113 protein-coding genes and 2 tRNA genes (2 of these 115 cut by a window edge) are annotated in these 115343 nt (G+C 37.9%); 47 read left to right on the forward strand and 68 right to left on the reverse strand.

All coding sequences use genetic code 11. The features are described 5' to 3' along the window. Window positions 1–25: the end of a DUF6090 family protein gene (locus tag ZA06_RS01390; protein ID WP_053975625.1), read on the forward strand. Its footprint begins 734 nt before the window's first position; 25 of the gene's 759 nt are visible here — the last part of the coding sequence; its start codon lies off the left edge, out of view; it ends in the stop codon at window positions 23–25. Continuing rightward, complete coding sequence (locus ZA06_RS01395) at window positions 22–762, forward strand: DUF6090 family protein (protein ID WP_053975626.1); 741 nt, start codon at window positions 22–24, stop codon at window positions 760–762. The genes ZA06_RS01390 and ZA06_RS01395 overlap by 4 nt, the downstream gene beginning before the upstream one ends. Window positions 763–1035: 273 nt before the next feature. Here ZA06_RS01395 and ZA06_RS01400 read toward each other — a convergent pair whose 3' ends face one another. The 3 genes from ZA06_RS01400 to ZA06_RS01410 all read right to left on the reverse strand — a co-directional run bounded on the left by ZA06_RS01400 (window position 1036) and on the right by ZA06_RS01410 (window position 3985). Continuing rightward, the gene (locus ZA06_RS01400; protein WP_053975627.1) at window positions 1036–1611 is read right to left on the reverse strand and encodes a hypothetical protein; all 576 of its coding nucleotides are present in this window, start codon (window positions 1609–1611) and stop codon (window positions 1036–1038) included. Window positions 1612–1614: 3 nt separating this feature from the next. Then, window positions 1615–3018: a M20/M25/M40 family metallo-hydrolase gene (locus ZA06_RS01405; protein WP_053975628.1), complete on the reverse strand. Its 1404-nt coding sequence runs from the start codon at window positions 3016–3018 to the stop codon at window positions 1615–1617. 88 nt (window positions 3019–3106) lie between these two features. Further along, on the reverse strand, window positions 3107–3985 hold the full coding sequence (locus tag ZA06_RS01410; protein WP_053975629.1) for a PPK2 family polyphosphate kinase: 879 nt from the start codon (window positions 3983–3985) through the stop codon (window positions 3107–3109). A 130-nt stretch (window positions 3986–4115) separates the two neighbouring features. On the opposite strand from ZA06_RS01410, the gene ZA06_RS01415 reads away from it, so the two are divergent. Next, window positions 4116–4853 (forward strand): hypothetical protein, encoded by a 738-nt coding sequence (locus ZA06_RS01415; RefSeq protein WP_053975630.1) that lies wholly within the window; start codon window positions 4116–4118, stop codon window positions 4851–4853. A 70-nt stretch (window positions 4854–4923) separates the two neighbouring features. Here the strand turns inward: ZA06_RS01415 and ZA06_RS01420 are convergent, their stop codons facing one another. From ZA06_RS01420 to ZA06_RS01445, 7 genes are all read right to left on the reverse strand, one after another. Continuing rightward, window positions 4924–6087, reverse strand: coding sequence for a sigma-54-dependent transcriptional regulator (locus tag ZA06_RS01420; protein WP_053975631.1), 1164 nt, complete (start codon window positions 6085–6087; stop codon window positions 4924–4926). Window positions 6088–6102: 15 nt separating this feature from the next. Beyond that, window positions 6103–6471, reverse strand: a complete 369-nt coding sequence (locus ZA06_RS17240; RefSeq protein ID WP_394332238.1) for a mechanosensitive ion channel family protein — start codon at window positions 6469–6471, stop codon at window positions 6103–6105. A 39-nt stretch (window positions 6472–6510) separates the two neighbouring features. Then, a complete protein-coding gene (locus tag ZA06_RS17245) occupies window positions 6511–6993 on the reverse strand; it encodes a mechanosensitive ion channel domain-containing protein (protein WP_394332239.1) in 483 nt (160 codons plus the stop codon). Between the two features lie 3 nt (window positions 6994–6996). Continuing rightward, entirely contained in the window at window positions 6997–8310 is a 1314-nt protein-coding gene (locus ZA06_RS01430; RefSeq protein ID WP_053975632.1) for an ABC transporter permease, read from the reverse strand. A 2-nt stretch (window positions 8311–8312) separates the two neighbouring features. Beyond that, on the reverse strand, window positions 8313–9239 hold the full coding sequence (locus ZA06_RS01435; RefSeq protein ID WP_053975633.1) for an ABC transporter ATP-binding protein: 927 nt from the start codon (window positions 9237–9239) through the stop codon (window positions 8313–8315). Between the two features lie 353 nt (window positions 9240–9592). After that, the gene (gene dnaJ, locus ZA06_RS01440) at window positions 9593–10717 is read right to left on the reverse strand and encodes a molecular chaperone DnaJ (RefSeq protein ID WP_053975634.1); all 1125 of its coding nucleotides are present in this window, start codon (window positions 10715–10717) and stop codon (window positions 9593–9595) included. Between the two features lie 9 nt (window positions 10718–10726). Then, window positions 10727–11278 (reverse strand): nucleotide exchange factor GrpE, encoded by a 552-nt coding sequence (locus ZA06_RS01445; protein WP_053977018.1) that lies wholly within the window; start codon window positions 11276–11278, stop codon window positions 10727–10729. Between the two features lie 156 nt (window positions 11279–11434). Between ZA06_RS01445 and ZA06_RS01450 the strand changes: the two genes are divergently transcribed. Further along, entirely contained in the window at window positions 11435–12109 is a 675-nt protein-coding gene (locus ZA06_RS01450; RefSeq protein WP_053975635.1) for a YceI family protein, read from the forward strand. Window positions 12110–12181: 72 nt separating this feature from the next. Here ZA06_RS01450 and ZA06_RS01455 read toward each other — a convergent pair whose 3' ends face one another. Then, window positions 12182–13543: a hypothetical protein gene (locus ZA06_RS01455; RefSeq protein ID WP_053975636.1), complete on the reverse strand. Its 1362-nt coding sequence runs from the start codon at window positions 13541–13543 to the stop codon at window positions 12182–12184. Between the two features lie 186 nt (window positions 13544–13729). On the opposite strand from ZA06_RS01455, the gene ZA06_RS01460 reads away from it, so the two are divergent. Both ZA06_RS01460 and pckA read left to right on the forward strand, forming a co-directional pair. Then, window positions 13730–14518, forward strand: coding sequence for a universal stress protein (locus ZA06_RS01460; RefSeq protein ID WP_053975637.1), 789 nt, complete (start codon window positions 13730–13732; stop codon window positions 14516–14518). Window positions 14519–14597: 79 nt separating this feature from the next. After that, the gene (pckA, locus tag ZA06_RS01465) at window positions 14598–16232 is read left to right on the forward strand and encodes a phosphoenolpyruvate carboxykinase (ATP) (protein WP_053975638.1); all 1635 of its coding nucleotides are present in this window, start codon (window positions 14598–14600) and stop codon (window positions 16230–16232) included. A gap of 72 nt (window positions 16233–16304) precedes the next feature. Here the strand turns inward: pckA and ZA06_RS01470 are convergent, their stop codons facing one another. From ZA06_RS01470 to ZA06_RS01485, 4 genes are all read right to left on the reverse strand, one after another. Continuing rightward, the gene (locus ZA06_RS01470; RefSeq protein ID WP_053975639.1) at window positions 16305–17207 is read right to left on the reverse strand and encodes a TIGR01777 family oxidoreductase; all 903 of its coding nucleotides are present in this window, start codon (window positions 17205–17207) and stop codon (window positions 16305–16307) included. A gap of 119 nt (window positions 17208–17326) precedes the next feature. After that, entirely contained in the window at window positions 17327–18013 is a 687-nt protein-coding gene (mnmD, locus tag ZA06_RS01475) for a tRNA (5-methylaminomethyl-2-thiouridine)(34)-methyltransferase MnmD (RefSeq protein ID WP_053975640.1), read from the reverse strand. A 4-nt stretch (window positions 18014–18017) separates the two neighbouring features. After that, entirely contained in the window at window positions 18018–18455 is a 438-nt protein-coding gene (locus tag ZA06_RS01480) for a hypothetical protein (RefSeq protein ID WP_053975641.1), read from the reverse strand. 1 nt (window position 18456) lies between these two features. Then, on the reverse strand, window positions 18457–18960 hold the full coding sequence (locus ZA06_RS01485) for a DUF4920 domain-containing protein (protein WP_053975642.1): 504 nt from the start codon (window positions 18958–18960) through the stop codon (window positions 18457–18459). 114 nt (window positions 18961–19074) lie between these two features. Here ZA06_RS01485 and ZA06_RS01490 point away from each other — a divergent pair, with 114 nt between their 5' ends. Beyond that, the gene (locus ZA06_RS01490) at window positions 19075–20145 is read left to right on the forward strand and encodes a branched-chain amino acid aminotransferase (protein ID WP_053975643.1); all 1071 of its coding nucleotides are present in this window, start codon (window positions 19075–19077) and stop codon (window positions 20143–20145) included. 46 nt (window positions 20146–20191) lie between these two features. Here ZA06_RS01490 and ZA06_RS01495 read toward each other — a convergent pair whose 3' ends face one another. Continuing rightward, window positions 20192–20578 carry a pyrophosphohydrolase domain-containing protein gene (locus ZA06_RS01495; RefSeq protein ID WP_053975644.1) on the reverse strand — a complete coding sequence of 129 codons (387 nt, stop codon included), beginning with the start codon at window positions 20576–20578 and terminating at the stop codon, window positions 20192–20194. Between the two features lie 78 nt (window positions 20579–20656). Between ZA06_RS01495 and ZA06_RS01500 the strand changes: the two genes are divergently transcribed. The 3 genes from ZA06_RS01500 (at window position 20657) to crcB (ending at window position 22674) form a co-directional block, all read left to right on the forward strand. After that, window positions 20657–20842, forward strand: a complete 186-nt coding sequence (locus ZA06_RS01500) for a hypothetical protein (protein WP_053975645.1) — start codon at window positions 20657–20659, stop codon at window positions 20840–20842. A gap of 395 nt (window positions 20843–21237) precedes the next feature. Beyond that, window positions 21238–22299: an SRPBCC family protein gene (locus tag ZA06_RS01505; RefSeq protein ID WP_053975646.1), complete on the forward strand. Its 1062-nt coding sequence runs from the start codon at window positions 21238–21240 to the stop codon at window positions 22297–22299. 9 nt (window positions 22300–22308) lie between these two features. After that, window positions 22309–22674: a fluoride efflux transporter CrcB gene (crcB, locus tag ZA06_RS01510; RefSeq protein WP_053975647.1), complete on the forward strand. Its 366-nt coding sequence runs from the start codon at window positions 22309–22311 to the stop codon at window positions 22672–22674. 14 nt (window positions 22675–22688) lie between these two features. On the opposite strand, the gene ZA06_RS01515 is transcribed toward crcB, so the two are convergent. Next, window positions 22689–23291, reverse strand: coding sequence for a DUF1684 domain-containing protein (locus tag ZA06_RS01515; protein WP_053975648.1), 603 nt, complete (start codon window positions 23289–23291; stop codon window positions 22689–22691). Between the two features lie 235 nt (window positions 23292–23526). Between ZA06_RS01515 and ZA06_RS01520 the strand changes: the two genes are divergently transcribed. Then, on the forward strand, window positions 23527–24738 hold the full coding sequence (locus ZA06_RS01520) for an MDR family MFS transporter (protein ID WP_053975649.1): 1212 nt from the start codon (window positions 23527–23529) through the stop codon (window positions 24736–24738). A gap of 17 nt (window positions 24739–24755) precedes the next feature. Beyond that, a complete protein-coding gene (locus ZA06_RS01525; RefSeq protein ID WP_053975650.1) occupies window positions 24756–25724 on the forward strand; it encodes a YpdA family putative bacillithiol disulfide reductase in 969 nt (322 codons plus the stop codon). Window positions 25725–25727: 3 nt separating this feature from the next. Here ZA06_RS01525 and ZA06_RS01530 read toward each other — a convergent pair whose 3' ends face one another. Then, the gene (locus ZA06_RS01530; protein ID WP_053975651.1) at window positions 25728–26171 is read right to left on the reverse strand and encodes an Lrp/AsnC family transcriptional regulator; all 444 of its coding nucleotides are present in this window, start codon (window positions 26169–26171) and stop codon (window positions 25728–25730) included. Window positions 26172–26289: 118 nt separating this feature from the next. Between ZA06_RS01530 and ZA06_RS01535 the strand changes: the two genes are divergently transcribed. Next, window positions 26290–26685: a hypothetical protein gene (locus ZA06_RS01535; protein WP_053975652.1), complete on the forward strand. Its 396-nt coding sequence runs from the start codon at window positions 26290–26292 to the stop codon at window positions 26683–26685. A gap of 272 nt (window positions 26686–26957) precedes the next feature. Here the strand turns inward: ZA06_RS01535 and ZA06_RS01540 are convergent, their stop codons facing one another. The 3 genes from ZA06_RS01540 to ZA06_RS01550 form a co-directional block, all read right to left on the reverse strand. Further along, entirely contained in the window at window positions 26958–28256 is a 1299-nt protein-coding gene (locus ZA06_RS01540) for a DUF445 domain-containing protein (RefSeq protein WP_053975653.1), read from the reverse strand. A gap of 148 nt (window positions 28257–28404) precedes the next feature. After that, window positions 28405–31824 carry a methylmalonyl-CoA mutase family protein gene (locus ZA06_RS01545; RefSeq protein WP_053975654.1) on the reverse strand — a complete coding sequence of 1140 codons (3420 nt, stop codon included), beginning with the start codon at window positions 31822–31824 and terminating at the stop codon, window positions 28405–28407. A gap of 258 nt (window positions 31825–32082) precedes the next feature. Further along, window positions 32083–32661 (reverse strand): hypothetical protein, encoded by a 579-nt coding sequence (locus ZA06_RS01550; protein ID WP_053975655.1) that lies wholly within the window; start codon window positions 32659–32661, stop codon window positions 32083–32085. Window positions 32662–32873: 212 nt separating this feature from the next. Between ZA06_RS01550 and ZA06_RS01555 the strand changes: the two genes are divergently transcribed. The 3 genes from ZA06_RS01555 (at window position 32874) to ZA06_RS01565 (ending at window position 34429) form a co-directional block, all read left to right on the forward strand. Beyond that, complete coding sequence (locus tag ZA06_RS01555) at window positions 32874–33584, forward strand: DUF4197 domain-containing protein (RefSeq protein WP_053975656.1); 711 nt, start codon at window positions 32874–32876, stop codon at window positions 33582–33584. Window positions 33585–33901: 317 nt separating this feature from the next. Next, window positions 33902–34120 carry a Lacal_2735 family protein gene (locus ZA06_RS01560; RefSeq protein ID WP_053975657.1) on the forward strand — a complete coding sequence of 73 codons (219 nt, stop codon included), beginning with the start codon at window positions 33902–33904 and terminating at the stop codon, window positions 34118–34120. An 81-nt stretch (window positions 34121–34201) separates the two neighbouring features. Next, entirely contained in the window at window positions 34202–34429 is a 228-nt protein-coding gene (locus tag ZA06_RS01565; RefSeq protein ID WP_053975658.1) for a Lacal_2735 family protein, read from the forward strand. On the opposite strand, the gene ZA06_RS01570 is transcribed toward ZA06_RS01565, so the two are convergent. The 8 genes from ZA06_RS01570 to ZA06_RS01600 form a co-directional block, all read right to left on the reverse strand. Continuing rightward, entirely contained in the window at window positions 34398–35195 is a 798-nt protein-coding gene (locus ZA06_RS01570) for an ABC transporter substrate-binding protein (RefSeq protein ID WP_053975659.1), read from the reverse strand. The two genes, ZA06_RS01565 and ZA06_RS01570, sit on opposite strands and share 32 nt — an antisense overlap. 31 nt (window positions 35196–35226) lie before the next feature. After that, on the reverse strand, window positions 35227–36042 hold the full coding sequence (pyrF, locus tag ZA06_RS01575) for an orotidine-5'-phosphate decarboxylase (RefSeq protein WP_053975660.1): 816 nt from the start codon (window positions 36040–36042) through the stop codon (window positions 35227–35229). An 81-nt stretch (window positions 36043–36123) separates the two neighbouring features. Next, window positions 36124–37200, reverse strand: a complete 1077-nt coding sequence (prfA, locus tag ZA06_RS01580) for a peptide chain release factor 1 (protein ID WP_053975661.1) — start codon at window positions 37198–37200, stop codon at window positions 36124–36126. A 156-nt stretch (window positions 37201–37356) separates the two neighbouring features. Next, window positions 37357–39909 (reverse strand): adenosylcobalamin-dependent ribonucleoside-diphosphate reductase, encoded by a 2553-nt coding sequence (locus tag ZA06_RS01585; RefSeq protein WP_053975662.1) that lies wholly within the window; start codon window positions 39907–39909, stop codon window positions 37357–37359. 219 nt (window positions 39910–40128) lie between these two features. Beyond that, the gene (locus tag ZA06_RS01590) at window positions 40129–41088 is read right to left on the reverse strand and encodes a DUF3078 domain-containing protein (protein ID WP_053975663.1); all 960 of its coding nucleotides are present in this window, start codon (window positions 41086–41088) and stop codon (window positions 40129–40131) included. A 33-nt stretch (window positions 41089–41121) separates the two neighbouring features. Next, window positions 41122–42300 (reverse strand): AIR synthase related protein, encoded by a 1179-nt coding sequence (locus tag ZA06_RS01595; RefSeq protein WP_053975664.1) that lies wholly within the window; start codon window positions 42298–42300, stop codon window positions 41122–41124. Window positions 42301–42486: 186 nt separating this feature from the next. Then, the gene (locus ZA06_RS16855) at window positions 42487–42633 is read right to left on the reverse strand and encodes a hypothetical protein (RefSeq protein ID WP_157503042.1); all 147 of its coding nucleotides are present in this window, start codon (window positions 42631–42633) and stop codon (window positions 42487–42489) included. Window positions 42634–42848: 215 nt separating this feature from the next. Further along, window positions 42849–45035 (reverse strand): glutamine synthetase III family protein, encoded by a 2187-nt coding sequence (locus tag ZA06_RS01600; RefSeq protein ID WP_053975665.1) that lies wholly within the window; start codon window positions 45033–45035, stop codon window positions 42849–42851. Window positions 45036–45275: 240 nt separating this feature from the next. Here ZA06_RS01600 and ZA06_RS01605 point away from each other — a divergent pair, with 240 nt between their 5' ends. Together ZA06_RS01605 and ZA06_RS01610 are read left to right on the forward strand one after the other, a co-directional pair. After that, complete coding sequence (locus ZA06_RS01605) at window positions 45276–46289, forward strand: glutamine synthetase beta-grasp domain-containing protein (protein ID WP_053975666.1); 1014 nt, start codon at window positions 45276–45278, stop codon at window positions 46287–46289. 176 nt (window positions 46290–46465) lie between these two features. Beyond that, window positions 46466–46825, forward strand: coding sequence for a hypothetical protein (locus ZA06_RS01610; protein WP_053975667.1), 360 nt, complete (start codon window positions 46466–46468; stop codon window positions 46823–46825). A 121-nt stretch (window positions 46826–46946) separates the two neighbouring features. Here ZA06_RS01610 and ZA06_RS01615 read toward each other — a convergent pair whose 3' ends face one another. Beyond that, window positions 46947–47903, reverse strand: a complete 957-nt coding sequence (locus ZA06_RS01615) for a calcium/sodium antiporter (protein ID WP_053975668.1) — start codon at window positions 47901–47903, stop codon at window positions 46947–46949. 244 nt (window positions 47904–48147) lie between these two features. On the opposite strand from ZA06_RS01615, the gene ZA06_RS01620 reads away from it, so the two are divergent. From ZA06_RS01620 to ZA06_RS01640, 5 genes are all read left to right on the forward strand, one after another. Then, window positions 48148–48507, forward strand: a complete 360-nt coding sequence (locus tag ZA06_RS01620) for a BlaI/MecI/CopY family transcriptional regulator (RefSeq protein ID WP_053975669.1) — start codon at window positions 48148–48150, stop codon at window positions 48505–48507. 2 nt (window positions 48508–48509) lie between these two features. Beyond that, window positions 48510–50486: a M56 family metallopeptidase gene (locus ZA06_RS01625; RefSeq protein ID WP_168155197.1), complete on the forward strand. Its 1977-nt coding sequence runs from the start codon at window positions 48510–48512 to the stop codon at window positions 50484–50486. Between the two features lie 541 nt (window positions 50487–51027). Next, window positions 51028–51180 carry a hypothetical protein gene (locus ZA06_RS01630; RefSeq protein ID WP_053975671.1) on the forward strand — a complete coding sequence of 51 codons (153 nt, stop codon included), beginning with the start codon at window positions 51028–51030 and terminating at the stop codon, window positions 51178–51180. Between the two features lie 416 nt (window positions 51181–51596). After that, window positions 51597–55505, forward strand: a complete 3909-nt coding sequence (locus ZA06_RS01635; RefSeq protein WP_053975672.1) for a T9SS type A sorting domain-containing protein — start codon at window positions 51597–51599, stop codon at window positions 55503–55505. 173 nt (window positions 55506–55678) lie between these two features. Beyond that, window positions 55679–55924: a hypothetical protein gene (locus tag ZA06_RS01640; protein WP_053975673.1), complete on the forward strand. Its 246-nt coding sequence runs from the start codon at window positions 55679–55681 to the stop codon at window positions 55922–55924. Between the two features lie 180 nt (window positions 55925–56104). Here ZA06_RS01640 and ZA06_RS01645 read toward each other — a convergent pair whose 3' ends face one another. From ZA06_RS01645 to proS, 6 genes are all read right to left on the reverse strand, one after another. Beyond that, window positions 56105–56767 carry a response regulator gene (locus ZA06_RS01645; protein WP_053975674.1) on the reverse strand — a complete coding sequence of 221 codons (663 nt, stop codon included), beginning with the start codon at window positions 56765–56767 and terminating at the stop codon, window positions 56105–56107. Between the two features lie 4 nt (window positions 56768–56771). Further along, window positions 56772–58388 (reverse strand): tetratricopeptide repeat-containing sensor histidine kinase, encoded by a 1617-nt coding sequence (locus tag ZA06_RS01650; RefSeq protein ID WP_053975675.1) that lies wholly within the window; start codon window positions 58386–58388, stop codon window positions 56772–56774. Window positions 58389–58839: 451 nt separating this feature from the next. Then, the gene (gene rpsT / locus ZA06_RS01655) at window positions 58840–59091 is read right to left on the reverse strand and encodes a 30S ribosomal protein S20 (protein ID WP_053975676.1); all 252 of its coding nucleotides are present in this window, start codon (window positions 59089–59091) and stop codon (window positions 58840–58842) included. A 23-nt stretch (window positions 59092–59114) separates the two neighbouring features. Next, a tRNA-Glu gene (locus tag ZA06_RS01660) sits at window positions 59115–59186 on the reverse strand. An 87-nt stretch (window positions 59187–59273) separates the two neighbouring features. Further along, window positions 59274–59345: transfer RNA gene (locus ZA06_RS01665), tRNA-Glu, on the reverse strand. Between the two features lie 148 nt (window positions 59346–59493). After that, a complete protein-coding gene (proS, locus tag ZA06_RS01670; protein WP_053975677.1) occupies window positions 59494–60972 on the reverse strand; it encodes a proline--tRNA ligase in 1479 nt (492 codons plus the stop codon). 100 nt (window positions 60973–61072) lie between these two features. On the opposite strand from proS, the gene ZA06_RS17215 reads away from it, so the two are divergent. The 7 genes from ZA06_RS17215 to ZA06_RS01700 all read left to right on the forward strand — a co-directional run bounded on the left by ZA06_RS17215 (window position 61073) and on the right by ZA06_RS01700 (window position 67778). Further along, the gene (locus ZA06_RS17215) at window positions 61073–62062 is read left to right on the forward strand and encodes a hypothetical protein (RefSeq protein ID WP_053975678.1); all 990 of its coding nucleotides are present in this window, start codon (window positions 61073–61075) and stop codon (window positions 62060–62062) included. A gap of 42 nt (window positions 62063–62104) precedes the next feature. Beyond that, entirely contained in the window at window positions 62105–63625 is a 1521-nt protein-coding gene (locus ZA06_RS01680) for an OmpP1/FadL family transporter (RefSeq protein ID WP_053975679.1), read from the forward strand. Window positions 63626–63889: 264 nt separating this feature from the next. Beyond that, window positions 63890–64567: a GTP cyclohydrolase I FolE gene (gene folE, locus ZA06_RS01685; RefSeq protein WP_053975680.1), complete on the forward strand. Its 678-nt coding sequence runs from the start codon at window positions 63890–63892 to the stop codon at window positions 64565–64567. Between the two features lie 27 nt (window positions 64568–64594). Beyond that, on the forward strand, window positions 64595–66076 hold the full coding sequence (cysS, locus tag ZA06_RS01690; protein ID WP_053975681.1) for a cysteine--tRNA ligase: 1482 nt from the start codon (window positions 64595–64597) through the stop codon (window positions 66074–66076). Between the two features lie 74 nt (window positions 66077–66150). Next, window positions 66151–66372 (forward strand): membrane protein insertion efficiency factor YidD, encoded by a 222-nt coding sequence (gene yidD / locus ZA06_RS16700; protein WP_076664186.1) that lies wholly within the window; start codon window positions 66151–66153, stop codon window positions 66370–66372. Between the two features lie 79 nt (window positions 66373–66451). Then, window positions 66452–67282: a prolipoprotein diacylglyceryl transferase gene (lgt, locus tag ZA06_RS01695; RefSeq protein ID WP_053975682.1), complete on the forward strand. Its 831-nt coding sequence runs from the start codon at window positions 66452–66454 to the stop codon at window positions 67280–67282. 1 nt (window position 67283) lies between these two features. Next, the gene (locus ZA06_RS01700; protein WP_053975683.1) at window positions 67284–67778 is read left to right on the forward strand and encodes a DUF192 domain-containing protein; all 495 of its coding nucleotides are present in this window, start codon (window positions 67284–67286) and stop codon (window positions 67776–67778) included. Here ZA06_RS01700 and ZA06_RS01705 read toward each other — a convergent pair. The 5 genes from ZA06_RS01705 to mdh form a co-directional block, all read right to left on the reverse strand. Then, window positions 67775–68233, reverse strand: coding sequence for a GNAT family N-acetyltransferase (locus ZA06_RS01705; protein WP_053975684.1), 459 nt, complete (start codon window positions 68231–68233; stop codon window positions 67775–67777). The genes ZA06_RS01700 and ZA06_RS01705 overlap by 4 nt on opposite strands. Beyond that, window positions 68234–69529: a phosphoribosylamine--glycine ligase gene (locus tag ZA06_RS01710; RefSeq protein ID WP_053977019.1), complete on the reverse strand. Its 1296-nt coding sequence runs from the start codon at window positions 69527–69529 to the stop codon at window positions 68234–68236. A gap of 168 nt (window positions 69530–69697) precedes the next feature. Next, window positions 69698–72718, reverse strand: a complete 3021-nt coding sequence (gene secDF / locus ZA06_RS01715; RefSeq protein WP_053975685.1) for a protein translocase subunit SecDF — start codon at window positions 72716–72718, stop codon at window positions 69698–69700. A 197-nt stretch (window positions 72719–72915) separates the two neighbouring features. Continuing rightward, a complete protein-coding gene (locus tag ZA06_RS01720) occupies window positions 72916–73554 on the reverse strand; it encodes a hypothetical protein (RefSeq protein WP_053975686.1) in 639 nt (212 codons plus the stop codon). A gap of 149 nt (window positions 73555–73703) precedes the next feature. Continuing rightward, window positions 73704–74630, reverse strand: coding sequence for a malate dehydrogenase (mdh, locus tag ZA06_RS01725; RefSeq protein WP_053975687.1), 927 nt, complete (start codon window positions 74628–74630; stop codon window positions 73704–73706). Window positions 74631–74865: 235 nt separating this feature from the next. On the opposite strand from mdh, the gene ZA06_RS01730 reads away from it, so the two are divergent. Beyond that, a complete protein-coding gene (locus ZA06_RS01730; RefSeq protein WP_053975688.1) occupies window positions 74866–75201 on the forward strand; it encodes a cupin domain-containing protein in 336 nt (111 codons plus the stop codon). Between the two features lie 51 nt (window positions 75202–75252). Here ZA06_RS01730 and gyrB read toward each other — a convergent pair whose 3' ends face one another. Together gyrB and asnB are read right to left on the reverse strand one after the other, a co-directional pair. Next, a complete protein-coding gene (gyrB, locus tag ZA06_RS01735; protein ID WP_053975689.1) occupies window positions 75253–77193 on the reverse strand; it encodes a DNA topoisomerase (ATP-hydrolyzing) subunit B in 1941 nt (646 codons plus the stop codon). 375 nt (window positions 77194–77568) lie between these two features. After that, window positions 77569–79233 carry an asparagine synthase B gene (gene asnB / locus ZA06_RS01740; RefSeq protein ID WP_053975690.1) on the reverse strand — a complete coding sequence of 555 codons (1665 nt, stop codon included), beginning with the start codon at window positions 79231–79233 and terminating at the stop codon, window positions 77569–77571. Between the two features lie 234 nt (window positions 79234–79467). Here asnB and ZA06_RS01745 point away from each other — a divergent pair, with 234 nt between their 5' ends. Continuing rightward, on the forward strand, window positions 79468–80004 hold the full coding sequence (locus tag ZA06_RS01745; protein WP_053975691.1) for a DUF2911 domain-containing protein: 537 nt from the start codon (window positions 79468–79470) through the stop codon (window positions 80002–80004). 52 nt (window positions 80005–80056) lie between these two features. Here ZA06_RS01745 and ZA06_RS01750 read toward each other — a convergent pair whose 3' ends face one another. Beyond that, window positions 80057–80686 (reverse strand): 7-carboxy-7-deazaguanine synthase QueE, encoded by a 630-nt coding sequence (locus ZA06_RS01750; protein ID WP_053975692.1) that lies wholly within the window; start codon window positions 80684–80686, stop codon window positions 80057–80059. A 104-nt stretch (window positions 80687–80790) separates the two neighbouring features. Between ZA06_RS01750 and ZA06_RS01755 the strand changes: the two genes are divergently transcribed. Genes ZA06_RS01755 through rluF form a run of 6 tightly spaced genes read left to right on the forward strand, consistent with a single transcriptional unit; the run spans window position 80791 to window position 85869 of the window. Next, the gene (locus tag ZA06_RS01755; RefSeq protein ID WP_053975693.1) at window positions 80791–82323 is read left to right on the forward strand and encodes a helicase HerA-like domain-containing protein; all 1533 of its coding nucleotides are present in this window, start codon (window positions 80791–80793) and stop codon (window positions 82321–82323) included. A gap of 40 nt (window positions 82324–82363) precedes the next feature. Beyond that, window positions 82364–82918 (forward strand): hypothetical protein, encoded by a 555-nt coding sequence (locus tag ZA06_RS01760; protein ID WP_053975694.1) that lies wholly within the window; start codon window positions 82364–82366, stop codon window positions 82916–82918. Window positions 82919–82933: 15 nt separating this feature from the next. Further along, entirely contained in the window at window positions 82934–83899 is a 966-nt protein-coding gene (locus ZA06_RS01765; RefSeq protein WP_053975695.1) for a YitT family protein, read from the forward strand. A 5-nt stretch (window positions 83900–83904) separates the two neighbouring features. Then, window positions 83905–84267, forward strand: a complete 363-nt coding sequence (locus ZA06_RS01770; protein WP_053975696.1) for a cupin domain-containing protein — start codon at window positions 83905–83907, stop codon at window positions 84265–84267. Next, entirely contained in the window at window positions 84267–85094 is an 828-nt protein-coding gene (locus ZA06_RS01775; RefSeq protein ID WP_053975697.1) for an alpha/beta hydrolase, read from the forward strand. Before ZA06_RS01770 ends, ZA06_RS01775 begins: the two co-directional genes overlap by 1 nt. A gap of 16 nt (window positions 85095–85110) precedes the next feature. After that, complete coding sequence (gene rluF, locus ZA06_RS01780) at window positions 85111–85869, forward strand: 23S rRNA pseudouridine(2604) synthase RluF (protein WP_053975698.1); 759 nt, start codon at window positions 85111–85113, stop codon at window positions 85867–85869. A 57-nt stretch (window positions 85870–85926) separates the two neighbouring features. On the opposite strand, the gene folD is transcribed toward rluF, so the two are convergent. The 3 genes from folD to argS all read right to left on the reverse strand — a co-directional run bounded on the left by folD (window position 85927) and on the right by argS (window position 90276). After that, complete coding sequence (gene folD, locus ZA06_RS01785; RefSeq protein ID WP_053975699.1) at window positions 85927–86811, reverse strand: bifunctional methylenetetrahydrofolate dehydrogenase/methenyltetrahydrofolate cyclohydrolase FolD; 885 nt, start codon at window positions 86809–86811, stop codon at window positions 85927–85929. A 100-nt stretch (window positions 86812–86911) separates the two neighbouring features. Continuing rightward, window positions 86912–88240, reverse strand: coding sequence for a signal recognition particle protein (gene ffh / locus ZA06_RS01790; RefSeq protein ID WP_053975700.1), 1329 nt, complete (start codon window positions 88238–88240; stop codon window positions 86912–86914). 257 nt (window positions 88241–88497) lie between these two features. Continuing rightward, the gene (argS, locus tag ZA06_RS01795) at window positions 88498–90276 is read right to left on the reverse strand and encodes an arginine--tRNA ligase (RefSeq protein ID WP_053975701.1); all 1779 of its coding nucleotides are present in this window, start codon (window positions 90274–90276) and stop codon (window positions 88498–88500) included. Window positions 90277–90821: 545 nt separating this feature from the next. Between argS and ZA06_RS01800 the strand changes: the two genes are divergently transcribed. Next, a complete protein-coding gene (locus ZA06_RS01800; RefSeq protein WP_053975702.1) occupies window positions 90822–92885 on the forward strand; it encodes a tetratricopeptide repeat-containing sensor histidine kinase in 2064 nt (687 codons plus the stop codon). A gap of 61 nt (window positions 92886–92946) precedes the next feature. Here ZA06_RS01800 and ctlX read toward each other — a convergent pair whose 3' ends face one another. Together ctlX and ZA06_RS01810 are read right to left on the reverse strand one after the other, a co-directional pair. Next, the gene (ctlX, locus tag ZA06_RS01805; protein WP_053975703.1) at window positions 92947–93894 is read right to left on the reverse strand and encodes a citrulline utilization hydrolase CtlX; all 948 of its coding nucleotides are present in this window, start codon (window positions 93892–93894) and stop codon (window positions 92947–92949) included. A 102-nt stretch (window positions 93895–93996) separates the two neighbouring features. Beyond that, on the reverse strand, window positions 93997–94578 hold the full coding sequence (locus ZA06_RS01810) for an NUDIX hydrolase (RefSeq protein ID WP_053975704.1): 582 nt from the start codon (window positions 94576–94578) through the stop codon (window positions 93997–93999). Between the two features lie 122 nt (window positions 94579–94700). On the opposite strand from ZA06_RS01810, the gene pyrE reads away from it, so the two are divergent. Then, window positions 94701–95345 (forward strand): orotate phosphoribosyltransferase, encoded by a 645-nt coding sequence (gene pyrE, locus ZA06_RS01815; RefSeq protein WP_053975705.1) that lies wholly within the window; start codon window positions 94701–94703, stop codon window positions 95343–95345. A 22-nt stretch (window positions 95346–95367) separates the two neighbouring features. Then, window positions 95368–95763: an SRPBCC family protein gene (locus tag ZA06_RS01820; protein WP_053975706.1), complete on the forward strand. Its 396-nt coding sequence runs from the start codon at window positions 95368–95370 to the stop codon at window positions 95761–95763. On the opposite strand, the gene ZA06_RS01825 is transcribed toward ZA06_RS01820, so the two are convergent. Next, on the reverse strand, window positions 95760–96491 hold the full coding sequence (locus tag ZA06_RS01825; protein ID WP_053975707.1) for a biotin--[acetyl-CoA-carboxylase] ligase: 732 nt from the start codon (window positions 96489–96491) through the stop codon (window positions 95760–95762). The two genes, ZA06_RS01820 and ZA06_RS01825, sit on opposite strands and share 4 nt — an antisense overlap. A 96-nt stretch (window positions 96492–96587) precedes the next feature. On the opposite strand from ZA06_RS01825, the gene rsfS reads away from it, so the two are divergent. The 6 genes from rsfS (at window position 96588) to ZA06_RS01855 (ending at window position 101393) form a co-directional block, all read left to right on the forward strand. Then, entirely contained in the window at window positions 96588–96959 is a 372-nt protein-coding gene (gene rsfS, locus ZA06_RS01830) for a ribosome silencing factor (protein WP_053975708.1), read from the forward strand. Between the two features lie 10 nt (window positions 96960–96969). Further along, window positions 96970–98898 carry an ATP-dependent zinc metalloprotease FtsH gene (gene ftsH, locus ZA06_RS01835; protein WP_053975709.1) on the forward strand — a complete coding sequence of 643 codons (1929 nt, stop codon included), beginning with the start codon at window positions 96970–96972 and terminating at the stop codon, window positions 98896–98898. Window positions 98899–99010: 112 nt separating this feature from the next. After that, the gene (locus tag ZA06_RS01840) at window positions 99011–99622 is read left to right on the forward strand and encodes an LUD domain-containing protein (RefSeq protein ID WP_053975710.1); all 612 of its coding nucleotides are present in this window, start codon (window positions 99011–99013) and stop codon (window positions 99620–99622) included. Window positions 99623–99665: 43 nt separating this feature from the next. Next, window positions 99666–100487, forward strand: coding sequence for a phosphatidate cytidylyltransferase (locus tag ZA06_RS01845; protein ID WP_053975711.1), 822 nt, complete (start codon window positions 99666–99668; stop codon window positions 100485–100487). Beyond that, a complete protein-coding gene (locus ZA06_RS01850; RefSeq protein ID WP_053975712.1) occupies window positions 100477–101127 on the forward strand; it encodes a phosphatidylserine decarboxylase family protein in 651 nt (216 codons plus the stop codon). Before ZA06_RS01845 ends, ZA06_RS01850 begins: the two co-directional genes overlap by 11 nt. Beyond that, entirely contained in the window at window positions 101127–101393 is a 267-nt protein-coding gene (locus ZA06_RS01855) for an acyl-CoA-binding protein (protein WP_053975713.1), read from the forward strand. The genes ZA06_RS01850 and ZA06_RS01855 overlap by 1 nt, the downstream gene beginning before the upstream one ends. 2 nt (window positions 101394–101395) lie before the next feature. On the opposite strand, the gene ZA06_RS01860 is transcribed toward ZA06_RS01855, so the two are convergent. From ZA06_RS01860 to rplR, 18 genes are all read right to left on the reverse strand, one after another. Beyond that, a complete protein-coding gene (locus ZA06_RS01860; protein ID WP_053975714.1) occupies window positions 101396–102310 on the reverse strand; it encodes a dimethylarginine dimethylaminohydrolase family protein in 915 nt (304 codons plus the stop codon). 81 nt (window positions 102311–102391) lie between these two features. Beyond that, entirely contained in the window at window positions 102392–103678 is a 1287-nt protein-coding gene (locus ZA06_RS01865) for a citrate synthase (RefSeq protein WP_053975715.1), read from the reverse strand. 181 nt (window positions 103679–103859) lie between these two features. After that, the gene (locus ZA06_RS01870) at window positions 103860–105425 is read right to left on the reverse strand and encodes a glycogen synthase (protein ID WP_053975716.1); all 1566 of its coding nucleotides are present in this window, start codon (window positions 105423–105425) and stop codon (window positions 103860–103862) included. Between the two features lie 242 nt (window positions 105426–105667). Further along, the gene (gene eno / locus ZA06_RS01875) at window positions 105668–106957 is read right to left on the reverse strand and encodes a phosphopyruvate hydratase (RefSeq protein ID WP_053975717.1); all 1290 of its coding nucleotides are present in this window, start codon (window positions 106955–106957) and stop codon (window positions 105668–105670) included. A 176-nt stretch (window positions 106958–107133) separates the two neighbouring features. Then, window positions 107134–108237 carry a glutamine-hydrolyzing carbamoyl-phosphate synthase small subunit gene (carA, locus tag ZA06_RS01880; RefSeq protein WP_053975718.1) on the reverse strand — a complete coding sequence of 368 codons (1104 nt, stop codon included), beginning with the start codon at window positions 108235–108237 and terminating at the stop codon, window positions 107134–107136. A 65-nt stretch (window positions 108238–108302) separates the two neighbouring features. Further along, window positions 108303–109007, reverse strand: a complete 705-nt coding sequence (locus tag ZA06_RS01885; RefSeq protein WP_053975719.1) for a hypothetical protein — start codon at window positions 109005–109007, stop codon at window positions 108303–108305. Between the two features lie 99 nt (window positions 109008–109106). Continuing rightward, on the reverse strand, window positions 109107–109589 hold the full coding sequence (gene rplQ / locus ZA06_RS01890) for a 50S ribosomal protein L17 (protein ID WP_053975720.1): 483 nt from the start codon (window positions 109587–109589) through the stop codon (window positions 109107–109109). Between the two features lie 69 nt (window positions 109590–109658). Beyond that, the gene (locus ZA06_RS01895) at window positions 109659–110651 is read right to left on the reverse strand and encodes a DNA-directed RNA polymerase subunit alpha (protein ID WP_053975721.1); all 993 of its coding nucleotides are present in this window, start codon (window positions 110649–110651) and stop codon (window positions 109659–109661) included. 23 nt (window positions 110652–110674) lie between these two features. Beyond that, entirely contained in the window at window positions 110675–111280 is a 606-nt protein-coding gene (gene rpsD, locus ZA06_RS01900) for a 30S ribosomal protein S4 (protein ID WP_053975722.1), read from the reverse strand. A 175-nt stretch (window positions 111281–111455) separates the two neighbouring features. Next, window positions 111456–111845 (reverse strand): 30S ribosomal protein S11, encoded by a 390-nt coding sequence (gene rpsK / locus ZA06_RS01905; RefSeq protein ID WP_053975723.1) that lies wholly within the window; start codon window positions 111843–111845, stop codon window positions 111456–111458. 11 nt (window positions 111846–111856) lie between these two features. Continuing rightward, window positions 111857–112231: a 30S ribosomal protein S13 gene (rpsM, locus tag ZA06_RS01910; protein ID WP_053975724.1), complete on the reverse strand. Its 375-nt coding sequence runs from the start codon at window positions 112229–112231 to the stop codon at window positions 111857–111859. 2 nt (window positions 112232–112233) lie between these two features. After that, window positions 112234–112350: a type B 50S ribosomal protein L36 gene (gene ykgO, locus ZA06_RS16705; protein ID WP_008269159.1), complete on the reverse strand. Its 117-nt coding sequence runs from the start codon at window positions 112348–112350 to the stop codon at window positions 112234–112236. A gap of 4 nt (window positions 112351–112354) precedes the next feature. Further along, window positions 112355–112570 carry a translation initiation factor IF-1 gene (gene infA, locus ZA06_RS01915; protein ID WP_026753784.1) on the reverse strand — a complete coding sequence of 72 codons (216 nt, stop codon included), beginning with the start codon at window positions 112568–112570 and terminating at the stop codon, window positions 112355–112357. 11 nt (window positions 112571–112581) lie between these two features. After that, window positions 112582–113925, reverse strand: a complete 1344-nt coding sequence (gene secY / locus ZA06_RS01920) for a preprotein translocase subunit SecY (protein ID WP_053975725.1) — start codon at window positions 113923–113925, stop codon at window positions 112582–112584. A gap of 13 nt (window positions 113926–113938) precedes the next feature. Beyond that, window positions 113939–114391: a 50S ribosomal protein L15 gene (rplO, locus tag ZA06_RS01925; RefSeq protein WP_053975726.1), complete on the reverse strand. Its 453-nt coding sequence runs from the start codon at window positions 114389–114391 to the stop codon at window positions 113939–113941. A 12-nt stretch (window positions 114392–114403) separates the two neighbouring features. Next, entirely contained in the window at window positions 114404–114586 is a 183-nt protein-coding gene (gene rpmD / locus ZA06_RS01930; protein ID WP_053975727.1) for a 50S ribosomal protein L30, read from the reverse strand. Window positions 114587–114597: 11 nt separating this feature from the next. Further along, the gene (gene rpsE, locus ZA06_RS01935; protein WP_053975728.1) at window positions 114598–115122 is read right to left on the reverse strand and encodes a 30S ribosomal protein S5; all 525 of its coding nucleotides are present in this window, start codon (window positions 115120–115122) and stop codon (window positions 114598–114600) included. Between the two features lie 6 nt (window positions 115123–115128). Beyond that, on the reverse strand, window positions 115129–115343 hold the 3' portion of the coding sequence (gene rplR, locus ZA06_RS01940) for a 50S ribosomal protein L18 (RefSeq protein WP_053975729.1). It continues 142 nt past the right edge of the window; the window shows 215 of its 357 coding nt (coding positions 143–357); the start codon falls outside the window, past its right edge; it ends in the stop codon at window positions 115129–115131.

The following is a 115343-nucleotide window of genomic DNA, read 5'->3' on the forward strand; positions in this document are numbered from 1 at the left end:
CGAGAAAGAAATTGAGAAACCATGATTAAATTCTTTAGAAACATTCGCAAACAACTAGCAGCACAGAACAAAACTGCAGCCTATTTGCGCTATGCCATTGGCGAAATTATATTGGTGGTCATTGGCATATTGATTGCCTTACAAATCAACAATTGGAATGAAAACAGACTTGAGAAACGTTCCGAAAATAAAATTCTTGGCAACCTCCATTCAGAATTTGCAGAAAACCTAAAGGACCTTGAAAACATCAATGTACAACTTCAGGAAACCATCAATTCTATGGAAAAGGTCTTTGGACTATTCCGAACGGAAGATCTCCCATATACGTCTCATCAATTAGACAGTTTGCTTTCCCAATCCCTAAACAGTCCTACTTGGAAGCCTAGTGATTTTGTACTTAACGAGCTCAAAAATTCTGGAGGACTCTCTAAATTGGGTAATGAAGATTTAAAACGCTTATTGTTTGAATGGTCCCGCTCCTTTGCCGAATTACAGGAAATACAAACCCAAACAGAAAACACCAATATCGCATTGATTCATTACATCAAGCAGCATGGGTCGCTTAGAAATATTGATCATCTGGGCAAGTATTTTACCTATCCGCCATCAAACATCCATCAAGGCAACCAAATCCTTTTAAAGGAGTTTCAATTTGAAAACTATATTGATGATAAATTATACATTTTAAGGCAACAAGTGGAGTTTTTCAAAACTACCAAAACTCTAATTTCTAAGATTTTGAAACTCACAGAACCCACCTAAAACACTCATTTACAAAAGTTAAATTCAACATAAAGAGACCATAAGCCCTTACACAAAACAGTAACTTTGTAATATAATTAATAGCATATGGACAATTTTAATATTGTTGTTTTATTTGCAGTACTCCTTTTTGCCCGTTTAGGAATTAGACTCTATACCAAATATCAGGAACTCAAAAAAGAAACAGACAAGGACACTTCCAAATAGAAAGCACTACATCCTTTCGGAAATATTCCGTTCTTTTTGAACTTTATTTTAGATATCTAAAAGAATTTATTGTTTTACCGTTCCGTTGAATTGACTAATGCTGGAATTGATAGGATTCCCTGAACTCCTTCTAAAAGAAGCTATCTGCCCAGCATGCCAAATGGCATCTGCTAACGGGCCATTGATGGCATTCCAAAATGGAAATTCACGCTCTCCAAACACGATTTTATAATCAGACAAACCATCACTGATACGTAGGGTATCCGCAATCTGTTTTAAATTCAAAAGGGTTTGTTTGCGCTTTTCTTCAAAACTTGAATTGGAAAAATCCCGTTTTGTATTGGGTTGCTTTAGAGTTGCATCCAAAACCACATAACTCAAGTTCAAAATATGGTCAATAGTCTCACCTGTAGAACGCACTTCAGAGCTTGGGCTATATGCCAAATCGGTTTCGGTTAAACCTTCGGTTGCCCAATAATACCGAAATCCCAATCCGTCTACCATTCTAGCCGCCACGGTTCCTGCCGTGTAGATTTCGGATGCTTGAGGCAATTCATAATAAGGTAGTGTCGTGTCCATATCCTTTTGGGCAAAAATAAGGGATGCCATCAATAGCATCCCTCCTGTTAAAATTATCTTCATGTACTAATCGTTTAATTCTGAAATATCCGAGATGGTTCCTGTCCCATACTTATCAAACAAATACACTAAAGCCGTCATCGTAGCAGCTCCCAGTTCCAATTCGCGTTTGTTAACATGCTCGAAGGTATCGTTTGATGCATGGTGATGGTCAAAATAACGCTGTGAGTCTGGATGCAATCCAGCCAACACCATATCACCACCTTTCAACGGACCAATATCTGCGCCACTACCTCCTTTTTCAAAATAGTGAATTAAGTAGGGCTTGAACAAGGCCTGCCATTGCTGCACTTTATTAAACACAGCATCACTGCAATCAAATGAAAAACCTCTCGGTGTAAAACCTCCCGAATCACTTTCCAAAGCAAATACATGATGCTCGCCGTTGGCCTTGGCAACTTCGGCGTATTTTTTTCCGCCGCGCATTCCGTTTTCTTCATTCATAAACAACACCACTCTAATACTTCTCTTAGGTTGGATTCCACTCTCCTTCAACAAACGCAATACATCCATTGACTGAACAACGCCTGCTCCATCGTCATGAGAACCGTCACCTAAATCCCAAGAATCCAAATGACCTCCAACCACAATATATTCATCAGGGAATTCACTTCCCGTAATTTCTCCAATCACATTATAGGATTGCACATCCTTTAATTGCTTACAATTCTGACTGAAATAAAACTTTAACTGACTATTCAAGGCCAACATAGAACTCAACAATTCTGCATCATTAGTACTAATAGCCGCCGAAGGGATGCGTTGGTCATTTGGCAAATCGCCATAACTCATGGCTCCGGTATGTGGAAAATCGTCCAAGCGCAAGTTCACAGAACGCACGATAACGCCCAAAGCTCCATACTTAGCTGCTTCCTTTGCCCCTGAATATCGCTGGTCTACACAGCCTCCATAAGCTTGGAATGTATTTATCAAATCGGCTTGCATTGGGCGATTGAAAAACACAATCTTCCCTTTGATTTTTTCACTTCCCAACTCTTTCAATTCATCAATACCCTTTACCTCCACAACTTCAGCCTTCAAGCCCCCATTTGGAGTTGCAATAGAGCCTCCCAAAGCACAAATATTTACATTGGTTGTAATTCCCGGAGAGGTTTCTACATAAGCAAATTCCGGGGCTCCCCTTACCCATCTTGGCACCATAACAGGTTGCAACCATACTTTATCCAAACCTAATTGCTCCAATTCTTCTTTGGTGTATTCTACCGCTCGTTCGGCATTTAAGGAACCTGACAAGCGTCCACCAATTTGATTGGACAGATAGTCCAGCCATTCGTAGCTTTTGCCATTGGTTAAAGATGTAGTGTAAATGTTTTTGATGACTTCGGCATCTTCTTGGGCTTGTATTTGAAAAGAAAACAAAACAACCAATAGGGCGATGATGTGCTTCATAAAAAATAATTTTGGGCTCTAAAGATAATAGTTCTTATAAGGCATCCTCTAAAAGAAACCTTAAAATTAATAACGGTATTTAATGTGATTATTCATTTTCCAATTGTCGTTTGTAGGATTCCAAATGAGCCTTGATTTCATCATCCAACTCCGGCTCCTCAATATCATGATAGGTTTGCAAGGTATCCAACAAAACCCGAGCTACAATATACCTAGCGGTTGCCTTATCATCGGCAGGAATAATATACCAAGGTGCATGTGGTTTGCTGGTGTTGTTTATAGCATCCTCGTAACAATCTTGATATGCATCCCACAATTCACGCTCCTTAAGATCACCTGGAGAAAACTTCCAATTCTTCTCTTTTTTCTCCAAACGACGTAACAACCTATCTTTTTGCTCACTTTTGGAAAGGTGCAGAAAAAATTTAAATACAATGGTTCCATTATCTGCAATATGCTGTTCAAAATTGTTGATTTCCTTAAAGCGTCTCTCCCAAAACGTTTCATCGATATCTTCCAACGAGGTAACATTTGGCAAATTTTCACCCAAAACATATTGCGGATGCACACGGGTTACCAAAACATTTTCATAATGCGTACGGTTGAAAATCCCGAATTTTCCTCGAGCGGGAAGCCTTAGGTAATGACGCCATAAATAATCATGTTTCAATTCAAGTGGCGTGGGCGTTTTAAAACTGTGCACCACGATTCCACGAGTATTAAAATCCTTGAACACTTCCCTGATCATGCTGTCCTTCCCAGCGGTATCCATGCCCTGAATACATACCAAAACGGCATATTTGCCATGCGCATACATGGTATCCTGCAGTTTTCCCAAAGTAACACGCACCTCTTCCAACTCTTTTTCAATCTTATCTTCGGAAGCATTTAAATCGTAAGTAGTTTTGTGTTCTTCCAAAACTACAGGTCCTGAGGCTTTAAAATGGTCAATTTTTATATTTTTCATCAACTTGATATTTATGGTCTTACTTCCACTTAAATATAGGAAAATTATGATTTCACTAAAAAAAACATACGCTTTACCGATTTTTTGCTACTTTTATCGAGCCTACTTAAATTATTAAACCCAAATCACTATGAAAAAAATCTACATTTTCTCATTAGTCTTATTAACCAGTGCCGTAACATTTGGGCAATCCTTATGCTCGGACGCACAACCAGATGCCGTGTATGCCTACTCTCATGTGAAGACGGCCTACGACTCTAACAATTTAACCCACCTGAAGCAATATTCCAAACGTTCTTTGGAAGCTTTTGAGCGTGTTAAAACAACCTTGGAAAATTGCGGAGGTTGCAAAACCGCCTATAACAAAGCCTATGATGGTGCCGAGTTATTAGCTAAAGTGGCTTCGGCAGAGACCTTTGAAGACGGAAGATATTATGTGAAAAAAGCCAAAGAAATTGCACAGGAAACCATCACAGAGTTAGACATGTGCACCAAAGGAACTGGTACTTCCGGTAATCAAGACCTAGCCGATTTGGAAAGCGCACAGTTTGAATTGGAACAACAACAATTGGAATTACAACGCAAGCAAGAAGAAATCAAACAAAGACTTGTGGAGCAGCAACAAAAGGAAATAGCCATTAAAAAGGAACTGTTGATTAGCGAAGCTGGATCTTCTATTACTGAAAACATTAAATCCTACAACAAAGTTTTATCCTCTTGTGGCTGCCAATCAGAGAACATTAATTTTGCAGAAAACAAAACCGAATTGATGGATAAGTCCTTAGAAGAAATTAGATCTTTCTACATTAATACTATGGCCGCTATTACCAATACCTATCTAGAACGCTTAAACTCTTGTAAAATGTAATTTTACAGGATCGCTTATAAAAAAAGAGCAACCAAATGGTTGCTCTTTTTTTATCTAAATAGTCTGTTCTTTATTTCGCAGCAAAGAGCTTTACATCATCCTCACTCACTTCCTTACCTCCCAAAATAATCAAACGCTCCACAACATTTCGTAATTCACGGATATTCCCAGTCCAGTCATAATGCTGCAACAATTTTACAGCATTATCTGAAAAGGACTTTACCCCTGTTCCTTGTTCAGATGCGATTTTTTTAGCAAAAAAGTCTATCAATAATGGGATATCGTCACGTCTGTCATTTAAAGAAGGGACTTTGATAAGAATCACCGCCAAACGGTGGTAAAGGTCTTCTCGGAATCTTCCCTCGTCAATTTCCTTTTTTAAATCCTTATTGGTCGCAGCCACGACACGAACATCTACTTTAATGTCCTTATCGCTTCCCACACGTTGGATTTTATTCTCCTGTAACGCCCTTAACACTTTTGCCTGAGCAGACAAACTCATGTCTCCAATTTCATCCAAGAAAATGGTTCCGGCATTAGCAGCTTCAAACTTACCGGCCCTGTCTTTTACCGCACTTGTAAAGGCTCCTTTGATATGTCCGAACAATTCACTCTCTATCAACTCCGACGGAATTGCAGCACAATTCACCTCAATTAACGGGCCTTTAGAACGTTCACTCTTTTCATGTAACCAGTGCGCCACCAATTCCTTTCCTGTTCCATTGGGTCCAGTGATAAGCACTCTCGCATCTGTAGGGGCTACTTTTTCAATCATGTCCTTGATTTGCTCAATAGCACCACTTTCACCCACCATTTCATAATTTCTGCTGACTTTCTTTTTCAACAGTTTATTTTGCACCACCAATTCCTTTCTGTCCAAGGCAATCCTAACTGTGTTGAGCAAACGGTTTAAATCTGGCGGCTTGGAAATATAATCGAAAGCTCCAAGGCGCATGGTGTTTACTGCCGTATCCAAATCACCGTGACCGGAAATCATCACCATAGGAATTTCTGGTTTCAATTTTTTGACTGCTTCCAAAACTTCTACACCATCCATCTTTGGCATTTTGATATCGCAAAGGATTAAATCGTAATCGTCCTGTTTTACCTTTTCAACTCCAGCCAAGCCATCTTCGGCTTCTTCCACAACATAGGTATCATTTTCTTCGGAAAGGATTTTCACCAAAACTCTTCTAATGGCGGCTTCGTCTTCAATGACTAATATTTTTGGCATAGTATTTTGTTTCGGTTATTGCTTTTTGGGTTCTATAATATGAATGTCCCTTTGAGGGAATGGGATAGAAATGTTGTTCTCCCTAAACAAACGATCTATTTCAAAACGAATATCACTCTTTGGAAAGGCAGCTTTAAAACTATCATTAAGGGTAAAAATCAATTTAAAGTCCAACGAACTATCTCCAAAATTGATAAACTGTACCGCTGGCTCAGGATCCGGCAATACCTGTGGATGTGAACTAGCTGCTTCCAACAATAATTTTTTCACCAATTGCACATCGCTTCCATAGGCCACGCCCACCTGAACACTTTCCCTGGTTGTAGTACCATTTTGCGTCCAGTTATACAAACTATTGGTAAGATATAAGTGATTAGGAATCACCAACACTTTATTATCGGCGGTTACGGCACGAGGGGGTTTTTATTTAATTTTTTCCACACGCCCTACTTTACCTTCAATTTCAATAATATCGTTAACAGACACTGTTTGATCTACCAGAATGAAGATTCCAGAGATGATATCCTGGAACAAGGTCTGCAAGGCCAAACCAACACCAATCAATAAGGCGGCAGATGCCGCAAAAATGGCGGTGACATTCACTCCAACCGAATCGAATACTACAAGGAGCACGATAAGATAAATGAGCCATCTAGAGAATGAAAAGACCGTATCAAACTTCACCCTATTTTCTTCGGGCATGCGTTTGGACACTAATTTTTTGAGAAAAGTCAACACTACAGAAGTAATCCCATAGATGATAAACACCAATAAGATCAATCCTATGGTGATTTTTATACTACTATCTTCGTTGGCATAAATAACCTTTCCCAAAAAACTGGTGATGGTATCCCAAACACTACTTTCTGTAACGATGGTTTCAATTTTGTCAATAGGATCTTGCATACCTTAATATTTTAACCACTTATATAACTCTTTATAACTTGGCTTCTTTCCGTACATCAAGATACCTACGCGATAAATTTTGGCAGCAAACCAAACTGTAAACACAAAGGTACCTATCAATAATGCTAAAGATAATAATTGCTGCCAAATAGGAACTCCAAACGGAATTCTCATAAGCATTACTACTGGTGAAGTGAATGGAATAAATGAGAATACCGTAGATACCGTTCCATGTGGATCTTCTATAACTGTAAACACACCAACGTAAACTGCCAAAATAAGCGGCATCAAGATAGGCATCATGAATTGTTGCGTATCGGTTTCGTTGTCCACAGCAGCACCAATGGCCGCATAAAGGGAACTATATAACAAATAACCACCAACAAAGAAGAACATAAAAGCCACAATTAGATTGGCAATCGGTAAATTTTGAAACGCCATAAAGCCCAACTTCAACTTGGATTCAAATTCGGGCGATTGTACAGCCTGCTGCATAATTTCTTGCTGCGGGGTATGCATATCTATGATACTGATCCCGAAAATAGCAGACACCACAGTCATAAGCACCCCTCCCAAAATAATCCAGATGATAAATTGGGTAATTCCCGCTAAGGAAGTTCCTATAATTTTCCCCATCATCAATTGGATAGGCTTAACGGAAGAAATGATGACTTCAATAATTCTACTGGTTTTTTCTTCAATAACGCTGCGCATGATCATGTTCCCGTAAATAATGATGAACATAAACAGCAAATATCCCGCCATACCGCCAAAAGCCAGCTTTAGAACATTGTCAATCTTGGAGGTCGTTTCTCCGGAAAATGTTTCTTGTGCTATGTCGATACTAATTCTTGAAGAATTAATCATGTCAAGATCAACGCCGTTACTCTCTAATTCTAAATCGGTCATTTTTTTCTCCAAACTTCTTTCCAGACTAGACATAACTGTTAAAGATGGGGACTCCTCTGAATAAAAAATAATCCCCTTTGAAGCCGAAGTAGAATCTACCTGCTTTGGAATATACAGCAATCCATAGTCTTCCTGCGCTTTGACCAAAACCTTAGCTTCCTCCAAAGAAGAATTGGTTAAGTAATTATAGGTGGTATTATCGGTATTTTGGAACACCTCTTCCAACAGACCTGTTTGGTCCAACACAGAAATACTGCGTTTTTTATTATTGTTCAGTTGGGTTAAATAAGCGACTACCGCAATAAGCGCTATCATGATCAACGGGCTCAAGACCGTCATGATGATGAACGATTTATTTTTGACTTTCGTCAAATATTCTCGTTTTATGATAAGAGGTAAATGGTTCATGCTTAATTATTTTTCACGGTTTCAATAAAAATATCACTGGCACTTGGAATCACTTCCACAAAATGATGTACTTCTGCTTTAGAGGTCAAAAAGGTCAACAAATCGTTGGAAGTAGCACCCCCATTAAGCTTAACATTCAACTTCAAATCATCGTTTAGATTCTTAAAGGTTGCCGGCAGCACTTCAAACCTATCACGAATGGCTCTTGTTACCCCATCCACATCAGCTGTTTGCAAACCAACTTCAAACGTATTGGTTTTGTACTGTCGTTGGATATCTGTCAACTTACCATCCAAAATTTTATTGGATTTATTAATCAAGGCAATATGGTCACACAATTCCTCGACAGATTCCATACGGTGTGTAGAAAAAATAACCGTAGCTCCTTCGTCCCGTAACTGAAGGATTTCATCTTTGATCAAATTGGCATTGATCGGGTCGAAACCTGAAAAAGGCTCGTCAAAAATCAACAACTTTGGACGGTGCAGTACCGTTACCACAAATTGGATTTTTTGGGCCTGCCCCTTACTTAGCTCTTGGATTTTTTTATTCCACCAATCACCTATTTCCAATTTATCGAACCAATATTTCAATCGTTGCTTGGCTTCTGCCTTACTCATCCCTTTCAACTGGGCCAAGTAGAGTGCCTGCTCTCCTACCTTCATCGATTTGTACAAACCTCGCTCTTCCGGCAAATAGCCAATGTCCTTGATATGCTCTTGATGTAGCGCCTTACCGTCAAGCATCACGCGACCGGTATCGGGCATAGTAATTTGATTGATGATTCGGATTAAAGTGGTCTTTCCTGCACCGTTAGGTCCCAAAAGTCCAAAAATACTTCCCTTGGGAACGGCTATTGAAACGTCATTTAGTGCTTTAAAGTCTCCAAACTTTTTGGAAACAGCCTCAGCCACTAATAAATTGTCCATAGATTGATTTCTGCTAATATGTTGTTTGAGCTGTAAAGATATTAAATGTATACCAAGAACATCTAAAATGGCAAAAAAACTCGCCTTCCCAATCCTGAAAAAAACATGAATTTACTGTCAAAATATATGAGGGCACAAAAAATTTTAGAAAGAAAATTCAAACATTGAATGGACTTTAGAAAAAGAAGAGGCCTGATTGAACAAATGACATAAAAAAGGCACTTCTATAAAAAACAAAACCCACCCTTAAAAGAATTAAGGATGGGAAAAAATTGCTATGAAAAAGAAAAATTACCACTAATATTTAATTAGTGACAATCAAATATAGTGTTTTTTATCAAATTAACAGATTATTAAGAAAACATATCTTTTACTTTTTCAAAAAAAGATTTATCTCCACTCTCTGGCTTTGGTGAAAAATGGTCGTCATTTCTCATCTTTTCGAAGAATTCACGCTGTTGTTTGTTCAAGGTTTTTGGCGTCCAAACATTCACGTGAACCAATAAATCCCCAGTTCCGTAACCGTTAATACTTGGAATTCCCTTGCCTCTTAAGCGCAAAATCTTACCAGATTGTACCCCTGCTTCAATTTTGATCCTAACTTTTCCTGTTACCGTATCTATTTCTGTAGTATTACCCAAAACTGCATCTGGCATACTTACATACAAATCATAGTGCAGATTATCGCCTTCTCTTTTTAGGGTTGGATGATCTTCCTCTTGAATAGCTACCAATAAATCTCCAGCAATACCATTACCAGGTGCATCGTTACCTTTTCCGGTTACTTTAAGCTGCATGCCATCTACAACACCTGCTGGAATTTTTACAGATACAGTTTCCTCTACAACCTTCATACCTTGCGCATCAGCATCAGATGGTTTTTGGTCGATAGTCTGTCCTGCACCACCACAAGCCGTACAAGGCGAAGCCGTTTGCATACGTCCTAAAATAGTATTGGTTATCCTGGTTACCTGCCCGGTACCATTACAAGTACCACAAGTTTTATAGGTAGTTCCTGGCGCTTGAACTTTACGCTTTACTTTGATTTTTTTCTCAACCCCATTGGCTACTTCTTCCAAGGTCAAGGTTACCCTAATACGCAGGTTACTTCCCTTAACACGTCTTTGGCCACCGCCAAATCCTCCGCCAAATCCTGAGAAGCCACCGCCACCAAAAGCACCGCCAAAAATGTCGCCAAACTGACTGAAGATGTCATCCATGTTCATGCCACCTCCGCCAAATCCGCCACTGCCATCAAAGGCTTGGTGACCAAATTGGTCGTAACGTGCACGTTTGTCTGGGTTACTCAATACTTCATAAGCTTCTGCCGCTTCCTTAAACTTAGCCTCCGCTTCGTGGTCCCCTGGATTTTTATCAGGGTGGTACTTCAATGCCAGTTTTCGGTATGATTTTTTAATTTCTGCTGCAGTAGCCGTTCTCTCTACCTCTAAAATCTCGTAATAATCAGTCTTTGCCATGTATTCAGTTTATTGTCCTATTACTACTTTTGGGAAACGAATTACTTTATCGCCCAGTTTATAACCTTTTTCGATAACATCGATAATTTTCCCTTTTAAATCTTCGTTTGGTGCCGGAATTTGTGTCACAGCTTCATGATCGTCGGCATTAAAAGCATCTCCTGCTGCAACCTCAATCTCGCTCAAGCCTTTTTGTTGCAGGGTCGATTTCAATTTTTGTCTGATCAATTCCACACCTTTCAACAAATCTTCCGCATCGCTTTTGGAAATTTCTGAATAGGCTCTATCAAAATCGTCCAATACAGGCAACATCGCTTTCATGACATCCTCACTTGCCGTTTTAAACAATTCTACGCGCTCCTTAGAGGTTCGCCTTTTGTAATTTTCAAACTCTGCAAACAAGCGCATAAACTTGTCCTTTTCCTTGGCCAAGTCTTCATTAAGTTTGTCTTCAATAGATACTTCTGCTTCTGGAGTTCCTTCTGCTTGTGTATCTTCTGCCACAGGCTGCTCTACCTGTTGGTCTTCTATGGGTTGTTCGTTCTGTTCTTTTTTACTCATGCTAAACCTATTTTTAACTTCAATAACAGTTGGCAAAAGTACTGCCATTATTATTAAAATGTCAAAATGTCACCAAATAATTTTCACCCTAAATGCTATCTTCTGGAACATTTTATATTTTTGTTGCTTAACAATTCATTAAAAACACTAATTACCATGAAAAAAAGAATTTTTAACGTATTTACGGTACTGGCTTTAACCATGGCGGTTGTTAGCTGTCAAGACAAAGGCAAAAAGGCTACAACTACAGAAGCGGAACCAGTTGCTGAAAGTACTACGGTTACTGAAAAATTTGTTATCGACTCTACAGAGTCTACTATTTACTGGAAGGGTTTTAAACCAACAGGTTCACATCACGGAACTGTAAAATTGGAAAAAGGAGTATTCAAAGCCAATGGAACTGATTTGGTAAGTGGTTCATTTTTAATTGACATGAGATCTCTTGTTGACATGGATATGGAGCCTGGGGACATGAAAGATAAATTGGAAGCCCACTTAAAAGGTACTGTTGAAGGAAAAGAAGGCGACTTCTTTGATATCACTAAATTCCCAACAGCAGCATTTGAAATAACTGGATCACAACCTACTACTGAAAACAAAAGTCTTATATCTGGAAACCTTACTATAAAAGGTATCAAGCAAAACATTACTTTCCCTATTTCGGTAACTAATGAAGGTGAAACTATTTCTATTTTGAGTGACACTTTTACAATTGACAGAACCCAATGGGAAATCAACTTCCGCTCTAAGTCAATTTTTGATGATTTAGGAGACAACTTCATCAACGACGAAATCCAATTGAAGTTTGTATTGAAAGCTACAAAAGCTTAATCCAAAGTTTTGGAATCTTAAAAAAGGCCGTTCAAATTGAACGGCCTTTCGTTTTTAATAAATATAGGTATACTAGTTTAAAAGGTATTGAAACTGCAGGACAGCCATCCATTTATTGTCCGACTGAAATGTATTGCCATCTACTTCTGAAAATACAGGGCGATTTTGCCCATCTAAGGTAAATTTCATGCGCTGTCCATCCACATACCAATTAAGTCCAAATCGATAACAAAAGGCCGCCTCGTCCAAGGCTTCGTATTGCCCCCACTGGCCAGCAGTATACAACTGTAGATTATCCCATAATCTCTTACTTTCCTTATTCCCCAACATAAGCCCCGTTTGGTAATAAACCGCACTACCAGTTCCAACTGCAGGAAATCCATTTCCTTTTCCATTAATTTCTACAACATCATCTAAACTTCCAAAAGCAGGATTGTTAACGCCTAACATTCGCAAATAATCAGGTCCCATATCATAATTATAATAGGCCACATATCCCGTTAACGCTTTGGCAAAAGAAAGACTCACAGGCTCCTCATAAAATAAATCTACCGACCATAAATTTAAGTCGTGGTATTGTATGATGCCATTCTTAAGGGAAGCCATAGCCTCTTGCTGAAACTTAGCTCCTGCACCCAAAGCCAAAATATGCTTCTTCCCCAAATAGGTTCCCTTAAAATTAGGCCCCAACACCGATTCCTTCTCCAGAAAATCATACTTAACATATCCCGTATACTGTAATTGCAAATCGTCATATGAAAAGTCGGCAGTTCCTTCAACCAATTTTGGAACTGCGGCTCCGGTATGGGTATGATCATAAGGAATGATGACCCCAATCCTGTAATTAAAGCGCTGCAAGTCCCCAAATAGAAAACAACCTAGATTACGGGTAATGTCATCTGTTCTATTCAGGGTTGGTTGTGCCATTAGGGGTAAATCAAGTGCAAGCATTTCCGTTGTGGAAGGAGCCGTATAACGCGAAAGCCCGTCCCAAGTGGATTTCCCCATTGCAATATGGAATTGATCAACAACCTTAAAGGAGCCATATAAATCCAAAAATTCAGGATCCGGCCAACCTTCACTCATATTATTATAGTTGTTCTGCCCTATAAGTGCATAAAACTTGAAACGCTCCCCAACCTTCCAACTCGTTCCTATTCGGTAACGTCGTAATGACATATCTATACTATAGGAACTAAGGTCTCCATTCTCCACTGTACTTCCAGGATTCCATTGTGTATAGCGCAGCCAAGTTTGGGCCGAGGCAGCAAATTTCAATTGCACATTGGGAGACTCTGCCAAAGTCCATTCTAAAGGAGTTGGTTTTCCTTGGGCAAAAATTTCCAAATTTGCCAAGACAATAAATAATAGTACGGTTAATCTTAAACCATTTTTTTGAAGAGATCCCGATGAGGCTTCTGTAAGAAATTTCACAGTAATGATGCTTTATAATTTTGAAGTTTTTACGAAATCGTTTGAAATACTTTTCCCAGACAAAACCCTGTGTTTCAAAACGAAAACTGCACGAAACTAAATCATAAAATGTTCTTTTTTTATGATATTTCTCATAGTTTTTGAGGCTATTTGAATCTACATTTGAAATATCAAATTCCAAGAATCATGAAAACTATTTCAACAATTTTAGTCCCGTTCGATTTTTCCGAGGTTGCTCAAAATGCTCTGAAATATGCAACCCATTTTGTGGAAAACAATCCAAAGGCAAAAATTATACTTGCCCATGTGGTGGAGAACGAACAAACTGCTGAACTAGAGGCAAAGCTAAATGATATCGTTAAGCTGTTCGGCAAAAACCTTAAACATCCCATAACACCTATAGTAGTAAAAGGCAAAATGATAGATGCTTTGTTAGATATTGAACATACAAACCCTATCGATTTGGTAATTATGGGGACCTGCCCTAAAGGAACCGACTGCAACTTACAGACCAAAACTTCCGAATTTGTCTTGGTATCAAAAAGCCCTGTAATTGTGATTCCTGACGGCTACAAAAAAATTACACCTAAAAAGATATCACTTATTATTGATAAAGAGGAAATTCATAATAAAAAAATATTTGAAGTCCTCTTGGATGTGGCAAGACGCTTCAACGCCTCGGTGGATGTTTTAACCGTTGTCAATAAAGATGAGGAGCATTTTGGATATTCTGAAAACGATGAAAACAATGAGAATGCCATTATCTATTACCTGGAAAACTTCTATTCCCACCATGCTTTTATAGAAGACGAAAACATTGTGGACGGCATCTTTTCCTATGTAGACCATAACAATATTGACCTCATCGCCATTTTGTCCAAAAACCATGCAATACAATCCATAGCATCTGAAGGGAAATTAACCAAGGCTCTTAGCCAACAATCAAAAGTTCCTTTATTGGCTATCGATCTATAATAATTCAAAATCATACCCAAGGGTATGGCCATTTCAAAAACATTTAACAAACAAAATTAACCTAAAACGTAAAAAAGTCATGGAAGCAGTAGTAAATCAAGACCAAACCCTGGATTTAAGCCAATATGGTTTAAAAGATGTTACAGCTCACTGGAACCTAGCTCCTGAAGAACTTCAGAGAATTACTCTTGAACAGGGAATGGGAACGGAAACCGAAAATGGAACACTTTGTGTAAACACAGGTAAGTTTACCGGAAGATCTCCAAAAGATCGCTTTTTGGTAAAAGATGCCTACACCAAAGATAAAGTATGGTGGGGACGAATCAATAAGCCTATTGAGCCGGAACAATTTGACGCTCTATATGACGAAGTGACCAATTACCTTTCTGGAAAAGACGTGTACGTGCGTGATGGCTATGTATGTGCTCACCCAGAATACCAAATGAACGTAAGAACCATTACAGAATACCCATGGTCCAACTACTTTGTAAAAAACATGTTCCTTCGTTTTAATGAAGAGGAGCTTGAAAATTTTGAAGAAGAATGGTTGGTAGTGTGTGCTCCTGGATATTCGGCTCCAAACCCAAAAGAAGTAGGCTTGCTTGACGGTAACTTCTCTATTTTGAATTTCACCAAGAAAATTGCCTTGGTTGGAGGATCTGCCTATACAGGGGAAATGAAAAAAGGAATTTTCTCTGCCCTAAACCTTATTCTACCTATTGAAAAAGACGTATTGCCAATGCACTGTTCTGCCAATGTTGGAGAAGATGGAGACACTGCCATATTCTTTGGACTTTCCGGAACAGGAAAAACTACCCTATCTGCCGATCCTGATAGAAAATTAATTGGAGACGATGAACACGGATGGACAAAAGAAAATATCATTTTCAACTTTGAAGGAGGTTGCTACGCTAAAGTAATTGACCTTACCGAAGAAAAAGAACCAGACATCTTTAGAGCAATTCGTCCAGGTGCCTTGTTGGAAAACATAGTCTTTAAACCAGGTACTAAGGAAGTGGATTTTGCAGATAGCTCTATTACACAAAACACTCGTGTGAGCTACCCAATAGATCATATTGACAACATCCAACAACCGTCATATGCAACCAACCCTAAAAACATCTTTTTCTTAACCTGTGATGCCTTTGGTGTATTGCCTCCTGTATCCAAATTAACTCCGGGACAGGCTGCATACCACTTCATTTCCGGTTACACTGCAAAAGTTGCGGGAACAGAAGCAGGAATTACTGAGCCAGTACCATCCTTCTCTGCTTGTTTTGGTGAACCATTTATGCCATTACACCCAGCTGTATATGCCGAAATGTTGAGCGACAAAATGCAAGAAGCCGGCGTAAATGTTTGGTTGATCAACACAGGATGGAGCGGCGGCCCTTACGGTGTTGGTTCCAGAATAAAACTAAAATATACACGTGCTATGATTTCAGCCATCTTGAAAGGTGAATTGGAAAATGTACCTTTCAAACCACACCCAATCTTCGGATTGTTCATGCCAGAATATTGCCCAGGTGTGCCAACCGAAATTTTGGACCCAATCAATACTTGGCTACAAAAAGGCGTGTATATCAGTAAATCTATTCAATTAGCACATTCCTTCCATATTAACTTCGATAAGTTCGCTAACCAAGCTTCCGAAGAGATTATTCAAGGAGGACCACTAATTGATACTCATCACACTTTAGGTGATACTTTTTAAGTTTATTTGATTGTTTAACTTGAAAAAGGTTGTCTGTAACGGACAACCTTTTTTGATTTTATGGGTAGAGAATTATAACAAATCCCTTAAAGCCATCTCCAGTTTAGGGTATTTAAATGAAAACCCCAGGGCTTCTACTTTTTTACTGCATACCAATTGGCTCTCAAACAACAGTTGGTGCATATCGCCCAGGACTAATTTCATAAAACTTTTAGGAATATTTGGCATGATTAAAGGCTTATGTAAATCTTTGGCGATAATGTGAAGCATTTCTTTATTGGTTACCGGATTAGGTGCCACACCATTAAAAATACCAGATTCCTTATTGATTAATACAAAAAGAAACAATCTGGCTAAATCCTTTACATGAATCCAAGATTGCCATTGACTGCCATCACCAAAGGTAGCCCCCATTCCATAGCGAACAGGTTGCACCAATTTTGGTAGTGCCCCTTCATTATGACCCAAAACCAAACCAATTCTAATTTTGGTAACCTTCATTCCCAATTCTGAAAAGGCATCGGCTGCGGCTTCCCATTGCTCTGTCACCGTTCCTAAAAAAGAAGGAGATACTTCCTTTACATCTTCGTCATAATATCGGGTAAGGGAATCAGGGTAAATCCCAATCGCACTGGCGCTGATAAGGTGTTTGATGGTAAAATTATTTTCAGAAATACGCTCTCGCAATAAATTTAAAGAAGAAATTCGGCTCTTTAAAATGGTCTCTTTGTAACTTTTGGTCCAACGTTTGGAAATTGATGCTCCCGCCAAATTGATAATAGCATCGACACCTTCAAAACAAGCCATATCAATCTCTCCCTTTGCGGGGTTCCAATAAAATCCTTTATAATGAGCTTGATTTTCGAGCTTGTTCTTGGAAGTCGTCAAATAATGTACTGCAATGTCCTTTTTAGCACACTGAGCAACAATTGCCTTCCCCACAAGTCCTGTAGCGCCTGTAATTAAAACTGTCATATTGCCTTTTTTATAAAGTTAGGAAATGCCACTGGTATTCAACCCTCTTTTAATTTAGGTTTAACAAAGATTTCTTACAAACAAATGATTTGTAACACATAGGAAAGTCCCATCCAAACTTATTCAGGTTTGTAGGCGCGTAACATTTCACGCTTGCCAGGAGGTCCAGGAAGTTTATCTACCTTAAACCCTACGGCCAACATGGCTCGACGCACACTACCCTTTGCCGAATAGGTTACCAAAACGCTATTTGGACTTAAGGCTTCATACATAATTTTAAAAATATCTTCAGTCCACAGCTCAGGTTGCACTCTGGCTCCAAAAGCATCAAAATAAATGAGATCAAAGCAATTAACCTCATCAATATCCTTAAATTCCTTTTGTTGTTTTTGAAGTGTAAACAAAGAAGTTATTTCGTGAGCTGTCTGCCAATCCACCTTGTGCAAAGCTTCAAACTGAGGTGTTCGATCTTCTATTGAAAGTTGTTCTGGGTAATTTAATAATTGAAGTTCTTTGGGCTTAACTGGAAAAGCCTCCACTCCAACATAATAGATGGAACAATTCAATTTCTCGGCCTCTAATAAAGTTAAAAACGCATTCAACCCAGTTCCGAAGCCTATTTCCAAAATACTAAGCGGTTCCGATTGGGAACCTGAGAAATTTTCAACCTTATACTGAAGACCGTGTTTAATAAACACATGCTGCGCCTCTTGAATGGCACCGTGTTTAGAATGGTACTGTTCATCCCAATCTTCAATTTGGATGGTCTTGGAACCATCTCCGGTAGTAATAATTTTACGCTTCACTAAATTAGTTAATCAACAGTTTTTGAATTCTAGGAATTGGTCCTGTACACCCCATGTTGTGGCAAGAAATACAGAGATTCACGGTAGCATTGAAACGTGTTTCCAAAGACTGGGTAGAAGTAGAATCGTATAAACGTTGCTCTGCTTCAATAAAGGCTTTGGACATCGCCTCAAAAGCTTCGGTGCGGTCTTTAAAATCGGAAAGTTCTGCCGAATGAATCTTTAAAAAATGATTAGGAAATTCCGTTGGCATTGTCCCTGAAAGAATATCTTGCTTTAATTCAGCCTTGAAATTATACATCTCATTCATAAGGTTGGCCATTTCCGATGGCACATACATATCATATTTGACAGGTACTTCAGTTTCTACCATAGCCTCCTTAGGCTGTTGGCCACAACTGCAAAAAACAGCTAACAAAAGCAAAATTGCAATATGCCTCATGCTACTCATCCTTTAGCAATACGCCATCCGCCAAAAACGCATACGTACGCTCAGGATCGGTTATTTTTGCGATATCTTCCTCACTTTCTCCTGCATCTTGTGCATAGTGACGCAATTCGGCTACAGAAGTTTCAGACACATATGCCATTCCGTTTATAATGACTTCTTTTCCGGCTATATTTTTCGGCACAAAAAAACCATAATCTCTAAACTTTACCATCACTTGTTTCTCATCTCCTAAATCCAACTTCATCCAACATCCTTTGGCCTGGCATACTTCATCAACCTTGGCAACAACCTTAGTTGACAAACTGTCGCCTGCGCTAATGGATTCATACAAACTGGCTAAATCTGATGCTGCAATGGCATTATTGGCCCCTGTAGAATTTCCATAAGACACATAAGCTATTTCTTTTTTAGCTTCTTGATTTGCCAAATCCTTGGATTCATTTTTACAGGACACCAACAATAAAGCCACGGTAAATAAGGAGAAAAATGTTTTCATAGAATTTAGAATGTTTATGAATCTGGCTACTAAGATACTCCTTTTATTAGACAATTTAATGATTTCAATTCCCTATAAATTTCATAGTTTTGTAAGCACACTAAAAACACTACGATGCAGAATACAACACACACTCAAGATATAGAAATCACCAAATGTCAAGACAGCAAGATAAATGAGATTGATTTTGACAATTTGGCTTTTGGAAAAGTATTTTCAGACCACATGTTGGTTTGTGATTATAAAAACGGTGCTTGGGAAGCTCCTAAAGTGATGCCTTACCAAAATATTAGTATGGCCCCTTCGGCTAAGATTTTCCACTATGGACAATCTGTTTTCGAAGGGATGAAAGCTTATAAAGATGCTAATAACGACACGTTTTTATTTCGCCCACTAGACAATTGCAAACGCTTAAATATTTCAGCTAAACGATTGGCTATCCCAGAAGTGCCTGAAAACTATTTTATGGAAGGACTTAAGGCTTTATTGGAAATAGATGAGCAATGGATTCCTAAAGCTGACCAAGGTTCTTTGTACATTCGTCCATTTATTTTTGCTTCAGGAGAAGGTTTTCATGCATCTCCTGCAAATGAATACAAATTTATCATTGCAACAGCGCCTTCTGGGCCTTATTTCTCTGGTAAGGTAAGCGTACTGATTGAGCAAATCTATTCGCGCTCTGCCAATGGTGGAGTTGGATACGCCAAGGCGGGTGGCAACTATGCAGGACAATTCTACCCTACCCAATTAGCTATTGAAAAAGGATACAATCAGGTTATTTGGACCGATGACAGCACCCATGAATTTATTGAAGAAGCAGGTGCCATGAATATTTTTATAAGAATAAAAGATACTTTAATCACTGCACCAACTAGCGATCGTATTTTGGATGGAATTACCAGAAAAAGTATTATTGAAATTGCCAAAGCAGAAGGTATTAATGTAGAAGTACGTCCACTTTCTGTTCATGAAGTAGTAGACGCCGCAAAAAATGGTGACCTTATGGAAATGTTTGGATCGGGGACTGCTGCGGTTATTTCCCCTATTGCATCTTTTGGTTATAAAAACAATGATTACGATTTACCTCAATTGGAAAACAGTTATGCTTCCATTTTGAAAAAACGCATTACAGATATTCAATATAACAGAACCGAAGATCCTTATGGATGGCGAGTTAAGATATAATGAACAAACACAATAAAAAAAGAGAAGCATTTGGCTTCTCTTTTTTTTATTCCTCTAGAATACTTGCAATATCCGGTTTAAAATAGTTAGGGCCTTTCAACACCTTTCCATCCTCTCTGTAAATGGGTTCTCCATCTTCTCCCAATTTACTCATATTGCTACGTTGGATTTCTTCGAATACGGCCTCGATTTTATGTTGCAATCCGTGTTCTATAATAGTCCCACATAAAATATAAAGCATGTCTCCCAAGGCATCAGCCACTTCTACCAAATCCCCATTATTGGCGGCTTCTAAATATTCTTCATTTTCCTCTCGCATCAATTTATAACGCAACAGGTTTTTATCTTGACCTAGGTCGGCTTTAGGGGTTTCCAAATGACCAATCTTGAATGCAGTGTGAAAGGCTTTAACCGCCTCGATGTTTTTTTTCATTGCAGTAATCCTATTTTTTATGATGTCTTTTTGAATTGTTTATAAACTGATTCTGTATTTTTGCCTAAAAATAGATATATGTTTACAAAAGGTCAATGGATTTTCGGGATTTTATTTGCCATCGCATTTATTGCCATCATAACCTATACCTATAGAAAGGATTTAAAACTTCACCGCAAGTACTATAAGGGAACGGTTTGGATCTTAATCGGTTTTATAGCCTTTATACTATTTATTGCTGCTATCAAGTTTGTGCTTATGTAGTCAAACCTTATTTTTAATTTATTATTTTGAGTTCCTTCTACCAAATAAACTCCCTCTAATTTTCATTCATATATAAAAGAACCATTTTACGTTTTCAACTATCAAAAAATCCCCTATAAAGGGGATTTTTTACTACAAAATGTACTCATATATTTACCTTTTCTTAAATGCTTAACGCTATAAGATCTTTGAAACAACCAACCAAAGCTAAAAACCCCTTCTCCATTAGCCTATAGTATGGTAGCAGTATAAATTTTATACATTCAATTGTTTTTAGCTAATTAAATCCCCGTCATCGGGGATTTTTTGTATACAAAAACACCTACATTATTACTACGAACAAAATTAAATTTCTTCAAAATTGATTACCTTTGATTAACATCAATGCCTTCAAAATGAAATTTTTTAAATACTTTCTATTTCTTGTCCTTATAGCCTGTATCGCCTTAGCGATTTACATTGCCGTACAACCAAATTCTTATGAGGTTAAGCGTGAACTCACCATAGAAGCCCCCGTCTCCGTAGCTTATGAAAACGTTGTTGACCTTAAAAATTGGGAAGCTTGGTCACCTTGGGTAGAAAAAGATCCCAATACCGACATAACTTTGGGAGAAAACACTCTAGGAGTTGGTGGATCTTATTCTTGGACAGACTCCCACGGGAAAGGATCAATGAAAACTAAAGAAGTAGAAGATAATACATCCATTGATCAGGAATTACGATTTGACAATTATGAGCCCTCCAATATCCATTGGAAATTTGAAGCCTTGGAACCAAATAAAACGAAAGTAACTTGGACCATGTCCGCCGATAAACTCCCCTTTATGTATAAAGCCTATGCATTGGCTAATGGAGGATTCGACAATATGGTTGGCCCCGATTTTGAGCGCGGATTGGTTAAATTGGACAGCGTGCTTCAAGAATCCATGAAAATTTACAACATCAAAGTCAATGGTGTAACTCAGCATAGTGGTGGTTTTTATCTTTACAATACCACATCTTGCAAAATTTCAGAAGTAAAAGCTAAAATGCAAGAAATGCTTCCCAAAGTCATTCAATATGCCTCAGCAAATAATATTTCCATCGCTGGAGCCCCCTATATTAACTACATTAAATGGGATGAGGCCAATAACGCAACCATTTTTTTATGTTGTGTTCCTACGACAGCTCAAGTTATTACTGCTGATGGAAGTGACATTCTAACAGGATATATGGATGCCTTTAGAGCTGTAGAAACTACGCTTACGGGTAACTACGACAATTTAAAAGAAGCTTGGGACATTGCCTTGAAATATGTCCCAGAACACGGATATGAATTTCAAGAAAATGGGCCTATGTTGGAAACCTACCTTACAGATCCTATTCAAACCCCAAACCCTGCAGAATGGGTGACCAAAATCTATATTGCCATTAAAAACGATAGCAGCAACTCAACTCCAGAAACAAACAGCCTTTAACTTACTTCCATGAAACATTTATTACTTGTATTTCTGGGAGGAGGCTTTGGAAGTGTGCTTAGATTTGGGATTGGGAAGCTTTGGAACAGCCATGAAACCGGTATTCCATACGGCACTTTTGCCGCCAACATTTTAGGAAGTTTACTTATCGGTATTATATTGGGATTGGCAGCAAAGAACGACACCCTTTCCCAAAGCCAAACCCTGTTTTTGGCAACTGGTTTCTGTGGCGGATTTACAACTTTCTCAACCTTTGCCTATGAAAACCATGTCTTTTTAAGAACTGGTGATTTTACAAGCTTTGCCATTTATACCATTGCAAGTTTTATCCTTGGCTTTTTGGCAGTGTTCTTGGGAATGTTTTTGGTGAAATAACTTTCAGCCAACAACTATTTCTTTTCATAAGCCTTTACACCAGCCTTAATCTCTGCATTGAGATAGTTGTCTCTTGGCACGATAGGACACGAATAACGTGCATTATAAGCACAATAAGGATTGTATGCTTTATTAAAATCTATGGTGAGGCTATCACCTTCAGGAATTTTCAAATCTATATATCGGCCACCCCCATAACTTTCATCTCCATTGGTATTGTCCAAAAATGGCAAAAACAAATAGTCCTCAAATCCTTCTTGTGTCATCAATTCCTCTCCTTGATAAACTTTAAGCTCATAGGAGATTCCTTTTAATTCAAACTTCAAAACGCCGTATACGCGCTCTTTAGACTCTCTATCCGTAGTTGTTTTCATTAAAAACCATGGCGAATCTGGAATTCGGTGTAATGTTGCAGAGACCACATAGGAAGAATCTACATCGAAAAACGACAGCCCCTTAAAACCCTTTCGGTCTTCATCGGTCAATGGGGACATTGTAGCATCCCTAAATTCTGCATTTAACTTTTTTTGAAAGGTTGTTTCACCTAAAATTGGCTGCTTATCTTGGGCACATCCCAAAGCAAAAATTCCCAGAAATAAAAAAATTAAGAATCTCATACACATTTTTTTCGCCATCAAAAATACAACTTAAAGTTATTTTCCATAGCTTTGGATTTCAAACTTTTAAGAATATCATGTTTTCAGTCATCACAAAAAATAAGCAAACCTATTCCTCTTCGCCTAGAAGCTGGACGCTTATAAGATTGTGTTGATTGTTACCAAACAATATATCTGTAGAACGTCCGGCATATGTCGGACGTTTTTTTATGCATCAATTTTACATTAATCAAACATGGAACGAATTTTCAACAATTATATAAGCTCCTTTAAGGGACTTTCCAAAGAAGTCTGGTGGTTGGCATTAATTACCCTCATTAACCGAGCAGGAACCATGGTGGTTCCCTTTCTATCTCTTTACCTCACTAAGAGCCTCAACTTTTCTTTTAGTGATGTTGGATGGATTATGTCTGCATTTGGAGCTGGCTCGGTTTTGGGTTCCTGGCTAGGGGGTAAATTAACAGACAGACTAGGCTATTACAAAGTCATGGTCTTTAGCCTTGTAGTATCTGGGTTCTTATTTATGGGACTGCAATTTATCAGCAGTTTTATAGGCATGGTTTTAGGTGTTGGACTGTTGATGGCTGTAGCTGATATGTTTCGCCCTGCTGGGTTCGTAGCATTGAGCGCCTACAGCAAACCGGAAAACAAAACTAGATCAGTAACTTTGATACGTTTAGCTATCAATTTGGGATTTTCGGCTGGGCCGGCCATTGGTGGGATGATCATTCTCACTTTGGGATATGCAGGACTCTTTTGGGTGGATGGCATTACTTGTATAGTCGCTGGTATTTTGTTGCTCAATGTACTTAATCCCAAAACCGCTAGAGTTCAGGATGACATCATTGCTCCTGATCCAAAATCGGCATATAAAGATGGACCTTACATCCTATTTTTGATTGCCATGGTATTGTTCAGTATTGTGTTTTTACAATACTTTTCCACCATGCCCCTTTATTATGAAAAGGAGCGAATGCTTTCAGAATTTCAAATAGGGTTGCTTATGGGAATGAACGGTTTACTTATTGCCGTTTTTGAAATGCCGCTTATAAAATGGCTCGAAGGCTTAAAGTATACCAAAACCGGTCTTATAATCTCAGGTGCCCTACTTACAGCATTGAGTTTTTTGGTTCTTAACCTTAGCTCTTGGGTAGGCATTTTGATTGTAGGAATGTTATTTATGACCTTAGGCGAAATGATAGCCTTCCCCTTCTCTAATGCTTTTGCTCTTAAAAGAGCTACACGAGGTAATCAAGGAGAATACATGGCGCTGTATAGCATGGCGTTTGCCATTGCTCACATATTTGGTCACAATACAGGCATGCAGCTCATTGAGCAAGTAGGTTTTGAAAGCACTTGGTACATTATCATAGCAATCATGTTGATTTGTGTGCTACTATTAGTATTTTTAAAGCGTAAAATGGCCTATCAAAACATTAGCCAATAACCTAAAGATTTAGCATTTTGAAAATAGAAAAAGACATTATCATCATAGGCGCAGGCCCCATAGGTATTGCCTGTGCCCTTGAATGTAAACAAAGAGGATTTGATTACGTGATTTTGGAAAAGGGGGCCCTTACCAATTCACTTTTTAACTATCCTTTGAATATGACCTTTTTCTCTACTTCGGAACGATTGGAAATTAACGATGTTCCCTTCATTAGCAACAACCCAAAACCTAACCGGGATGAAGCGTTGGAATATTACCGCCGTGTTGCCACTTCTAACCAATTGAAAATTCATTTATACGAAGAAGTTTCGAGCATTCTTGAAAAAAATGGGCAATTTATAGTCACTTCGGAAAAGCAAAATTACCATGCAAAAAAAGTAATTATCGCCACTGGTTTTTATGACATCCCCAAACTACTGAATGTCCCTGGAGAAGAACTCCCTAAAGTAACCCATTACTATAAAGAGGCACATCCCTACAGCATGCAAAAAGTAATTGTGGTAGGTGCCAGCAACTCTTCCGTAGATGCTGCTTTGGAAATTTGGCGTAAAGGTGGCGACGTCACTATGGTGATTCGAGGTAAGGATATTGGTGAACGCGTTAAATATTGGGTACGCCCAGATATCCTCAACCGTATTGAAGAAGGGAGCATCAAAGCCTATTTTAATTCAGAAATACAAGAAATCAAGGAAAGTGAAGTCTTGATAAACACTTCAAAAGGAAGCATCAGCATCCCCAACGATTATGTCGTTGCTCTTACAGGATATCAACCTAATTTTAAGTTATTGGAGGCGGCCAACATTACCTTTAGTGATGATGAGAGACATATTCCAACCTATAACACAGAAACCATGGAAACCAATATTCCTGGACTCTATCTTGCGGGCGTGATTTGCGGAGGCATGGAAACCCATAAATGGTTTATTGAGAATTCACGCATCCATGCCAAACAAATAGCTGAGCATATTTCCCAAACCCTTTAACTATTATTTAAGGGGCTTGATATAGCCATTTTTGACCACATCAGACAGAACAATTTGGGTTTTGCTTTCTCCGTACACAATCAGTTGGTCAATAAAAGCCTCCAAATGCTTTTGATGTTTTAGGATGACCACCATGACGATGTTTTCATTTCCAGTAATCCTATAACAGTTCAATACCTCATCATAGGTCTTCACCTTTTCCAAAAAAGGCTTGAGCTTTCCCATAAAGGCACGAAGTGTAATAATCGCCTTGAGCTGGTAGCCCGCTTCAAAGTAAGAAACGGTAGTATGATAGTCCTCTATAATTCCGCCATCTTCCATTTTTTTGATACGCTCCGAAACTGCAGGCGAACTAATGCCCACCTGTCTCCCAATTTCAGCATTGGATTGCCTTGCATTTTGCTGCAAACACTTCAATATTTTCCAATTCAAATTATCAATACTCATTTTTAAAGTTTTTTAACTAAAAAAAATAATAATTAAACCAAATATACACTTTTACTTTAATTATTAAAGCTGAATCTGAAATCTTGTCCTTAATTTTGATATAAATTGCTATTAAACTATGTTACCTCATTTACCATCCCATTTCTCAGAACTACCTGTGTATCAAAAAGCTATAGATATTATCATATTATCTAGAAGCATTTCTACATACTTAAATCAGGATCTGAATTATCTCCGTGAAGATGGTACCGAAGACCATCACATTTATTTTACGGGGGACATTGTACAACAATCGGCTTCCTTGGCTCCAGAAATTGTCAAGGCCGAAATGGAACGCTATTCTGAAAGACGCCACAAACATATTGCGGCCCTAAGAAGAATGACCAACAGGCTCTACAGGAATTGCCGTAGATTGGAAAAATGTAACAGTAACGGCAAGGATTATATTCCTTTACTAAGACGCGAGCTTAAAACCTTTAAAAGGTTACAGCACTCTTGGATGCTTACGCTGTAAAGATTTTTTTATTGGAAGAAACACAAACGCATTATTCGGAAGCCACAGCTTCCGTTTTTTTGTTAAAAACTTTGTGTATAACTAAACGTACAATTTACTGAAATACACTTCATTATTAGTAATTTAGAATTGTCTCTAAGAACTTTTTATTACTAAGCCTTTCCTGATTTTGGTTGGTTATTACAGGAAAGGCTTTTTTATTGACTTCGCTGAAAAAACTTTCTCCCTTCCTTAAAGTATACAATTCAAATCTTCAGCTCTCCAGCAACCCTTCAAGAATGTACATCCAAAATATAAATCTTGAACACCATTATAAGCATTCCCACTAGCCCTCCAACCAAAGCACCATTTAATCTTATATACTGCAAGTCCTCCCCAACCTTTTCCTCTATTTGTTTCACCAACTCAACATTTGAAAGTTTTGCCAAACTTTCTCCAACCAATTCCCCTATGCGGTGGTGGTGTTTGTCAATTACTTCCAATAAAGTGCTCTTTAACCAAGCATCGGTACGTTCCAATTTTGAAACATCATTGTAAAACTCGTGCAACATTCTATTCACTTTATCCTTTAAAAGTTGAGTGTGTTCTGTTTCCCCAAGAAATACTTGTTCGTGAATGATCTCTTTCACCCTAGTTAAAGCCTGTTTTACCATACCAGAATCAATCAAGCGCAACAAGAATTGCTCTCCAAACGCATTAATGGTTTCTACAGCAGGATCGTCTTCCGAGGTCAAACGGTCTCCATAATCGTAAAGTTGCCTATCCAATGCCTGAATAATTTTATGATCCTCGGGAGACTCATGCATCTCCTCTATCAGTTCATACAACTGCTCTTGTATCCCTTTGGCTATTTTTGAAGGTTTTATAGCTCCTAATATCTGGCCAGCTCCAACCAACACCCCTTTAAGCACAGAGCCCTTCTTCTTCTGATTTTTCACCTGAAGCTCCACTTCAGTCGTTAAAAATTCCAAAGTTGCTGGGTCTGCAATTTTTTCTTTCAGCACCTCCAAAAACACCTTGAGCATTCCGTAATGTTCCTTATGCTCTACTATTTGCTTTAAAAACCGGCCTAAAGGCTCCGCAATATTATTTCCCTTGCAAGCGGGACGTAACAAATCCTCCAAACCAGATACCACATTGGGAGCGTCCAACTGCAACAACAAGGTTTCCAATTCTGGCTTAAGGGTTTGTTGAATAGCAGTTTGATTGTCCCCGTCCATTAAATATTCCAGAATAGGCCTGGCCAACGACATGCCTCCAATTTTATCCCTTAACATGTCTTTGGAAAGCCACTCATTGTTCACCAAGTCTACAATACCGGCAGACAACTTCTCCCTGCTTTTTACAATGATATTGGTATGACGTTTTACATAAGGAATGGGGATTTCCTGAAACAAAGCTCTTACCGCAAACCAATCGGCGACACCACCGACCACTGCGGCCTCAAATCCTGCCAACAAAATCTCTAAAAGATCACCTTCATAGATATGCAACTTCTTAAAGACAAGCCCAATGGTCATGAAACAAACCGCCAAAGCCAAAGATAGGTTTCCTAATCTATTTTTTTTCATGTTGAAAGTTTGGTCTTTCTAATGTCTTAAAAAATACTGAAAACTAAGGCTTTATTGACACAAAAAACTTCCCTATGATTTTAAAAGCCATAAAAAAATCCCGAGAAATAGCTCCTCGGGATTTCAATTATAAATTTATGTTTGGAATCTACATATTCCGTCTATACTGTCCTCCCACTTCAAACAACGCGTTGGTAATTTGTCCAAGTGAGCAAAATTTCGAGGCTTCCATCAACTGTTCAAAAATATTTTGGTTATTGATGGCTGCGTACTGTATCGCTGACAATTGCTCAGCAACTTCTTTAGCATAACGCTCGTGAAGGTTTTCCAAAGTTTTTATTTGGAATTGCTTTTCTTCTTCCGTCGCACGAATCACTTCCGCAGGGATTACCGTTGGAGAGCCCTTACTGCTCAAGAAGGTATTTACCCCAATAATAGGGAACTGCCCATTGTGCTTTAAGGTTTCGTAATACAAACTTTCTTCTTGGATTTTAGAACGCTGGTACATGGTTTCCATAGCCCCAAGAACACCGCCGCGTTCTGTAATTCTATCAAACTCTGCCAACACAGCTTCCTCAACCAAATCGGTCAATTCTTCAATGATAAAAGATCCTTGAATAGGATTCTCATTTTTAGCTAAGCCTAACTCCTTGTTAATAATCAACTGAATGGCCATAGCACGACGTACCGACTCTTCCGTTGGCGTTGTGATGGCTTCATCATAAGCATTTGTGTGCAACGAGTTACAGTTGTCATAAATAGCATAAAGCGCCTGTAATGTCGTACGGATATCATTAAAGTCAATCTCTTGGGCATGCAAGCTACGTCCTGATGTTTGAATATGGTATTTCAACATCTGTGCCCTTGGATTAGCTCCGTATTTATGCTTTAAGGACTTGGCCCAAATTCTACGCGCCACACGACCAATAACTGCATATTCAGGATCGATACCGTTAGAGAAGAAGAACGACAAGTTTGGTCCAAACTTATTGATGTCCATTTGTCGTGACAAATAATACTCCACATAGGTGAATCCGTTGGCAAGGGTCAATGCCAATTGGGTAATTGGATTGGCTCCTGCCTCTGCAATATGGTACCCAGAAATAGATACCGAATAGAAATTGCGAACATTGTTATCGATAAAGTATTCTTGTACATCTCCCATCAATCGCAAAGCGAATTCCGTAGAGAAAATACAAGTGTTCTGAGCTTGGTCTTCCTTAAGAATATCCGCTTGAACTGTTCCGCGCACTTGAGCGATAGTTTTAGCTTTAATATCGGCATAGACATCGGCAGGCAACACTTGGTCTCCTGTAACACCCAACAACATCAACCCTAAACCGTCATTTCCTTCAGGTAATTCACCATTATATTTTGGACGCTCTTTTCCTTTATAGATTTCGGCAATTTTTGCCTCCACTTCTTTTTCAAGACCATTCTCCTTAATATAAATCTCACATTGTTGATCGATTGCCGCATTCATAAAGAATCCCAGCAACATTGGTGCAGGGCCATTGATGGTCATACTTACCGAAGTCATGGCATCGGCAAGGTTGAATCCTGAATACAATTTCTTGGCATCGTCCAAACAGCAAATAGAAACTCCTGCATTTCCAATCTTTCCGTAGATATCAGGACGATGGTCTGGATCGTTTCCATAAAGCGTCACCGAATCAAATGCTGTTGACAGACGTTTGGCCGGCATTCCTAAACTTACGTAGTGGAAACGACGGTTGGTACGCTCTGGCCCACCTTCTCCGGCAAACATACGAGTTGGATCTTCACCCGTTCTCTTAAACGGATACAATCCCGAAGTATATGGAAATTCCCCAGGAACATTCTCCTGTAAACACCATCTTAAAATATCCCCCCAAGCTTGATACTTTGGAAGGGCCACTTTAGGAATCTGCGTGTGAGACAGGGATTCTGTGTGCGTTTCAATTTTTATTTCACGGTCTCTAACCTTAAAGGAATAGATAGGATTTTTATATCGGTTTACCTTTTCATCCCAACCTGTAATTACTTCCCAATTGTATGGATCAAGGTTCATTTTCATTCTGTCGAACTCCTTAATTAGAAGTTCCAATAATAATTTGTTCTCTTCAGAAACTACCAAAGTTTCGGTATCCACTCCAGAACGTGTTAATACCGGTGCTGAGCCTACAACCGTTTCAATGGTTTTATAAATACCATACAGTTTTTGCGCTACCTCTACTTGTGCCGTAGCAGTAGTATCATAAGCACGGTTGTTTTCTGCAATTTCAGAAAGGTAACGGGTTCTTGATGGAGGAATCACAAAAATCTTCTCGCTCATCTCTTTGGTGATTTCAAAAGTAGACTTTAAATCACTTTCCGACTTTTCAACCAAAGTATCCATAATGGCTTTGTACAACGAATTCATTCCTGGATCATTGAACTGCGATGCAATCGTTCCAAATACCGGCATATCATCTGGGTTGGCATGCCACAGATTGTGGTTGCGCATGTACTGTTTCTTCACATCACGCAAGGCATCCAAAGCGCCACGTTTGTCAAATTTGTTAATTGCCACCAAATCGGCAAAATCCAGCATATCGATTTTTTCCAACTGGGTTGCAGCACCAAATTCCGGCGTCATTACATATAAAGATACATCACTGTGCTCCAAAATTTCTGTATCAGACTGACCAATTCCAGAAGTTTCCAAAATAATCAAATCATACTCCGCAGCTTTTAAAACTTCCACAGCTTCATTAACGTATTTGGACAATGCTAAATTAGATTGACGTGTTGCCAAACTGCGCATGTACACTCTTGGGCTGTTAATGGCATTCATACGAATTCTATCTCCCAACAAAGCGCCTCCCGTCTTTCTCTTGGAAGGATCCACAGAAATAATCCCTACTGTTTTCTCTGGAAAATCAATTAAAAAACGTCTTACCAACTCATCCACCAAAGAGGATTTACCGGCACCTCCCGTTCCTGTAATTCCAAGCACTGGGGTATGGCTGTTTTTATTTTTAGCATGAATATCTTCTAAGGCAGCCTTGGCAACTTCTGGGAAGTTTTCCGCTGAAGAAATCACTCTCGCAATAGCTTTTGGATTCTTCTCTGCTAAATGGCTTACTTCTCCATTCAAGGAATCCCCAATGGCAAAATCGGATAACATTACCAAATCATTGATCATCCCTTGAAGTCCCATTTCACGACCATCGTCTGGCGAATAAATTCGGGTAATTCCGTAATCCATCAATTCCTGGATTTCTTCAGGTAGAATTACTCCACCACCTCCACCAAAAATCTTGATGTGCTCGGCCCCGTTCTCCTTCAATAAATCGTACATGTATTTAAAATACTCATTGTGTCCTCCTTGATAAGAGGTCATGGCAATGGCATTGGCATCTTCTTGAATGGCCGTGTTCACCACTTCTTCCACACTGCGGTCGTGTCCCAAATGGATTACTTCCACTCCTGTGGCCTGAATGATTCGGCGCATGATATTAATGGCAGCGTCGTGGCCGTCAAAAAGCGAGGCGGCAGTCACGATTCTTACTTTATGTTTAGGTTTGTAAGGTGCTATCTGTTTCATTTATAGTAAGCTATTGAATTAGTTTTTAAACTGAAAATCAAGAACCTAAGACAGTTTCAACTTTAAAACTATCTCTTCACCAAATGATTCTTTGCCAATCAGCCCTGATTTTCGAAAGGCAAATTTAAGGATTATTCAAAAAAATACCCTGTTTATCTTAAATTATCTAAAACGTTTGAGAATTATGAAGGACATTGCAATTTTCGTATAATTTATGGCCTTCTAGAAGGAGTTTTAAACTGTTCTTTCTTTATGAAATCAATTGCTGTTTCTCATGCTCATAGCCTCACGGATCAAGGCTTCTACCACAGGTTGACTATCTTCCTCAATATTCGAAGCCGTAAGTGACATTATCAAAGGTAATAGTGTACTGTCTATAGAACTGTTGTGAGGTGCTTTAATTAGTTCCATTTTCCAAAGAGAAAGTAATTCATTGATTAAAGTTGAAGATGGCTTGTAATAGTTTTTGATTTGATGGGCCAAACTCTTGGAATAACTCTTGAACAACAAGGGATTTTTAACGAGTTTAGCAAAAAACCTTTGGGTTTCGATGGCAATAGCTTGTTGGTGATTTAATGATTTTATAATGAACTCCTCACGGTTTTGTCCGTTACTTGTCTTTAAAAGCAAGAAAGTATCTACTATTAAATTGGTATGTTCCACCATGGCAAAATAATATATATCCACTCCTAGATTGGTGTTTATTACCAGCACCTCATTTTTAATAACCCCTTTAAGGAACGAGGTTAAGGTAATCACTTCAGAGCTCGATATCAGCAATTGATTTTTATAACCTTTGCTATAAATACTCACAACTTTCAGTTCAGGAGTTTCCATATCAATTCACATTACTAAATTACAATTGTGTATTTATCAATTTACCATTGTTTAAATTATCAAATCAACAAGTAACAATCCTATAAATTTAATAATTAATAATTTCTATTCAAATTTTAAGCATTTATATTATCTATCCAAACATAAACTTTGGCTATTCACAATTTATGGCACCACTTTTGTATTTTTGAAACCATTAAATTGAAAGCCCTATGAGAAAATTGATTACCATCTTCATTTGCTTAATTTCCCTAAGCACCCAAGCTCAGTTGAAAGATTTATTAAACAAGCTCCCTATCAATACCGAAGAAATAATTGGCAATGCCGATATAGCCGAAGCCCTAAGAGAAGCTCTTGACCAAGGAATCGAAAAACAGGTGGACAAGCTTACCCAAACGGACGGTTTTTACAAAAATGAATTAGTCAAGATCTTGTTCCCGGAAGACATTCAAAAGGTGGATAAAGCTCTTAGAAATGTAGGACTGGGACACCTCGCCGATGAAGGTATCAAAGTACTTAATAGAGCGGCCGAAGATGCCGTAAGTGAAGCTACTCCAATTTTTGTAAATGCAGTTAAAGAAATCACCTTTAATGACGCCAAAAACATCTTGATGGGAGAAGACAATGCTGCGACCTTATATCTTACCGATAAAACACAGACAGAGCTTTATCAAAAGTTTCACCCCGTAATCAATGCCTCCTTTAAAAAGGTAGGTGCCGACAAAATATGGGAAGCATTAATTAGTAAATACAACAGCCTTCCTTTCACTAAAGATGTCAATCCTTACCTTACAGATTACGTAACCAAAGAAGCTTTGGAGGGTGTCTACACCATGATTGCCGTGGAGGAAGCCAATATTAGGACTGATATCAGTTCTCGAACTACAGATTTGTTACAGGACGTATTTGCCATGCAGGACTAAGCAACCCCTTAAACAAGGTACACTCTCAATATTTAGAAGATCATCAGAAACATTTCACATTTAACAAACTCATTATCTTTAAGTTATTAAATGAAAGTTAATCCAAAGCTAATATTTACATAACATTAGTTATTGAATAAAACCACATCTTTGTAGTGTTAGCAAAAAAATGAAAGTTTCTTCACAAAATTAGAATTAGTAAGTTAGTTTTAAATCGGTCTCTTCATCAGGACCGATTTTTTTATGAACATAGCAATATTTTAACTTGCTGATTAACAATATTTTAGATATATTTAAAAATATTAATTGTTCTAGAAATGAAAACGTCTTCCGAACTAAAAAGCTACCAGCAGAAGCTCCTTCTAAAGTACAAAGAACTCATCGAGCAGGCTTACAATTTGCGCCAAACAGATTCGGCTTTAAGCGACATTTCAGAGTACAAAGCCATTAAACTGCTCAACAAACTTAACGAGCTCAAATACCTAAGCAGGGAAAGGGAATTGATACATCCCACACCTCCTGCCCCCATAAATTGAAATTTTACATTTTTTTAACGCACACAACACGTCTAAACCTCTCATTGGGGCGTATTTATAGTATATAAAAGCAACAAGTTTATGAACAAACATTTCTGTAAAGTAGGAACTATCAGACCGAACCTTGAGAAGGTATCAAGTCTGGACGATTTGGAAAAAAAACATTCCAATTTCATTGAAGAAGCATATAATTTGACCCAAACCGATTCTGGTTTGAGCGACGTGTTATACCATGAAGCTTCAAAACTTAGAAGGAGAATATCACGCCTTAAAGGCATTAGTTCACCTGCTCTTGATGCAGCCTTTTGAAATACTCAAATGCTTGGGTGAGCCTTGAACCGTACCACGAGAACATTTCACCATCTACTAATAGAATTTTGGCAGTGGGTGAAATGACCTCAAAGATGTTTGTATCGTCAACTTTAAACGGGTAAGGCTCACTGGATAGCAGAATGAGCTCTACACCTTCCAAAGCCGCTTCATTTAAATCAATTTCAGGGTATCTTGACAACTGTTTGAAGTAATTGTCAAACCCTTGCAACTCCATCACATAATTTATAAAGGTATCACTGGCTGCCACCATCCAAGGGGATTTCCATATGAAATAAGCCGTCTTGTATCGACCTCGACCTTCCATAAACCTTTTAAAATCCTGAAGTTGGGAACGCAGCGAATTTTTTAAGGCCTCAGCTCGATCTTCAACCGAGAACATTTCCCCATACATTTCAATAAGTTCCAAGCAATCAGAAAAATTGAGAACATCACTTATATGAACTGGAGCAACACCCACGCAAGCCTCCACAATCTCCAAGGTATTTTCTTCTTTATTGCACAGAATGATATCCGGCTGCAAAGCTTTGATTTTATCCACATGGATTTGCTTGGTACCTCCTACCACCTCCACCTGCTCCCTGATATCGTTAGGATGCACACAGAACTTGGTCACCCCTACCAAAGAATCCCGTAAACCTAAATCGCATAACAGTTCCGTTTGGCTTGGCACCAAAGACACGATACGCTTAGGCGTGTCGTGTAAAAAAACCGATCTATAAAGCTGATCTTTGAAGACTTTCATTACAACCTCTGGAGATAAACTTTGTAATTTTTTAAGCCTGTAAAATTGCTTCCATTTGCTGCTGAAGCTTCTTAGCCTCTTTAGCTGCAGCTTCGGCAAAATCTTCCCCTTGCGATGCGTAGATAATACCTCTTGAAGAGTTGATTAACAAGCCCACTTGATCGTTCATACCATATTTGCACACTTCCTGTAAATTACCTCCTTGAGCTCCAACCCCAGGAACCAACAAAAAGCTATCAGGAATGATGGCGCGTATTTCCGATAAATATTCAGCTTTGGTAGCACCTACCACGTACATTAAATTTTCTGAATTTTTGTAGCTCTTGGAAGTTTCCAGAACGTGCTTATACAATTCCTTTCCATCGATAAGTTTTGTTTGGAAATCAAAAGCCCCTTCGTTGGACGTCAATGCCAACAAAATGGTATGCTTATCTTGGAAGGCCAAGAATGGCTCCACAGAATCTTTTCCCATATAAGGCGCTATCGTAACACTATCAAAAGCCAAATCCTCAAAAAAAGCTTTGGCATACATCGTACTGGTATTACCAATATCTCCTCGTTTGGCATCTGCTATCGTAAAGATTTCAGGATAGTTTTCATTGATATAGGAAATGGTTTTTTCCAAGGCCTGCCAACCTTTGAGTCCGTAAGCTTCAAAAAACGCAATATTAGGTTTATAGGCCACACACAAATCATGAGTAGCATCAATAATAGCCTTATTAAAGGCGAATATAGGATCTTCTTCCTTCAACAAATGAGAAGGGATTTTGTTAAGATCTACATCCAACCCTACACATAGGAATGAGTTTTTAAGTTTTATCTGTTCTACTAGTTGCTCTGTGGTCACGATACTTTATTTATAGCGTTATTTTGAAATTTTAATTTTTTGGAACAAAAAAGCCTCAAAAAAGAGGCTAATTGTTGCAGTTTAAATGACATCGTCACCTGCTTTTAACTTTTCAGTATTTTCAGCAAGCATCAATTCATCTATTATTTTTTGGATATCTCCGTTTACGATGTTTGACAAATCATACAACGTCAAACCAATTCTGTGGTCAGTTACACGACCTTGTGGGTAGTTGTAAGTTCTAATCTTGGCACTACGATCTCCCGAAGACACCATGCTTCCACGTTTGGCTGCATCTTCCTCCTGCTTTTTGGCCAACTCCATATCATACAAACGGGAACGTAATACCTTAAAGGCTTTTTCCTTGTTTTTATGCTGTGATTTTTGATCCTGACACTGTGCTACCAAACCTGTTGGAATGTGAGTTAAACGCACCGCAGAATAGGTAGTATTCACCGACTGACCTCCAGGACCAGATGAACAGAAATAATCAATTCTTACATCCTTAGGATCTATTTGCACATCAAATTCTTCTGCTTCCGGAAATACCATCACCGTAGCAGCACTTGTATGTACACGTCCTTGAGTTTCCGTTTGAGGTACTCGTTGTACACGGTGTACTCCTGCTTCAAACTTCAAAGTTCCATAAACATCTTCACCAGAAACTTCAAACTGGATTTCCTTAAAACCACCACTGGTTCCTTCGCTGTAATCTACAACATCAACTTTCCATCCCTTGCCTTCGCAATATTTGGTGTACATCCTAAACAAATCTCCGGCAAAGATACTGGCCTCATCCCCTCCTGTTCCTGCACGAAGTTCCATCACGGCATTTTTAGTGTCCTCTGGATCCTTAGGAATCAAAAGGAATTTGATTTCATCTTCCATTTTTGGAATGCTCCCTTTGGCTTCATCCATCTGCATTTTGGCCATTTCAACCATTTCTGGATCGCTTCCATCGGCAAGAATCTCTTCAGCTTCCTTAAGATTGTCCAAAAGCGTCTTGTATTCTTCACGCTTATCAACCAATAGCTTAAGGTCCTTATATTCTTTATTTAACTGTATATAACGCTTCTGGTCTGCGATAATATCTGGTTGGATGATCAAATCGCTTACCTCATCAAAACGCTGTTTTACGATATTTAATTTATCTAACATTTGCCTTTTTAAATTGTGCCGCAAAAATACGATAATTTATGAATTGTTGAATTGTTAATGACCACAAATACATCTACCAATACACCACAATTCTTCTGAAAACAAAAAGAGCACCTTAAAAAGTGCTCTCTTTATTTGAATTATATTTCAGGAATCCTATCCACACTTGGAAGATCCACAATCTGTACAGGTCAAACAACCCTCTTGGTAAATCAAGTTGTCTGAATTACAGTTTGAACATTTTCCTTTGGCTTTGGTTCCGTCTTCTACGTAACGTTTAATTGCTCTTACAACTCCATTCTTCCATGTACTGATAGACTCACCGTCCAATTGTAAACTGTTGATCAAATCAACAATTTTCTCAATTGGCATACCGTGACGCAAGGTACTAGAGATCAATTTTGCATAGTTCCAGAACTCTGGGTTGAATTTATGTGACAATCCTTCAATAGTGGTTTTGTAACCTCTTTTGTTTTCATATTGGAAATCGTAACGAGACGTACCGTCTTCATTTCTATTTTTAATGATCACCCCTTCTGTAGCCCACCTTGGAATTAAGATGCCATCTTCGTCATCAGCCAAACCAGTAAAGATTTCATAAGGTTTTCCGTCGATCAAACCTATAAAGGCAATCCACTTCTCCTTATTATTTTGGAATCTTACTACGTCCGCTTCCAATACTGCTGGACGCTTTGTTGGGAACGCTGTTAACGTTTCGTTTGTTTCTTCTTCTTTCTTTTCGCTGTTAGAAATCAATACTCCAGATCGAGAACCATCTCTATAAACAGTTACTCCTTTACAACCTACTTCCCAAGCTTTCAAATATAGTTCTCCAACCAATTCTTCTGACACATTGCTTGGCAAGTTGATAGTCACACTAATAGAGTGGTCTACCCATTTTTGAACAGCTCCCTGCATGCTCACTTTGCTCAACCAATTTACATCGTTAGAAGTAGCCTTATAATATGGAGACTCTTTTACCAATTCATCCAATTCCTCTTGAGAATAATTTTTGGTAATATCGTAACCATTTACTTCCATCCATTGCTTAAAGCGGTGATGGAATACCACATACTCTTCCCAAGAATCTCCAACCTCATCTACGAAGTCCACACGAGCTTCCTTATCGTTAGGATTTACTTTTCTACGACGCTTGTAAACTGGTAAAAACACAGGTTCTATTCCTGAAGATGTTTGAGTCATCAAACTTGTAGTTCCTGTTGGTGCAATGGTCAACAAGGCAATGTTACGACGCCCGTATTCCATCATTTCGTAATACAGCTTTTCATCGGCTTCCTTTAATCTTAAGATGAATGGATTGTCTTTTTCAAGTTCGGCATCATAGATTGTAAAAGCACCACGCTCTTTGGCCGTGTAAACAGATCCTCTATAGGCTGCAATAGCCAAAGTTTTATGAACTTCAACAGAAAATGCATTTCCTTCTTCAGATCCATATTGAATGCCCAAAGCCGCCAACATATCTCCTTCGGCAGTAATACCGATTCCTGTACGACGTCCTTCGTAAGCTTTTTGGCGAATGTTCAACCAAAGGTTTCTTTCGATAGCCTTGATTTCATCAGATTCTGGATCGGCATCGATTTTTGCCAAAATCACATCAATCTTCTCCAATTCAAGATCGATGATATCATCCATCATACGTTGTGCATAAGCAACATGCTTTTTGAACAATTCGAAATTGAAAGAGGCTTTATCTGTAAATGGGTTTTCTACGTATGAAAATAAGTTGATGGCCAACAAGCGACAAGAATCATAAGGACATAAAGGAATCTCCCCACATGGGTTTGTTGACACTGTTTTATAACCAAACTCGGCATAACAATCTGGAATAGACTCTCTTGCAATGGTATCCCAGAATAAAATTCCTGGCTCAGCTGATTTCCATGCATTGTGAACTATTTTCTTCCAAAGACCTGTTGCATCAATTGTTTTGGTTACTTGTGGGTTATCGCTAAAAATAGGATAGGATTGCTTGTAATCAACACCTTCCTTAACCGCTTTCATGAACTGATCGTCAATTCTTACGGACACATTAGCTCCAGTTACCTTTCCTTGTTCCAACTTTGCATCAACGAAAGCTTCAGAATCTGGATGGTTTACCGAAATAGACAACATCAAGGCACCACGACGTCCATCTTGCGCCACTTCTCTTGTTGAGTTGGAATAACGCTCCATAAAAGGAACAATTCCGGTAGAAGTCAAAGCAGAGTTCTTTACATCACTTCCCTTAGGACGGATGTGAGACAAATCATGTCCAACACCACCACGACGCTTCATCAACTGCACCTGCTCTTGGTCTACTTTCATGATACCACCATAAGAATCGGAATCTCCCTCGTTACCAATTACGAAACAGTTGGACAAAGACCCTACTTGGTATTTGTTTCCAATTCCTGCCATTGGACTTCCTTGTGGCACGATGTATTTAAAATCCTTAATTAAATCAAAGATTTCGTCTTCGCTCATAGCATTAGGATAACGAGCTTCTATCCTTGCTATTTCACTAGCAATTCGCCTGTGCATATCATTTGGGGTAAGCTCATAAATGTTCCCATCTGAATCTTTTAAAGCATACTTGTTCACCCACACGCGAGCGGCTAAATCATCACCCTTAAAATAGTCTAATGAAGCTTGAAACGCTTCTTCTTGAGTATAAGTTCTTTTGGACACTGCAGAAGTATCGACTTTCATAATAGCTGAGTTTTTTATTAGAAAAGGTTATTTAAATCGGAATGGTTTTCTGATGGTAAAAGTAGCTGTTTTTAAAACACACTTTACCTGTGTAAAAATAAAGTTATCAATAAACACCTGTTAATTTATTGATAATCAAATAATTAAAAAATGATAAAAATTAAAAAGTTGACAAATAAAAAAAAACGGTTTGTTTTTGTCAGAATAACAATTTAGGGATTAAAAGCCCACAACAACACCCACACCCAGCAATTGCTTCCACTGGATACGGGCGCCATTTTTTTCGTATTCCCCTTCAACCTCTGTGGCTTCCAGATTTTTAACGTCATTGTCATAAATAAGGTGAGAACCAAAACTGGTCTTGACATATTTATTGACCTTAAAATTGAAGAGGACTTCCCAATCTATATCAATATTTCCAAAACTATTAATATAGTCGGTATACAAACTTAGGCGGTTGATTAAATTTATGTTTTCGTAGACCGGTGTCTCAAAGGAATTTGTGAACAGAATTCCCATTTCGGTCCTAATGCGCTGTCCCGGTACAACGACATTGCCATCAAGATCAAACACTGCAGGCGTAACCCCGAACGACCCCGCATTAGACAAAGCTTCGTCCAACACAAACGTAGACTTGAAGGTCATAGGTGAAAAATAAAAAGAAAGCTTCTCTATGTTTTTGCCATATTCAACCCCGCCTCCTAAAAACAGATAACCGGGTGCCATAAATTGGGAAATAGGCTTGCTTGTCTCTGGGTATTTGTAACCGTTGGTAAGCTGGGTTTTAAAGTTGAAACGCGCCGAATAAAACCAATTGGTCAAAGTATCTCTTCGGTAGCCCATATTGGATACCAACTCGATAACGTCATCTGTTTTTCTCACTTCTTGCCCTTGCTGTTTATTGATCCCGTAACGCAAAGTTCCAACAGACTGCCATGAAAAATTCTTGTATTTGTATCCTAAATTGGAGGTTAATCCCAATAAGGCAGAAATAGAGTTGCTACCCCCAGAATTCCAATTCACGAAAGCTACTTCACTTAAATCAAACCCTAACTTGTTGCTTTGCGTCCATTTTGGCTTTATGTCGTGCTTGATCGGTTTTTTTACAAATAACGAGTCAGGCTGCGCCAAAACGCATTGCACACTTAGAACAAATAACAGAACAAAAACATTTTTCATCAAACCCAAAAACTTATAATAGATTACATTTAATTAATAGTTGAACGTTCCAAATTCACTTTCTATTGTAAGTTTTTTGTTTTCAGAAGCCTCTACTCTCCCTACTATTTGTGCATCGACATTAAAAGATTGAGAAATAGCGATGATATCTTCAGCAATTTCTGGAGACACATATAATTCCATTCTGTGCCCACAGTTAAACACTTGGTACATTTCTTTCCAATCGGTTTTTGACTGCTCTTGGATTAACTTAAACAATGGCGGCACAGGGAACAGATTATCTTTGATAACATGTAGTGCATCTATAAAGTGTAACACCTTGGTTTGGGCTCCACCAGAGCAGTGTACCATCCCATGGATATTCTCACTTGCATATTTTGATAAAATCCGTTTGATGATTGGCGCATAGGTTCTTGTTGGAGACAATACCAATTTACCGGCGTCCAATGGAGAATCTTCAACTGCATCAGTCAATTTCACTTGCCCTGAATACACCAATTCCTCTGGGACAGAAGCGTCAAAACTCTCTGGGAATTTCTCCGCCAAATATTTATGGAATACATCATGACGGGCAGAAGTTAAACCATTACTTCCCATTCCTCCATTGTATTCCTTTTCATAGCTAGCCTGCCCAGAAGACGACAATCCAACAATAACATCACCTGCTTTGATGTTGGCATTGTCAATAACATCGCCACGTTTCATTCTAGCTGTAACCGTAGAATCTACAATAATGGTACGCACCAAATCTCCTACATCGGCAGTTTCACCTCCTGTAGAATGAATGGTCACTCCAAAATCCTTTAATTCTGAAATCAATTCTTCAGTTCCATTAATAATTGCAGAAATCACTTCACCTGGAACCAAGTTTTTATTTCTTCCAATAGTAGAGGACAACATAATATTATCTGTAGCTCCTACACATAAAAGATCATCAATATTCATGATCAAGGCATCTTGAGCAATTCCCTTCCAAACAGACACATCTCCTGTTTCCTTCCAATACATATAGGCCAAGGAACTTTTCGTTCCAGCACCATCGGCATGCATGATCAAACAATAGTCTTCATCGTTAGTAAGAAAATCGGGCACAATTTTACAAAAGGCCTTAGGAAACAATCCTTTGTCAATATTCTTAATCGCATTGTGAACGTCTTCTTTGGAGGCAGAAACACCTCGTTGTGCGTATCTTTTACTTATATCTTGGCTCATGAAATCGAATTATGGCACAAAAATAAGGATTGTAATTTATTTTTCAGAGGAAACCAGACTTACTTCTGGCTTTTAACACAAAAAAAAAGACAAATAAATTAAGAACTAATTTACTTGTCTTTCTCGTACTAAAACATTAAACTAAAAACTAAAGTTTTAAATACATCTTGTAGCTGTAAAAGAATGTCACATATCCGTTGCCGGTTTCCCTTTCTGTACCGAAACTATATTGTCCGTTTTTTTCAAATCGTCTTTCTTATCTTCGGAATCCTCCTGAGAAAACAACAATGTAGCAAACATGAGTACGGCTACGCTTAGCAGTAACTTCTTCATTTTACAAATAATTGATTAATAGCACTGTAAATGTAACAAATTATGTTTCCACTTGTAAATGATTCACAGCTTTTTTATCACCAATAATCAATAATTTCGATAATTCGTAAAATACTAAGACGAAATGCATTTTAATAAGCTTTTAAGTACGTGGTATTACGTACAGCCCTATACCTTGAGATACGCTATTTCAATTGTAAATTTCACAAAATCAATCACTTAACAAACAATAATTCACGATATTTTGTTAATGGCCACAACTCGTCATCAACCAATAATTCCAATTTATCGCAATGGTATCTTACCTCATCAAACATTGGTTTTACGGTGTTGCAATAGGCCGTAGCCTTCTTATCTACCGCTTGAATTTTATTGGCTTCTTTTCTTACCTCAATCATCTTTGTTACATTGAAATTGATAGACTCGATATGCCCAGAAATCTCCTTAATAAGATTCAATTGTTCCTTTGCCAATTCCTTAAACTCCGCTCCAAAAATTTCCTTTAAACCTTTCACATTCTCTATCAATATATTTTGATAGCGAACCGCCGTTGGCACAACATGGTTTCTGGCAATATCCCCTAGCACGCGGCCTTCTATTTGAATGCGATGAATGTAATCTTCCATCTCTATTTCATACCTAGCCTGAGCTTCCACCTTATTCATCACCCCTAAATTCTCAAACAATTCAATCACTTTTGGGGATACTTTTACCTTCAAAGCCTCTGGCGTAGTTTTATTATTGCTCAACTTACGCTTTTTAGCTTCCTTTTCCCATGCTTCGCTATAGCCATTCCCTTCAAATAGTATGTTCTTTGAAATTTTGATATACTCCCTCAAAACATTAAAAATAGCTTCATCCTTCTTAAGGTTCTTTTTATCAATCAACACATCCACTTCTTCCTTAAAATCCATTAACTGCTTCGCAACAATAGTATTTAATACCGTCATAGGATTGGCGCAATTAGCCTTTGAACCTACCGCCCGAAACTCAAATTTATTCCCAGTAAAGGCAAAAGGCGACGTTCTATTCCTATCGGTATTGTCCAATAATATTTCAGGAATCTTTCCAACCACATTCAACTTTAAATCCGTCTTTTCTGCAGGTGATAATTTTCCATCAGTGACATTCTCCAATTCATTAAGCACACTACTTAACTGCTGACCAATAAATACCGACATAATTGCTGGAGGCGCCTCATTAGCTCCTAGCCTGTGATCGTTACTAGCCGAAGCCACCGCCGCACGAAGTAATTCCTCATTATCATGGACCGCTTTTATGGTATTGATAAAAAAGGCCAAAAACTGAAGGTTGCTCATTGGTGTTTTTCCTGGACTCAACAAATTCACACCTGTATCGGTACTTAAACTCCAATTGTTATGTTTCCCAGATCCATTAACTCCCTTAAAAGGCTTTTCATGAAATAACACCTTAAAATGGTGCCTTTCGGCTACCTTATTCATAACATCCATTAATAAGGAGTTATGATCTACCGCCAGATTGGCCTCATCAAATATGGGCGCCAACTCAAATTGGTTTGGAGCTACTTCATTATGACGTGTCTTCACAGGAATTCCCAAAAGCATGCATTCATTTTCCAAATCACGCATATAAGCCATCGCCCTATTTGGTATAGTTCCAAAATAATGATCATCCAATTGCTGACCTTTAGCCGCAGAATGCCCTAACAAAGTTCTTCCGGTAAGTACAATATCCGGTCTAGAGGCCGCCAAGCCACTATCTATTAAAAAGTACTCCTGCTCCCAACCTAAGGAAGCATTCACCTTCCTTACATTTTTATCAAAATATTTACAGACTGCCACAGCCGCATTATCAACTGCCTGTAAAGCTCTTAATAATGGCGTTTTATAATCCAAAGCCTCACCTGTATAGGCCACAAAAACCGTAGGAATACACAAAGTGGTCCCATATATAAATGCCGGAGAGGTAGGATCCCAAGCCGTGTACCCACGAGCTTCAAAGGTATTTCTAATACCTCCATGCGGAAAACTTGACGCATCGGGTTCTTGTTGCACCAATTGCCCCCCATCAAACTTTTCTATGGCAACACCACCGCCTACAGGCTCAAAAAAGGCATCATGCTTTTCGGCCGTGGCTCCCGTTAAAGGCTGGAACCAATGTGTATAATGAGTAGCTCCTTTAGATATAGCCCATTCCTTCATTCCTGCAGCTATATGATCCGCAATCGTTCTATCTATTTTAAAGCCAAATCTATTAGCATCCATAACACTATTACAGGCCTCTTTGGTTAAAAATTGGCGCATGGCCACTTCATTAAAAACCTTTGAACCAAAAATGGCAGAGCGGCGCTCTTCAAAATCCATTTTTAAGGGCACCCTATCAAAAGACTCCTTGACAGCATGAAATCGTAATGTTGACATATTTAAATATTTAGACCACAAAAATAGCGGGTAAGCCCATTTCAGTAAAAGCAATTTCACCTAAATTATTAACAAAATCGCATTTTTACCCCTAAAAAAGCACCCGTTTTAAAAATAACCCTAAAAAAAACAGGGCTTAATTAAAAAAAAGAATACCTGTTAATAAAATACCCCCTAAAAAAAGGCAGTTAATATCAAATCATTTATATTTGCCCTATTAATTGATAATATTTTTATACAATGGCAAAATCTAAACTTGAGTACATTTGGCTAGATGGTTATTACCCTACTCAAAACATGAGAAGTAAAACTAAAGTCGAAGAAGATTTTAGTGGTAAATTAGAAGACTGTCCTATTTGGTCTTTTGATGGAAGTTCAACAAAACAAGCTGAAGGCGGATCTTCTGACTGCCTTTTAAAGCCGGTTGCTATTTACCCTGACCCAGCAAGAAAAGACGGGTACTTGGTAATGACAGAGGTTTTAAACGCTGATGGAACTCCTCACGAATCAAACGGAAGAGCTACCATTGATGATGATGACAACGATTTCTGGTTCGGATTCGAACAAGAATACTTCATCATGGACACTCATACTCAATTGCCATTAGGATTCCCTATTGGAGGTTACCCAGGTCCTCAAGGAATGTATTACTGTTCTGTAGGTGGTAAAAACACTCACGGTAGAGATATCGTTGAAGAGCACGCTGACCTATGTATTGAAGCTGGTTTGAACTTTGAAGGAATCAACCAAGAAGTTGCTTGTGGTCAATGGGAATTTCAATTGTTTGCTAAAGGCGCTAAAAAAGCTGGTGACGAAATTTGGGTAGCACGTTATTTATTGGATCGTTTGACTGAAAAATATGGTTACTATATTGAATACCACCCAAAACCAATTAAAGGTGACTGGAACGGGTCTGGTATGCACGCAAACTTCTCTAACTCTGTATTGAGAACTTGTGGAGACAAAGAAACTTATATGAAAATTTGTGAAGCGTTCCGTCCAGTTGTAAAAGAGCACATCGAAGTTTACGGAGAGTTTAACGACGAGCGTTTAACAGGTTTACACGAAACTGCTTCTATCAACGATTTCAGCTATGGAGTTTCAGATAGAGGTGCTTCAATTAGAATTCCAATTATTACCGTTGAGAAAGGTTGGAAAGGATGGTTGGAAGATCGTCGTCCAGCATCTAACGGAGACCCATACAAGATTGCCGGTAGAATTGTGAAGACAGTAAAATCTGCAGTATTGGATTAAATTTGTTCATAATCACATAAATGGTCAAAAGCTTACATTCATTTGTAAGCTTTTGTTTTTTTTTATGCCACCGTTGTAAAACATTACTAATATCACGAAAACGAAATTAATTTCTTTGGTTAACGCGCAAATTTTTAGGAATTTTATAAACTTAAAATTTGACCTTAGTTTGAATTATGATCAAACCTATAAGAATTGTTGACGAGAACAAAGAACTAGAACTTTACACGGGAATATTTAGTATCTATGTACTAGGAGGATGGGACGTTGTGGTAGAAAATTTCACTTTCACACTGACAAATAAGAAAAGTGGCAAAGTAATTAATCCGAAAATAACCCAATGGCGTAATCAATCTTATGAGTTTGGTGAAAAAGCAAAAAAGATAATGACACTAGATATACCTGAACGAGGTATTTATTTAATTGAGTTTAAAAACCAAAACAATTTGAAAGTTTGGAAAGCAAGTTTTCCGTACATAAACAGATTGTTTGCACAGCCAATTGAAAAACAATGGATTCAAATTTGTATTAAATAAAAACGTTTTACAACACCGTGTACAATCCATTGCTTCTGATTTTCCTCACGGAAAATCCTCACAACTTTGCTATCTTAGTTTCTTAAACCTGAAAATCCTGCGGATTTTCAGGTTTAAGAAACTATACACCAACCGATAAATACACAAACACCAAATAGGCACCAAACAACACCATCCCTTTTAACCTACCTATTTCATATCGTTTTGGAGTAAATACCATAGGAATTAAAATAGCCGCAAAACCTATCATCCAGAAAATATTTGTAGAGAGAATTTCAGGCGTTTCAGGATTTACTGAAATAGGTTTTATAATAGCCGTTAGCCCCAAAACCGAAGCAATATTAAAGATATTGGACCCTATTAAATTCCCCAAAGAAATAGCCTTCTCCTTTTTTAATGCCGCAATTACAGAAGCGGCCAATTCAGGCACGCTGGTCCCAACGGCAATCACAGTTACCGATATGGCATATTCACTCACACCTACAGCTGAAGCTAGTTCTTTGGCTCCTCTTACCAACCATTCACTTCCAAAATACAGTGCAGCAGCACCAATCAACAGCCAAACAACAATCTTGAAATTGGAAGTTTCCTGAAGCGCATCGTCCACTTCTTCCGAAAGGTCTACCTTGATCTTTTTTCTGGAATTCCTAATCATGATGAACAAAAAGACAGACAATGCCAGCATAAAAAACACACCTTCCCACACACTCAACAACATGTCCTGCTTTAAAAAAGCATACAAGAGCATGGACAAAATCATCATCATAGGCCAATTGAGTCTATAAAAATCCCTATCAACCACTAACGGCGAAATAAAAGCCGTAACCCCCAATACCAAACCAATATTGGCAATATTGGACCCGATGACATTCCCAAGGGAAATATCCGAAGAGCCTTCCAAAGCAGCCTGCAAACTCACCAATAGCTCTGGTGCCGAGGTAGCAAAGGATACTACCGTCATACCAATCACCAATTTTGACAACTTCAACTTAAAGGATAATGCCACAGACGATCTTACTAAAAACTCTCCACCAACCACAAGTAGCAATAGTCCCAATACCACCCAAACAATGCTCATCATAAATTATTTTTTTGCGAATATAGCCAACAATCAAGAGATAAGCCTTGTATTTTTTACAATTGTTATATCCCTATTACATTACAGATTACATCCAAAATTTTCTAAAACACTTACATAGACATTTTCTTTATTATTGACAGTTTTCAAAGTCATCAACTATAAAACGCGTTAAAAAACTATTAATATAGTTGTGTAACTATAAAAATAGTTATAAGTTTGAACAACCTATAATTCCTTTATCATGCAAAAGTTAACAAACAAAGAAGAAGAGATCATGCACATTTTATGGAAGCTTGAAAAAGCTTTTGTAAAAGATGTCCTTGCTGAAATAAAAGAAGACAAACCACATTATAACACCCTTTCAACCATTATAAGAAATCTTGAGGAAAAAGGATATGTTAGCTATCAAGCCTACGGCAAAACCCACCAATACTTCCCCATTGTAAGCAAAGAAGATTACAAAAAGAAATTTATGAATACAGCCATTGAAAACTATTTCAATAATTCCTATAAAAATGTGGTGTCGTTTTTTGCCAAGGAAGAAAAGATTAGTGTTGAAGAGTTGAAAGAGATCATTTCCCTAATTGAAAACAAATCATGATCATGGAATATTTATTGAAATCATCGGCTATCATCATCCTATTCTATGCTTGTTATAAATTGTTTCTGCAAAAGGAAACCTTTTTTCAATCCAACCGAGCATTCTTAATTTTAGGATTGCTTTTGGCAGCCATCTTCCCTTTAATCGTTATTCCTATTTACATGGAATATACGCCTGCACCCGTGACGGCCAATTTCACCATAGAACCTTTGGCTCAACCTGAAACGGAAGATGCCTGGGAACTAACAGATGTGTTGCCTTGGATATATGGTCTTGGAGTAATATTCTTTTTATCTAAACTCCTGTTTGAAATCACCTCCCTCTTCCTTCTTTTGAAAAAACATCGAAAACAAGCTTTTGGCAAATACATCTTTATTGAAACTAACAAAAATCTAACGCCATTTTCATTTTTCAACCATATTGTTTACAACCCAACCCAATTTACCAAAAGTGAACTCCAACATATCATCAACCACGAAAAAGTGCACGCACAACAACTACATTCTATAGATGTACTGCTCATTCAATTGGCTACGGCCTTACTTTGGTTTAATCCGTTTATATGGCTCTACAAGAAAGCCCTCTCTCAAAACCTTGAATTTATTGCCGATGGTAACGCTCAGCAACATGCCAATAGTGAAAAGAGCTATCAAATGCTATTGCTAAAAACCTCAACTTCTAATCATCAATTGGCCTTGGCCAACAATTTTTATACATCATTAATCAAAAAACGAATCGTTATGTTACACAAATCCAAATCACACAAATTAAAGGCTTGGAAGTACAGTTTGATACTGCCTGTCCTAGCTTGGTTTTTAATGAGCTTCCATACCAAGACCGTGCTTGTTGAAGCCAACGTAAACAATGAGCTCATCCCCAATGTTCCTGAAACAGCAACTACTCTTAATGGAGCTCCAGAAACTACCGAACTAAAAATTATCATTACCAAAGATTTCTCTGAAAAGGAATTTGAAACTGTTAAAGCTGCTGCAAAAAAAGAAGGCGTAACACTTAGTTTCAGTAATATTGAACGCAACAGCAAAGGGGAAATTATTGCCATTTCTGCCGAGGCCAAAACTGAAAAGGGATCTAGCAACTTTAACCTTAATGGTACAGAACCCATCAAACCTTTTGTGTTTAACTACAATGATGAAGGTTTTAGTTTTGGAACGGTATCTACAATGGGAGAAGCGAAAGCCTCAACCATTTCAGGAGAAGACAAAAACATTTACTTCGTTACCAGAGACACCTTAAAAGAAGGAACTCCTACCAAAATCATCATTAAAAAGGAACATAAAGCAGCGACTAGCAATGATGTCTACTTTTCCCCAGAAAGCGGTGACTCCATATATATTGTTAATGAAGTTTCAAAAGCAAATTGGACCAGTAAAAATGGTGAAGCCGTTGATGTGTATGCTTACCAAAATGACAATTCAAACGCCAAAGTGAAGACGGCACAAGTGGGAGACAATGTTCTTTACATTATAGACGGCAAAAAGGCTACCGTGGCAGAAGCCCACAATATTTCTCCTAACAACATTAATTCCGTAAATGTTTATAAAGATAATAAGGCTATTGAATTATATGGCGCAGATGGCAAAGAAGGGGTCATTATCATTAACACTAAAGGCAATAATACTTGGACTACAGATGACGGCTCTAGTATCGTTATCAGGAACACATCAGGAAACAAAACTTATGAAATTAGAAATAATGAGCTCTACGCCCCCTTTGAAATCTCAAAAGAAACTTCGGACTCTGCATTAGAAGCACATAAAGAAGCTTTAGCTCAAAAAAACGTGACAGTAAAATACTCCAAACTAAAACGCAATAAAGCAGGAGAGATTGTCAAATTGAAAATATCACTGAACAACAATAACAACAAAAAGTCAAGTGCCACTTTTGAAGATCCCGATGGCATTCCAAACATAGTCTTTGGAAAATACGTTGATAATGTTTTTGTAAAATCAATTAACTAGCAAAAAATGCCCAACTAAATAGTTGGGCATTTTTTGTTAAAAAGACCTTCTTCCATTTTCAAAAATGAACCTTTTAAAATCTCCTTTTTGAATCTTTTGGAATTCTAAAAAAGATGAATTCCTTAAAAACGGCCCTTTTCCTTCCCCAACTTCCACAGGATTTCAAAAACACCTTCAAAAAACCCCTAGAATTATTACAGTTTAAAACACAAAGCAAACTTAAGACTTACATTTAAAAATATATTCGAAGACATAAGCATTTCAATTTGCAATACATACTATTTTTTTACTTATAAATTAGAAGTCAATTTCATTAATTTCCTTAAAAATGCTTGGAAATAAGGTGTTCCTCCTGATATCTTTAAAAAACAATCAAGAATTTAATCTATTTATTAACCCTTAAAACCATAACACCATGATCACTCTTGCTAAAATATTAATCGATTTAATATTCTCTATCAGATAACCATTTGGACCTTTTAAGTAAAACTTAGTTCTAGAATAAGTTTTACTATTTTTAAGTTCTCAATATCTTAGCGAGATGAAAAAACACCTTTTTAAGAGCATCGCAAAACTGAACAAACACTTACTGCCAAGTTTCAGCAAAAAGCAATTAGACCTTAGCAAAGCCAACAAACTTCAAATGGCTATTATTGGTTGGCGTGCCTACATCACCAAAAATGCCTTGGACTAACTGTTCCAATTTCTTCCCATACATTTTAACTCCTCTAGAAAAAACACTAGGATTTTTCCCTGAGCAAAACTCCTCCCTCAGTTTATACATAAGGTAATTATAAGCTCTTTTACGTGAAAAGCACTTCATTTTCAACTCTTCTAATCACATACATTCGATTTAACTTTTATTTAACTTAAGTAGGATTTATCTTTATAAATTTTTCCTTTACTTACATATTGATTGTTGGCTTTATCAAAAAAAAGGTAAAACACTACAAACGAAACACTTGCCCCGAACCACCTACACGACCTACTTTACATTGAATACCGATTCGTGCCCCGAATCCGCCATTTTTCCCCCTCGATGTTATAGCAATACTATATAAGTATAACTATCAATTCATTTATTAATTATTAATCCTTAATTATTTATTCATGGACAAATCCATTACCAATGGTGCATTTAACCAACCACCAACCAAGACCCCAAAACCTATTTATCGTTCCCTCTCCTACTTACTTTTTATTTGGCTATTCACTTCTGCTGCAACATTAATGGCACAAACGAACATTACTATCAAGCTGACAAACAGCAACGGCATCAATGTTCCTGAAGCAAATTCTGCCACATTAAGTGTTTATGACTCTGGCTGGAAATCATTAACAAACAACGGTTCCGGTGTATTTAGCTATGAAACGTCTTCTTCTAATGTTAGTTTCAGAATGTACTTTAATAACGGTATTGAAACAAAAAGCATTGCTGTTTCTGGCACTACACAAGAAGTTGTATTTAAAACTGTAACTGTAACTGCCAGTTTAAAGGATAAGGATTTAGATAAAATTCCGGGTGGTACAGTAGAATATTATCAAAATGGATGGTCTGACAAGTATAATTCTAATACTCAAAAAGAATTGCTACCGGGAACTTATACCTTCAAAACATATTTCAATAATGGTATTCAAACAAAAACTGCAGAAGTATCAGGTAACGGACAAGAAGTTCGCTTTAGAACGGTGACAGTAGCCCAAACCTTGAAAGATTCAGATAATAATATACTAACAGGTGGTTTGGCACAACATTATCAAAATGGTTGGTCTGACAAGAATAGCTCAAACACACCTATAAACTTACTTCCAGGGAGTTACATTTTCAAAACCTATTACAATAATGGTATTGAAACTATGCCTGTCGAAATATTGCCAGAAAACAGAAACCAAGAAGTTCCCTTTGTTACTGTAACCGTAACTCCTAGCTTAAAAGATTCTGAAAACAATTTATTAACAGGAGGCTTGGCGCAACATTACCAAAACGGTTGGTCTGAAAAATACAATTCAAATTCTTCTACAGAATTACTTGCAGGAACTTACATATTCAAAACCTACTACAATAATGGTATTGAAAATAAATCCAATATTGATATTTCCGGTCAAGCACAGGAAGTTCCTTTTGTAACTGTTACCGTAACACCTACGTTAACACCATGTAATGATAATACAGCCATAACAGGAGGTTTAGTACAACATTATCAAAATGGTTGGTCTTCAAAATATGACTCCAATACTTCAACAGAATTATTATCGGGAACTTATCATTTTAAAACTTATTTCAACCATGGTATCGAAACCCAAAATAGTGTTGTTATATCAGGCTTATCTCAAAATATTGATTTTACTGCTGTTGAGTTAAATATCAATTTTAATGAAAAAGTACAATTTTACCAAAATGGATGGGGCACCTATACCAACCCTAGCTATCTTTTAACAGGAGAATATATCTTTAAATACGGCAACATAAGTATCCCAAACGTCACAATTGATTGTAATACTGAAATAGGGAATGTTTACCTGTTTAAGACCTTAAAAGCAGATGGTAGTCCACTACCTAACGTTACCATCAAACGCAATGATTACGGCACCCATTATGTTAATGTTGGAACAACAGATGAAAATGGAAATCTTTATGTTTTAAACGCAGACTTTGAAGGCTCATGGAAATTCAGTGCTAGCAAAAACTACTCCACCCAATTTATCACTTCAGAAGCGGGCCTAATTACCTTCCAAACCTCTAAATATGTTGCCCTTGTAATGCACACTAATGGATCTGCCTTTGAAGATATTGAAACCGAGTATAACGACTATGGTACGCACTGGATAAACTTGGATTCTCAATACACTGATGCCAATGGTAATGCCAGCATTGAACTTTTCCCTGGTGATTTTAAGTTTAGAGCAAAAAAGAATTACTCTGTACAGGAAAATACACTGGAGTTGACAAGTTCTGGAGCAATGGGAACAGTAGAGTTCCAAACTTCAACATTTACCACTCATGTAAAAAAACATGATGGGGCTAATTTTGATGGCATAGAAACTGAGTACAACGACTACGGCACACATTGGATAGACCTTGAGTCTCAATACACCGATGCTAATGGTAATGCGAGTATAGAGCTTTTCCCTGGCGACTTTAAGTTCAGAGCTAAAAAGAACTATTCTGTTCAGGAAAACACGTTGAACATACCAACATCAGGAAGTACGGATGTGGTAGAGTTCCAAACAGCATTGGCCGTTGCTCATCTAGAAGACTGTGACACCAACATGCCTATTGAAGGTATTGAAGTAGAATACAACGACTACGGTACTCACTGGATCGATTTAGATCCACAATCTACAGGAGTTGATGGTAATGCTTCTATTGAATTGTTCCCAGGAACTTATGACCTTAGAGCTAAGAATATTTACACTTTCGAAACCAAATCAATTATATTGGCTGACCCTTCCGTAAATACTTCTACTAAGGTTGAATTCTACCCAACTCGAGTTTGCTTTAACTCCGATATGGTAAAATACAATGATTATGGTACCCATTGGTTAACCTTGCCATGTAACACCTATATGTTCCCAGGCACTTACGATTTCAGATTCTATAACAATGGTAACCTTGACCTAGAAACCTCTGTGGCCATTGATGGTTGTGCCCAAGAGCAAGCTCCTATTTTTGTACAACTTCTGGATAGCGAAGACAATGGCTTGGCCAATGCTGAATTTAAATACCGTTTTGGTTACGGAAGCTACACTACCATAGGCACCGATGCCACAGGCAACGGTATTTGGACTTTTATCGATGGTAACCCAAGTAATACTAAGGTAAATGTTAGCTATAAAGATTCCTCAAAAGAAATCCAACAGAATGTTCAGAGCAACCATATGTTTATTTTCAACACCGTAAAAGTGACTGCAGACCTTGAGACTTCGCTTCCTCTTGATATCACTAACGAAGCTGATAATTGGGAATACAGATTTGGGTATGGCCCATACACTTCTTTCGACCCTACGACAGGAGAGGAACTGCTACCTGGAAATACTAAAGTGAAAGTTTCTCATAAAGGAACTTCTAAGGAAATACAGCAAAACACTGGTGCTATCTCACATTTTGACTTCAACACTGTAAAGGTGACAGCTGACCTTGAGACTTCTCTTTCTGCTGATATTACTGGGCAAGCAACTTTCCAATACCGATTTGGTTATGATTCTTATTCAATTCTAGATCCTGTAAATGGAGAAGAGTTATTACCAGGCGATACCAAAGTAAAAGTTTCTCATAAAGGAACTTCTAAGGAAATGCAACAAAACACTGGTGCAGATGCTAGTTTTGACTTCAATACTGTACAAGTAACCGCTAGCCTTGTAGAGTCTAATCCTGATAATGATATCACTGCAGATGCTACATGGCAATACAGATTTGGCTATGGCTCATACACATCTTTCAACCCTATAGATGGAGAGGAATTATTGTCAGGAAACACCAAAGTGCAAGTTTCTTACAAAGGAACCTCTAAAGAGATGCAGCAAAACACTGGTGCTGATTCTAGTTTTGACTTCCAAACAGTGTTAGCTATGGCAAATTTATGTGGCGGGACATCCGGCACATATGTATACCGTTACGGATATGGACCTTATATGCCCTTTAATCCTAGCGGTGAGGAGCTCCTACCTGTAAACACCAAAGTAAAAGCAACCAATGATGGTAGTACGTCTCAAGAAAAGCAACAAAATATAGGTTCAGATTCATTCTTTGAATTTAGCTTTGATTGTGTAGCTCCAACAACGGCGGCTCCCCAAGTTAGTGCTTTTGACACCCAAAATACGGTAAAATGCTACCCTAACCCAACCAGCGAATATGTAACCTTGGAAACAGATCATCCTGGGAATATCTTTATATTCAACACAACAGGCTACCAAGTACATAAAGGAAAAGGTAAAACAGTAAATGTAATAAACTACCCTGAAGGTTGGTATTTTGTAAAAGCTGGAAATTATACCGGTAAATTCTATGTTAAGCACTAACTAGATAAATAACTTTCTAAAAAAGCACCCTCTGATGGGTGCTTTTTTTATATGTTCCAGACAGCTAAAGTAAAATGAAAAAACACCCTAAAAACTTAACATTGAAAGTAGCCTTTAAAGTTGCCCAGCTACAAATCATGGATTAATTTTACGTTTACAAAAAAACGCCAACCATGGTACAGGATTTAGACACCAAGGAACTTTTGACTTCGTTCCTTTATGAACTTGACGATTACAGCTCGTTGGATTCCTTAAAATTTCTTGTGGAAGACAGTAGCAAACACTATCACAGTTACCAAATAACCTATTGGACCGCCAATAAAGAACTCAAAACACTTTTGGTTGAAATAGACCTTCTAAAAGGAAAAATGTCGTTTGGCCCTTGGGGCGCATGTGCCATGGAGACAGTGAAATTTTAGGTTGACTCTTTTCAAAATTCCCCTTAAATCCTTTTCGTTTTAACGAAACAGAAAAGGCACATCCCTAAGAATGCGCCTTCAGTAAAAAAATTCCCTAATGCAATTAACTAATAGCATGTCAAAAATAGGGCATGCTATAAAATATCTTTTACGGGTATCCGTAACATCGCTATTTTTATTTTAGATCAACCCTAAGTCCTTCACAATAGCCACTAAATGAATGGCATTATTGGCATTAAATTGAATTCGAAGTCTATTGAGTCGTTTTTCAATGGAACTCAAACTATTGGGGTACACTTTGGCTTCCTTGAAAGATTTACTGATTTGATCCTGCGAATAGCCCAAGGACAACTGCCGCATCAATTCAATATCAAAATCTTCAATCTCCATTTCTGATTTTTGACTTAAGGCATGTGAAATCTCTTTGGAAAGGAATTGTCCTCCGTTAAAAACCTCATCCAAAGCCTGCTGTAATTCCAACAAACCTCTGCGCCCCTTACACACATAGGCACTAACACCATATTCCAACAACTGCCTAACAGTTTGCAACCTATCTTCTATGGAATAGACAATAATTTTAAGGTTTGGAAAATCCTGATGAATGGCCTTTACCAAACTTTCCCCCGAAGTAAATTGCTGCTCCCTATAGTCTGCTTTAAAAGAAAGATCGGTAATTAACAATTCAAAAGGCTCACCATCCATTTTGGCCTTTTTGAGTTTTAAATAAGCTTCATCACAATATTGAGCCTGAACCACATTGGAAACCTTTAAAGTTTGCAATACCGAGGCCACACCTTGATTAATACTTCCTAAATCGTCGACTATTAAAACTTTATTGAACATGCTATCAAATTCTTATCAATGCCTTGAATCCGGCGTCATTATTGGTTTCAAAGGTAATGGAACCTTTAATGGATTTGATACGGTTTTCCGTATTCCTAAGTCCATTTTTCTTACAGAGCTCAGTGCCAACGCCATTATCTGTATATTGAATTTGTATCCATTTTCCTTTTTGCTCGAACTTTAAAACCGCATAAGAAGCCTTACTATGCTTACGCATATTCACCATCAATTCTTGCAATACCCTGTAAATGGTTGTCTTTTGCAAATTTGAAAGCAGCCTCCAATCCACCTTAGAGATATTTTGTACTATAACCCTAACCTCTTCAGTATTGAAGCCTTTCAATAATTCCATTAAGGTTTCTCCGAAATTATGTTCCACATCAATATCACTGTGTTCCTTGGAAATATCCCGAGTTTTTCGGTACACAGCTTCCAAATGGTCCAACACCTCTTCAGTTTCTTTACTAGCCTGCAATTTGGTCATGATTTGGTACACATCATTGGCCACCTCATCGTGTACTTTTTTAGAAATACGCGTTTCGGTTTCAAATACTTTTTGAAGCTTCTCTTTATTGTGCTTTATTCTTCCTATGAAATAGACAGCAGCAAAAACCATTATCACCAATACCAATATCATGATGAGTCTTTGCCTTTCAAATTCACTTTCCTCATACAAGCGTTGTTGTTCACTAAACTGGTACCTGTAATACTCAAAATTGTCCTTGGCCTGTCTTCTGGCCTTCTCCAAACTATCCTTCAGCTTTTTATATTGAACCACTTCCGGTGTACCGTTTAGAAGCAACAATGTAGACAACGTACTTTCTAAATACTGTGGATTATTGAGCGTTTTTGCCAACCCCAAAGCCTTATTGGCATAATCCTGGGCCGTTTCCCTATCTCCCCTGTCCAAATAATATTCCGACAAATGACTATAGCTTGTGATGATTCCCGGAACATAATTGTTAGTTTCCTTTATGGATAAGGCCTCCAACAAATTTTGAAGCGCTTCCGGTTGGTGCAACTTGGATTGCGCCAACCCCAAATTATCCAATATTCGCGCTGTCATCTTAACACCTAAATGAGGGGATTTTGTATAAGCCTCTTCAAAATACACCAAGGCCTTGGTGTATTCGCTTTCATCCATATACAAATTCCCGATATTATTCAATAAGGTTGCTCTGCTACTCTCATCTTCAACCAATTCCAAGCTCTTATTGTAAAACTCCAAGGCTTTTGAAGGATTGTCCAAACTTCGGTAAACGATTCCCAAATGGTTGTAAATGCCAATTCTGTTTTCCTTTATTTTTTCAGAATCCTCCATCTGTCCCAACAACTCCAAAGCCTCCACACTGGAAATTTCACTATCAGACAACAACCCCATTTTCTTTTCTATACTAGCTAACAATCTTAAATCAAATACAGCTTTTTCAATATCTTTTTTCTGAAGACTCTCATCTTTATGTTGCTTATAAAAATTGTAGGCTTTTGCCAATTGGGCATTGGACTCTGGGCGACTAACAACTTGATAATAATAGGTAAGACTATCCACTTTTTGTTGGGACTGCATATGCAACACCACCCCAAAAAGGCATATAAACAGAATGGACAAGGTTGGTTTCATGCCCCTAAAATAACAATAAAAACAGCAGGATAACCCCTTATTTACTTGGAAGAATAAAAAAAGACACGCCTGTTTGGACGTGTCTTAAATCAGGTTGGTTGGTTATTTGTTCTCAAATAACTATTGGGAATACAATAGTAGGACTTTACTTTTAAATAACTTTACGGAATTCCGTAATGAGATTTAAAAATTTAAATTTAGACCTAAACATTCAAACAAACCAGAAACAACGAAGAATTCCTGATCTCCATGAATGGACAGAAATTAAGTATTTAAACATTGTATATTAAAAAGCCCATGAACTTATTCATGGGTTTTCTTTTTACTAATAATTTCCAACTCCTGAACTACCTTAACTAATAAGAATACCTTCGAGATTGAATGAGATAAGTTTGAAGCAAAAAAAAGTCTTTCCGCTTGGAAAGACTTTTAATCTATCTTTTTCTTCTTCCTACAAAGAAGCTACATGCTTAGTTAAACTTGACTTCAAGTTAGCAGCTTTGTTAGAATGAATTACATTCTTCTTAGCTAACTTATCTATCATAGATACAACAGATGGCAAAAATTCCTGAGCCTCTTTAGCCACTTCCATTCCACGTAACTTTTTGATAGCATTACGAGTTGTCTTGTGCTGATATCTATTAGTTAAACGCTTAGCTTCGTTACTTCTTATTCTTTTTAATGCTGACTTATGATTTGCCATTTTCTTTCTATATTAAAAAATTGTAGCCCGTAGGGGAATCGAACCCCTCTTACCAGGATGAAAACCTGGCGTCCTAGCCGATAGACGAACGGGCCATTAATGTCTCGTTTTCGAGAGCGCAAATGTAAAACATATTTCTTACACTTACAACATCTCCAAGTAAATTAATGTACTTTTATTTGTAGCCCGTAGGGGAATCGAACCCCTCTTACCAGGATGAAAACCTGGCGTCCTAGCCGATAGACGAACGGGCCATTGTATTTATTGAATTCGCAAATTAATTCACTATTCAATCTTGCAATACGTTTCAAATAACGAGCAATTTCTCAATTGCGGTTGCAAAAATACAACTATTTTTAAATGCTGCAATACCTAATTCAACTTTTTTGAAAAAATTTTTTCTTAGTAGGCTTTTGCAAACAATACTCTACCTTTTGAAGGCTTGCCTGAATACACACAAACACCTTCCTCCTCTTTTCTATCCAAAGGAATACAACGAATGGTGGCTTTGGTCAATTCTTTGATTTGCTGTTCTGTTTCAGGTGTTCCATCCCAATGTGCCGATATAAATCCTGTTTTGTTTTCCAAAACGTCCTTAAACTCGTCAAACGTATCAACCTCTGTTATATGGGTATTTCTAAAGTCTAGGGCTTTATTAAATAAAGATTCTTGGATCTCTGTCATCAAACCGTCTACTACCTCTACTAAATCATCCATGGCTACAGATTGCTTGGAAAGTGTATCTCTTCTAGCCAATTCAACCGTTCCATTTTCCAAATCCTTTGGACCAATTGCAATACGCACTGGAACTCCCTGTAACTCATATTGTGCAAATTTGGCACCTGGACGATGCGTTGTTCTATCATCATATTTACAACTTACACCAATTTTACGCAATTGCTCCATAATAGACTGTGCCTTTTCAGAAACAGCGTTTAACTGTTCTTCACTCTTATATATAGGAACAATAACCACTTGTATTGGCGCTAAGTTAGGAGGTAATACCAATCCATTATCATCACTATGGGTCATGATCAAAGCTCCCATAAGCCTCGTAGAAACTCCCCAAGAAGTCGCCCAAACATAATCCAGTTTTCCTTCAGCATTAGTAAACTTCACATCAAAAGCCTTGGCAAAATTCTGACCAAGGAAATGCGATGTTCCCGCTTGAAGTGCTTTTCCATCTTGCATCAAAGCTTCTATACAGTAAGTCTCAACCGCACCTGCAAAACGCTCGCTTTCGGTTTTCACGCCTTCAATAACTGGAATGGCCATAAAGTTTTCTGCAAAATTGGCATAGATCTTATTCATTTGCTCCGTTTCTGCCAATGCTTCTTCTTTTGTGGCATGAGCAGTGTGCCCTTCTTGCCACAAAAATTCTGCAGTTCTTAGAAACAATCTGGTACGCATTTCCCAACGCACCACGTTGGCCCACTGGTTGATTAAAATTGGTAAATCCCTATAACTTTGAATCCACCCTCTATAAGTGTTCCAAATAATAGCCTCACTAGTCGGTCTTACTACCAATTCTTCTTCCAACTTAGCCTCTGGGTCTACCCTTAATTTACCGGCATTGTCAGGGTCGTTCTGCAACCTATAGTGGGTTACTACCGCACATTCCTTAGCAAAGCCTTCGGCATTTTTCTCTTCGGCCTCAAACAAGCTTTTGGGAACAAAAAGCGGGAAATATGCATTTTGATGCCCTGTTTCCTTGAACATTCTGTCCAATTCGGCCTGCATTTTTTCCCAAATTGCGTATCCGTATGGCTTGATTACCATACACCCTCTAACAGCTGAATTCTCAGCCATATCAGCCTTCACAACCAATTCATTATACCATTTTGAATAGTCTTCGGCTCTGCTCGTAAGATTTTTGCTCATCGTAAGTGTTTTGGCACAAAAATTGCGCTAATGTTAAATACAAGAATAGTTCGGCAAAACTAACTATTTTTGTAATGTTCAACAATAAAATTAAAGAGATATGCAATTTAACAGCTACGTGAAATCAAAATTGCCATTATTTGTTGTACTGGGTTTTGTATTCCTGTTAACCTCTTGCGGTTCCTACCAATATGCAGGTTATGATAACGATGGTATATACAACTCAAATGGTGTTGTTTATGAAGATGCCCCTCGAGTAGAAACTTCGGCGAGCAACAATGGCTACTACAAAGCCTATTTTGCCGAAAAATCCCAACAATATGAAGAGATTCCTCAATCTGAAGATATCATCTTTACCGATATTGAATCTTATGAAGGGAATTATTATGAAGAGCAAGATACTACCGCTGTAGTAGATAACTATAAAGGTTACGCCGGCTGGGGAGACAACAGCTCTGAAGTTTCCATTAACTATTACAACAATTTTGGATATGGCTACTGGGGATACAACTATTGGGGCTACAACCCTTATAGTTGGAGAGCTTGGAATTATTACCCATATTGGAATGTTGGTTGGAATTACGGCTGGGGTTGGAACGTTGGCTGGGGATGGGGTTATTATGACCCATGGTGCTCCCCATATTATGGAGGCTATTACGGTGGCTACTACGGATACCCCTATTACGGATACCCACATTACAGAAGACCATACGCTTCCTATAATGCGGGCAGAAGAGGGTATTCTAACTATTATAACAACCCAGGAGGAAGAGTTGCGGTTAATCGCAGCAGACAAAATTCTACTTTAACCCGTGATTACAGGTCTTCTGTAAGAAGAAGTACTAGCACGCTGAGTAGATCAAGTAGCAGAACCTCTACGCTTCAAAACAATAGATCTAACACAGTAAGAAATAACAACTCTGGCTATACCCCTAGAACCAATAATTCTTCCAACGTTAGAACTAGAAGTTACTCTACACCAAGTAGAAGTAGCATGCCAAGTATGCGAAGTGGAAGTTCCTCTAGAGGCTATATGGGCACCCGAGGAGGCGGTGGCGGTTCACGTTCTTCATCAGGTAGAAGACGTTAAAACCATAACCTCAATCAACTTATAATCCAATAACCAAATTGTATGAAAAAGTTAAGTTTCCTAATTATAGGGGCATTATCTATGTCCCAACTTATGGCACAAGACATCTCAGACGCTTTAAGGTATTCATTTGATGATATTCTGGGAACAGCAAGATTTAGATCAATGTCTGGAGCTTTTGGAGCCTTGGGAGGAGATCTATCAGCTATCAGCATCAACCCTGCAGGATCATCTGTTTTTACGCGTAGTTACGCTACATTTTCTTTATCTGTTCAAACTATCAACAATGATGTGAACTATTTCGGTAACAACAGATCCTCTTCAGAATCCAAATTTGACTTAAACCAAATAGGAGGCGCTTTTGTTTTTAATAATACCAATGGAAACTCTCCTTGGAAGAAATTTGTTCTTGGTGTTAGCTATGACAAAGTGGCTAATTTTAATAATGATTGGACTGCTTCAGGAACCAACACCAACAACTCCATTGCTTCTTATTTCACTGGCTATGCGCAAGGCTTAAGACTTGATGAAATTTCTGCATTTCCAGGAGAATCCTATTCCGAAGCCTATTCTGCTATTGGTTCCGCCTATGGCTACAATAACCAACAGGCGTTCTTGGGTTACGAATCCTATATCATAGACCCTGAAAATGATTTGGATGAAAACACCTCATATATCTCCAATATCGCTCCAGGATCTTACAGACAAAACTATTACTATTCAGCAAGAGGCTATAATGGAAAGTTAGCGTTCAACATGTCTTCCCAATTTAAAGACAAACTTTATTTAGGACTTAATTTGAACACTCATTTTATCAATTATGAGCGCTATACCTATTTAAATGAATCCAACAATAATTCTGGATCTTTGGTCCATGAAGTCGGTTTTGAAAACGGATTGTATACTATAGGAACAGGATTTTCATTTCAACTTGGTGCTATAGGCAAACTTACCGAATCTCTTAGATTGGGAGCTACGTACACCTCACCTACTTGGTATACAATTGCAGAAGAAACCACTCAATATTTAGAAACCTACAGAACCGAAGGTGGCCAAGAAATTGCTCAAATTATCAATCCGAATATCATTAATGTTTTCCCTGACTACAGACTTCAGACACCTGGAAAATTCACTGGAAGTTTGGCCTATGTTTTTGGAGACAAAGGGCTATTAAGTTTTGACTATTCTATAAGAGATTATTCCAACACTAAATTCAAACCTAAATCCGACCCATATTTTTCTAGTCAAAATTCATTGATTGGAAACACCCTTTCAACAGCTTCCTCTTACAGATTTGGAGGTGAATATCGCATACAACGGGTAAGCTTGAGAGCTGGCTACAGATTTGAAGAAAGTCCTTATAAAAACAACGACTTGTATGGCGATCTAAACGGCTACTCCTTTGGAATTGGTTATAATTTTGGAAATTTCAAATTGGATGCAGCCTTCGATCAATCCAAACAAGATGTCAACTACCAACTTTACAATGTGGGCCTTACCGATAACGCTCTAATCGACTCCAAAGTGAGCAATTTTGTTGTCACCTTAGGTTTTAATATTTAACAACATAATATCTAGATTACTATAGAAAAGCCCACTAAAATAAATTTTAGTGGGCTTTTTCTTTGACTATAAAAAGATAGACCTATGAATTACAGTTTTTTTTAATGTTTTTTAATAAAATATTAGCACTTACTTAATGATTTTAACACTTGCTTTGTGCAATGATATAACAGCTCAAATTAAAAAACCCCTACCCGCAATTTGATTTTTTTAATTGCTTATCTTTGCAATCTGTTTAATAAGAGCTTATTTTGAATTTTTGAAATGAAAATAGAAAACGACATAGAAGATTTTGAAGCTTTAGGGAACGATCATATTGGTACTTCGGCAAATACACCGATGAGAGAAGATGCCTTCAAACTTTCCAATGATGAAAAAATCGATATCATCAAGGATGATGTGCGCCATATCATGGAAACCTTAGGTTTAGACTTAACTGACGACAGTTTGAAAGGCACCCCAATGCGCGTTGCCAAAATGTTTGTAAAAGAAATTTTTGGAGGCCTTAACCCTGACAAAAAACCTAATGCCTCTACTTTTGATAACAAATACAAATATGGAGAAATGTTGGTGGAAAAAAACATCACCGTATACTCCACTTGTGAGCACCACTTGCTTCCAATCGTAGGAAAGGCCCATGTCGCCTACATCTCTAACGGAACTGTAGTAGGGCTTTCAAAAATGAACCGTATTGTTGATTATTTTGCCAAACGTCCACAAGTACAGGAACGTTTGACCATTCAAATAGTAAAAGAACTTCAAAAGGTTTTAAATACCGAAGATGTTGCCTGTGTTATCGATGCTAAACATTTATGTGTGAACTCTAGAGGAATCAGAGATGTGGACTGCAGCACAGTAACTTCGGAATTTGGCGGAAAATTTAAAGAGAAAGAAACCCGTAGAGAATTTCTGGATTATATTAAATTAGACACCCAATTTTAGTTTAAAAACCTAACGTAAAATATCAGCATGCAACTTTACGAGCAACAACCTATTTCTATATACAATTCACTTAGCGGACAAAAAGAAGCGTTCAAACCTATCAACGACGGCTATGTAGGCATGTACGTTTGTGGACCTACGGTTTATAGCAATGTCCATTTAGGAAATGTAAGAACCTTTATGTCCTTTGATGTTATCTTTAGATATCTAAAGCATCTTGGCTATAAAGTGCGTTATGTTAGAAATATTACAGATGCTGGTCACTTGGAAAATGATGCTGATGTTGGTGAAGACCGCATTGCCAAAAAGGCCCGTTTGGAACAAATTGAACCTATGGAGGTTGTACAACGTTACACTGTTGATTTTCACAACATCCTGAATACTTTCAATTTTTTACCGCCAAGCATTGAGCCAACGGCAACAGGCCATATCATTGAGCAAATTGAACTTATCAAAAAAATCATTGATAACGGATTGGCTTACGAGGTAAATGGGTCGGTGTATTTCGATGTTTTAAAATACAACGAAACCAAGCCTTACGGTATCTTGAGTAAGCGTAATGTAGAGGATTTAATTCACAACACGCGCGCACTTGATGGACAAACAGATAAGAAAAACCCACAGGATTTCGCCCTTTGGAAAAAAGCTGAGCCACAGCACATCATGCGTTGGCCTTCCCCTTGGAGTGATGGATTCCCTGGTTGGCACTTGGAGTGTACTGCTATGAGCACCAAATATTTGGGAGAACAATTTGATATTCACGGAGGCGGAATGGATTTAAAATTCCCTCACCACGAATGTGAAATCGCCCAAGCCGAAGCTTGCAACAACCACGCGCCCGTAAACTATTGGATGCATGCCAACATGTTGATCATGAACGGTAAGAAAATGGCGAAATCTACTGGAAATTACATTTTGCCAAATGAAATTTTCTCTGGAGACAATCCTCATATTACAAAAGCTTATTCACCGAGTGTAGCCCGTTTCTTTATGCTTCAGGCGCACTATAGAAGTGTCTTGGATTTTACCAATAATGGCCTATTGGCAAGTGAAAAAGGTTTCTACAGGCTTATGGATGCCATTAATGTATTAGATAGTATTACTCCTTCGGGCAATTCTACCTTTAATGTCTTGGAATGGAAACAGAGCTGCTACGATGCCATGAACGATGACTTTAACACCCCTATTTTGGTGGCCAACCTGTTCGAGGCCGTTAAGTTTATCAATCAATTGAAAGAAGGAAGCGCCAACATTTCCGAAGAAGATTTAAAAACTTTAAAGGAAACCATTCATGCCTTTGTGTTTGATATTTTAGGTTTGGTGAATGTAACTGCAGAAGATTCTGGAACAGATAAACTTTCAGGTGCAGTAGAACTGTTGATCAAATTAAGACAAGAGGCAAGAGCTAATAAGGATTTTGCCATGTCTGATAAAATTAGAGATGAATTGGCCGAAGCAGGGATTCAGTTAAAAGATGGTAAAGACGGCACCACTTTTACGACCAACTAATTGGTTGTGCAGTCTACCTATAATATAAAAGGGTGCAATAGTATTGCGCCCTTATTTAATTATAATTTAGCCTCATGAAAAAGTTGCTCATTGCTCCTTTTCTATTTCTTATCAAGGTATATCAAACAATGATATCCCCGTTCACACCGTCTACTTGTCGTTACCAACCAACCTGCTCACACTACACCAAAGAAGCACTTCAAAAACACGGCCTTTTTAAAGGCGGCTGGCTCTCCATAAAACGAATTTTGAGCTGTCATCCGTGGGGAGGCAGTGGTTACGACCCTGTTCCCTAACCCAACACATTAATTTACCAAAACCATAACGTGTAGTCTTTTTCAAAGTGCTATATTTACCCTTGAAAATTTTTATCATATGCATTTTTTATCCTTCGTTTGGGACCCTTCAAAAGGAATCGATTTAGGCTTTTTTACCTTACACTATTATAGCATGATGTGGATTGTGGCGTTTGTTCTTGGACTTGCCATCATGAAACGCATCTACAAGCACGAAAACCAAAGCGATGAGTCTTTGGATTCACTTTTTATCTATTCTGTAGTAGGGATTATGTTGGGTGCCCGACTGGGACATGTGATTTTTTACCAACCAGAACTGTTCAAAGAAGACTTTTTCAGCATCTTTTTACCGTTCAGTTTTAAAGGTGGCATACACTTTACAGGTTTTCAAGGTTTGGCTAGTCACGGGGCTGCCATTGCCATGATTGTTTCTATGTATCTTTATAATAAAAAAGTACTTCATAAATCGGTGCTATGGATTTTGGACCGCGTGGTAATTCCGGTAGCTTCTGGTGCTGTATTTGTAAGATTGGGAAATTTCATCAATTCTGAAATTATTGGAAAACCAACAGGAAGTGATTATGGCGTGATCTTTAAGCAACTGCCTCAGGACATGCAAGTGCCAAGACACCCCGCTCAACTTTACGAATCTGGAGCTTATATTTTGGTGTTTTTTATTTTGTGGTATTTCTATTGGAAAACCAACAAAAGCGAGCAACAAGGCTTTTTGTTTGGTTTGTTCCTAGTGCTTTTGTGGACCATCCGTTTCTGTGTAGAATTTGTGAAGGAAGCCCAAAATGCAGAACGTGCCGATTGGGCGTTGAACACAGGACAATGGTTAAGTATTCCATTTATTCTTATTGGCCTTTACTTCATGTTTGTATACAAACCGAAAACTGAATTGAGCTAAAATGCGCAAAATATCTATTGGCAGCCTTCTTCTCCTTTCCATGTTTATGGCCCTAACGGCTATATCCTGTAAGGATGAACCCAAGGTTGTCAAAGAGATTATTGTTGAATTTAAGAAAGAAGGCTCGCTCAGTCTTTACAAAGCCGCTTCCGACTCCCTAATAAAAACCATTGCCATTGAAATTGCCGATGACGACTACCAAACCCAAACGGGCTTGATGTATCGCAACAACATGGAAAACAATCAAGGCATGCTTTTTATATTTCCAAGGGAAGAATTCCATAGTTTTTATATGAAAAACACACGGATTCCTTTGGACATTATCTTTATTGACAAGGATAAAACCATTATCAATATCCAAAAAAATGCCAAGCCTTTTGATGAAACTTCCTTGCCTTCCACTGCCCCAGCCCAATATGTGTTGGAAATTAACGGAGGGCTTTCTGATGAATGGAATTTAAGTGCCGGAGATCGAATCGATTTTACTAGACTCTAAAAGCAACGGGGACAACTATAGATGATTTCTGTCTCACCGTATGATGTTGTAATGCTTTTACTTTTTTCAAAGCCATTCGTCCTATAAAAACTATGCAAAGTTTCATCTTCAATAGCTAACCAAAAGCCATTTTGAGGATAGTTTTCCCTTACCAATCTCAACCAATCGGAACCCAATTTCTGCCCCCTAAAGGCTTCTATGGTGTAAATAAAACCTAGATATAGATATCCGTTTGAAAACCAATTTTCGGCGCCTTCTTTATAATACAACAAATCTGGTGGGCATTGCTTGAACACAAGCCCTCCCACCATAATTTCATTGTTATTTTTAATCACATAAAGTGTTGTGGTTTCTTTAATAGTTTCCCAAAACGGCACAATAGCCTCTTGCCAATCCTCTGGAAGTTTTTCAAAAAAAAGATTAGCTTTATACGTGTAGTCTAATAGTTCCATCATTTACAGCAGTCCCCAAGACCACAATTTATCGGAATCTTCAAACCAACGATCACCAATGTCGGTTCTGTAATATCCATTGTTAATGATGACGTTTTGAATCCTGTTATACATCAAGCGTTGGGCATCTTTCATGGTTAGTCCAGATCCAGTTACCAAAACGGCAATCCCCGTATTTCCGGTAATCAGCCATTCATTATTCACATTCTTCAAATGCATTGGGTGCACCCCTTCTTTGGCATTCCTTTTAAACACCACAACGGCGTCCTTTGAAAAGAGCTCGAAGGATTTTTTATCATTATAAGGAAATGGAGGCACTACGATAAACGCGCCTACGTGAAAGCCCTTCTTAACCGAAATTCTAAACTGTTGTCCCGAAGCAATTTTATACAACATTTCGCCGATAGGCTCAACAATAGAAGACCGTTGAATCAAAATTTGCGGGTATCCAAAACGGGAGGTGAACTCCAATGGATAGATTCCTTTACCATTAACGATACAATTCAGGTCGATATGCCCGACAAACTTCTGTTTCGCCAAGGTAGTTTTAAAATGCCTTAAAGTAGCTTCAAAAATTGGCGATTTGTCAGCCCAAAACATGCTTGTCCCCATTTCACCTGTAGACACACCAAGCTCCTTAGGAAAGAGCTTTTTATGCTCAAAAGTGATGTTGATTGGCGCTAGAAAATCGGTACCATTGAAAAAGGCAGAAACCCCAATCTCCACACCCTTTACTTTTTTCTGTAATTGAAATGTTCCAAATTCGTCTCCCCAAGATTTTTCGTAGGCTTTCAAAACCCTAATGACATCCAAACCTTCATCATCACTCCCCACAAACAGCAATTGTTTGATGTCCTGCGTTTCTCCACAGGGTTTAATAACATAGGCATTGGGATGCTGTTGAATGTATTGAATAGCCTCTTGAAAACTAAAGAATTCCTTATATGGTAAGGTTTTTATCTTGTGGCGTTTCAATTCGCTTTGGCCAAAATCCCTATCGAGTTCCAACCTATCGGTATATTCAGTGCCGCCAAACACCAATTTACCTTGGGCTCGCAAGTCTTCACATTCCTTTCCATAGCCGGTATAATCAAAAATTATAAGATCGGCCCAATCGATATGCGCTTTCCAATCCCTAACCTTTTTAAGGAACCCGAAGCCAATTTCTCGGGAGTCCTTATCTTCAATACACATTTTTACTTGATTGCCTTCTAGTGAAGCAGCATAGGCAATATCCAATATTTCTCCCCATCGAGAAACAAAGAGGAGTTTTCTAGGAGGTGTAGGTTGTGCTTTCACACTCCAAAAAGTCAAAAATAATCATAAACGTAACGTCTAATTTTTCAATTCAAAATTAGTCAAATAATCAATTCAAAAAATATAGAGCAGCGTAATTTTTAGCTAATAATTAGCCAATAAAAAAGGCTACCAAAACGGTAGCCTTTTTCAAATTATATAAAGAAATTATTAGTCTTCTTTTGGTGCTTCACCTTTATCCTTTAAAGAGTCATACATGATAGGTGTTGCAATGAATACAGAAGAGTAAGTACCTACTACTACCCCAACGATCAAGGCAAACAATAGACCTCTTAATGAATCTGCTCCAAAGGTAAACATGGCCAACAATACTACCAAAGTAGTAAGGGAAGTATTCAAGGTTCTACTCAACGTACTGTTGATTGCAGAGTTGATATTAGCGCCTCCTTTGAATCCTAATTTCTCAGCAAGCACCTCTCTAATACGGTCGAATACAACCACGGTATCGTTAAGCGAGTAACCAATTACCGTCAAGATGGCCGCGATGAAAGCTTGATCGATTTCCATGCTGAATGGCATGAAAGAATGCGTGATAGAGAATACACCCAATACAATGATAATATCGTGGAATACCGCCGCAACAGCACCCAATGAGAATTGCCATTTCTTGAAACGTAACAGGATGTAAAGGAATACTACAACCAAAGATCCTAATACTGCCCAGAAAGATTCTTTCTTGATATCATCGGCAATGGTTGGACTTACTTTACTTGACAATACTTTACCAATACCGTTTTTACCATCGGCAAAATCTTGGTAAGCCATTCCTGAAGGTAAGTAAGGCTTCAAGGCATCAAATAACATAGTTTGTACTTCCTCATCAGCTTCTGCTGAGTTTTCGTCTACTTTATATTTAGTAGAAATTTTCAATTGGTGTGAGTTTCCGATAGTTTTTACTTCCGCACTACCAAACTTATCCATCAAGTTAGCTTTAACTTCTTCTGGCTTCACGTCTTCAGTAAAACGCACTTGGTAAGTTCTACCTCCAACGAAGTCGATACCTTGATCCAAACCTTTAGTAGCTAAAGACCCGATACTCAATACCAATAAGGCTCCTGAAATGATGTAAGCAACTTTTCTTTTGGTGATAAAGTTGATGTTCGTGTTTTTGAACAATCCTTTTGTCAAACCTGTAGAGAATTCTAAAGACTTCCCTTTGTTCACATACCAATCTACCAACAATCTTGTAATGAAAATTGCAGTAAACAACGATGTTACGATACCAATTAATAAAGTAGTTGCGAATCCTTTGATTGGCCCTGTACCGAATACGAATAAGATGATTGCTGTAAGACCAGTTGTAATGTTAGCATCTAAAATTGAAGACAATGCATTTGAGAAACCGTCTTTAATAGCTTCTTGCTGTGTCTTACCTGCCGCAATTTCTTCCCTGACACGTTCAAAGATAAGTACGTTAGCATCCACCGACATACCAATGGTCAATACGATACCCGCTAAACCAGGAAGTGTCAATACTGCTCCCAATCCTGAAAGCACCCCAAAAATCAACAAGATGTTGAACAACAATGCGATATCCGCAAAGCTACCCGCAACACCATAGTAAAGAATCATCCATACCAATACTAAAGCCAAGGCAATCATAAACGATTTGATTCCAGAGTCGATAGCTTCCTTACCTAAAGATGGTCCAACCTCATCAGCTTGAACGATATCGGCAGATGCAGGTAATTTACCCGCTCTCAATACGTTTGCTAAATCCACTGCTTCATTTAATGTGAAAGCACCAGAAATTTCAGAGTTACCTCCAGAGATAGGTCCTGTACTTACACCAGGTGCAGAGTATACGATGTCATCCAATACAATAGCAATTTGGCTTTGTTGTTGGTAAGCTCTTCCAGTCATTTCTTCCCAAATCTTAGCACCTTTACTGTTCATTTGCATGCTAACAGAAGGCTTCCCTAATTGGTTGTAAGATTGACGTGCATCTGTAATTACAGCGCCACTCAATTCTGGCTCATTTTCTCTGTTTCCAACCAATGCATATAAATCTACATAGTCGCTATCCTTAGGTTGGATACCCCATGCAAATTTCACATAACGTTGCTCAGCTGGCAATAAAGCTCTTACTTTTGGATTGTTCAAGTAAGACGTGATCAAGTCTTTGTCCTTAGCTTCAAAAGTTGCTACAGAAGCACCTCCTGCTCCGTAACCTCTCAATAAATCCAAAATTGGATTTGCTTCCACATCTGTAGAATCAGCAGAAGTTTCACCTACCAATTTATCCAATAAATCAGCGTTTCCTTCTTCTGTAGTTGTAGAATCTGTTGCAGTTTCAGCAACCTCAGCTACTTCTGTTTCGGTTTTCTTCTCAGCATTTACAATTGGCTTCAATACCTCATTGGCTTGTGCTAAGAAAGGTAAGAATTGATCACCTCTGTAAGCATCCCAGAACTCTAACTGAGCTGTACTTTGTAATAATTTTTTAACACGCTCTACATCCTTGGCTCCTGGAAGCTCTACAAGGATACGTCCTGAATTTCCTAAACGTTGGATGTTTGGTTGTGTTACCCCAAACTTATCGATTCGCTTACGCAATACCTCAAAAGCAGATACGATAGACTCATCTACCTTTTTCTTAATAACATCCTTAACTTGGTCGTCAGACATGTCAATAGTGATTTCTTCACTTAAGGTACGGTTGGCGAAAATGTCTGGAGACGCCAATTTTGTATCTCCTTTAATAGCGTCAAACGCAGTAAAGAAAGATTCCAAATATGGCTCTTGAGCATCCTTTTGGATTTCCTCAGCATCAGATAATGCTTTGTTGAATACAGGATCTGTAGTGTGGTTAGCCAATCCTTCCAAGATATCTTTAACCGAAATCTCCAAGATTACGTTGATACCTCCTTTAAGGTCCAAACCAAGGTTCATAGCCTTGTCTTTTACCTCATTATAGGTATAATCTGCAATACCTATGTCAAATACTTTGATTCCTTGTCTTTTTCCGTCCACCTCAACTTTATAGGTTTGAAGTGAATCCAAATAACGAATTTCCTCAGCATTGATTTCTTCAGGAGTATCGTATTTACTAAATGCTGCTTCTTCTGCAGCTGCGTCTATTTGATTGGATTTAAAGGTAAATGATAATTGATAGATACTTACCAGTCCAAACAATAGTGCAAACAATTTTACTAATCCTTTGTTTTGCATTTTTAATTATTTATTGGTCAATTTTTTAATCGGGCAAATATAGAATTTACCCTTGATTTGACAATTATTCTAAATGATTTTGTAAGTGGTTAGCCGTTTATGGAATTACACCATAAAGCGAACTGTGTTTTTGAGGCTTCCATTGTACCTTTTTATTGACATTAAAAGCTTCTTTTGTGATAATTTGTGGGAAGAATTTATCCTAACCTCCAGTTGTAGCAGGGGCCTGCCCTCACTTCTGGGATTTTTTTGGATATATTGTCTATTGCAAGCGCAATATTTTTATAGAATTTATAAGCTACCTTAATGTCTGTTGAAACCGTTTCAATACTGAACACCTCCACAGATAAGGATTCGTGGGCCATGAAAGAAGGATCGTGGTCTGCTTTCAATTCCACAGCCATCTTTCCGCCTAAATCAAAAGCGGAATGATCTCCCTTGTGGATTTCGTAAACATCTAGATCATACTTAACCGAAGGATCTTTAACAGGAACTTTTGGAAATTCCCCTTTATGCTCAACTCCAGTATATCCCAACTCCAACAAATCATCGTCTGCCAATAATTTTTTGATACTGGCAACATCTGTATCGCTGTAATAGGTAATTTTTAACTGTCCGTCTTGAAGTTCACTAACCTTGATATGTTCAACCCCTACTTGTTGTAGTTGTTCGGTTAGCTCGACAATGGCCTTTTTGGCTTCAACAGATGATACATCCCCATTAGAAAACTGCAACACGATTTCCTGATTTGGAACAGGATTGTGCTGTTTTGTAGCAATTCCCCCTAAGAGTGAAAGGATAATTATTAAAGTACTAATGTACCATCTTGAATTCATGCGCCAAATATATAAAAATTTCAAGATTGAACTCGCTGAATCCCGTATAAATTAAGGTGCTATATCAGATTTAAAACAGCCTTATAAATAGCTTCTTACAAAAAAAGGTTGCCATTAGGCAACCTTTTCAATCTTTTATTGTTTGGTGATTATACGTCCAACAAACCGTTGGTCTTTGTAACACCTTCTGCACTAGCAGCCATATGTGCTTTTTCAGCATCACTCAATTCAATTTCTACGATGCTTTCAATACCGTTTCTACCTAAAATTACTGGTACCCCGATACACAAGTCAGACAAACCGAACTCACCTTCCAACAACGCAGAACATGGGAACATTTTCTTTTGGTCACAAGCAATAGCCTGTACCAAAGCGCTTACTGCAGCTCCAGGTGCATACCAAGCTGAAGTACCTAACAATTTAGTTAAAGTAGCTCCACCAACTTTAGTATCTTCCTTAACTTGCTCCAATCTTTCCTCAGATAAGAACTCAGTTACCTTAATACTGTTTCTGGTTGCATGGGCAGTTAACGGCACCATACCTGTATCGCTGTGTCCACCAATAACCATTCCGTCTACATCACTGATAGGCGCTTCTAAAGCCTCTGCCAACCTGTACTTGAAACGAGCCGAATCTAAAGCACCACCCATACCTATGATACGGTTTTTAGGAAGTCCAGATGTTTTGTGTACCAAGTAGGTCATAGTATCCATTGGGTTACTCACCACAATGATGATTGTGTTTGGAGAATTTGCAATCAAATTTTCAGATACTGTTTTCACAATTCCAGCATTGATTCCAATCAATTCCTCACGAGTCATTCCTGGCTTACGAGGAATTCCTGAAGTGATTACACAGATATCACTACCTGCAGTTTTGGTGTAATCGTTGGTTACCCCTGTGATTTTGGTATCAAATCCGTTTAAAGAAGCTGTTTGCATCAAATCCATAGCTTTACCTTCGGCAAAACCTTCTTTGATATCCAACAAAACCACCTCACTTGCAAAATCCTTAATTGCAATATATTCCGCGCAACTGGCACCAACCGCACCAGCTCCAACTACTGTTACTTTCATATAAAAAAATTTTTAGTATTTGTTGATTTTAAGTCTGCCAAAAATACGAATTTTTATACGGTTAATGAAGCCCAAACAGATAAAATAACTCGGATATTTGCAACAATTTTAAGCCCGTTTTCAAAACGTAAAAAACCTTGTCTACCAACCTCAACTTTCAAGAAATTCAACTAGAAAACACAAAAAAATCCCGTACTTTTATTGGTTCATTCTCAATAAGAAATCACAACACAAAATGGAGGTAATCAAAGCAGATGATGGGTTTCAACCCGTGAATTCCAATCCCGATATCCAACGAAAAGTTATTTACCTAAACGACCTGATGGTAACCATCATCGATTTCCATAATGGCCCTATGGAAAAACCAGATCCATTTCACCATCACCCACACGAACAAATCACTTATGTAGTAACTGGCTCCTTACTGTTTTTTATTGAAGACCGACAATACACCTTGCATGCTGGCGATAGTTTTAAAGTAGCTTCCAACCTGAAACACTCTATACAGACGCTCACAGAACATGTGAGATTAATAGATAGTTTTTCTCCTATCAGGAAAGAGTTTTTATAAATAAAAAAGAGTGCTTTTCAGCACTCTTTTTTATTCTATTTCCGTTTGCAATTACGCGTCAATATTTGCGTAAATGGCATTCTTTTCAATGAACTCTCTACGTGGCGGCACCTCATCTCCCATCAACATTGAGAATATACGGTCTGCCTCACTTCCGTTGTCAATATTCACCTGACGTAACGTTCTGAACTCAGGATTCATGGTTGTTTCCCAAAGCTGATCGGCGTTCATCTCCCCAAGACCTTTGTAACGTTGTACGTTTACACTTCCACCATACTCTTCGGCAATAATATCACGTTCCTTATCGTTCCACGCATACTGCTTTTTGTTTCCTTTTTTCACCAAGTAAAGTGGCGGCGTTGCAATATAAATATGTCCGTTTTCAATCAACTCTTTCATGTATCTGAAGAAGAAGGTCAAAATCAAGGTTGCAATGTGGCTACCATCGATATCGGCATCACACATGATCACAATTTTATGATATCTCAACTTTGAAAGGTTCAAGGCTTTACTGTCCTCCTCGGTTCCAATAGTTACCCCAAGAGCGGTAAAGATATTCTTGATTTCTTCGTTTTCAAATACCTTGTGGGTCATCGCTTTTTCCACGTTCAAGATTTTACCTCTCAAAGGCAAAATAGCTTGGAACGCTCTATCACGACCTTGTTTGGCAGTTCCACCTGCCGAGTCCCCCTCTACAAGGAATACCTCACATTTTGTCGGATCCTGCTCTGAACAGTCACTCAGTTTTCCAGGAAGTCCCCCAATGCTCATTACTGTTTTACGCTGTACCATTTCACGCGCCTTTTGAGCGGCATGACGTGCCTGAGCAGCAAGGATTACTTTTTCAACAATTAATTTGGCATCTTCTGGGTGTTCTTCCAAATAGTCAGTCAGCATCTCTGAAACCGCCTGACTTACACTAGCAGACACTTCTCTGTTTCCTAATTTGGTCTTGGTTTGCCCCTCAAATTGAGGTTCTGCTACCTTCACCGAAATAATCGCCGTTAAACCTTCACGGAAGTCATCTCCAGCAATATCAAATTTCAACTTGTCCAGCATTCCAGATTCATCGGCATACTTTTTCAAGGTATGGGTCAATCCTCTTCTAAAACCAGATAAGTGCGTTCCCCCTTCGTGGGTGTTGATATTGTTTACATATGAATGTAGGTTTTCTGCATATGAGGTGTTATAAATCATGGCTACCTCTACTGGCACACCATTTTTCTCACCTTCAAAGGCAATGGCATCCTTCATTAATGGTTCACGGTTTCCATCCAAATAGGTAATGAATTCCTTCAATCCATTTTCAGAATAGAAAGTTTCCCCTATATATTCACCTTTTTCGTCTTTGTTTCTCTTATCCAACAAGTGAATAGTAATTCCCTTATTCAAGTAAGCCAACTCACGCATTCTACTTGCCAAGGTATCATAACTATACTCCAGGGTTTGTTGGAAAATTGTTGGATCTGGCTTAAAGGTTACCGTCGTACCTCTGCGCTCAGTTTCACCAACAGTCTTTACAGGATATAGAGATTTTCCTCTTTCATACTCCTGCTCCCAGATTTTACCGTCTCTGTAAACGGTGGCTTTTAAATGCTCAGACAAAGCATTCACACAACTCACACCTACCCCGTGCAGACCTCCTGATACTTTATAGGAATCTTTATCGAATTTACCCCCAGCACCAATTTTGGTCATTACAACTTCTAAAGCAGAAATTCCCTCTTTCTTGTGAAGGTCTACCGGAATTCCACGTCCGTCATCCTCACAGGTAATGGAATTATCTTCGTTGATAATAACCGTAATGTTGTTACAGTGACCTGCAAGAGCCTCGTCGATTGAGTTATCAACCACCTCATAAACCAAGTGGTGCAACCCTCGTACTCCTACATCACCAATATACATGGATGGACGCATACGTACGTGCTCCATCCCTTCAAGCGCCTGGATACTATCCGCCGAATAATTATGCTTGTTGAATTCTTCCTTCATATATTAATATGTTATATTTTCTTTTAAAATTTCATAACCAACTGAATACTAAATGATTAAAAACCATATTAATCACTCACATAAAAAATCAGCAAGTATTTTTACAATAACACATAAAAAAATGCCCTGTACGGCATCTTTTAGTGTACTCACAAAGATAAGAATTTAAGGCACCATTAAAAAGCTTTTTAGAGAGTTTGATTCAAAATTATCAACAATTGTTAATTACTCAAAAATGGCTTAAAAAGGCTAAAAAAGGCCTTAAAATAGATTTTTATCATTTTTCGTTTATCGGCAAAAAGCAAAAAAACCTAAAATCCCGCAGAGGCGTCATTTTAGGTTTCACAAACAAAACTACGAAATCTAATTGAGACCTTAATAGGCCTCGGCATGTACATTTGCAACAGCCCTACCCGATGGATCATTCATGTTTTTAAAGGCCTCATCCCACTCCAAAGCAACTTTGGTACTACAGGCCACACTTGCTTCCTGCGGTACCGATAAAGCTGCCGCATCACTTGGGAAATGCTCTGCAAAAATAGAGCGGTAATAAAACTCCTCTTTATTGGTAGGGGTTTGTATAGGGAACTTATACTTAGCATTAGCCAGTTGCTCATCGGTTACGGCTTCGCTTACCAATTCCTTCAAGGTATCAATCCAACTATACCCTACACCATCGCTAAATTGCTCTTTCTGTCTCCAAGCAACGCTTTCTGGCAAATAACTTTCAAAAGCCTTTCGTACGACCCATTTCTCCATACGCTCTCCGTTGATCATTTTATCTTGTGGATTGATGCTCATGGCCACATCCATAAATTCCTTGTCCAAAAACGGTACTCGCCCTTCAATTCCCCAAGCAGCCAAACTTTTGTTAGCTCTTAAGCAATCATACATATGGAGCTTGCTCAACTTTCGCACAGTTTCCTCATGGAATTCTTGTGCATTTGGCGCTTTATGGAAGTACAAATAACCTCCAAACAGCTCATCGGCACCTTCTCCTGACAATACCATTTTAATTCCCATAGACTTGATCACTCTAGCCATTAGATACATTGGCGTACTTGCCCTAATGGTAGTGATATCATAAGTTTCCAAGTTGTAGATAACATCTCTAATAGCATCCAAGCCTTCCTGAATGGTGAACTTTATTTCGTGGTGCACCGTGCCTATGTGATCTGCTACCTTTCTAGCCGCAGCTAAATCCGGCGAGCCTTCCAACCCTACAGAAAAGGAGTGTAATTGAGGCCACCAAGCATCGGACACATCATCGCTTTCAATACGTTTTTGGGCATATTTTTTAGCAATAGCCGATGTTACCGATGAATCCAAACCTCCTGACAAGAGTACCCCGTAAGGCACATCACTCATCAATTGTCTGTGTACGGCTGCTTCCAAAGCTTCCTTGATTTTTTCAATACTCGTTTCATTATCCTTTACAGCTTCATAATCGGTCCAATCTCTTTTGTACCATTGTACAAATTCACCTTCCTTACTATATAAATAATGCCCCGGAGGAAACAATTCTATTTTAGTACAAATACCTTCCAGCGCTTTCAATTCGGAAGCTACATAAAAAGTTCCGTTGGCATCCCATCCTATATATAAAGGAATGATCCCCATATGATCGCGAGCTACAAAATATTCATCCTTATCTACATCATAAATGGCAAAGGCAAAAATACCGTTTAGCTCATCTACAAAATCAACTCCACGCTCTTTATAAAGCGCCAAAATAACTTCGCAATCACTTTCAGTTTTAAACTCATAAGTCCCTTTTAACTCTTTACGCAAAGTTCTATGATTATAAATTTCGCCATTGGCCGCCAACACCAACTTACCATCATCACTCAACAGTGGCTGTTTCCCTGAGGCGGGATCTACAATAGCCAAACGTTCATGCGCCAAAATTGCCTTTTCATTATTAAAGATCCCATTCCAATCCGGTCCGCGATGACGGATCTTTTTAGACATCTCCAATACTTGGGGTCTTAAATCTTCTGCTTTCTGTTTTAAATCGAATGCACATACAATTCCACACATATTAATCAAGTTTTAATTACATGTCAAAGATGTATTTTACATGTCATAATAAAAACATAATAACACATTATGCTTTCAATTTGTAACTTTTAAAATATTTTTAAATAAAATTCGTTATTTAAAAACAAAGGTTTTAGGCCATTCACATTTCAATTGTCAATTTAAAATGTATGATTTTTCGGAAACTATTTTTACAAATTCTTCTATCTTTAAACAGTCAAAAAAAACATTTTTATGAAAAATAGAATCATCACAACACTTTTACTGGCATTCACCATGTTTTTGTCGCAAGGTATAAATGCCCAAGAATTCAGCGATTTAGACAAAAGTCCAATGGATGCAGCTGCATATCCTACTAGCCACAAAGAAAGCAGCAAGAGCATTAAAGTAATATACAGCCGCCCTCAATTGAAGGGACGCCCACTAAGCAAATTGACTCCAGAAGGCAAAGTTTGGCGTACAGGAGCTAATGAAGCTACTGAAATCACGTTCTCTAAAGACGTTGTTTTTGCTGGAAAACCTGTAAAAGCAGGAACGTATTCATTTTTTACAATTCCCGGTGAAAAGCAATGGACCATTATTTTGAATTCTGCCACCAATGTTTGGGGAGCTTATTCCTATGACGAAGCACAAGATGTAGCAAGAGTTACCGTTCCGGTAAGTGAAGACAAAAAAGCTTTGGAAGCATTTTCAATTACTTTTGATAAAGATGCTACCATGTATTTAGGATGGGATACCCTTAGAGTAGCCATCCCAATTGAAGTGAAATAAATTCTTTTACATAGCACAACAAAAAGGCCTTGAAAATTCAAGGCCTTTTTTATTAGGGTATATTAAGGTACTTATGCGTTTGTAAGGACACTTTCCACTTTGGATTTTTCATGACATAATCTACGATTTCTGGAATCATCTTTTCCCGCTTGCTCCACTCTGGCTGTAAGTACAAAATACAGTCTTTATTTACTTGGGCCGCCTGCTCTTCAGCAAAACGGAAATCATCCATATTATAGACAATCACCTTAAGCTCATTGGCATTCTCATACACTTTTTGTGTTGGAAGCTTCATTTTTTTTGGTGATAAACAAATCCAGTCCCAAGTTCCGCTCAACTCATATGCACCAGACGTTTCAATATGAACTTTCAATCCCTTCTCCTTCAACTGTCTTGTTAACTCCGTCATATCCCATGTCAAGGGTTCGCCTCCAGTAACCACAATCGTGTCGCTATATTTTGCAGCATTTTCTACAATCTTGGAAGTTTCTGTAGGCGGATGGATTTCGGCATTCCAACTTTCCTTCACATCACACCAATGGCACCCAACATCACAACCACCTACACGGATAAAGTAGGCCGCTGTTCCTTTATAAAATCCTTCCCCTTGAATGGTGTAAAATTCCTCCATCAAAGGCAACATTAGTCCCTTGTCTACCAAGGTCTGTACATCTTGTTTCATAGAGTGCAAAGATAGGTTACTAGTAGAAGTTTCTTGTTAAAATATTGAAAAGATTTTCCAGCGTATTGCTGCAAGATTAGTACTTTTATAAAAATTTTGGGACTATGGGTAAAACGGAAGACTTTCTCAATATCATTCAAGAAGGAAACGCATTTAAAGGAGACTTTATCACAGTAGGTTCAGCTATGTTGGATGGAAAAACATTGCCTAAAGCCTTTGTAAATATTCCTTTAAAAACCATGAACCGTCACGGCCTTATTGCCGGTGCCACGGGAACAGGAAAAACCAAGACCCTGCAGGTGTTGGCGGAAAATTTATCAGAAAAAGGAATTCCTGTATTGCTCATGGACATTAAAGGTGACCTTAGCGGTTTAGCTAGACCAAGTCCAGGTCATCCAAAAATTGAAGAACGTCACGAACTCATTGGCCTTCCTTTTGAAAGTAAAGCCTTCCCGGTTGAAGTCCTCACCCTTTCTGAACAAGATGGCGTTCGATTGAGAGCTACCGTGAGTGAATTTGGCCCTGTGTTAATTTCCAGAATATTGGATGTTTCCGAAACCCAAGCAGGGATAATCGCTGTTATCTTTAAATACTGTGACGACCACCAATTGCCGCTTTTGGACTTGAAAGATTTCAAAAAGATTCTTCAATATGCTACCGATGAGGGCAAAGAAGAATTTGAAGCTGCCTATGGACGTATTTCAACCTCTTCCACTGGAGCCATTTTGAGAAAAATTGTGGAACTGGAACAACAAGGAGGCGATTTGTTTTTTGGTGAACGCTCGTTTGATCCGCAAGATTTGTTACGTGTAAACGAAGAAGGCAGAGGGTACATTAACATCATCCGCCTTACAGACATTCAAGACCGCCCTAAACTGTTTTCAACCTTTATGTTGAGTCTTTTGGCTGAAATCTATTCTACATTTCCAGAACAAGGTGATGGCGAAAGACCAGAATTGGTGCTATTTATAGATGAAGCCCATCTTATTTTTGATGAAGCTTCCAAAGCCTTGCTCAACCAAATAGAGAGTATCATAAAACTTATCAGAAGTAAAGGTGTCGGGATTTATTTTGTAACACAAGACCCTACCGATGTACCAGAATCTGTTTTGGGACAATTAGGCCTTAAAATACAACATGCCCTGCGCGCTTTTACTGCCAAAGACCGAAAAGCTATTAAGCTTACCGCTGAAAATTATCCTGAAACGGATTATTACGATACAACGGAAGTCCTCACATCATTAGGAACAGGAGAAGCATTGGTTTCCGCATTGGATGAAAAAGGAAGACCAACGCCTTTAGCAGCAACCATGATGCGTGCCCCCATGAGCCGAATGGACATTCTAACCGAAACGGAGTTAAGTGAATTACTTTCCAAATCTAATTTGGTCAAAAAATATAATGAAACTGTTGACAGAGAAAGTGCGTACGAACTACTGAACAAAAAAATTGAAGTAGCCCAAGCCAAAGAATCTCAAGAAAAAGCCGAACAGGAGCAAAAAACCATAGAGAAAGCTCAAAGAAAGCAAACAGCTTCTACCAAGCGCGACAACTCTTTAGATCCCTTAATTAAAGTAGTGACCAGTGCCACATTTATCCGTGGTGTCTTTGGCATACTCAACAAAGTTTTAAAATAAACCTTTAACCTAATATTAATTACAAACCATTTTTAAAGAAATGTACAAATCTATTTTAAGCCTCAGTATTCTATCAATTTTAGCGGTAAGCTGCAAAAAGGAACAAGATCCTTTTGCCATTGAAAAGCAACATGTAGGATTGCTTACCGATTCCACAAAAGTTAAAGATCTCAAAATGATTTTTGCCCAGGATTCCATTGCCCAACCAATTACAGGTGATGAATATATGAGCGGAGGCAGCGATATAGAAATTTTCACAAAAACCGGAGACAAATTATTGGTATTGACTCCAACTCAGGCATTGGATTCTACAGCTACCATAGAAAGTGTACAGATTATGGACCCACGTTTCAAGACCGGAAAAAATATTTCTACGGTAAGTACATTTAAGGAAATTCAAGATTCTTATAAAATTACCAGAATCAATAACCTTATCAACACTGTTGTAGTATTTGTTGATGAAATCAACGCCTCATTTACAATCGACAAAAAAGAATTGCCTGCCAACTTAAGGTTTGACATGAATTTGAAGATTGAAAAATCACAAATTCCAGACAGTGCCAAAGTGAAGTACTTTTTCGTACACTGGAACTAGATATGAAATAAAGCAATGAACCCTTTTTTTTCAAAACTACTCGCCGACATTGCGCGCAAACGCTTAGAAACAGACCACAAACCTGTTTCCAAAAAGCAAATTGAGCCAATGGTAACATCCTTACGGGTAGAATTGTCACATGCCATCAGGTCCTATTTTTTTATTGTCCTTGGTGTGTTTTCGGCTGGATTTGGATTAAAAGGGTTTTTATTGCCCAATCGCTTCATTGACGGAGGCGCCACGGGTATTTCCCTGTTATTGGAAAATATCACCCACATTGAACTGGGTTATCTTCTTGTCTTGGTCAACATCCCATTTTTAATCTTGGGCGCTCTCACATTCAACCTTAAATTTGCTTTAAAGAGTATTAGCGCCATTGCCTTTTTGGCCTTTGTGGTTCATTTTGTGGAGTATCCTACCATTACCGATGACAAACTGCTCATTGCTGTATTTGGAGGTTTTTTCCTCGGATTGGGAATTGGAATGGCTATGCGTGGGGGCAGCGTTATCGACGGAACAGAAGTTTTGGCCATCTATTTAAGTCGAAAACTATCGATGACTGTCGGTGATGTCCTCTTGGTGACCAATATTATTATCTTTTCATTTGGCGCCTATATTCTTTCAATAGAAACAGCACTTTACGCCATCCTCACCTATCTTGCCGCTGCCAAGACTGTTGATTTTGTTGTTGATGGTGTGGAAGAATATGTTGGTGTGACCATTATTTCTGAAAAACATGAAGAAATACGAATCATGCTTATTGAGAAGTTGCGTCGTGCCTGTACCATTTATGCGGGAAAAGGCGGTTATGGCCAACACGGAAAAAGCTACGAAAAAGATATTATCTATACTGTGGTGACACGTTTGGAATTGGCTAAATTACACACCGAAACTGATAAGATAGACAAAAACGCTTTCATCATTATGGGAGTTGTCAAGGACATTAAAGGAGGTATGATCAAGAGAAAACCATTAAAATAAAGTTGATGAAAAATTATACTGTCCAAGACAATCCTTTTGTTGTTCCCACCGATGATGGAAAAGTAATTAAGGAACATTTTGGAGTGGCCACCAATGGTGACACCCAATTGAGCATTGCTTATATGGTTGCACCTCCCGGCTGGAGCGAACCGTTCCAAATACCTGAATTTGATGAATACACTTTTATTATAAAAGGTCAAAAGCAATTCATAATTGAAGGAGAAACCCTTGTGTTAAAAGCAGGGCAATCCATAAAAATAAACAAGCATACCAGAATACAATACTCCAATCCATTTACAGAACCTTGCGAATATCTTGCTATTTGCAAACCCGCGTTCTCAATGGACTTGGTCAATAGAGAATCATAATGAAAAATACATTGGTTAAACTTGTGGGACTAAGTGTAAACACCTCAAGTTTCATCTCGAAATCTTTTGCTGCTGAAAGGGCCTTAAACATATTTTCAACTCCTTTAAAGGGCAGGCCCAATGAAGAACAATCGGATTTTTTAAACACCGCTTTCAAGGAAGAATTGCAATACAACAACATTCCCATAATGACCTATCGTTGGCTGGGGAAGAAAGAAACCGTTTTATTGGTTCATGGTTGGGAAAGCAATTCAGCACGCTGGAAAAACCTCATCCTAGAATTAAAGACAAAGGATTACAACATTGTAGCTTTAGATGCTCCGGCTCATGGAAATTCAGGAAGCAAGCGCTTTAACGCCCTTCTCTATTCTGAATTCATAAATGTAGTTGCTAAAAAATATAGCCCAAGCATTATTATTGGGCATTCGGTTGGAGGTATGGCTTCGGTTTATTTTCAACACACCCATCAGATCTCCTCAATCCAAAAAATGATTTTGTTGGGGGCTCCTTCGGAGTTTTCGGGAATATTGAATCGTTATGTTGAAATGCTTGGATACAATAGAAGGGTGAGCAATCAACTCAATTCTATCATTCGAGACAGGTTTGGCGTTACACCAAAAGAATTTTCAACTTCTAAATTCATCTCTAATATCACACCAAAAACGCTGATTATACATGATGAATTGGATAAAATCATTCCTTACCAAGATGCCATTCTACTTAAAAATGCCTACCACAACAGTAAATTGATCACCACCAATGGTTTTGGCCATTCACTCAACAATGCTACGGTAAGCAATCATATTCATTCTTTTTTAGAGGGTTAAACACTATCTTTGCGCCATGGAAGATCAATTGAAACGATTAAATAAATACCTCAGCGAAGTTGGTTATTGCTCAAGAAGAGAGGCCGATAAACTTATTGATGCTGGACGCGTGACCATTAACGGAAAAGTTCCTGAAATGGGTACAAAAGTAGCTCCCACGGACCAGGTACATGTGGATGGAAAATTAGTCGCCAACACCAAAGAAAGTTTTGTATACCTTGCTTTCAACAAACCTGTAGGTATTGTTTGCACTACAGATACCCGAGTTGAAAAAGACAATATCATTGACTTTATAAATTACCCTAAACGTATTTTCCCCATTGGAAGATTGGATAAACCCAGTGAAGGACTGATTCTATTGACAGATGACGGTGACATCGTCAATAAAATTCTTAGAGCTAGCAACAACCACGAAAAGGAATATATTGTAACTGTTGACAAACCTATTTCGCAAACGTTTATCGAACGAATGTCTAACGGTGTTCCTATTCTGGATCAAGTTACCAGAAAATGTAAAGTTGAAAAGTTAGGCAAGTATGAATTCAAGATTGTATTAACCCAAGGGCTTAACCGACAAATACGTCGCATGTGTGAATACTTGGGCTACGAAGTACAAACCTTAAAGCGTGTAAGAATCATGAATATCAATCTTGATGTACCTCTTGGAGCATACCGTGAACTTACCAAAGAGGAAATGAACGGTCTTGAAAAACTATTGCAAGGTTCAACCAAAAGCTATACCCCAAAACCACCAACAAGACGTAAAAACCCTTAGATATTTATAATAAAAAAGGAGCTCAATGAGCTCCTTTTTTATGTATTAGCAAAACTTTTATTTTGCTGCTTGATGTCTTTCTCTTGCCAACAAGGTATTTTTAAGCAACATAGCAATTGTCATAGGCCCTACACCACCTGGAACAGGGGTAATATAACTTGCTTTAGGGCTTACACTTGCAAAATCCACATCACCAGCTAAACGGTAACCTGCTTTTTTAGTCTCATCTGGCACACGTGTAATCCCTACATCGATAATTACCACACCATCCTTAACCATATCACCTGTAAGATATTCTGAAATACCAATGGCGGCTACGATAATATCGGCACTACGAGTAATGTCTGCCAAGTTTTTAGTACGACTATGTACCACAGTAACGGTAGCATCACCAGCCTTACGCTTTTGACTCATTAAGATACTCATAGGACGGCCAACAATATGGCTACGTCCCATAACTACCACATTTTTTCCTGAGGTTTCTATATTGTAACGCTCCAACAATTCCATAATTCCAAATGGAGTCGCCGGTAAAAAGGTTGGCAAATCCAAAGCCATTCTACCCACGTTTGTTGGGTGGAATCCATCAACATCTTTATCAGGATCGATTGCCATCAATACTTTTTGCTCATCGATATGCTTCGGCAAAGGCAACTGAACGATAAATCCGTCGATATCATCATTTGTGTTTAATTCGTGGATTTTTTCCAATAAAACGGCCTCGGTAGTTTCTTCAGGCAAGTCTATCAACGTTGAATTAAACCCGATTTTCTCACAAGCTTTAACTTTAGCATTCACGTAAGTCATACTCGCACCATTGGTCCCTACTAAAATCGCAGCTAAATGCGGTACTTTCTCACCATTAGCAATCATGCCCTGAACATCGACCGCTATCTCATCTTTAATATCATTGCTGATTTTCTTACCGTCTAAAATTGTCATTTCTTCCGTTTTGGTTGGTCACTCGCAGAATAGACCAAAAACTTATCATTAAACCCTCACCCGCCTGCGTCCAGGGAGACAACCTTTATAAGTTGATATTTTATCTCATATTCTTCATGGCCTGCATCATGCGTTTACCGCCGCCACCTTGCATCATCTTCATCATTTTGCTCATTTGGTTAAACTGCTTGAGCAATTGGTTAACCTCTTGAACCGATGTTCCAGACCCCTTACCTATACGTTTTTTACGACTGGCATTGATAATTGAAGGGTTAGAACGCTCTTCTGGAGTCATAGAGTGAATGATCGCTTCAATTCCTTTAAAGGCATCATCATCGATATCTATATCCTTCATCATTTTACCTGCCCCAGGAATCATCCCGATAAGGTCCTTCATATTACCCATTTTCTTGATTTGTTGAATCTGCTTTAGGAAATCATCAAACCCGAACTGGTTCTTTGCAATTTTCTTTTGAAGTTTACGTGCTTCCTGCTCATCAAACTGCTCTTGCGCGCGCTCAACCAAGGACACAACGTCTCCCATCCCCAAAATACGGTCGGCCATACGTGAAGGATAGAACACATCTATCGCTTCCATTTTCTCACCTGTACCAATAAACTTGATTGGTTTATTTACTACAGACTTAATAGAAATAGCAGCTCCACCACGAGTATCCCCGTCTAATTTGGTTAGGATAACACCATCGAAGTTCAATACATCATTAAAGGCTTTCGCCGTGTTAACCGCATCTTGACCAGTCATGGAATCTACCACAAACAAAGTTTCTTGTGGTTGGATAGCATTATGGATGTTTGAGATTTCGGTCATCATGGCCTCATCTACTGCCAAACGACCCGCGGTATCGATAATTACCACATTAAATCCATTTGCTTTTGCATGGGCAATACCGGCTTGAGCAATAGCAACCGGATCAGGATTTCCCTTGTCGCTATAAACTTCAACATTAATCTGCTCCCCTACTACGTGCAACTGATCAATCGCCGCTGGACGGTAAACGTCACAGGCAACCAACAATGGACGCTTGGTCTTTTTATTTTTAAGGTAATTTGCTAATTTTCCTGAAAAGGTAGTTTTACCAGACCCCTGTAAACCGGACATTAAAATCACGCTTGGGTTTCCAGATAGATTTATTCCTTCTGCATCACCTCCCATTAACTCGGTCAATTCATCCTTGACCAATTTCACCATTAATTGCCCTGGTTGTAAAGACGTTAATACATCTTGGCCAAGTGCTTTTTCTTTTACACGATTGGTAAATTCTTTGGCTATCTTAAAGTTAACATCGGCATCCAACAACGCGCGTCTCACCTCCTTAAGAGTTTCTGCTACATTGACTTCGGTAATACTTCCATGTCCCTTAAGAACGTGTAAAGCCTTATCTAACTTTTCACTTAAATTATTAAACATATTATTCCTGAAATTTTAAGAAGTGCAAAGTTAACAATTTGTAATATATTAAGGAAGTAAACCTCTTAATTCTAAAAGAAAAAAGGATTGCTATGGCGAGCAACCCCTTTTTAATATTATTTCAAATATGTATTTTTTTCAAAATACCCTTAAATCAAGACACTGTTTCTACAGTAGAAATCAGCTCTCTTGGAATTACCCCCAATGTAAGCCTTAGAGTGAATTTGTAAACTTTAAAAACCAACTTTAAGTGATACCTACATACGCTCCGGTACGTTGATCCCCAAAAGACTAAAGGCGTTTTTAACCACTACCCCAACCATTTTGGACAACTGAACTCTAAAGTTTTTGTCATTGTCATTATCGGCTCCAAGAATAGATACATTTTGGTAGAATGAGTTGAACTCCTTCACCAAATCGTACGTATAATTGGCAATTAATGCAGGACTATGATAGTTTGCTCCGTTTTGCACAACCTCAGGAAATAACTGTAATTGCTTTAACAGCTCTTTCTCCTTTTCATGCAATTCAATATCACTGTAAGCCCCTTCTAATGCACTTCCTGCCTTTCTGAGGATAGATTGAATTCTAGCATATGTATATTGAATGAAAGGTCCTGTATTACCTTGGAAATCGATAGATTCTTTTGGATCGAACAAAATTCGTTTTTTAGGATCTACCTTTAAAATGTAATACTTCAAAGCTCCCAAACCAATAGTTTTGTAAAGCTCGATTTTTTCCTCTTCGGTATAACCATCCAATTTCCCCAATTCATCCGAAATTTCTTTGGCTGTAGCGGCCATTTCATCCACCAAATCATCAGCATCCACTACAGTTCCCTCTCTACTTTTCATTTTTCCAGAAGGCAAATCCACCATTCCATAACTTAGGTGATAAAGGTTTTTGGCCCAATCAAATCCCAACTTTTTAAGAATCAAAAACAACACTTGGAAATGATAATCCTGTTCGTTACCTACAGTATACACCATACCACCAACATCTGGATGATCTTTGATTCGTTGAATGGCGGTACCGATATCTTGGGTCATGTAAACTGCAGTTCCATCAGCTCGAAGCACCAACTTTTCATCCAAACCATCTTCGGTTAGGTCACACCACACAGAACCGTCTTCTTTCTTATAAAACACACCAGATTTTAACCCTTCGGTTACAAATTCTTTCCCTAATAAGTAGGTTTGGCTTTCGTAATACAAGTGGTCAAAATCAACACCTAAATTTTTATAAGTGATATCAAAACCTTCATATACCCAACCATTCATTTTGGTCCACAGTTCGACAACTTCTTTGTCACCAGCCTCCCATTGACGCAACATATCCTGAGCTTCCAATAAAATAGGCGCCTGTTTTTTGGCTTCTTCTTCCGATAGGCCCTGCGCTACCAATTCCTTGATTTCATTTTTATATTCCTGATCGAACTTTACATAATAATTCCCTACCAGTTTATCACCTTTCAAACCTGTACTTTCAGGGGTTTCACCATTACCATATCGTTTCCAAGCCAACATACTTTTACAAATGTGGATTCCACGATCATTGATAATTTGTGTTTTGTAGACCTTCTTCCCAGAAGCCTTCAATATTTCAGCAACACTATATCCTAACAAATTATTTCTAATATGTCCCAAATGCAGAGGCTTGTTGGTGTTAGGCGAAGAATACTCCACCATAATAGCCTTGTCCTTAGGTTCCGGAGTTACAAAACCGTATTCGGCATTCCCTGAAATAGAAGTAAAGAATTTTAAATAATATGTATCATCAATTTCAACATTCAAAAAGCCCTTTACAACATTATAGCCTTTCACCTCTTCAACATGCTTTACCAAATACGCTCCAATCTGTTCTCCTATTTGAACAGGATTTCCTTTTACCACACGCAACATAGGAAATACCACAACTGTTATATCTCCTGCAAATTCCTTGCGGGTTGCCTGAAATTCTACAGTTTCCAGTTCAGCATTAAAAATATCTTTAACAGCCTGTTTTACGTATTTCGATAAAGTGTCTTGAAGGTTCATTTTGCTTATTTTTAAGTGTGCAAAGATAGCACTTTTAACAGTATTTCAATAACAATACACTACAACATACATCTCTATAACGCCTCTCTTCCTACGAGGATGCCTACAGAATTGCTATTTGAATACAGCCCATCTTTCTATAGCAACTTTACCTCTTCAAAGCTATTCGCTAAAATGAATTAAAAAAACCCCAACAAATTACAAATCAAACCATTACAAAAACACTCAACAGAATTCAAAATTTAACAGAAACTTCTCATTAAAATTGCCAATTCTATGCATTTCGTCGATACTTTCATTTTTTAGTAGGAGATACCGTTCACTTTATCTAATTTTTTGGTAGTAAAACCCAAAAATTAGATTTTTACTATGCTTTTAAAGATTTTTGAAGGGAGCTATTAATCAAAGTCCCAAATATTGATGATACTTAATATTCAACCCGTAGTAGGATTGTTATTATTGTATTTTGTGTCCTTACTTCACCTCTCCCTCAAGGCAAGTTGGCTTAAAAACAGTATTGCAACAAGTAAAACATTATTTGGAAAATGAAACAGTTAATCATCTTAGCTGCTTTATTTTCTGCCCTTCTTAGTTATTCTCAAACTAGGGAGATAGACAGCCTTACCCTAGAATTAGCGTATCAAAAACAAGATTCTATCAAGGTTGAAACCTCTTTATTGCTTATAAAAAACCTTTATAAAACCAAGGATTACCAAAAGGCTTCAATGTTTGTAGACCAAACAGAGCGCTTATCAAAATCGCTTAATTACACCAAAGGCGTTGCCGAGTCTGTTTACTACAAAGCCCTTATTTATTCCCAAAGGGGAGACTACTATAATTCTATAGATAGTTTTAACAAATCCAGAAAATTATACCAACAGCTTAACGATACTTTAGGGATTGCCAAAGTGAGCAATTGCATGGGGCTTATAGAAATTAAGCGTGGTAACTATATTGTGGGATTGGAGAATTCGCTTTCGGCTATCAATATTTTTGAAACCAAAAATCTCAGGGAAGAATTGAGTTCGGCCTATAACAATTTGGCCGAAGCATACTACAAAACCCAGCAAATAGACAAGGCCATAGAATTCAATCTAAAAGCCTTAAGCGTTCGCGAACAATTACAGGATAGTACCGGCATTAAAACCTCCACAAAAAACATTGCCCACCTTTATTCTTTAAGAAGAGAGCATCGCAAAGCCATTGAGTATTATGAAAAGGTCTTGAAATTACTCAATCCAGAAAAGGATTTGGATCTTAAGGGTGAAATTCTTCCCAGAATCGGGGAAGAATATTTGCGTTTTAAAGATTACGACAAAGCTGCAGACTATTTGGTTGAAGGTTTAAAATTTAACCGAAGAAGAAATGATAAGGAAGGCTTGTTACGCTCCCTCAACTCGGTTGGAAAACTAAATCTTACACAAAATAAAACAAGGTTGGCAGAAAGGCAATTGGATGAAGCCTACGCCATTGCCAAGGATGGCGGCGACCAATTGGAATTGCTAAAGAACTACCAACTCCACAAAGAGTTGGATTCCATGCAGGGGCAATATCAAAATGCCTTTTTCTGGCAAGGCAAATATTACGCACTTAAAGAAGAGTTGGAAAAACAAAACCAACCAAAAATACCAGTTAACACAGATGTTATTATTAGGGAAGAAAAGCCTTTGGTTACTTCTAGCACAGAAGAAGCTTCTGTAATAATCCCTAGCCTGACCTCCAAAAACAGTCAGGAAGTCAAAAAACTGAAACTGATTTCTTATGTCCTTGTTGCGGCATTTTTAATAGCACTCACTTTTTTAATGCTCATTTATTTAAGGCGAAAGAGCAGATTAGCCTACACCAAAGAACTCGAAGAAAAGAACAAACAAATCCAGATGCAAAACGAAGCCATTTTGGAGCAATCCCTTCACTTGGAAGAAATCAACAAGGTGAAGGATCGTTTGTTTTCAATTGTTTCGCACGACTTGAAGGATTCCGTTTCTTCCATTAAAGGCTTTATCGACCTCCTAAAAGAAGACAGCCTTTCCAAAGAAGAATTTTACGACCTTATCCCAGAGCTTAGCGAAAATGCCAATAATGCCTCCTTATTATTGTTCAATTTGTTGAACTGGTCCAAATCGCAAATGCAGAACCTGGAGCCAAACCCTGAACTGTTCAATATCCAAGAAGTATTTCAAACCAAGATCAGCTTGATTGAACAAAAAGTGGAGCAAAAACGTATCGTTTTAATTGACGAATCCCAACGTGATTTCATCTACGCAGATAGAAGTATGGTTGAGATAGTTATTCAAAATCTATTGACCAATGCCGTGAAGTTCAGTAAAGTTGGAGATATCATTACCGTTTCCAATATTGACAGAAATGGCAGATCCTTAATTTGTGTTGAAGACACGGGTGTAGGTATTTCTCCAGAAAACATGGAGAAGCTCTTCAAAAACAACACCTTTACTACGGTTGGCACCAAGAGCGAAAAAGGTACCGGTTTAGGACTTACCATCTGCAAAGAATTGGTAGAATTGAACCACGGAAAAATCTGGGTAGAAAGTACACCTAACGTAGGAAGCAAGTTTTTTGTGGAATTACCAAAATCGAAACCGAACAAGTAACTCTCGAAGCAAAAGCAAAGAGACTTTTAGTAAGCAAAGCTAATAGCTATACCTAGTTTATTTAAGCCAATCTTAATCCTGTACGCGGCAAAAACACTTCAGCCATCATACAACGGGCACTTCCTCCTCCGCACGTTTCAATAGTTTCAAGTGAACTAGACAAAATAGGACAATGCTTTTCAATTTTAGCAATTTGGTCTTTGGTCAAACTATCATATGCTGATTGGCTCATCACCAAAAAGCGTTGATCATTTGCGCCTCTAACCTGTAGCATATTTCCAGCAAATTGATGCATTTGCGCTTCAGTAATGGCAATCACTTCCTTGCCATCTTTCTTTAAATGAGTAAGCACATTTTTGCGCTCCTTTTTATCATCGATACTGTCCAAACAGATAACTGCAAAGGTTTCAGCCAAACACATCATCACATTGGTGTGATAAATAGGTAAACGCTTCCCTTCTACAGTTTGAAATGCCGTAAATACCACGGGAGTATATTCAAAATCTTCGCAAAATTCTATAAACAACTCTTCATCTGCCCTAGGTGATAGCGCACAGTAGGCTTTACCATTTACACGATCCAACAGCAAACTTCCGGTCCCCTCCAAAAAGACGCCTTCTTCCTCTGCACTGGTGTAATCCACTATATTTTCAATGGTAAACCCATCCTTTTCCAAGGTTTCAAGCACATCCTCACGACGCTCCCTCCTTCTGTTTTCAGCAAACATAGGATATAAAGCAACATCACCATTTTCATGAAAACTCACCCAGTTATTAGGAAAAATGGAGTCCGGCGTATCCAAAGAAGGATCATCATTTACCACTACAACATGTACCCCAACAGCACGCAGTTTTTCAACAAAAGCATCAAATTCATCTTGAGCTTTCTTATTGATATCTGCTTGCACTAAATCCAAATCTTCCTGAAAATAGTTATTAACGGCAGTTTGTTCATTCATCCTGAAGTTTACTGGACGAATCATTAATATGGTATTTGTAGTTTGTGGCATGCTATTAAATATTTGCGGACAAAATTAAGCTTTTTTGAATGAGATAATTACCTAAAATGAAAAGTTTCATTTTGCACCCAAATAAGATTCGAAATCAAAAAACTAGATGAGAATTTTAATATTAGCATAGGAATTATTCATAGCCTTTATTTGTTGAGCTTCATTCAACCATTTCACTTTAGTGATCCCCTCGTTTTCCTGTGGCTCCAACTTCCCCTCAAACACCGTTTTCATTTCAAACCAATGGGTAATCTTAATTTTATGCTTTCCGTTGCGCTTAAAAATATGGTAGGTGATATCCAACGCCCTTGTTATTTCAAGGCCTTGCACCCCAGTCTCCTCTTCCACTTCTCTCAAAGAAGTTTCTTCTATTGACTCCTTGCCCTCAACTTTTCCCTTCGGAAGATCCCATTTGTTATTACGGTAGATAAAAAGCACTTCCTCTCTGTGGTTAATTACTTTTCCCCCACCAGCAACCACATTAGGTAATTTCTTTAGGAATTTCTTTAAAAGTTTATCTGGATTTTTATGAATAAGCCTGACCTCTTCCAATGAGGTTGTGTTGAGCTCCTTAATTACCTTACTGATATTAACCGTATCCAAAAGGTAATTTTTAAAATTGGTTTCCTCACTAACAACCGACGTTAATATAATTGGTTTGTCATTGACAAAGACTTGGTACATTGATATTGCTGATAGTTTAAAGCTGTAAAAATATTACTTTTTAATTCATACTGAGGATTTCAAATTTAATTTTATTTAAAATTTTCAAAATTACTTATGCCAAAATTGTGTAGTTTTGCCCTATGATTTTTAATAAACATACCGCCAAAAAAACCGCAGAAGTTTTATTGCAAATCAACGCTATAAAACTTAGTCCGCAAGAACCATTTACTTGGGCTTCTGGATGGAAATCTCCCATCTACTGCGACAACAGAATTATTTTATCCTATCCACCTATTCGCAATTACATTCGCGAAACCATGGCCAAACAAATTGAAAAGCAATATGGCAAGCCAGATGTTATTGCCGGAGTTGCCACTGGAGCTATTGGTATAGGAATCTTGGTTGCCGAATATTTAGGATTACCTTTTGTTTATGTGAGACCTGAGGCCAAATCGCACGGGCGCCAAAACCAAATTGAGGGCCACCTTGAAAAAGGACAGAATGTAGTAGTTGTAGAAGACCTGATCAGTACTGGAAAAAGCAGCTTGAATGCCGTAAAAGCCTTGAAAGATGCCGATGCAAACGTTAAAGGCATGATTGCCATTTTCACTTATGGTTTTGACGTTGCCAAGCAAAGTTTTGAGGAAGCAGACATTCAATTACAAACTTTAGGCAACTATGAAAGCTTGTTGGATCAGGCCTTAGAAACCAACTATATCACCAAACAGCAACAGGAACTTTTGGCACAATGGAATGCCAATCCAAGTGAATGGAACGCTAATTGATATAGCTTAATAAAAAAACGACATGAATTTAGAATCCCCAAAAGTAATTGTAGACAAAACCCCTCAAGAAACCTTTGATTTCTTATCGGAAGTGAAAAATTTTGAAAAGTTAATGCCTGAGAACATTAGCAAATTTGAAATTTTAGGGGACGACACCTTTTTGTTTGCACTAAAAGGTATGCCGGAAATCGTACTAAAAAAGAAAGAAACTATCGCCCCGAATAAAATTGTGTTAGGTGCAGCCGGTGGCAAGATGGACTTTTCTTTAACCGGATCTATTGCTGAAACTGCAGACAACAAAAGTGAAGTTCAGCTAGCCTTTGCAGGCGATTTCAACCCTATGATGGCCATGATGGTCAAAGGACCTATCTCCAAGTTCATAGAGACGCTTGTAACCAAAATGACAACCACGGTTTAATACAATAAGGTAATTTCTTTAAGATCGAATGTTTTAAGGACTTCATCTTCCAAAAGAACTTCAAGACTCCCAGAGTCCGTCACACCTTTTATAAAACCCGCAAATAGATGGCCTTCAACATCCTTAAATGTTGAAGGCTTATTTATTCTGAACAGTCGCTTTTCATATAACCTTTTAAGTTCTTTGGTCTCGCCATTTTCGAGCATCGTAAAATAATGCTCCATTTTATTGATAATCTTATTCAACACTTCATCTAGATCAAAAACATTTCCGGAAATTAGACGCATGGACGACGCTTGGGGCAAATCGGGGTATTCAGTTTGATTAACATTAAGTCCTACACCGATAATGGTATGCTGGATTTGATTTTGTTTAATGACATTTTCAATCAGAATGCCAGCAATTTTCTTGTTTTCTGACAAAATGTCGTTTGGCCATTTTACTTTTACCCTTTTTAATCCAAAATATTTCAAGACATCGGAGATTGCCAAAGCAGCGGCCATACTGATGAAAAATTGGTCTTGAATTTTCAAAAAAGAAATGTCCTTAAGCACGCTAACAGTAAGGTTTTTACCATCTTGAGCATCCCATTGAGTCCCCATTTGCCCGCGCCCTTCTGTTTGTCTATCAGTCATAACAACCGTGTAATCCTCAAGTACTTGAGCAGCACTTAACTGCCGTAAATAGGAATTGGTTGAGTCAATGGCACTAAGTTTGATAATGTGCATAAAGGAAATATTTATTACTTTATATTTTTCTTAATAAAATTTAAGGTTCAAAAGAACTAAAAAAATAATAACTTTGCACAAAACTAAATCAATTTAATGGCTAAAAAAAACAGTAATGTAGATCAACTAATAGCAACGATATTAGCTGGTATTGAAGATGTTAAAGGGAAGGAGATTACAATTCTAGATTTAAGAGAAATTGAAAACACTGTCTGTGATTATTTTATTGTTTGCGAAGGAACTTCCAATACACAGGTGAACGCCATAGTCAATTCCATCCAAAAAAAGGTTAGTAAAACGCTTAAAGATAACCCTTGGCATGTTGAAGGTGTCGACAATGCCGAGTGGGTACTTATCGATTATGTGAACGTTGTAGTACATGTGTTCCAAAAACACGTTAGAGAGTACTATGACATAGAAAGCCTTTGGGGAGACGCAAAAACAACCGTTATAGAAACAAGTTACTAAAAGAGCATTAATGGCAAACGACAATAAGAACACCAACAAAAAACCAAAATTTAACCTCTATTGGATCTATGGAATCGCAATATTGGGGATTTTAGCTGTACAATTATTATTTGGAGGTTTTGGCAGTGAAACTACATCCACTACCACACCCCAACAATTTTTGGAATTCCTTAAAGATGGGGATGTTTCCAAAATTGAAATCATCAACAAAAGAGAAGCTAAGGTTTACCTAACTGACGAAGCCGAGAAAAAGGAGGTTCACAAAAAAACCATTCCAAACAGTATCTTACCTACGGTTGCGCCTTTACCAAACTATTCTTTTGAATTTGGAGATTTACAAAACTTCGAAAAAGGAATTAATGAAACCATTAAGGACAATAACCTTACTACAGAGGTAAAATATAAAACCGAGGAAAACCTTTGGGGCAATTTCCTTATCTCTTTATTGCCGTTTGTATTGATCATTGCCGTTTGGGTATTTATTATGCGTCGTATGTCTTCTGGAGGTGGCGGTGGTGCTGGTGGTCAGATTTTCAATATTGGAAAGTCAAAAGCCAAACTCTTTGATGAAAAAACAGATGTGAAGACATCTTTTAAAGATGTAGCTGGTTTGGAAGGTGCCAAAGAAGAAGTACAAGAAATTGTAGACTTCCTTAAAAACCCTGAAAAATACACCTCTTTGGGAGGTAAAATCCCAAAAGGAGCATTATTGGTAGGACCTCCAGGTACAGGTAAAACCTTATTGGCTAAAGCCGTTGCAGGTGAAGCTAAAGTTCCATTCTTCTCATTATCTGGATCAGATTTTGTGGAGATGTTCGTAGGAGTTGGTGCTTCTAGAGTAAGAGACTTGTTTAAACAAGCTAAAGAGAAATCACCTTCTATCATATTCATAGATGAAATTGATGCGATTGGTAGAGCCCGTGGTAAAAGCAATTTCTCAGGGTCTAATGACGAACGTGAAAATACGCTTAACCAACTTTTGACTGAAATGGATGGTTTTGGAACCAATACCAACGTTATTGTATTGGCCGCTACCAACAGAGCCGATGTTTTGGATAAAGCGCTTATGCGTGCTGGTCGTTTCGACCGTCAGATTTTTGTAGATCTTCCAGACGTAAGAGAACGTAAAGAAATTTTTGAAGTCCACTTAAGACCTATCAAGCAATCTGAAAAATTGGATATCGATTTCCTTGCCAAACAAACCCCAGGATTCTCTGGAGCTGATATTGCCAACGTATGTAACGAAGCGGCTTTAATCGCGGCTAGAAATGGCAAAAAAGCCGTTGACAAGCAAGACTTTTTAGATGCCGTAGATCGTATCGTTGGAGGTTTGGAGAAGAAGAACAAAATCATCACTCCTGAAGAAAAACGTGCCGTAGCTTATCACGAAGCTGGTCACGCAACTATAAGTTGGATGTTGGAACACGCTGCACCTTTGGTAAAAGTAACCATTGTACCACGTGGACAATCACTTGGTGCTGCTTGGTATTTACCTGAAGAGCGCTTGATTGTGCGCCCAGAACAAATGTTGGATGAAATGTGTGCTGCCCTTGGAGGTAGAGCTGCTGAGAAAGTAATTTTCGACAAAATTTCTACTGGAGCCTTGAGCGATCTTGAAAAGGTCACCAAACAAGCAAGAGCTATGGTAACCATTTATGGCCTTAGTGATAAGGTGGGTAATTTAACCTATTACGATTCCTCTGGACAATCAGAATATGGCTTTACAAAACCTTATAGCGAGCAAACTGCTGAATTGATTGATAAGGAAATTTCAGATATCATTGAAGAGCAATATGCTCGTGCCATCAAGATTCTTGAAGAGAACAAAGACAAGCTTACTGAACTAGCTGAAGTCCTCCTTGACAAAGAAGTCATCTTTAAGGATAACCTTGAAAAAATATTTGGAAAAAGACCTTTTGAAAAGGAAAAAGAAGCATAGGAAAAACACCTAATGTTTTTATAAAAAACTTAAATTAACCATGTGTTACTTTAAGTTTTTTTATATTTGAATTAATACAATACGAATAACCCGGGTTAATAGCAATTCATACATGAGTCTATTTCGTAAAATCTTCGGACTTAAGTCTGATAATGAAGAGGATAACATAAAAAACGAAGAGAGAGGCAAGTACATGCCGGAGATCAAGCTACCTGTAGATGAAAGATTCACGATCAATTTTAAGGCTAATGGTGGTAAATTCCTGTATTGTGAAAATCTTGACGAAATAAGAGATAGCCTTAGACTGATTTTAAGTGAAAATGACTGGCAGAATGAATCTGTTTTATTGCTGGATGATCGCTTAAAAGAGCTTTTCAAAGGAATGCAATACCAGTCTACCAAAAACCTTTCTGAGGCTACCTACTTTTTATCTACTTGTGAATATTTGATTTCTGATGATGGTTCCTTATTGATTTCATCCAATCAAATTGCCGAGAAAAAGCTTATTGAACTTCCCCCAAATTTTATCATTTATGCTACCACAAGCCAATTTGTTGAAAATATTGGCGAAGGTCTTAGAGGAATAAAAGGGAAAAACAAGGAAAAAATCCCTACCAACATTACTACCATTAAGCACTTTAAGGCCCCTACTGAAGATAAAGATTTCCTTTCCTACGGAAGTAGTTCAAAAAACTTATATTTGCTCCTTCTAGAGGATCTATAGGCGGACATCTTAATCCTTTTTTCTAAGCATATAAAAACAATTCATGAAAGAACTTGTTACTAGGACTCTATCCGGTATTTTATACGTTAGCTTGCTCATGCTTTCTCTTTGTTGGAAATGGGCATTGGCAATTTTATTTTACCTGTTTGGTCTAGTTTGCTTGGCAGAGTTCAAAAAGTTGATTGGGCTACAAAAGTTTCTTCCTTACATTATCTTTACAATCTTATATTTTGTATTTGGATATTGGGTTTCCATTGTGAATTCTAAATCCGGATTTAATGATTCCATTCAAATACTTCATGTCATTACCATCTTCGTGCAATTATTTTTGATTAAGGATTTGTTTTCTGAAAAAACCATTCCTCTTTTCAGTTCTAAGAGATACATCATCACCACATTTTATTTGTCCAGCGGTTTTGTGTTTTTGTTTTTAATTGCCAACCTACACCACACTTTTACTCCATTACTGCTTTTGGGAACCTTTATTCTTTTGTGGACCAATGATACCTTTGCTTATTTGGTTGGAAAGAATTTTGGAAAACAAAAACTATTTGCCAAAGTGTCTCCAAAGAAAACCGTTGAAGGATTTTTAGGTGGATTGTTTTTTTCCTGTGTAGCTAGCTATTTTATTGCTAAATTTACAGATACCTTAACGTTCAACAACTGGCTTGCTATGGCTATTATTGCAAGTGTTTTTGGCACTTTAGGGGATTTGATTGAATCTAAGTTCAAAAGACAAGCTAACGTAAAGGATAGCGGGGTAATTATGCCTGGTCACGGTGGATTACTGGACCGTTTGGACAGCATTATATTTGCAGCACCTTTTATCTATTTATATTTAAGATTTATTACCTATGTTTCATAAAGAAGGGCATAAAATTATTTTCATCACACTGGTTATTGTGGTTGCATTATTAATGACTATTGATTACACTGTTCAATTGCCATGGCTAAGAACGGTTTTAATGTTGGCAGCTTTGGTTTTCTTGATTTTGATTTTGCAGTTTTTCAGAAACCCAAAAAGAAACACGGTAGCAAACGAGCACCACGCCCTCTCCCCTGTTGATGGTAAAGTGGTGGTTATTGAAGAAGTTTTTGAAAAAGAATTCTTCAATGAAAAGCGTATACAAGTATCTGTTTTCATGTCGCCAATCAATGTGCATGTAACCCGTTACCCTGTTGGAGGAAATGTAGTGTACAGTAAATACCATCCAGGAAAATATTTGGTAGCATGGCACCCAAAAGCGAGTGAGGAAAACGAACGTACAACAGTAGTAGTAAACAGTCCCACCTTTGGAAAAGTACTTTACCGTCAAATTGCGGGAGCTTTGGCAAAACGTATTGTAAACTATGCCAAAGAAAATGATAAAGCTATACAAGGAGCCGATTCTGGCTTTATTAAATTTGGCTCTAGAGTAGACGTATTTTTACCCCTAGATGCCGATATAAAAGTAAGCCTTAATCAAGTTGTAAAAGGAGGCGAAAGCATTATAGCTGAGATCTAATGACACCTGAAGAATTGGATATTGAATTTAAGGAAGCCGTAAAAATGGTTAACAGTTATACGGAACCTTTTCCTGCAGACTTTTTATTGCGCCTTTACGCCTACTATAAAAAGGCCACAGGGGATTATGGTCGGCCAAGTAGCCGAAAGCCTATTATCAATGCTTTTAAAACCAATGCGCTTTTCCAGGTTCAAAATGTAAGCCGTGAAGAAGCCAAGCGTATTTATATTGATTTGGTAAAAAACTACTTTCTTTACCGCAAATAAACCTAATCTCTTATTAAAGGCATTGTAGAACAGCGCAACAAGCCTTCCTGCTTTGCTATTTCAGCATAAGGCACCTCCTCTACGGTAAATCCATTAGACCTTAGCCAATCGTTTAATCTGGTAAAATTACGCTCGGAAATCACTACATTTTCAGAAATGGAAAATACATTACTATACATATTATACATTTCATCTTTAGTGATTTCAAAAATATTCTCCTTTCCAAAGAAATCTACCAACCAATTGTATTCGCTTTCAACCAAAAATCCATTTTTATGGAGGATTGCTTTATCTTCACCGACAGGTTGAAAACAACAATCCAAATGAAGAGCATTTTCCTTGGCGTTGGTGTTGGATTTTCGAAGTTCGAAGGCCTTCACTATTTTCTCAGGAAACAACTCTTGTAGCACAATTACAGCATCCATATTGGTTCTTGCCGTTATGAAATTGGAATAATCTGGACCGGAATAAGTTCCCACAAAAATATAATCTCCATACAACATCACATCTCCCCCTTCCACGTGACAATCTTCAGGTAGAGTTATCACATTTTCTGAAGGAATTTGATCAATGACATGCTGAATGGCCTCCACCTCACGTTCACGATCAGGAAGGATATTGGCTTTAATCAATTTATCTTCAATTACGAAAGCAATGTCACGAGCAAAAATTTGATTGTAATCCTTTATTGTTTTTGGTCTAAAAACAGTGACATCATACTTTTCAAACACTTTAGCCACCGCGTCCATTTCCTTGATCATATCATCTTCTTTGGGATATGTACCTGCTTTGATATGTTCTATGGATTTAGGATCATAAGCCTTTTCTTCCGTTGGAATGGGACCGATACTTTCTGCGATTCCTAAAACAACTGCTCTAAGACGTGACGTCTCGTCATTAACATGTAATTGTAACATAAAGTGTATGAGTTATAAAAAAAAACTGCCCAAAAAGAGCGTATGCAATTTTAAGGCAGTTTTTTCTATTTATAAAATCTTTTATCTGTCTTTTCTTTCTTTGAAAGATCTTAACGTTTCTCCAACGTACACTTGACGTGGACGTCCAATTGGTTCTTTACGCAATCTCATTTCTCTCCACTGTGCAATCCAACCTGGAAGTCTTCCTAAAGCAAACATTACTGTAAACATGTCCGTAGGAATTCCCATAGCTCTATAAATGATTCCAGAGTAGAAATCTACGTTTGGATATAGCTTACGGTCTACAAAGTACATGTCTTCCAAAGCTTCTTTTTCCAATCCTTTTGCGATATCCAAGATAGGATCTTCAATTCCTAAATCTCCCAATACTTCATCGGCAGCTTTTTTGATGATTTTAGCTCTAGGATCGAAGTTCTTGTACACACGGTGTCCGAATCCCATCAAACGGAATGGATCGTCTTTATCTTTGGCTTTCCCCATGTATTTTTTGGTATCGCCACCATCTGCTTTAATAGCTTCCAACATTTCCAAAACAGCTTGGTTAGCTCCACCGTGAAGTGGTCCCCAAAGCGCAGAAATACCAGCAGAAAGTGATGCAAACAAACCAGCATGAGAAGATCCTACAATTCTAACAGTAGAAGTAGAACAGTTTTGCTCGTGATCTGCGTGAAGAATCAATAACTTGTCCAAAGCATTGATCAAAATTGGATTTTGAACATATTCTTCGTTTGGTTGTTTGAACAACATTTTCAAAATGTTCTCTACATAACCCAAATTCTTATCTCCATAATCTAATGGCAATCCTAATTTCTTGTGCATTGTCCAAGCTACCAATACCGGGAACTTAGCCAAAATTCGAACAATGGCATTGTACATTTCTTCCTCAGAATCTACATTTACCGAAGAAGGGTTAAATGCCGTAAGTGCACTGGTTAAAGAGGACAACACTCCCATTGGGTGTGCAGATCTAGGAAATGCATCCACAATCTTTTTAATATCATCATCAACAACAGAGTGCTTTTTTATATCGCTGTGAAATTGGTCCAATTGCTCTTGGGTTGGCAATTCTCCAAAAATCAACAAATAAGCTACTTCTAAGAAATCGGCCTTTTCGGCTAATTCTTCAATAGAATAGCCCCTATATCTCAAAATTCCTTTTTCTCCATCCAAAAATGTGATAGCACTTTCACACGCTCCAGTATTTTTATATCCCGGGTCAATGGTAATTACTCCATTGGTAGCACTTCGCAAATTTTTGATATCGATGGCAACTTCATCTTCTGAGCCTTTGATTAAAGGAAACTCATGTTTTTGACCGTTAATTTCTAATATAGCTTTATCTGACATATTTCAATAAAAAGTTTTTAAATGGTTGTCTTGAAACGACAGCCCCAAATTTATGAAATATCTCACGATTATTAAAGCTTCTCAACAAAGGATTTAACTATTGAAATATTAATAAAATTGATACCGAAAACAAGGTTAGAATTACAAATTTCGTAAGTGTCTTATTTTCAATATTTAGGATTTATTCTTGATAAATTTCCTCGTTAACTTCCAATTTGTATAATTTGTGGTAATATTCTATCACTGAAGATTTCCATGTGAATTTTTGGGCCTTTGCATTAAGACAAATGTCATCCCACTTGGGTTTATCTTTGAAAAACACATCCAAAGCCTTTTGGAACACCTTTATAAAGTTTTGTGTTTTTTCATCAATAGTTGCCCCGTCAAAAGCAAAGCCCGTTTTCATATGCTTCACCGTATCCTTCAATCCACCAGTATGGTGCACCAAACAAGGCTGGGCATTCCGCATTGCCAACATTTGACTGATACCGCAGGGCTCAAAAAGACTAGGCATTAAATACAGATTGGATTCGGTGTAAATAGAATCGATAACTTCCTCAGACTGTCCGTTGAAGAAGATAAAATTTTCGTAATCGTAACTAATTTTATGAAGCAACTCCTCGTATTCTGGGGCACCAGTACCCAAAATAACATATATACCATTTACAGGTTTGAGTTTTTCTAAAATAGAAATTAATAATTCTGGGGAGTGTTTATAAAAATAAAACTTCTGCTCTGTAAGCCTCGCTACACTGGCGCAAACAAACTTTGCTGGGTCTTTGATCAATTTAACGATTTTCTCGCCAGTATGTACCAAAAACTGCGATTTGTACTCTTTATCCGGATTTTGAAGCCATTCAAAAATAGCTTGAATAGCATTCACATAAAAAGCACCATGTGGAACCAAATTGATGTTTTTATAGTTGCAACCATTTAAAATTCCGAACAAACGCTCCTCATCATTAGCCTCTTTTAAAAACCCTTCTAGGCCTTCTCCTCCAATAAAGTTTGGAAAATCACTAGGCTTCATAATGTCCTCTTTATAGGAGGGTGATACGGTATGTACGGCATTTGCAAACTTAATTCCCAAAGCCATAAGGTTAATACAATCATGGTACCTAGGATCTTTTAAACGATCGTAATCAAACTCTACCTCTGGATAAAAGGCCTTTAGTGAGGACGTGCTACCTTCAAAGGGACGAATGCCCTGAATAGCTAAATTATGAATGGAATATACAAACCTAATGTTATTTAAAAAACCATACGCAGGATGGTAAGCTCTCAAAAAAAGTACCATACTGGAATGCCAATCGTGTAGATGTACGACATCAAGATGACCAAAAACGTCCTGTTTTATGGCTTGGGCAACGGCCGTACAAAACAATGAAAACATACAGGCATCTGTAAAGAAAGGTTGCTCTGGATCGTTAAAATAGATATGTGCAATATTTCCGGAAACAATTTCAGGATGATGAATAACGTAATGTGTAATATTATCATATTCCTTTTTGGGAGTAACCTTGTATACTTCGGCCATTTCTTCTTGGCCACGATAAGAAAAATGTACCTCAGTAAGCTTTTCCCCGTTTACATGCAATCTGCCATAAGCAGGCGTTACAACATGGGCTCTATCTCCAAATGCTGCAATCTGCCTAGGCACATCCCTAACTACATCTCCCATCCCCCCTGCTTTACAGTTTTTGATTGCGTCATTTTCGGCTGAAACAAAAAGAAAGTTTGACTGCATGTATTGAGGTTTTAGTTTTAACTAATGACTTATTTTATGCTTTTTTTGAAATGCCAACACTGAATTATATGGGTTTGGCTTAACGTACTTTATTTCATCATAAATTACTTAAAATAAATTGAGTAATAAAATGTTTACACATTATTTCAATATTAAAATTAAAATAATTTCTCACTAGCAATAAAAAAGCCCTCTGTTTTCACAGAGGGCTCTTCTAAATGTATTATCACTTAAAATTATGGTTATTTTACTTTAAACGCATTTGTTTGCGGATAGTAAGCAACATCTCCCAATTCTTCCTCAATACGCAACAATTGGTTGTATTTTGCCATACGGTCACTACGTGAAGCCGATCCTGTTTTAATTTGCCCTGTATTTAAAGCTACAGCCAAATCAGCGATTGTGTTGTCTTCAGTTTCTCCAGAACGGTGAGACATTACAGAAGTATAGCCAGCGTTGTGCGCCATGTTTACAGCTGCAATAGTTTCAGAAAGTGTTCCAATTTGGTTTACTTTGATCAAGATAGAATTAGCAATGCCATTCTCGATACCTTTAGCCAAACGCTCTACGTTAGTTACATAAAGGTCATCTCCAACCAATTGTACTTTATCTCCGATAAGTTCAGTTAAATATTTCCAACCATCCCAATCGTTTTCATCCATACCATCCTCAATCGAGATAATTGGATATTTAGCCACCAATTCCGCTAAGTAATTTGCTTGCTCTTCAGAAGTTCTCACCACTCCCTTATTGCCTTCGAATTTAGTATAGTCGTATTTTCCATCTACATAGAATTCCGCTGAAGCACAGTCCAAAGCAATCATCACTTCATCTCCAAATTTATAACCTGCTTTTTCAACAGCTTTTTGGATAGATTCAATAGCATCTTCTGTACCATCTAAAGTAGGCGCAAAACCTCCTTCATCACCTACAGCAGTACTTAAACCTCTATCATGTAATACTTTTTTAAGGTTGTGGAAAATTTCAGTTCCCATTTGCATAGCGTGCGTAAAGTTTTTAGCCTTTACTGGCATCACCATAAATTCTTGGAACGCGATAGGCGCATCACTGTGAGAACCTCCATTGATGATGTTCATCATTGGTACTGGCAATGTCTTAGCTGACACACCACCTACATATCTGTAAAGTGGCATTCCCAATTCATTAGCAGCTGCTTTAGCAACAGCCAAAGACACTCCCAAAATGGCATTGGCTCCCAATTTTGATTTATTTGGAGTTCCGTCCAAATCAATCATCATTTTATCGATAACATTCTGTTCAAATACAGAAACACCCAACAACTCTTGAGCAATTACAGAATTTACGTTTTCTACAGCCTTTAAAACGCCTTTACCCATATAAGAATCGCCACCGTCTCTAAGCTCCACAGCCTCATGCTCACCAGTAGATGCTCCTGATGGTACTGCAGCTCTTCCCATAACGCCGTTTTCCGTTACTACATCAACCTCTACGGTTGGATTTCCTCTTGAATCTAATATTTGTCTTGCGTGAATGTTAATTATTATGCTCATAATGCTTAGTTTAAGGTTGATTACTTATTACTTAATTATCTATTTTTTCTTTAACAAATTTACGAAATAGTTACCCAAATAATGGCTCCAAAACCATTATTATACATTAATCTTACTACATTGTTTTCGAATAAAAAAAACCTCAAAAAAAAGTGAATTTCTTTGAGGTTTTTCCATTATTTATTTTTGATGTTTTCTATAAATTGATCAAACAAATAGGAAGAATCGTGTGGACCTGGACTTGCCTCCGGGTGGTATTGTACCGAGAACACATTTTTGCTCTTCATCTTGATCCCTGCTACCGTATTGTCATTAAGGTGAACATGGCTAATCTCAATATCTGGGTGGCTTTCGGTTTCTTCTCTATTAATGGCGAATCCATGGTTTTGAGAAGTAATTTCACCTTTTCCAGTTGCTAAGTTTTTAACCGGATGATTGATTCCTCTATGCCCGTTATGCATCTTGTATGTAGAAATACCGTTGGCCAAAGCAATTACTTGATGCCCTAAACAAATCCCAAATAACGGCAAGTTTCTTTCAATTATTTTCTTTGCAACCGCTTGAGCTCCTTCCAAAGGTTCTGGATCACCAGGACCATTAGATAAGAAATACCCATCAGGATTCCATTCGTTCATCTCTTCAAAAGTAGCATTGTATGGGAACACCTTAATGTACGCATCACGTTTTGCTAAATTACGAAGGATATTCTTCTTGATTCCCAAGTCTAACGCAGCAATTCTATACGTAGCGTTTTCATCTCCGAAATAATAAGGCTCCTTGGTAGACACTTTTGATGCCAACTCCAAACCATTCATTTCTGGTACTTTTGCCAATTGCTCTTTTAAACCTTCAATATTGTCAACATCCGTAGAGATTACAGCATTCATAGCACCGTTCTCTCTAATGTAGCTTACCAAGGCACGCGTATCCACATCTGAAATTGCCAAAACGTTATTCTTTTCAAAGAAATTTTTCAAAGAATCATCGGCAGCTTCACGTGAATAATTGAAACTGAAATTTTTGCAGATCAAACCTGAAATCTTGATAGAATCAGATTCTACTTCTTCTTCTTTGGTACCATAATTCCCAATATGAGCATTGGTTGCTACCATGATTTGCCCAAAATACGATGGGTCTGTAAAAATCTCTTGATACCCTGTAGTTCCTGTATTAAAACATACTTCACCAAAAGCAGTTCCAGATTGTCCGATGGATTTCCCGTAAAAAATGGTTCCGTCAGATAATAATACTAAAGCTTTGTCTCTTTTATTGTACTTCATTTGTTCGAAAAGTTTTGCAAATTTCCACAAAAAAAAGGACAAACTAAAATGTTAGCGGCTATATTTTAAATTGACAGGGAATTATAGTAAGTTAAAATTTTGCTAATATCAAAATCATTATTGTAACGAAGATTATTATCCTTAACATAGGCCTTGATTTGATCACCTTTTGAGCCTACTAACTCTAAAATTACACTTTTCCTCAATTTTATGGCTTTTAAACCTTCTTGTTCCTTTCTTTTGATAAAGTATTCTTCGTGTTTCACATATTCATCGGGCTTAGTCCTTTGTTGTGTCATTGGATTAAATGTTCCTTCTTTAATACTAACGGAATATTGTTTAAGCAACATAAATTCACCTGTGTCCACAACTGTTTGAAAAAAGCCCCTTTTCTTTTTCTCAGCATTATAGTATTGAGCCAGTTCAACATTATAGATTTTAACCCTTAAAACCTCTTGAGAATTAAGAACTAGAACAGAATCCTCAGCAAACTTTGCTTCCAATTGATCCTTATCTATATTATAATTAAGGTTTTGTATTTGATAAGAGGCTTCCTTCATATAAACTGTTGAAACATTAACCCAACTACTAAACAAGTAAACACTCCCTTCAATGTTAGTGTTTTTCGACCTAGTAGACACCCAAATACTTCCTCCTTGCGAGAGGTCTCTCCTTAAATCGTTGCTGGTTTGTCCCGAACTAAAATTTTGGGCAATACCAGCACTAATCGTGAGGAAGGTGGTAATAAAAACAAAAAGAATGGATTTCATAATAAGTTGGTTTTATGGTTAATCAGTTTAAAGATGGACAAAAAAAAAGGGATAAACAAATTGTTTATCCCTTTTGAATTTAAAGTATTAAAGTACTTTCTATTCTTCTTCCTCGTTTGCAGTTTTAGTTTCAGCAGCAGCTGGTGCAGGAGCAGCAGCTTTAGATCCACCTCTTCTACTTCTACGGGTAGTTTTCTTTTCTGGTTTCCCAGCATTGTAGATTTCATTGTAATCAACCAACTCGATCATTGCCATATCAGCGTTATCCCCAAGACGGTTACCCAACTTAATGATTCTTGTGTATCCTCCTGGACGATCTCCTACTTTGGCAGCAACATCTCTGAACAACTCCGCAACCGCTTCTTTTTGTCTTAAACGAGCCATAACAATACGTCTGTTGTGCGTAGTGTCTTCTTTTGATTTTGTAATCAAAGGCTCAACAAAAAGTTTTAACGCTTTAGCTTTAGCAACTGTGGTGTTGATACGCTTGTGCTCGATTAAAGAACAAGCCATATTGGCCAACATTGCTTTTCTATGAGCTGTCTTTCTTCCTAAATGGTTAAATTTCTTTCCGTGTCTCATGACATTTGATGTTAACCTTCATCTTGCTCAACCCATGATTGGGGAGCAAACTATGAAGGAATTTGTTTGTTAGTCTTTATCTAATTTGTATTTGCTCAAATCCATTCCGAAACTTAATCCCTTAACGATTACAAGTTCTTCCAACTCTGTTAAGGACTTTTTACCGAAGTTTCTGAATTTCATCAAATCGTTCTTATTAAAAGAAACCAAATCTCCCAATGTGTCTACTTCAGCCGCTTTCAAACAGTTCAATGCTCTTACAGAAAGGTCCATGTCAACCAATTTGGTCTTCAATAACTGTCTCATGTGAAGTGATTCTTCATCATAAGTTTCTGTTTGTGCAATTTCATCCGCTTCAAGGGTAATGCGCTCGTCAGAGAACAACATGAAGTGGTGAATAAGGATTTTAGCAGCTTCTGTTAAAGCATCTTTTGGGTGTATTGACCCATCTGTAATGATTTCGAAAACCAATTTCTCGTAATCGGTCTTTTGCTCAACACGATAGTTTTCAATACTATACTTCACATTTTTTATTGGCGTATAAATTGAATCGGTAAATATAGTACCAATTGGAGCAGAAGCTTTTTTGTTTTCCTCAGCAGGCACATATCCTCTACCTTTTTCAATAGTAATTTCCATGTTGATGTTCACCTTTGGATCCAAGTTACAGATCACAAGATCTTTGTTCAACACTTGGAAACCAGAAATGAACTTTTGAAAATCACCTGCTGTGATTTGCTCTTGTCCAGAAATAGAAATAGAAACAGATTCGTTATCGATTTCATCAATTTGGCGCTTGAAGCGAACCTGCTTTAAGTTCAAAATAATTTCTGTAACATCTTCCACTACTCCTGCAATGGTAGAAAACTCGTGATCCACGGTTTCTATTTTAACAGATGTAATGGCAAATCCTTCCAAAGAAGATAATAACACTCGTCTTAAAGCGTTACCTACTGTCAATCCATATCCTGGTTCTAAAGGTCTAAATTCGAATTTACCTTCAAAATCAGTAGAATCAATCATGATTACTTTGTCAGGCTTCTGAAAATTTAATATTGCCATATTGTGTGTTTTGTTTCTAGTTATTATTTAGAGTATAATTCGACGATGAATTGCTCGTTGATATTTTCTGGAATTTGCACTCTTGCAGGAACTGAAACATAAGTTCCTTGCTTGGTTTCGCTATTCCAAGTAATCCACTCATAAACTTCACTAGAATTAGCCAATGAATTTAGAATGGTTTCTAAAGATTTTGATTTTTCTCTTACTGCTACAACATCACCAGCTTTCAATTGGTAAGAAGGAACGTTTACGATTTCTCCGTTTACAGTAATGTGTCTGTGAGAAACCAATTGTCTAGCTCCACTACGAGAAGGGGCAATACCCATTCTGTAAACTACGTTGTCAAGTCTAGATTCACAAAGTTGTAACAATACTTCACCTGTAATTCCAGGAGCAGCAGTTGCTTTTTTGAACATGTTTCTGAATTGCTTTTCCAAAATACCGTAAGTGTATTTTGCTTTTTGCTTCTCCATCAATTGAACAGCATATTCAGATTTTTTTCCACGACGCTTGTTGATACCGTGTTGACCTGGAGGATAGTTTCTTTTTTCAAAAGCCTTGTCATCTCCATAGATAGCTTCACCGAATTTACGGGCTATCTTAGTTTTAGGACCAGTATATCTTGCCATTTGTTAAAATTAATTGTGGGAGTGTTTATGAATTAAGGTCTTATTCTTATCCTTCGATAAACAATAACTCTCCCGTTAATACTTGTTTATAAATTTTTCAGCTTGCAAATTTAACAGAAATAATTAATATCAATTGTAAAAACAATTGATATTAATTATAAAATTTCTGAATAAATTATACTCTTCTTCTTTTTGGAGGTCTACATCCATTGTGTGGTAGTGGAGTAACATCGATAATTTCTGATACTTCGATACCTGAGTTATGGATAGATCTAATAGCAGATTCTCTTCCGTTACCTGGTCCTTTTACATAAACCTTCACTTTTTTCAAACCTGCTTCTTTAGCTACACCTGCAGCATCCTCTGCAGCCAATTGCGCAGCATATGGCGTGTTCTTTTTAGAACCACGGAACCCCATTTTACCGGCAGATGACCATGCTATAACATCTCCTTTTTTGTTAGTCAAAGAGATGATGATATTGTTGAAAGAGGCCGCAATATGCGCTTCTCCAATAGAGTCAACAATTACTTTACGCTTTTTAATTTTAGTATTTGACTTTGCCATGTTACTAATTATTATTTAGTTGCCTTTTTCTTGTTTGCAACTGTTTTTCTTCTACCTTTTCTTGTTCTAGAGTTGTTTTTAGTACGTTGACCTCTTAATGGAAGTCCCGCTCTATGACGAATACCTCTGTAACATCCAATGTCCATTAAACGTTTAATGTTCAATTGAGTTTCAGAACGAAGCTCACCTTCAATAGTATAAGCTGCAACAGCCTCACGGATGCTTCCGATTTGGTCGTCTGTCCAGTCTTGTACTTTTGTGCTCTCGTCAACTTTAGCTGCCGCTAAAATTTCTTTCGCTCTACTTCTACCTATTCCATAGATATAAGTTAAAGAGATAACTCCTCTTTTCTGTTTTGGTATGTCTACACCTGCAATTCTTGCCATAATTACCCTTGTCTTTGTTTGAATCTAGGATTCTTTTTGTTAATCACGTAAAGTCTACCTTTTCTGCGCACTAGTTTACAGTCTGCGCTTCTTTTTTTAACTGATGCTCTTACTTTCATCGTATTAGTATCTATAAGTTATTCTAGCCTTAGTTAAATCGTAAGGACTCATTTCTAATTTTACTTTGTCTCCTGGTAACAGTTTAATATAGTGCATACGCATTTTACCAGAAATATGCGCAGTCACAATATGACCATTCTCCAACTCAACTCGGAACATTGCGTTAGACAATGCTTCGATGATTGATCCGTCTTGTTCTATTGCTGCCTGTTTTGCCATAGTATAATAATTTAAGCTACTGCTTTTCTATTTTTACCAGTTTTCATCAAGCCATCATAGTGTTTGTTTAACAAGTAAGAATTTACTTGTTGCATGGTATCTATTGCAACTCCTACCATAATTAGTAATGATGTCCCTCCAAAAAATAAGGCCCAACCTGCCTGTACATCCATAAGCTTTACGATGATTGCTGGGAACACAGCTATCAAAGCCAAGAAGATAGAACCAGGTAAGGTAATTTGCGACATTATCTTATCCAAATATTCTGAAGTTTCAGATCCAGGACGAATACCTGGGATAAAACCACCACTACGCTTTAAATCATCTGCCATTTTGTTTGTTGGAACAGTAATAGCAGTATAAAAATATGTAAATACAATAATCAATAATGCAAATACCACGTTGTACCAGAATCCGAAGATATCTGAGAACTGTGTTTGCATCCATGTACCTACGGCTCCAGAACCAAATGATTTTCCAATTAAACTAGGCACAAACATAATTGCCTGTGCGAAGATGATTGGCATTACACCTGAAGCATTCAATTTTAAAGGTAAAAATTGTCTGGTACCAAAAACATTCTTTTCATATCCACCAGTAGCAGTACGTCTAGCATATTCAACAGCTACTTTACGTACTCCCATAACTAGCATGATAGATCCAAGGATGATCAACAACCAAATTACAAGCTCGATCAAGATCATGATCAAACCACCGTTTGATTGTGTAACCCTTGCTGCATATTCTTGCAAGAAGTTTTGTGGCAACTTAGCAATGATTCCTACCATAATCAATAATGAAATACCATTACCAATTCCTTTGTCGGTGATTTTTTCACCCAACCACATTGCGAAAACAGTACCTGTTACCAAGATGATTATAGATGAAAAATAGAACATCCCTCCTGTACCCAATAAAAAGGCACTTTGAGGAATACCTAAAGTAGGTAAACTTGCCAAATATCCTGGTGCTTGAACCAAACAGATACCAATGGTTAACCAACGAGTAATCTGGTTGATTTTTTTACGCCCACTTTCTCCTTCTTTTTGTAGCTTTTGAAGATAAGGAATTGCAATTCCCATCAACTGCACCACGATAGAAGCAGAGATATATGGCATAATACCCAATGCAAAAACAGAAGCATTAGCAAATGCTCCTCCTGTAAATGCATTTAAGAGCCCAAGAAGTCCATCTTCGGTATTGTTTGCCAAACCTCCCAATTGAGATGCATCAATACCAGGAAGCACTACTTGTGCACCAAAACGATAAACCAAAAGCAGGCCGAGCGTAAGCACGATCCTGTCTTTTAGTTCCGTTATTTTCCAAACATTTTTTAAAGTGTCTATAAATTTCATACTCTAATAGGTCTTATAAAGTTACGGCTTCTCCACCTGCAGCTTCAATTGCAGCTTTTGCTGAAGCAGTAAATTTATGAGCAGATACTTTTAGTTTAGATTTCAATTCTCCACGACCTAGGATTTTCACTAGTTCGTTTTTACCAGCCAAACCAAGTTCAACCAATGTATTAAAATCAACAGTATCCTTCACCTTATTATCATCAACCAACTGTTGTAATGTATCAAGGTTCACACCTTGGTACTCTACACGGTTAACATTAGTAAATCCAAATTTAGGTACACGTCTTTGAAGAGGCATTTGTCCACCTTCAAAACCAACTTTCTTAGAATATCCAGAACGAGACTTAGCTCCTTTGTGTCCACGTGTAGCGGTACCACCTTTTCCAGAACCTTGTCCTCTACCTACTCTCTTACCTTGATTTTTAACTGAGCCTTCAGCTGGTGTTAAATTACTTAAGTCCATTTCTATGCTGTATTATTTTGTTTCTTCAACAGAAACTAAATGTTTAACTTTATTCACCATACCAACGATGTTTGGAGTGGCATCATGTTCTACAACCTGACCGATCTTTCTCAAACCTAAAGCTTCCAAAGTTCTCTTTTGGGTTTGCGTACGGTTGATTGCGCTTCTTACTTTTGTTACTCTAATTTTTGCCATCGTCCTATAAATTAACCGTTAAATACTTTTTCAAGAGAAATTCCCCTATCCCTAGCTACAGATTCAGCACTTCTTAATTGTAATAATGCGTCAAAAGTAGCTTTTACCACGTTGTGAGGGTTAGAAGATCCTTGAGATTTAGACAATACATCATGTACTCCAACTGCTTCCAAAACTGTTCTTACAGCACCACCAGCAATTACCCCGGTACCAGGAGCTGCAGGAATAATGTTTACTCTTGCACCACCAAATTTACCTTTTTGCTCGTGTGGTAAAGTTCCTTTGATAATTGGAATTTTTACCAAGTTTTTCTTAGCATCTTCTACAGCTTTAGCGATAGCAGTAGCAACGTCTTTAGATTTTCCTAAACCGTGTCCTACTACTCCAGCTTCATCTCCAACTACTACGATAGCTGAAAATCCGAATGCTCTACCTCCTTTTGTTACTTTAGTAACCCTTTGTACACCAACTAAACGATCTTTAAGATCTAATCCACCTGGTTTTACCAATTCTGCGTTTTTATATTTTTGATACATAATTTCTTAGAATTTTAGTCCTGCTTCTCTAGCACCTTCTGCCAATGATTTAACTCTTCCGTGATATTTATATCCTCCTCTATCAAAAGAAATAGTATCAACACCTGCTTTAAGAGCTTTCTCTGCGATTGCTTTACCTACCAAGGCAGCAATTTCAGTTTTGTTTCCAGCAGCAGCGCTAATATCTTTATCTCTTGAAGATGCAGAACTGATAGTTGTAC

The organism is Mangrovimonas xylaniphaga (assembly GCF_001280435.1).
GTDB classification, from domain to species: domain Bacteria; phylum Bacteroidota; class Bacteroidia; order Flavobacteriales; family Flavobacteriaceae; genus Mangrovimonas_A; species Mangrovimonas_A xylaniphaga.

Excerpts from the sequence above, each read along its gene's own strand:
- ZA06_RS01395 (WP_053975626.1), top strand. The coding sequence starts at position 22 with ATGATTAAATTCTTTAGAAACATTCGCAAACAACTAGCAGCACAGAAC.
- ZA06_RS01400 (WP_053975627.1), bottom strand. The coding sequence starts at position 1,611 with ATGAAGATAATTTTAACAGGAGGGATGCTATTGATGGCATCCCTTATT.
- ZA06_RS01405 (WP_053975628.1), bottom strand. The coding sequence starts at position 3,018 with ATGAAGCACATCATCGCCCTATTGGTTGTTTTGTTTTCTTTTCAAATA.
- ZA06_RS01410 (WP_053975629.1), bottom strand. The coding sequence starts at position 3,985 with ATGAAAAATATAAAAATTGACCATTTTAAAGCCTCAGGACCTGTAGTT.
- ZA06_RS01415 (WP_053975630.1), top strand. The coding sequence starts at position 4,116 with ATGAAAAAAATCTACATTTTCTCATTAGTCTTATTAACCAGTGCCGTA.
- ZA06_RS01420 (WP_053975631.1), bottom strand. The coding sequence starts at position 6,087 with ATGCCAAAAATATTAGTCATTGAAGACGAAGCCGCCATTAGAAGAGTT.
- ZA06_RS17245 (WP_394332239.1), bottom strand. The coding sequence starts at position 6,993 with ATGCAAGATCCTATTGACAAAATTGAAACCATCGTTACAGAAAGTAGT.
- ZA06_RS01430 (WP_053975632.1), bottom strand. The coding sequence starts at position 8,310 with ATGAACCATTTACCTCTTATCATAAAACGAGAATATTTGACGAAAGTC.
- ZA06_RS01435 (WP_053975633.1), bottom strand. The coding sequence starts at position 9,239 with ATGGACAATTTATTAGTGGCTGAGGCTGTTTCCAAAAAGTTTGGAGAC.
- dnaJ (WP_053975634.1), bottom strand. The coding sequence starts at position 10,717 with ATGGCAAAGACTGATTATTACGAGATTTTAGAGGTAGAGAGAACGGCT.
- ZA06_RS01445 (WP_053977018.1), bottom strand. The coding sequence starts at position 11,278 with ATGAGTAAAAAAGAACAGAACGAACAACCCATAGAAGACCAACAGGTA.
- ZA06_RS01450 (WP_053975635.1), top strand. The coding sequence starts at position 11,435 with ATGAAAAAAAGAATTTTTAACGTATTTACGGTACTGGCTTTAACCATG.
- ZA06_RS01460 (WP_053975637.1), top strand. The coding sequence starts at position 13,730 with ATGAAAACTATTTCAACAATTTTAGTCCCGTTCGATTTTTCCGAGGTT.
- pckA (WP_053975638.1), top strand. The coding sequence starts at position 14,598 with ATGGAAGCAGTAGTAAATCAAGACCAAACCCTGGATTTAAGCCAATAT.
- ZA06_RS01470 (WP_053975639.1), bottom strand. The coding sequence starts at position 17,207 with ATGACAGTTTTAATTACAGGCGCTACAGGACTTGTGGGGAAGGCAATT.
- ZA06_RS01480 (WP_053975641.1), bottom strand. The coding sequence starts at position 18,455 with ATGAGGCATATTGCAATTTTGCTTTTGTTAGCTGTTTTTTGCAGTTGT.
- ZA06_RS01485 (WP_053975642.1), bottom strand. The coding sequence starts at position 18,960 with ATGAAAACATTTTTCTCCTTATTTACCGTGGCTTTATTGTTGGTGTCC.
- ZA06_RS01490 (WP_053975643.1), top strand. The coding sequence starts at position 19,075 with ATGCAGAATACAACACACACTCAAGATATAGAAATCACCAAATGTCAA.
- ZA06_RS01495 (WP_053975644.1), bottom strand. The coding sequence starts at position 20,578 with ATGAAAAAAAACATCGAGGCGGTTAAAGCCTTTCACACTGCATTCAAG.
- ZA06_RS01500 (WP_053975645.1), top strand. The coding sequence starts at position 20,657 with ATGTTTACAAAAGGTCAATGGATTTTCGGGATTTTATTTGCCATCGCA.
- ZA06_RS01505 (WP_053975646.1), top strand. The coding sequence starts at position 21,238 with ATGAAATTTTTTAAATACTTTCTATTTCTTGTCCTTATAGCCTGTATC.
- crcB (WP_053975647.1), top strand. The coding sequence starts at position 22,309 with ATGAAACATTTATTACTTGTATTTCTGGGAGGAGGCTTTGGAAGTGTG.
- ZA06_RS01515 (WP_053975648.1), bottom strand. The coding sequence starts at position 23,291 with ATGAGATTCTTAATTTTTTTATTTCTGGGAATTTTTGCTTTGGGATGT.
- ZA06_RS01520 (WP_053975649.1), top strand. The coding sequence starts at position 23,527 with ATGGAACGAATTTTCAACAATTATATAAGCTCCTTTAAGGGACTTTCC.
- ZA06_RS01530 (WP_053975651.1), bottom strand. The coding sequence starts at position 26,171 with ATGAGTATTGATAATTTGAATTGGAAAATATTGAAGTGTTTGCAGCAA.
- ZA06_RS01535 (WP_053975652.1), top strand. The coding sequence starts at position 26,290 with ATGTTACCTCATTTACCATCCCATTTCTCAGAACTACCTGTGTATCAA.
- ZA06_RS01540 (WP_053975653.1), bottom strand. The coding sequence starts at position 28,256 with ATGAAAAAAAATAGATTAGGAAACCTATCTTTGGCTTTGGCGGTTTGT.
- ZA06_RS01545 (WP_053975654.1), bottom strand. The coding sequence starts at position 31,824 with ATGAAACAGATAGCACCTTACAAACCTAAACATAAAGTAAGAATCGTG.
- ZA06_RS01550 (WP_053975655.1), bottom strand. The coding sequence starts at position 32,661 with ATGGAAACTCCTGAACTGAAAGTTGTGAGTATTTATAGCAAAGGTTAT.
- ZA06_RS01555 (WP_053975656.1), top strand. The coding sequence starts at position 32,874 with ATGAGAAAATTGATTACCATCTTCATTTGCTTAATTTCCCTAAGCACC.
- ZA06_RS01560 (WP_053975657.1), top strand. The coding sequence starts at position 33,902 with ATGAAAACGTCTTCCGAACTAAAAAGCTACCAGCAGAAGCTCCTTCTA.
- ZA06_RS01565 (WP_053975658.1), top strand. The coding sequence starts at position 34,202 with ATGAACAAACATTTCTGTAAAGTAGGAACTATCAGACCGAACCTTGAG.
- ZA06_RS01570 (WP_053975659.1), bottom strand. The coding sequence starts at position 35,195 with ATGAAAGTCTTCAAAGATCAGCTTTATAGATCGGTTTTTTTACACGAC.
- prfA (WP_053975661.1), bottom strand. The coding sequence starts at position 37,200 with ATGTTAGATAAATTAAATATCGTAAAACAGCGTTTTGATGAGGTAAGC.
- ZA06_RS01585 (WP_053975662.1), bottom strand. The coding sequence starts at position 39,909 with ATGAAAGTCGATACTTCTGCAGTGTCCAAAAGAACTTATACTCAAGAA.
- ZA06_RS01590 (WP_053975663.1), bottom strand. The coding sequence starts at position 41,088 with ATGAAAAATGTTTTTGTTCTGTTATTTGTTCTAAGTGTGCAATGCGTT.
- ZA06_RS01595 (WP_053975664.1), bottom strand. The coding sequence starts at position 42,300 with ATGAGCCAAGATATAAGTAAAAGATACGCACAACGAGGTGTTTCTGCC.
- ZA06_RS16855 (WP_157503042.1), bottom strand. The coding sequence starts at position 42,633 with ATGAAGAAGTTACTGCTAAGCGTAGCCGTACTCATGTTTGCTACATTG.
- ZA06_RS01600 (WP_053975665.1), bottom strand. The coding sequence starts at position 45,035 with ATGTCAACATTACGATTTCATGCTGTCAAGGAGTCTTTTGATAGGGTG.
- ZA06_RS01605 (WP_053975666.1), top strand. The coding sequence starts at position 45,276 with ATGGCAAAATCTAAACTTGAGTACATTTGGCTAGATGGTTATTACCCT.
- ZA06_RS01610 (WP_053975667.1), top strand. The coding sequence starts at position 46,466 with ATGATCAAACCTATAAGAATTGTTGACGAGAACAAAGAACTAGAACTT.
- ZA06_RS01615 (WP_053975668.1), bottom strand. The coding sequence starts at position 47,903 with ATGAGCATTGTTTGGGTGGTATTGGGACTATTGCTACTTGTGGTTGGT.
- ZA06_RS01620 (WP_053975669.1), top strand. The coding sequence starts at position 48,148 with ATGCAAAAGTTAACAAACAAAGAAGAAGAGATCATGCACATTTTATGG.
- ZA06_RS01625 (WP_168155197.1), top strand. The coding sequence starts at position 48,510 with ATGGAATATTTATTGAAATCATCGGCTATCATCATCCTATTCTATGCT.
- ZA06_RS01630 (WP_053975671.1), top strand. The coding sequence starts at position 51,028 with ATGAAAAAACACCTTTTTAAGAGCATCGCAAAACTGAACAAACACTTA.
- ZA06_RS01635 (WP_053975672.1), top strand. The coding sequence starts at position 51,597 with ATGGACAAATCCATTACCAATGGTGCATTTAACCAACCACCAACCAAG.
- ZA06_RS01640 (WP_053975673.1), top strand. The coding sequence starts at position 55,679 with ATGGTACAGGATTTAGACACCAAGGAACTTTTGACTTCGTTCCTTTAT.
- ZA06_RS01645 (WP_053975674.1), bottom strand. The coding sequence starts at position 56,767 with ATGTTCAATAAAGTTTTAATAGTCGACGATTTAGGAAGTATTAATCAA.
- ZA06_RS01650 (WP_053975675.1), bottom strand. The coding sequence starts at position 58,388 with ATGAAACCAACCTTGTCCATTCTGTTTATATGCCTTTTTGGGGTGGTG.
- rpsT (WP_053975676.1), bottom strand. The coding sequence starts at position 59,091 with ATGGCAAATCATAAGTCAGCATTAAAAAGAATAAGAAGTAACGAAGCT.
- proS (WP_053975677.1), bottom strand. The coding sequence starts at position 60,972 with ATGAGCAAAAATCTTACGAGCAGAGCCGAAGACTATTCAAAATGGTAT.
- ZA06_RS17215 (WP_053975678.1), top strand. The coding sequence starts at position 61,073 with ATGCAATTTAACAGCTACGTGAAATCAAAATTGCCATTATTTGTTGTA.
- ZA06_RS01680 (WP_053975679.1), top strand. The coding sequence starts at position 62,105 with ATGAAAAAGTTAAGTTTCCTAATTATAGGGGCATTATCTATGTCCCAA.
- folE (WP_053975680.1), top strand. The coding sequence starts at position 63,890 with ATGAAAATAGAAAACGACATAGAAGATTTTGAAGCTTTAGGGAACGAT.
- cysS (WP_053975681.1), top strand. The coding sequence starts at position 64,595 with ATGCAACTTTACGAGCAACAACCTATTTCTATATACAATTCACTTAGC.
- yidD (WP_076664186.1), top strand. The coding sequence starts at position 66,151 with ATGAAAAAGTTGCTCATTGCTCCTTTTCTATTTCTTATCAAGGTATAT.
- lgt (WP_053975682.1), top strand. The coding sequence starts at position 66,452 with ATGCATTTTTTATCCTTCGTTTGGGACCCTTCAAAAGGAATCGATTTA.
- ZA06_RS01700 (WP_053975683.1), top strand. The coding sequence starts at position 67,284 with ATGCGCAAAATATCTATTGGCAGCCTTCTTCTCCTTTCCATGTTTATG.
- ZA06_RS01705 (WP_053975684.1), bottom strand. The coding sequence starts at position 68,233 with ATGATGGAACTATTAGACTACACGTATAAAGCTAATCTTTTTTTTGAA.
- secDF (WP_053975685.1), bottom strand. The coding sequence starts at position 72,718 with ATGCAAAACAAAGGATTAGTAAAATTGTTTGCACTATTGTTTGGACTG.
- ZA06_RS01720 (WP_053975686.1), bottom strand. The coding sequence starts at position 73,554 with ATGAATTCAAGATGGTACATTAGTACTTTAATAATTATCCTTTCACTC.
- mdh (WP_053975687.1), bottom strand. The coding sequence starts at position 74,630 with ATGAAAGTAACAGTAGTTGGAGCTGGTGCGGTTGGTGCCAGTTGCGCG.
- ZA06_RS01730 (WP_053975688.1), top strand. The coding sequence starts at position 74,866 with ATGGAGGTAATCAAAGCAGATGATGGGTTTCAACCCGTGAATTCCAAT.
- gyrB (WP_053975689.1), bottom strand. The coding sequence starts at position 77,193 with ATGAAGGAAGAATTCAACAAGCATAATTATTCGGCGGATAGTATCCAG.
- asnB (WP_053975690.1), bottom strand. The coding sequence starts at position 79,233 with ATGTGTGGAATTGTATGTGCATTCGATTTAAAACAGAAAGCAGAAGAT.
- ZA06_RS01745 (WP_053975691.1), top strand. The coding sequence starts at position 79,468 with ATGAAAAATAGAATCATCACAACACTTTTACTGGCATTCACCATGTTT.
- ZA06_RS01750 (WP_053975692.1), bottom strand. The coding sequence starts at position 80,686 with ATGAAACAAGATGTACAGACCTTGGTAGACAAGGGACTAATGTTGCCT.
- ZA06_RS01755 (WP_053975693.1), top strand. The coding sequence starts at position 80,791 with ATGGGTAAAACGGAAGACTTTCTCAATATCATTCAAGAAGGAAACGCA.
- ZA06_RS01760 (WP_053975694.1), top strand. The coding sequence starts at position 82,364 with ATGTACAAATCTATTTTAAGCCTCAGTATTCTATCAATTTTAGCGGTA.
- ZA06_RS01765 (WP_053975695.1), top strand. The coding sequence starts at position 82,934 with ATGAACCCTTTTTTTTCAAAACTACTCGCCGACATTGCGCGCAAACGC.
- ZA06_RS01770 (WP_053975696.1), top strand. The coding sequence starts at position 83,905 with ATGAAAAATTATACTGTCCAAGACAATCCTTTTGTTGTTCCCACCGAT.
- ZA06_RS01775 (WP_053975697.1), top strand. The coding sequence starts at position 84,267 with ATGAAAAATACATTGGTTAAACTTGTGGGACTAAGTGTAAACACCTCA.
- rluF (WP_053975698.1), top strand. The coding sequence starts at position 85,111 with ATGGAAGATCAATTGAAACGATTAAATAAATACCTCAGCGAAGTTGGT.
- folD (WP_053975699.1), bottom strand. The coding sequence starts at position 86,811 with ATGACAATTTTAGACGGTAAGAAAATCAGCAATGATATTAAAGATGAG.
- ffh (WP_053975700.1), bottom strand. The coding sequence starts at position 88,240 with ATGTTTAATAATTTAAGTGAAAAGTTAGATAAGGCTTTACACGTTCTT.
- argS (WP_053975701.1), bottom strand. The coding sequence starts at position 90,276 with ATGAACCTTCAAGACACTTTATCGAAATACGTAAAACAGGCTGTTAAA.
- ZA06_RS01800 (WP_053975702.1), top strand. The coding sequence starts at position 90,822 with ATGAAACAGTTAATCATCTTAGCTGCTTTATTTTCTGCCCTTCTTAGT.
- ctlX (WP_053975703.1), bottom strand. The coding sequence starts at position 93,894 with ATGCCACAAACTACAAATACCATATTAATGATTCGTCCAGTAAACTTC.
- ZA06_RS01810 (WP_053975704.1), bottom strand. The coding sequence starts at position 94,578 with ATGTACCAAGTCTTTGTCAATGACAAACCAATTATATTAACGTCGGTT.
- pyrE (WP_053975705.1), top strand. The coding sequence starts at position 94,701 with ATGATTTTTAATAAACATACCGCCAAAAAAACCGCAGAAGTTTTATTG.
- ZA06_RS01820 (WP_053975706.1), top strand. The coding sequence starts at position 95,368 with ATGAATTTAGAATCCCCAAAAGTAATTGTAGACAAAACCCCTCAAGAA.
- ZA06_RS01825 (WP_053975707.1), bottom strand. The coding sequence starts at position 96,491 with ATGCACATTATCAAACTTAGTGCCATTGACTCAACCAATTCCTATTTA.
- rsfS (WP_053975708.1), top strand. The coding sequence starts at position 96,588 with ATGGCTAAAAAAAACAGTAATGTAGATCAACTAATAGCAACGATATTA.
- ftsH (WP_053975709.1), top strand. The coding sequence starts at position 96,970 with ATGGCAAACGACAATAAGAACACCAACAAAAAACCAAAATTTAACCTC.
- ZA06_RS01840 (WP_053975710.1), top strand. The coding sequence starts at position 99,011 with ATGAGTCTATTTCGTAAAATCTTCGGACTTAAGTCTGATAATGAAGAG.
- ZA06_RS01845 (WP_053975711.1), top strand. The coding sequence starts at position 99,666 with ATGAAAGAACTTGTTACTAGGACTCTATCCGGTATTTTATACGTTAGC.
- ZA06_RS01850 (WP_053975712.1), top strand. The coding sequence starts at position 100,477 with ATGTTTCATAAAGAAGGGCATAAAATTATTTTCATCACACTGGTTATT.
- ZA06_RS01855 (WP_053975713.1), top strand. The coding sequence starts at position 101,127 with ATGACACCTGAAGAATTGGATATTGAATTTAAGGAAGCCGTAAAAATG.
- ZA06_RS01860 (WP_053975714.1), bottom strand. The coding sequence starts at position 102,310 with ATGTTACAATTACATGTTAATGACGAGACGTCACGTCTTAGAGCAGTT.
- ZA06_RS01865 (WP_053975715.1), bottom strand. The coding sequence starts at position 103,678 with ATGTCAGATAAAGCTATATTAGAAATTAACGGTCAAAAACATGAGTTT.
- ZA06_RS01870 (WP_053975716.1), bottom strand. The coding sequence starts at position 105,425 with ATGCAGTCAAACTTTCTTTTTGTTTCAGCCGAAAATGACGCAATCAAA.
- eno (WP_053975717.1), bottom strand. The coding sequence starts at position 106,957 with ATGAGCATAATAATTAACATTCACGCAAGACAAATATTAGATTCAAGA.
- carA (WP_053975718.1), bottom strand. The coding sequence starts at position 108,237 with ATGAAGTACAATAAAAGAGACAAAGCTTTAGTATTATTATCTGACGGA.
- ZA06_RS01885 (WP_053975719.1), bottom strand. The coding sequence starts at position 109,007 with ATGAAATCCATTCTTTTTGTTTTTATTACCACCTTCCTCACGATTAGT.
- rplQ (WP_053975720.1), bottom strand. The coding sequence starts at position 109,589 with ATGAGACACGGAAAGAAATTTAACCATTTAGGAAGAAAGACAGCTCAT.
- ZA06_RS01895 (WP_053975721.1), bottom strand. The coding sequence starts at position 110,651 with ATGGCAATATTAAATTTTCAGAAGCCTGACAAAGTAATCATGATTGAT.
- rpsD (WP_053975722.1), bottom strand. The coding sequence starts at position 111,280 with ATGGCAAGATATACTGGTCCTAAAACTAAGATAGCCCGTAAATTCGGT.
- rpsK (WP_053975723.1), bottom strand. The coding sequence starts at position 111,845 with ATGGCAAAGTCAAATACTAAAATTAAAAAGCGTAAAGTAATTGTTGAC.
- rpsM (WP_053975724.1), bottom strand. The coding sequence starts at position 112,231 with ATGGCAAGAATTGCAGGTGTAGACATACCAAAACAGAAAAGAGGAGTT.
- ykgO (WP_008269159.1), bottom strand. The coding sequence starts at position 112,350 with ATGAAAGTAAGAGCATCAGTTAAAAAAAGAAGCGCAGACTGTAAACTA.
- infA (WP_026753784.1), bottom strand. The coding sequence starts at position 112,570 with ATGGCAAAACAGGCAGCAATAGAACAAGACGGATCAATCATCGAAGCA.
- secY (WP_053975725.1), bottom strand. The coding sequence starts at position 113,925 with ATGAAATTTATAGACACTTTAAAAAATGTTTGGAAAATAACGGAACTA.
- rplO (WP_053975726.1), bottom strand. The coding sequence starts at position 114,391 with ATGGACTTAAGTAATTTAACACCAGCTGAAGGCTCAGTTAAAAATCAA.
- rpmD (WP_053975727.1), bottom strand. The coding sequence starts at position 114,586 with ATGGCAAAAATTAGAGTAACAAAAGTAAGAAGCGCAATCAACCGTACG.
- rpsE (WP_053975728.1), bottom strand. The coding sequence starts at position 115,122 with ATGTATCAAAAATATAAAAACGCAGAATTGGTAAAACCAGGTGGATTA.